General features: G+C 68.4%; 92 protein-coding genes, 4 tRNA genes and 1 pseudogene (1 of these 97 running past the window's edge). 67 read left to right on the top strand and 30 right to left on the bottom strand.

From position 1 onward, the window contains the following. The 12 genes in view from ACFYMC_RS14795 to nuoN are tightly spaced (at most 13 nt apart) and all read left to right on the top strand, a layout consistent with a single transcriptional unit that may run on beyond the window. On the top strand, positions 1–572 hold the 3' portion of the coding sequence (locus ACFYMC_RS14795; RefSeq protein ID WP_388524070.1) for an NADH-quinone oxidoreductase subunit C. It extends 163 nt beyond the left edge of the window; only the last 572 of its 735 coding nucleotides appear in the window; the start codon falls outside the window, past its left edge; it ends in the stop codon at positions 570–572. Next, on the top strand, positions 572–1918 hold the full coding sequence (locus ACFYMC_RS14790) for an NADH-quinone oxidoreductase subunit D (RefSeq protein ID WP_388524067.1): 1347 nt from the start codon (positions 572–574) through the stop codon (positions 1916–1918). Before ACFYMC_RS14795 ends, ACFYMC_RS14790 begins: the two co-directional genes overlap by 1 nt. Next, entirely contained in the window at positions 1915–2712 is a 798-nt protein-coding gene (gene nuoE / locus ACFYMC_RS14785; protein ID WP_388524064.1) for an NADH-quinone oxidoreductase subunit NuoE, read from the top strand. The genes ACFYMC_RS14790 and nuoE overlap by 4 nt, the downstream gene beginning before the upstream one ends. After that, entirely contained in the window at positions 2712–4076 is a 1365-nt protein-coding gene (gene nuoF, locus ACFYMC_RS14780; protein WP_388524061.1) for an NADH-quinone oxidoreductase subunit NuoF, read from the top strand. Before nuoE ends, nuoF begins: the two co-directional genes overlap by 1 nt. Continuing rightward, entirely contained in the window at positions 4073–6580 is a 2508-nt protein-coding gene (locus ACFYMC_RS14775; protein WP_388524058.1) for an NADH-quinone oxidoreductase subunit G, read from the top strand. The genes nuoF and ACFYMC_RS14775 overlap by 4 nt, the downstream gene beginning before the upstream one ends. Beyond that, a complete protein-coding gene (gene nuoH, locus ACFYMC_RS14770; RefSeq protein ID WP_388524055.1) occupies positions 6577–7965 on the top strand; it encodes an NADH-quinone oxidoreductase subunit NuoH in 1389 nt (462 codons plus the stop codon). The genes ACFYMC_RS14775 and nuoH overlap by 4 nt, the downstream gene beginning before the upstream one ends. Further along, complete coding sequence (gene nuoI / locus ACFYMC_RS14765) at positions 7958–8593, top strand: NADH-quinone oxidoreductase subunit NuoI (RefSeq protein ID WP_388524052.1); 636 nt, start codon at positions 7958–7960, stop codon at positions 8591–8593. Before nuoH ends, nuoI begins: the two co-directional genes overlap by 8 nt. Beyond that, entirely contained in the window at positions 8590–9411 is an 822-nt protein-coding gene (locus tag ACFYMC_RS14760; protein WP_388524049.1) for an NADH-quinone oxidoreductase subunit J, read from the top strand. Before nuoI ends, ACFYMC_RS14760 begins: the two co-directional genes overlap by 4 nt. After that, the gene (nuoK, locus tag ACFYMC_RS14755; protein ID WP_388524045.1) at positions 9408–9707 is read left to right on the top strand and encodes an NADH-quinone oxidoreductase subunit NuoK; all 300 of its coding nucleotides are present in this window, start codon (positions 9408–9410) and stop codon (positions 9705–9707) included. The genes ACFYMC_RS14760 and nuoK (ACFYMC_RS14755) overlap by 4 nt, the downstream gene beginning before the upstream one ends. A 13-nt stretch (positions 9708–9720) precedes the next feature. Beyond that, on the top strand, positions 9721–11616 hold the full coding sequence (nuoL, locus tag ACFYMC_RS14750; protein ID WP_388524042.1) for an NADH-quinone oxidoreductase subunit L: 1896 nt from the start codon (positions 9721–9723) through the stop codon (positions 11614–11616). 1 nt (position 11617) lies between these two features. Then, positions 11618–13213 carry an NADH-quinone oxidoreductase subunit M gene (locus ACFYMC_RS14745; RefSeq protein WP_388524039.1) on the top strand — a complete coding sequence of 532 codons (1596 nt, stop codon included), beginning with the start codon at positions 11618–11620 and terminating at the stop codon, positions 13211–13213. Continuing rightward, entirely contained in the window at positions 13210–14868 is a 1659-nt protein-coding gene (gene nuoN, locus ACFYMC_RS14740; protein ID WP_388524036.1) for an NADH-quinone oxidoreductase subunit NuoN, read from the top strand. The genes ACFYMC_RS14745 and nuoN overlap by 4 nt, the downstream gene beginning before the upstream one ends. Positions 14869–14987: 119 nt before the next feature. Here the strand turns inward: nuoN and fahA are convergent, their stop codons facing one another. Continuing rightward, positions 14988–16217 carry a fumarylacetoacetase gene (gene fahA / locus ACFYMC_RS14735; RefSeq protein WP_388524033.1) on the bottom strand — a complete coding sequence of 410 codons (1230 nt, stop codon included), beginning with the start codon at positions 16215–16217 and terminating at the stop codon, positions 14988–14990. Positions 16218–16415: 198 nt separating this feature from the next. On the opposite strand from fahA, the gene ACFYMC_RS14730 reads away from it, so the two are divergent. The 5 genes from ACFYMC_RS14730 (at position 16416) to ACFYMC_RS14710 (ending at position 20652) form a co-directional block, all read left to right on the top strand. Continuing rightward, a complete protein-coding gene (locus ACFYMC_RS14730) occupies positions 16416–17222 on the top strand; it encodes a Cof-type HAD-IIB family hydrolase (RefSeq protein ID WP_388524030.1) in 807 nt (268 codons plus the stop codon). 201 nt (positions 17223–17423) lie between these two features. After that, a complete protein-coding gene (locus tag ACFYMC_RS14725; protein WP_388524027.1) occupies positions 17424–18434 on the top strand; it encodes a polyprenyl synthetase family protein in 1011 nt (336 codons plus the stop codon). A 224-nt stretch (positions 18435–18658) separates the two neighbouring features. Then, a complete protein-coding gene (locus ACFYMC_RS14720; RefSeq protein ID WP_388524024.1) occupies positions 18659–19963 on the top strand; it encodes an outer membrane lipoprotein carrier protein LolA in 1305 nt (434 codons plus the stop codon). A 117-nt stretch (positions 19964–20080) separates the two neighbouring features. Next, on the top strand, positions 20081–20284 hold the full coding sequence (locus tag ACFYMC_RS14715; RefSeq protein WP_388524022.1) for a hypothetical protein: 204 nt from the start codon (positions 20081–20083) through the stop codon (positions 20282–20284). Then, on the top strand, positions 20281–20652 hold the full coding sequence (locus ACFYMC_RS14710; RefSeq protein ID WP_388524019.1) for a hypothetical protein: 372 nt from the start codon (positions 20281–20283) through the stop codon (positions 20650–20652). The genes ACFYMC_RS14715 and ACFYMC_RS14710 overlap by 4 nt, the downstream gene beginning before the upstream one ends. A 46-nt stretch (positions 20653–20698) precedes the next feature. Here ACFYMC_RS14710 and ACFYMC_RS14705 read toward each other — a convergent pair whose 3' ends face one another. The 3 genes from ACFYMC_RS14705 to ACFYMC_RS14695 form a co-directional block, all read right to left on the bottom strand. Then, a complete protein-coding gene (locus tag ACFYMC_RS14705) occupies positions 20699–22012 on the bottom strand; it encodes a M28 family metallopeptidase (protein WP_388524016.1) in 1314 nt (437 codons plus the stop codon). 212 nt (positions 22013–22224) lie between these two features. Further along, the gene (gene rarD / locus ACFYMC_RS14700) at positions 22225–23208 is read right to left on the bottom strand and encodes an EamA family transporter RarD (protein WP_388524013.1); all 984 of its coding nucleotides are present in this window, start codon (positions 23206–23208) and stop codon (positions 22225–22227) included. Positions 23209–23350: 142 nt separating this feature from the next. Further along, a complete protein-coding gene (locus ACFYMC_RS14695) occupies positions 23351–24211 on the bottom strand; it encodes an NAD(P)H-binding protein (protein ID WP_388524010.1) in 861 nt (286 codons plus the stop codon). Positions 24212–24320: 109 nt separating this feature from the next. Here ACFYMC_RS14695 and ACFYMC_RS14690 point away from each other — a divergent pair, with 109 nt between their 5' ends. Continuing rightward, positions 24321–24716, top strand: coding sequence for a winged helix-turn-helix transcriptional regulator (locus ACFYMC_RS14690; protein ID WP_388524007.1), 396 nt, complete (start codon positions 24321–24323; stop codon positions 24714–24716). Positions 24717–24749: 33 nt separating this feature from the next. On the opposite strand, the gene ACFYMC_RS14685 is transcribed toward ACFYMC_RS14690, so the two are convergent. From ACFYMC_RS14685 to ACFYMC_RS14665, 5 genes are all read right to left on the bottom strand, one after another. Continuing rightward, positions 24750–25823: a 2-oxoacid:ferredoxin oxidoreductase subunit beta gene (locus tag ACFYMC_RS14685; RefSeq protein ID WP_388524004.1), complete on the bottom strand. Its 1074-nt coding sequence runs from the start codon at positions 25821–25823 to the stop codon at positions 24750–24752. Continuing rightward, positions 25820–27805 (bottom strand): 2-oxoacid:acceptor oxidoreductase subunit alpha, encoded by a 1986-nt coding sequence (locus tag ACFYMC_RS14680; RefSeq protein WP_388524001.1) that lies wholly within the window; start codon positions 27803–27805, stop codon positions 25820–25822. The genes ACFYMC_RS14685 and ACFYMC_RS14680 overlap by 4 nt, the downstream gene beginning before the upstream one ends. 211 nt (positions 27806–28016) lie before the next feature. Continuing rightward, the gene (locus ACFYMC_RS14675; RefSeq protein ID WP_388523998.1) at positions 28017–28688 is read right to left on the bottom strand and encodes a response regulator; all 672 of its coding nucleotides are present in this window, start codon (positions 28686–28688) and stop codon (positions 28017–28019) included. Between the two features lie 145 nt (positions 28689–28833). Continuing rightward, the gene (locus ACFYMC_RS14670; protein ID WP_388524130.1) at positions 28834–30162 is read right to left on the bottom strand and encodes a sensor histidine kinase; all 1329 of its coding nucleotides are present in this window, start codon (positions 30160–30162) and stop codon (positions 28834–28836) included. Positions 30163–30335: 173 nt separating this feature from the next. Beyond that, the gene (locus tag ACFYMC_RS14665; RefSeq protein WP_388523995.1) at positions 30336–31535 is read right to left on the bottom strand and encodes a sensor histidine kinase; all 1200 of its coding nucleotides are present in this window, start codon (positions 31533–31535) and stop codon (positions 30336–30338) included. Between the two features lie 177 nt (positions 31536–31712). Between ACFYMC_RS14665 and ACFYMC_RS14660 the strand changes: the two genes are divergently transcribed. The 12 genes from ACFYMC_RS14660 (at position 31713) to ACFYMC_RS14605 (ending at position 42909) form a co-directional block, all read left to right on the top strand. Then, positions 31713–32129, top strand: coding sequence for an NADH-quinone oxidoreductase subunit A (locus ACFYMC_RS14660; protein ID WP_388524127.1), 417 nt, complete (start codon positions 31713–31715; stop codon positions 32127–32129). Next, positions 32120–32788, top strand: a complete 669-nt coding sequence (locus tag ACFYMC_RS14655; RefSeq protein ID WP_388523992.1) for an NADH-quinone oxidoreductase subunit B — start codon at positions 32120–32122, stop codon at positions 32786–32788. Before ACFYMC_RS14660 ends, ACFYMC_RS14655 begins: the two co-directional genes overlap by 10 nt. Further along, a complete protein-coding gene (locus ACFYMC_RS14650; RefSeq protein ID WP_388523989.1) occupies positions 32785–33891 on the top strand; it encodes an NADH-quinone oxidoreductase subunit C in 1107 nt (368 codons plus the stop codon). The genes ACFYMC_RS14655 and ACFYMC_RS14650 overlap by 4 nt, the downstream gene beginning before the upstream one ends. After that, on the top strand, positions 33888–34856 hold the full coding sequence (locus ACFYMC_RS14645) for an NADH-quinone oxidoreductase subunit H (RefSeq protein WP_388523986.1): 969 nt from the start codon (positions 33888–33890) through the stop codon (positions 34854–34856). The genes ACFYMC_RS14650 and ACFYMC_RS14645 overlap by 4 nt, the downstream gene beginning before the upstream one ends. Beyond that, entirely contained in the window at positions 34856–35461 is a 606-nt protein-coding gene (locus ACFYMC_RS14640; protein WP_388523983.1) for a NuoI/complex I 23 kDa subunit family protein, read from the top strand. The genes ACFYMC_RS14645 and ACFYMC_RS14640 overlap by 1 nt, the downstream gene beginning before the upstream one ends. Further along, a complete protein-coding gene (locus tag ACFYMC_RS14635) occupies positions 35458–36063 on the top strand; it encodes an NADH-quinone oxidoreductase subunit J (protein WP_388523981.1) in 606 nt (201 codons plus the stop codon). The genes ACFYMC_RS14640 and ACFYMC_RS14635 overlap by 4 nt, the downstream gene beginning before the upstream one ends. Then, positions 36063–36428, top strand: a complete 366-nt coding sequence (gene nuoK / locus ACFYMC_RS14630; protein ID WP_388523977.1) for an NADH-quinone oxidoreductase subunit NuoK — start codon at positions 36063–36065, stop codon at positions 36426–36428. Before ACFYMC_RS14635 ends, nuoK (ACFYMC_RS14630) begins: the two co-directional genes overlap by 1 nt. Beyond that, positions 36425–38326 carry an NADH-quinone oxidoreductase subunit L gene (locus tag ACFYMC_RS14625; protein WP_388523974.1) on the top strand — a complete coding sequence of 634 codons (1902 nt, stop codon included), beginning with the start codon at positions 36425–36427 and terminating at the stop codon, positions 38324–38326. Before nuoK (ACFYMC_RS14630) ends, ACFYMC_RS14625 begins: the two co-directional genes overlap by 4 nt. Positions 38327–38353: 27 nt before the next feature. Continuing rightward, a complete protein-coding gene (locus tag ACFYMC_RS14620; protein ID WP_388524125.1) occupies positions 38354–39943 on the top strand; it encodes a NuoM family protein in 1590 nt (529 codons plus the stop codon). Further along, entirely contained in the window at positions 39940–41496 is a 1557-nt protein-coding gene (locus ACFYMC_RS14615) for an NADH-quinone oxidoreductase subunit N (protein ID WP_388523971.1), read from the top strand. Before ACFYMC_RS14620 ends, ACFYMC_RS14615 begins: the two co-directional genes overlap by 4 nt. Before the next feature lie 160 nt (positions 41497–41656). Continuing rightward, complete coding sequence (gene htpX / locus ACFYMC_RS14610) at positions 41657–42520, top strand: zinc metalloprotease HtpX (RefSeq protein WP_388523968.1); 864 nt, start codon at positions 41657–41659, stop codon at positions 42518–42520. Beyond that, positions 42517–42909, top strand: a complete 393-nt coding sequence (locus ACFYMC_RS14605; RefSeq protein WP_388523965.1) for a YccF domain-containing protein — start codon at positions 42517–42519, stop codon at positions 42907–42909. The genes htpX and ACFYMC_RS14605 overlap by 4 nt, the downstream gene beginning before the upstream one ends. Before the next feature lie 113 nt (positions 42910–43022). Here ACFYMC_RS14605 and ACFYMC_RS14600 read toward each other — a convergent pair whose 3' ends face one another. The 4 genes and pseudogenes from ACFYMC_RS14600 to ACFYMC_RS14585 form a co-directional block, all read right to left on the bottom strand. Continuing rightward, on the bottom strand, positions 43023–44297 hold the full coding sequence (locus ACFYMC_RS14600; protein ID WP_388524122.1) for an APC family permease: 1275 nt from the start codon (positions 44295–44297) through the stop codon (positions 43023–43025). 8 nt (positions 44298–44305) lie between these two features. After that, positions 44306–45777: pseudogene (locus tag ACFYMC_RS14595) on the bottom strand (SulP family inorganic anion transporter). 394 nt (positions 45778–46171) lie between these two features. Beyond that, complete coding sequence (locus tag ACFYMC_RS14590) at positions 46172–46399, bottom strand: hypothetical protein (RefSeq protein WP_388523962.1); 228 nt, start codon at positions 46397–46399, stop codon at positions 46172–46174. Positions 46400–46517: 118 nt separating this feature from the next. After that, positions 46518–47006: a YajQ family cyclic di-GMP-binding protein gene (locus tag ACFYMC_RS14585; protein WP_019888686.1), complete on the bottom strand. Its 489-nt coding sequence runs from the start codon at positions 47004–47006 to the stop codon at positions 46518–46520. 252 nt (positions 47007–47258) lie between these two features. On the opposite strand from ACFYMC_RS14585, the gene ACFYMC_RS14580 reads away from it, so the two are divergent. Continuing rightward, positions 47259–47340: transfer RNA gene (locus tag ACFYMC_RS14580), tRNA-Tyr, on the top strand. A gap of 214 nt (positions 47341–47554) precedes the next feature. Here ACFYMC_RS14580 and ACFYMC_RS14575 read toward each other — a convergent pair. From ACFYMC_RS14575 to ACFYMC_RS14565, 3 genes are all read right to left on the bottom strand, one after another. Further along, the gene (locus tag ACFYMC_RS14575) at positions 47555–47995 is read right to left on the bottom strand and encodes an STAS domain-containing protein (protein WP_388523959.1); all 441 of its coding nucleotides are present in this window, start codon (positions 47993–47995) and stop codon (positions 47555–47557) included. Between the two features lie 226 nt (positions 47996–48221). After that, the gene (locus ACFYMC_RS14570; RefSeq protein WP_388523957.1) at positions 48222–48983 is read right to left on the bottom strand and encodes an ANTAR domain-containing protein; all 762 of its coding nucleotides are present in this window, start codon (positions 48981–48983) and stop codon (positions 48222–48224) included. Positions 48984–48996: 13 nt separating this feature from the next. Beyond that, positions 48997–49743 (bottom strand): GAF and ANTAR domain-containing protein, encoded by a 747-nt coding sequence (locus tag ACFYMC_RS14565; protein ID WP_388523954.1) that lies wholly within the window; start codon positions 49741–49743, stop codon positions 48997–48999. Positions 49744–50185: 442 nt separating this feature from the next. On the opposite strand from ACFYMC_RS14565, the gene ACFYMC_RS14560 reads away from it, so the two are divergent. Next, the gene (locus ACFYMC_RS14560; RefSeq protein ID WP_388523952.1) at positions 50186–51793 is read left to right on the top strand and encodes an FAD-dependent monooxygenase; all 1608 of its coding nucleotides are present in this window, start codon (positions 50186–50188) and stop codon (positions 51791–51793) included. Between the two features lie 57 nt (positions 51794–51850). Here the strand turns inward: ACFYMC_RS14560 and ACFYMC_RS14555 are convergent, their stop codons facing one another. Both ACFYMC_RS14555 and ACFYMC_RS14550 read right to left on the bottom strand, forming a co-directional pair. Beyond that, positions 51851–52507: an SDR family oxidoreductase gene (locus tag ACFYMC_RS14555; RefSeq protein ID WP_388523949.1), complete on the bottom strand. Its 657-nt coding sequence runs from the start codon at positions 52505–52507 to the stop codon at positions 51851–51853. 127 nt (positions 52508–52634) lie between these two features. Further along, a complete protein-coding gene (locus ACFYMC_RS14550; RefSeq protein WP_388523946.1) occupies positions 52635–53906 on the bottom strand; it encodes an amidohydrolase family protein in 1272 nt (423 codons plus the stop codon). A 328-nt stretch (positions 53907–54234) separates the two neighbouring features. On the opposite strand from ACFYMC_RS14550, the gene ACFYMC_RS14545 reads away from it, so the two are divergent. From ACFYMC_RS14545 to ACFYMC_RS14510, 8 genes are all read left to right on the top strand, one after another. Then, positions 54235–54307, top strand: a tRNA-Thr gene (locus ACFYMC_RS14545). 48 nt (positions 54308–54355) lie between these two features. Next, a tRNA-Met gene (locus tag ACFYMC_RS14540) sits at positions 54356–54428 on the top strand. An 84-nt stretch (positions 54429–54512) separates the two neighbouring features. Beyond that, the gene (gene rpmG, locus ACFYMC_RS14535; protein ID WP_003956487.1) at positions 54513–54677 is read left to right on the top strand and encodes a 50S ribosomal protein L33; all 165 of its coding nucleotides are present in this window, start codon (positions 54513–54515) and stop codon (positions 54675–54677) included. 136 nt (positions 54678–54813) lie between these two features. Beyond that, a complete protein-coding gene (locus tag ACFYMC_RS14530) occupies positions 54814–55290 on the top strand; it encodes a MaoC family dehydratase N-terminal domain-containing protein (protein ID WP_388523943.1) in 477 nt (158 codons plus the stop codon). Between the two features lie 5 nt (positions 55291–55295). After that, complete coding sequence (locus tag ACFYMC_RS14525) at positions 55296–55724, top strand: MaoC family dehydratase (protein ID WP_388523940.1); 429 nt, start codon at positions 55296–55298, stop codon at positions 55722–55724. Positions 55725–55865: 141 nt separating this feature from the next. After that, positions 55866–56444, top strand: coding sequence for a TetR/AcrR family transcriptional regulator (locus ACFYMC_RS14520; protein ID WP_388523937.1), 579 nt, complete (start codon positions 55866–55868; stop codon positions 56442–56444). A 212-nt stretch (positions 56445–56656) separates the two neighbouring features. Continuing rightward, positions 56657–58114, top strand: a complete 1458-nt coding sequence (locus tag ACFYMC_RS14515) for an MFS transporter (protein WP_388523934.1) — start codon at positions 56657–56659, stop codon at positions 58112–58114. A gap of 78 nt (positions 58115–58192) precedes the next feature. Continuing rightward, entirely contained in the window at positions 58193–59248 is a 1056-nt protein-coding gene (locus tag ACFYMC_RS14510) for a UDP-N-acetylmuramate dehydrogenase (RefSeq protein ID WP_388523931.1), read from the top strand. 81 nt (positions 59249–59329) lie between these two features. On the opposite strand, the gene ACFYMC_RS14505 is transcribed toward ACFYMC_RS14510, so the two are convergent. After that, positions 59330–59962: an NAD(P)-dependent oxidoreductase gene (locus ACFYMC_RS14505; RefSeq protein ID WP_388523929.1), complete on the bottom strand. Its 633-nt coding sequence runs from the start codon at positions 59960–59962 to the stop codon at positions 59330–59332. Between the two features lie 110 nt (positions 59963–60072). Between ACFYMC_RS14505 and ACFYMC_RS14500 the strand changes: the two genes are divergently transcribed. Then, positions 60073–60693, top strand: a complete 621-nt coding sequence (locus ACFYMC_RS14500; protein ID WP_388523926.1) for a TetR/AcrR family transcriptional regulator — start codon at positions 60073–60075, stop codon at positions 60691–60693. 32 nt (positions 60694–60725) lie between these two features. Here ACFYMC_RS14500 and ACFYMC_RS14495 read toward each other — a convergent pair whose 3' ends face one another. Both ACFYMC_RS14495 and ACFYMC_RS14490 read right to left on the bottom strand, forming a co-directional pair. Next, complete coding sequence (locus ACFYMC_RS14495) at positions 60726–61742, bottom strand: adenosine deaminase (RefSeq protein WP_388523923.1); 1017 nt, start codon at positions 61740–61742, stop codon at positions 60726–60728. Between the two features lie 125 nt (positions 61743–61867). Further along, complete coding sequence (locus ACFYMC_RS14490; protein ID WP_388523920.1) at positions 61868–63094, bottom strand: pyridoxal phosphate-dependent aminotransferase; 1227 nt, start codon at positions 63092–63094, stop codon at positions 61868–61870. A 202-nt stretch (positions 63095–63296) separates the two neighbouring features. Between ACFYMC_RS14490 and ACFYMC_RS14485 the strand changes: the two genes are divergently transcribed. The 9 genes from ACFYMC_RS14485 (at position 63297) to ACFYMC_RS14445 (ending at position 75918) form a co-directional block, all read left to right on the top strand. Further along, positions 63297–63369, top strand: a tRNA-Trp gene (locus ACFYMC_RS14485). A gap of 108 nt (positions 63370–63477) precedes the next feature. After that, entirely contained in the window at positions 63478–63759 is a 282-nt protein-coding gene (gene secE / locus ACFYMC_RS14480; protein WP_388523917.1) for a preprotein translocase subunit SecE, read from the top strand. A gap of 84 nt (positions 63760–63843) precedes the next feature. Continuing rightward, the gene (gene nusG / locus ACFYMC_RS14475) at positions 63844–64740 is read left to right on the top strand and encodes a transcription termination/antitermination protein NusG (RefSeq protein WP_388523914.1); all 897 of its coding nucleotides are present in this window, start codon (positions 63844–63846) and stop codon (positions 64738–64740) included. Positions 64741–65087: 347 nt separating this feature from the next. Continuing rightward, on the top strand, positions 65088–65522 hold the full coding sequence (gene rplK, locus ACFYMC_RS14470; protein WP_388523911.1) for a 50S ribosomal protein L11: 435 nt from the start codon (positions 65088–65090) through the stop codon (positions 65520–65522). An 83-nt stretch (positions 65523–65605) separates the two neighbouring features. Next, on the top strand, positions 65606–66328 hold the full coding sequence (gene rplA / locus ACFYMC_RS14465) for a 50S ribosomal protein L1 (protein WP_388523908.1): 723 nt from the start codon (positions 65606–65608) through the stop codon (positions 66326–66328). 531 nt (positions 66329–66859) lie between these two features. Then, complete coding sequence (gene rplJ, locus ACFYMC_RS14460) at positions 66860–67390, top strand: 50S ribosomal protein L10 (RefSeq protein ID WP_388523905.1); 531 nt, start codon at positions 66860–66862, stop codon at positions 67388–67390. 110 nt (positions 67391–67500) lie between these two features. Then, complete coding sequence (gene rplL, locus ACFYMC_RS14455) at positions 67501–67887, top strand: 50S ribosomal protein L7/L12 (protein WP_388523902.1); 387 nt, start codon at positions 67501–67503, stop codon at positions 67885–67887. Positions 67888–68413: 526 nt separating this feature from the next. Beyond that, positions 68414–71896: a DNA-directed RNA polymerase subunit beta gene (gene rpoB, locus ACFYMC_RS14450; RefSeq protein ID WP_388523899.1), complete on the top strand. Its 3483-nt coding sequence runs from the start codon at positions 68414–68416 to the stop codon at positions 71894–71896. 122 nt (positions 71897–72018) lie between these two features. Further along, the gene (locus tag ACFYMC_RS14445) at positions 72019–75918 is read left to right on the top strand and encodes a DNA-directed RNA polymerase subunit beta' (RefSeq protein WP_388523896.1); all 3900 of its coding nucleotides are present in this window, start codon (positions 72019–72021) and stop codon (positions 75916–75918) included. A 151-nt stretch (positions 75919–76069) separates the two neighbouring features. On the opposite strand, the gene ACFYMC_RS14440 is transcribed toward ACFYMC_RS14445, so the two are convergent. Then, complete coding sequence (locus ACFYMC_RS14440; RefSeq protein WP_388523893.1) at positions 76070–79099, bottom strand: FG-GAP-like repeat-containing protein; 3030 nt, start codon at positions 79097–79099, stop codon at positions 76070–76072. Positions 79100–79652: 553 nt separating this feature from the next. On the opposite strand from ACFYMC_RS14440, the gene ACFYMC_RS14435 reads away from it, so the two are divergent. The 12 genes from ACFYMC_RS14435 (at position 79653) to ACFYMC_RS14380 (ending at position 104215) form a co-directional block, all read left to right on the top strand. After that, a complete protein-coding gene (locus tag ACFYMC_RS14435) occupies positions 79653–85736 on the top strand; it encodes an RHS repeat domain-containing protein (RefSeq protein ID WP_388523890.1) in 6084 nt (2027 codons plus the stop codon). Positions 85737–85865: 129 nt separating this feature from the next. Beyond that, on the top strand, positions 85866–86324 hold the full coding sequence (locus ACFYMC_RS14430; RefSeq protein WP_388523887.1) for a PH domain-containing protein: 459 nt from the start codon (positions 85866–85868) through the stop codon (positions 86322–86324). 483 nt (positions 86325–86807) lie between these two features. Then, complete coding sequence (rpsL, locus tag ACFYMC_RS14425) at positions 86808–87179, top strand: 30S ribosomal protein S12 (protein WP_007265893.1); 372 nt, start codon at positions 86808–86810, stop codon at positions 87177–87179. Positions 87180–87181: 2 nt separating this feature from the next. Further along, positions 87182–87652 carry a 30S ribosomal protein S7 gene (rpsG, locus tag ACFYMC_RS14420; protein WP_053731192.1) on the top strand — a complete coding sequence of 157 codons (471 nt, stop codon included), beginning with the start codon at positions 87182–87184 and terminating at the stop codon, positions 87650–87652. Between the two features lie 39 nt (positions 87653–87691). Continuing rightward, a complete protein-coding gene (fusA, locus tag ACFYMC_RS14415) occupies positions 87692–89818 on the top strand; it encodes an elongation factor G (protein ID WP_388523884.1) in 2127 nt (708 codons plus the stop codon). 159 nt (positions 89819–89977) lie between these two features. Continuing rightward, entirely contained in the window at positions 89978–91171 is a 1194-nt protein-coding gene (gene tuf / locus ACFYMC_RS14410) for an elongation factor Tu (protein ID WP_388523881.1), read from the top strand. Between the two features lie 179 nt (positions 91172–91350). Further along, the gene (locus tag ACFYMC_RS14405) at positions 91351–91575 is read left to right on the top strand and encodes a hypothetical protein (RefSeq protein ID WP_388523878.1); all 225 of its coding nucleotides are present in this window, start codon (positions 91351–91353) and stop codon (positions 91573–91575) included. Positions 91576–91765: 190 nt separating this feature from the next. Continuing rightward, positions 91766–95545, top strand: a complete 3780-nt coding sequence (locus tag ACFYMC_RS14400) for a LamG domain-containing protein (protein ID WP_388523875.1) — start codon at positions 91766–91768, stop codon at positions 95543–95545. Between the two features lie 126 nt (positions 95546–95671). After that, the gene (locus tag ACFYMC_RS14395; protein WP_388523872.1) at positions 95672–102691 is read left to right on the top strand and encodes an RHS repeat-associated core domain-containing protein; all 7020 of its coding nucleotides are present in this window, start codon (positions 95672–95674) and stop codon (positions 102689–102691) included. 65 nt (positions 102692–102756) lie between these two features. Continuing rightward, the gene (locus ACFYMC_RS14390) at positions 102757–103179 is read left to right on the top strand and encodes a hypothetical protein (RefSeq protein ID WP_143667766.1); all 423 of its coding nucleotides are present in this window, start codon (positions 102757–102759) and stop codon (positions 103177–103179) included. 444 nt (positions 103180–103623) lie between these two features. Then, a complete protein-coding gene (locus tag ACFYMC_RS14385) occupies positions 103624–103887 on the top strand; it encodes a hypothetical protein (RefSeq protein ID WP_388523868.1) in 264 nt (87 codons plus the stop codon). Beyond that, positions 103877–104215 carry a hypothetical protein gene (locus ACFYMC_RS14380; protein WP_365621564.1) on the top strand — a complete coding sequence of 113 codons (339 nt, stop codon included), beginning with the start codon at positions 103877–103879 and terminating at the stop codon, positions 104213–104215. Before ACFYMC_RS14385 ends, ACFYMC_RS14380 begins: the two co-directional genes overlap by 11 nt. Before the next feature lie 100 nt (positions 104216–104315). Here the strand turns inward: ACFYMC_RS14380 and ACFYMC_RS14375 are convergent, their stop codons facing one another. From ACFYMC_RS14375 to ACFYMC_RS14345, 7 genes are all read right to left on the bottom strand, one after another. Next, entirely contained in the window at positions 104316–105596 is a 1281-nt protein-coding gene (locus ACFYMC_RS14375) for a tyrosine-type recombinase/integrase (RefSeq protein WP_388523864.1), read from the bottom strand. After that, positions 105596–105820: a helix-turn-helix domain-containing protein gene (locus tag ACFYMC_RS14370; protein WP_388523861.1), complete on the bottom strand. Its 225-nt coding sequence runs from the start codon at positions 105818–105820 to the stop codon at positions 105596–105598. The genes ACFYMC_RS14375 and ACFYMC_RS14370 overlap by 1 nt, the downstream gene beginning before the upstream one ends. Further along, positions 105820–107250, bottom strand: a complete 1431-nt coding sequence (locus ACFYMC_RS14365) for a replication initiator (protein WP_388523858.1) — start codon at positions 107248–107250, stop codon at positions 105820–105822. Before ACFYMC_RS14365 ends, ACFYMC_RS14370 begins: the two co-directional genes overlap by 1 nt. A gap of 148 nt (positions 107251–107398) precedes the next feature. Then, positions 107399–108136, bottom strand: a complete 738-nt coding sequence (locus ACFYMC_RS14360; protein ID WP_388523856.1) for a DUF2637 domain-containing protein — start codon at positions 108134–108136, stop codon at positions 107399–107401. Positions 108137–108172: 36 nt separating this feature from the next. Next, on the bottom strand, positions 108173–109564 hold the full coding sequence (locus ACFYMC_RS14355) for a cell division protein FtsK (protein WP_388523853.1): 1392 nt from the start codon (positions 109562–109564) through the stop codon (positions 108173–108175). Position 109565: 1 nt separating this feature from the next. Beyond that, entirely contained in the window at positions 109566–109754 is a 189-nt protein-coding gene (locus tag ACFYMC_RS14350; RefSeq protein ID WP_388523850.1) for a hypothetical protein, read from the bottom strand. After that, positions 109751–110104 carry a hypothetical protein gene (locus ACFYMC_RS14345; protein ID WP_201839970.1) on the bottom strand — a complete coding sequence of 118 codons (354 nt, stop codon included), beginning with the start codon at positions 110102–110104 and terminating at the stop codon, positions 109751–109753. Before ACFYMC_RS14345 ends, ACFYMC_RS14350 begins: the two co-directional genes overlap by 4 nt. 164 nt (positions 110105–110268) lie before the next feature. On the opposite strand from ACFYMC_RS14345, the gene ACFYMC_RS14340 reads away from it, so the two are divergent. The 5 genes from ACFYMC_RS14340 (at position 110269) to ACFYMC_RS14320 (ending at position 114555) form a co-directional block, all read left to right on the top strand. Further along, positions 110269–111162 (top strand): GntR family transcriptional regulator, encoded by an 894-nt coding sequence (locus ACFYMC_RS14340; RefSeq protein WP_388523846.1) that lies wholly within the window; start codon positions 110269–110271, stop codon positions 111160–111162. Between the two features lie 570 nt (positions 111163–111732). After that, positions 111733–112980 carry a helix-turn-helix domain-containing protein gene (locus tag ACFYMC_RS14335; protein ID WP_388523843.1) on the top strand — a complete coding sequence of 416 codons (1248 nt, stop codon included), beginning with the start codon at positions 111733–111735 and terminating at the stop codon, positions 112978–112980. A gap of 157 nt (positions 112981–113137) precedes the next feature. Further along, positions 113138–113482 (top strand): hypothetical protein, encoded by a 345-nt coding sequence (locus ACFYMC_RS14330; RefSeq protein ID WP_103542878.1) that lies wholly within the window; start codon positions 113138–113140, stop codon positions 113480–113482. Continuing rightward, entirely contained in the window at positions 113475–113762 is a 288-nt protein-coding gene (locus ACFYMC_RS14325) for a hypothetical protein (protein ID WP_103542877.1), read from the top strand. The genes ACFYMC_RS14330 and ACFYMC_RS14325 overlap by 8 nt, the downstream gene beginning before the upstream one ends. Positions 113763–114270: 508 nt before the next feature. After that, a complete protein-coding gene (locus tag ACFYMC_RS14320) occupies positions 114271–114555 on the top strand; it encodes a hypothetical protein (RefSeq protein WP_168534804.1) in 285 nt (94 codons plus the stop codon). Positions 114556–114778: 223 nt separating this feature from the next. Here ACFYMC_RS14320 and ACFYMC_RS14315 read toward each other — a convergent pair. Beyond that, the coding region (locus ACFYMC_RS14315) for a transposase (protein ID WP_388523839.1) at positions 114779–115343 on the bottom strand (565 nt) is incomplete at its 5' end.

Here is a 115343-nt window from a genome sequence, read left to right as displayed (position 1 = left end):
CCCTGCCCGGTGCCTCCACTCGCCCCTACGGGGGCTACTTCGAGGAGGTGGCCGACGAGCTCGAAGGCGCCCTGGAAGAACAGGGCGTGCTGCCGGCGAACGCCATCGAGAAGACGGTGGTCGACCGCGGGGAAGCGACCTTCCACATCGCCCGCGAACACCTGCTGAGGGTGGCCCGTACCCTGCGGGACGATCCGGCCCTGCGCTTCGAGCTGTGCACCGGGGTCAGTGGAGTCCATCTGCCCGAGGACAAGGGCCGTGAACTGCACGCCGTCTACCACCTGCGCTCGCTCACCCACGGCCGGTTGGTCCGGCTGGAGGTGTCGGCGCCCGACGGCGATCCACACATTCCTTCGTTGGTCGAGGTCTACCCGACCAACGACTGGCACGAGCGCGAGACCTACGACTTCTTCGGCATCGTCTTCGACGGCCACCCGGCCCTGACGCGGATCATGATGCCGGACGACTGGCAGGGCTTCCCGCAGCGCAAGGACTACCCCCTCGGCGGCATCCCCGTCGAGTACAAGGGCGCCCAGATCCCGGCTCCGGACCAGCGGAGGTCGTACAGCTGATGTCTGCATCCAACGGCACTTCCCACGCTTCCCCGCACGCCTCCGCCCGCGAGACCACCGAGGGCACCGTCTACACGGTCACCGGCGGCGACTGGGACGAGATCGTCCAGTCCGCCGCTCGGGCCGATGACGAGCGCATCGTCGTCAACATGGGTCCGCAGCACCCCTCCACCCACGGGGTGCTGCGGCTGATCCTGGAGATCGACGGCGAGACGGTCACCGAGGCGCGCTGTGGAATCGGCTACCTGCACACCGGCATCGAGAAGAACCTCGAATTCCGCAACTGGACGCAGGGCACCACCTTCGTGACCCGCATGGACTACCTGACGCCCTTCTTCAACGAGGCGGCCTACTGCCTCGGCGTCGAGAAGCTCCTGGGCATCACCGAGCAGGTCCCGGACCGGGCCTCGGTCATCCGCGTCCTGTTGATGGAGCTCAACCGGCTCTCCTCCCACCTGGTGTGCATCGCCACCGGCGGGATGGAACTCGGCGCCACCACGATGATGATCTACGGCTTCCGGGACCGTGAGCTGATCCTCGACGTGTTCGAGCTGATCACCGGCCTGCGCATGAACCACGCCTTCATCCGGCCCGGTGGTCTCGCCCAGGACCTCCCTCCGGGAGCCGTGGACCAGCTCCGCGACTTCGTCAAGACGATGAAGAAGAACCTGCCGGAGTACGACAAGCTCGCCACCGGCAACCCGATCTTCAAGGCCCGGATGCAGGACATCGGCTACCTCGACCTCGCCGGCTGCATGGCGCTCGGTGCCACCGGCCCCATCCTGCGCTCCGCCGGACTCCCGCACGACCTGCGCAAAACGGACCCGTACTGCGGTTACGAGAACTACGAGTTCGACGTTCCGACGGCCGAGACCTGCGACTCCTACGGGCGCTTCCTGATCCGCCTGGAGGAGATGCGCCAGTCGCTGCGCATCGTCGAGCAGTGCCTGGAGCGACTGGAGCCCGGGCCGGTCATGGTGAGCGACAAGAAGATCGCCTGGCCCGCCCAGCTGGCCCTCGGCCCGGACGGCCTCGGCAACTCGCTCGATCACATCCGGAACATCATGGGCACCTCCATGGAAGCGCTCATCCACCACTTCAAGTTGGTGACGGAGGGCTTCAGGGTGCCGCCCGGGCAGGTGTACGCGGCCGTCGAATCGCCCAAGGGCGAGCTGGGCGCGCACATCGTCTCCGACGGCGGTACCCGCCCCTACCGCGTGCACTTCCGCGATCCCTCGTTCACCAACCTGCAGGCCATGGCCGCGATGTGCGAGGGCGGCCAGGTCGCCGACGTCATCGTCGCCGTCGCCTCCATCGACCCCGTGATGGGAGGCGTTGACCGATGACGGACGCCACCTCGCCTACGAGTCTGGGCATGCCCCAACTTCCCGCCCCCGACTACCCGGCGGACGTCCGCGCCCGCCTGGAGACGGACGCGAAGGAGATCGTCGCCCGCTACCCGGACAGCCGCTCCGCGCTGCTGCCGCTGCTGCACCTGGTGCAGTCCGAGGAGGGCTACGTCTCCCGCACCGGGATGCGTTTTTGCGCCGAGGTGCTCGGCCTGACCACGGCCGAGGTCACCGCCGTCGCCACCTTCTACACCATGTACCGGCGCAAGCCCTCCGGGGACTACCAGGTGGGGGTCTGCACCAACACCCTGTGCGCGGTCATGGGCGGCGACGCCATCTTCGAGGAGCTCAAGACGCACCTGGGTGTTGCCAACAGCGAGACCACCGAGGACGGCAAGGTCACGCTGGAGCACATCGAGTGCAACGCGGCCTGCGACTTCGCTCCGGTGCTGATGGTCAACTGGGAGTTCTTCGACAACCAGACACCCGAGACCGCCAAGCAGCTCGTGGACGACCTGCGGGCCGGTCGCCCGGTGGAGCCGACCCGGGGTGCGCCACTGTGCACCTACCGGGAGACGTCGCGCATCCTGGCCGGTTTCCCCGACGAGCGGGAGGGCGCGGTCGGGGCGTCCGGCGGGGCCGGGCCCGCCTCCTTGGTCGGGCTCCGCTTGGCCAAGGGCGAGGCGCCCCACCGGGACCGGGTGGTGCACCCGCGCGGCGAGAGCCCCGCCTCAGGCGGTAGCCGCGAAGGTGCCGACGCTCCCGACGCAGCCATCGAGGAGGGGGAGTGATGACGGTGACAGCCGAGATCAACGAGAACGGAACCAGCCCGGAGAAGGTCCTCGCGCCCGTCCTCTCGGCCTTCTGGGACGAGCCGGACTCCTGGACTCTGGAGGCCTATCGGCGCCACGACGGCTACCAGGGCCTGCGCAAGGCACTCGCGATGAGCCCCGACGAGGTCATCGCGTACGTCAAGGACTCCGGTCTGCGCGGACGCGGCGGCGCCGGCTTCCCCACCGGGATGAAGTGGCAGTTCATCCCGCAGGGCGACGGCAAACCGCACTACCTGGTCGTCAACGCGGACGAGTCGGAGCCGGGAACCTGCAAGGACATCCCCCTCCTCTTCGCCAACCCGCACTCCCTCATCGAGGGCATCGTCATCGCCTGCTACGCGATCCGTTCGCAGCACGCCTTCATCTATCTGCGCGGCGAGGTCGTGCCGGTGCTGCGCAGGCTGCACGAGGCCGTGCGCGAGGCCTATGAAGCCGGCTACCTCGGCCCGAACGTGCTCGGCAGCGGACTCGATCTGGAACTCACCGTGCATGCGGGCGCCGGCGCGTACATCTGCGGTGAGGAGACCGCCCTGCTCGACTCGCTCGAAGGCCGCCGCGGCCAGCCGCGGCTGCGTCCTCCCTTCCCCGCCGTCGAGGGCCTCTACGCGTGCCCCACTGTGGTGAACAACGTCGAGTCCATCGCCTCGGTTCCCGCGATCCTCCACCGGGGCAAGGACTGGTTCAAATCCATGGGCAGCGAGAAGTCCCCCGGCTTCACGCTGTACTCGCTCAGCGGGCACGTGGCGGGCCCGGGCCAGTACGAAGCCCCGCTCGGCATCACCCTGCGCCAACTGCTGGACATGAGCGGCGGCATGCGGGCCGGGCACCGCCTGAAGTTCTGGACCCCGGGCGGCTCCTCCACCCCTATGTTCACCGACGAACACCTCGACGTTCCCCTCGACTACGAGGGCGTCAGCGCCGCCGGATCCATGCTGGGCACCAAGGCGCTCCAGTGCTTCGACGAGACCACCTGCGTGGTGCGGGCCGTCACCCGCTGGACCGAGTTCTACGCCCACGAGTCCTGCGGAAAGTGCACTCCCTGCCGCGAAGGGACCTACTGGCTGGTCCAGTTGCTACGGGACGTCGAGGCCGGCCGCGGTCGGATGGCCGACCTCGACAAGCTCGCCGACATCGCGGACAACATCAACGGCAAGTCCTTCTGCGCCCTCGGCGACGGCGCGGCCAGCCCCATCTTCTCCTCGCTGAAGTACTTCCGGGAGGAGTACGAGCAGCACATCACCGGTGCGGGCTGCCCCTTCGACCCCGCCCAGTCGACCTTGTGGGCCGACAGCCCCGCCAGCACCACGGAGGTGAACGCATGACAGTCACCGCGAACGCGCCCTCCGGGGGCGGCGAGGCGGCGATCGGGCGCGAGGACCTGATCTCGGTGACCATCGACGGTGTCGCCGTCAGCGTCCCCAAGGGGACCTTGGTGATCCGGGCGGCGGAGCTCATCGGCGTCGAGGTCCCGCGGTTCTGTGACCATCCTCTGCTCGACCCGGTCGGCGCCTGCCGCCAGTGCATCGTCGAAGTGGAGGGCCAGCGCAAACCCGTGGCCTCCTGCACCATCACCTGCACCGACGGCATGGTGGTCAAGACCCAGCTCACCTCGCCAGTGGCGGAGAAGTCCCAGCGCGGCGTCATGGAGCTGCTGCTGATCAACCACCCCCTGGACTGCCCGGTCTGCGACAAGGGCGGCGAGTGCCCGCTGCAGAACCAGGCGATGTCCCACGGTCAGGCCGACTCCCGCTTCGAGGGCCACAAGCGGACCTATGAGAAGCCGGTCGCGATCTCGACCCAGGTACTGCTCGACCGGGAACGGTGCGTGCTGTGCGCGCGCTGCACCCGTTTCTCCAACCAGATCGCCGGCGACCCCATGATCGAGCTGCTGGAGCGGGGAGCGCTCCAGCAGGTCGGCATCGGTGAGGGCGACCCCTTCGAGTCGTACTTCTCCGGCAACACCATCCAGATCTGCCCGGTCGGCGCCCTCACCTCGGCCGCCTACCGCTTCCGCGCCCGCCCCTTCGACCTGGTCTCCTCGCCGAGCGTGTGCGAACACTGCTCGGGCGGCTGTGCGACCCGTACGGACCACCGGCGCGGCAAAGTCATGCGCCGACTGGCCGCCGAGGACCCGGAGGTCAACGAGGAGTGGCTGTGCGACAAGGGCCGCTTCGGCTTCCGCTACGCCCAGCGCCCCGACCGGCTCACCCAGCCGTTGGTGCGCAACCCGGCGAGCGGTGAACTGGAGCCGGTGAACTGGCCGGAGGCGCTGGAGGCTGCGGCCCGCGGCCTGTCGGCGGCGCGGGGGCGGGCCGGCGTGCTGACCGGTGGCCGGCTCACCGTGGAGGACGCCTACGCGTACAGCAAGTTCGCGCGGATCGCCCTCGACACCAACGACATCGACTTCCGGGCCCGGCAGCACTCAAGTGAAGAGGCCGACTTCCTCGCCGCCCGGGTCGCCGGTCGCGGCCGTGACCTGGACGGTTCGGGAGTCACGCATGCTTCGCTGGAATCCGCCCCGGCGGTCCTGCTGGTGGGGTTCGAGTCCGAGGAGGAGGCCCCCGGGGTCTTCCTCCGGCTCCGCAAGGCCCACCGCAAGCACGGCCAGCGCACCTACTCCCTGGCGCCCTACGCCACCCGGGGCCTGGCCAAGGCCGGCGGAGTGCTGCTGCCCGCGGCCCCCGGCACCGAGACGGAGTGGCTGGACGCCCTGGCCTCCGGAGCAGGACTGGAGACCGGCGGGCAGGAGGCGTACGACGCGTTGCGCCAGCCCGGCGCGGTCATCGTCCTCGGGGAGCGGCTGGCCTCGGTGGCCGGCGCGCTGACCGCGGCGGTCCGGGCCGGCACCGCGAGCGGCGCCGCCGTGGTGTGGATCCCCAGGCGGGCCGGCGAGCGCGGCGCGATCGAGGCGGGCGCACTGCCTTCGCTGTTGCCGGGCGGTCGCCCCGCCACCGATCCGCGGGCCCGCGAGGAGGTCGCCCGCACCTGGGGCGTCGCCCAACTCCCGGTGCGCTACGGCCGGGACACCGGCCAGATCGTGGAGGCGGCGGCCACCGGGGAACTCGGTGCCCTGCTGGTCGCCGGGGTCGAGGTCGCGGACCTCCCGGACCCGGCGCGGGCCCGGGAGGCGCTGGCCGAGGCCTTCGTCGTCTCCTTGGAGTTGCGGCCCAGCGAGGTGACCGAGCGGGCGGACGTGGTCCTGCCGGTCGCGGCGGTCGCCGAGAAGCCCGGGACCTTCCTCAACTGGGAGGGGCGGGCCAGGCCCTTCGAGGCGGCACTCAAACCGGACCAGATGACCAGGCGGCTGGCCCCGAGCGACGCCCGGGTGCTGCACATGATCGCCGACGCCCTCGACGTCCACCTCGCACTGCCCGACCTGCGCTCCCTGCGCTCCGAGATGGACCGGTTGGGCGCCTGGTCGGGGGAGTTCGCTGACGACGCCGTCGAGTCGGCCCGGGCGCTGCCCCGGCCCGCCGAGGGCGAGGCGGTCCTGGCCGGACACCGGATGCTGCTTGACCAGGGTCGGCTCCAGGACGGTGACGAAGCGTTGGCCGGTACCCGGCATGCGGCCGTCGCCCGGCTCTCGGCCGCCACCGCGGCCGAGACCGGCGTCAAGGAAGGCGACGCTCTCTCCGTCACCGGCCCCTCGGGCACCGTGACGCTGCCGCTGCGGATCACCGAGATGCCCGACCGGGTGGTCTGGGCGCCCCTGAACTCGGTGGGCGAGGGCCTGACCTCGGACACCGGTGCCCATCCGGGCGAGCTGGTCCGCATCGGGCCCGCCACCGCACCGAGCCAGACGCACGAACCGGAGGTGTCCGCATGATGGCCCTGGCCACCGCACCTGGCAGCGGCTTGTTGCTCGCCGCGGAGGACCTGTCCCTGTTCGGCCGTGACCCATGGTGGCTCGTGGTGGTCAAGGCGGTCTTCTGTTTCGCCTTCCTGATGCTGACGGTGCTCTTCTCCATCGTGTGGGAGCGCAAGGTCGTCGCCTGGATGCAGTTGCGCATCGGCCCCAACCGCAACGGCCCCTGGGGGCTTCTTCAGTCCCTGGCCGACGGCGTCAAGTTGATGCTGAAGGAGGACGTGGTCGTCAAGCGGGCCGACAAGGCGGTCTATGTCCTGGCTCCGATCGTCGCGGCCATCCCCGCCTTCATGGCCATCGCCGTGATCCCCTTCGGGCCGGCCGGCAACGAAGTGTCGATCTTCGGCCAGCGCACCACGATGCAGTTGACCGATCTGCCCATCGCGATGCTGTACATCCTCGCGGTGGCCTCGGTGGGTATCTACGGCCTCGTCCTGGCCGGTTGGTCCTCCGGTTCCACGTACCCGCTGCTGGGTGGGTTGCGTTCCTGCGCCCAGATGATCAGCTACGAGATCGCGATGGGTGCGGCCTTCGCCTCGGTCTTCCTCTACTCGGGCTCGATGTCCACCTCGGCGATCGTGGACGCGCAGGCAGACCGCTGGTACATCCTGCTGCTTCCGGTCTCGTTCATCATCTACGTGGTCACCATGGTCGGGGAGACCAACCGGGCGCCGTTCGACATGCCGGAGTCCGAGGGCGACCTGGTGGGCGGCTTCAACACCGAGTACTCCTCGATCAAGTTCGCCCTGTTCATGCTCGCCGAGTACGTCAACATGGTCACCGTCTCAGCGGTCTCTGTCACGCTCTTCCTCGGTGGTTGGCGGGCTCCGTACCCGATCAGCACCTTCTGGGAGGGTGCGAACCACGGCTGGTGGCCGATGCTCTGGTTCGTCCTCAAGGTCCAGCTGTTCTTGTTCTTCTTCATCTGGCTGCGCGGGACCCTGCCCCGGGTGCGCTACGACCAGTTGATGAAGCTCGGTTGGAAGGTCCTGATCCCGGTCTCCGTGGTCTGGCTGATGCTGGTGGCCACGGTGCGCGCGCTGCGCAACGAGGACTACGCGTTCAACGAGATCCTGCTGTACGTCGGCGGGGCTGTGGTCGCGGTGCTGCTGTTGTCCCTCGTCGTCGATCTCTTCCGCGACCGCAGGCAACGGGCAGAAGCGGCCGGTCCAGCAGCTTCCGAAGCCGAGTTCGACCCGATGGCCGGCGGCTACCCGGTGCCGCCCAAGCCCGGCCAGACCCTTCCACCGGTTCCCCGCCGACGGCCCCGCGAGGAGCGGGAGTTGGTTGTCAGTGGTGGCGCCAATTCTGACAGTGACCGAGAGGAGGGTGCTGGGGATGTCTGATGAGAAGCGGCTGAACCCGGTTGCCGGCTTCGGCGTGACCTTCAAGGCCATGTTCAAGAAGCGGCTGACCGAGCAGTACCCGGAGCAGCAGAAGATCACCGCCCCCCGCTTCCACGGCCGGCACCAGCTCAACCGTCATCCGGACGGCCTGGAGAAGTGCATCGGCTGCGAGTTGTGCGCCTGGGCCTGTCCCGCCGACGCGATCTACGTGGAGGGCGCGGACAACACGGAGGAGGAGAGGTACTCCCCGGGGGAGCGGTACGGGCGCGTCTACCAGATCAACTACGCCCGCTGCATCCTGTGTGGCCTGTGCATCGAAGCCTGTCCGACCAGGGCGCTGACCATGACGAACGACTTCGAGTTGGCCGACAGTAGTCGGGCCTCGCTCATCTACACCAAGGAGGAACTGCTCGCCGGGCTGGAGGAGGGCATGGTCGAGGCCCCGCACTCGATCTTCCCTGGCGCGGACGAGCAGGACTACTACCGCGGTGCGGTCACCGGCGCCGCCCCTGGCACCGTCCGGCAGGTGGCTCTCTCCAAGGGAGAACAGCCCACAGAGGCGGGCACCTCCGAGGCAGCCGGCTCCGTCGCGGGCGAGCCCGCAGCGCAGGAGGTGACCAAGCGATGAGTGCAGCCCTGGAGTTGGCAGCCGCATCCACCACCTCGACCGGTGAGGCGGTGCAGTTCTGGATCCTCGGGATCACCGCCGTCATCGGCGCGCTCTGCACGATCCTGATGCGCAAGGCCGTGCACAGCGCGCTCTGCCTGGCCGGGACGATGATCATCCTGGCGGTGTTCTACCTGGCCAACGGCGCGTACTTCCTCGGCATCGTGCAGATCATCGTCTACACCGGTGCGATCATGATGCTCTTCCTCTTCGTGGTGATGCTGGTCGGTGTCACCGCGGCCGACTCCCTCAAGGAGACCCTCAAGGGTCAGCGGCTGATGGCCGCGCTCTGCGGCCTGGGCTTCGGGATCCTGCTGATCGCGGGGATCGCGAACGCCTCGCTGAAGACCTTCAACGGCCTCGGCAGGGTCAATTCCGCGGGAAACGTCGAGGGCCTGGCCGAGCTGATCTTCACCAGGTACGTGTTCGCCTTCGAGATCACCGGCGCCCTGCTGATCACCGCGGCCGTCGGTGCGATGGTCCTCACCCATCGGGAGCGCACCGAGGCCGCATCCACCCAGCGCGAGCTGGCCGAGCGTCGGGTCCGCGCGGGCGTGCAACTGCCTCCGCTGCCCGCCCCCGGCGTCTACGCCCGGCACAACGCGGTGGACGTCGAGGGGCTGCTGCCCGACGGCACCCCGTCCGAGCTGTCGGTCAGTCAGACGCTGCGCGCCCGAGGTCAGATCCGCGACGTGTCCGGCGAGGCCCTCGCCGACCTCAAGGCGCTGGAGCGCCGCTCCGCCGACCGGCTGGGCCGTGAAGAGGAGGCTGCCAAGTGAATCCGGTCAACTACCTCTACCTCGCCGCCCTGCTCTTCGGCATCGGCGCGGTGGGGGTCCTCATCCGGCGGAACGCGATCGTGCTGTTCATGTGCATCGAGCTGATGCTCAACGCCTGCAACCTCGCCCTCGTCACCTTCTCCCGGATGCACGGAAATCTCGACGGCCAGGTCATCGCCTTCTTCACGATGGTCGTCGCCGCCGCGGAGGTCGTGGTGGGCCTGGCGATCATCGTGTCGCTGTTCCGTACCCGCCACTCGGCCTCGGTCGACGACGCCAGCCTGATGAAGCTGTAAGGGGTCGCTCAAAGTGGAGAACCTGATCGCGCTGCTCATCGCGGCGCCACTGCTCGGAGCGGCCGTACTGCTGTGCGGCGGTCGGCGCCTCGACCGTGCCGGCCACTGGCTGGGCACCGTGCTCGCCGCCGTCTCCTTCGGCATCGGCGTCGCTCTCTTCGTGGACCTGCTCGGTCGCCCGGGCGAGGACCGCACCTTGCACCAGTTCTTGTTCAGCTGGATCCCCGTGGAGGGCTTCCAAGCGGACGTGGCCTTCCAGCTCGACCAGCTGTCCATGACGTTCGTCCTGTTGATCACGGGCGTCGGCACGCTGATCCACCTGTACTCGATCGGGTACATGGAGCACGACGAGCGCCGGCGCCGCTTCTTCGGATACCTCAACCTCTTCCTCGCGGCGATGCTGCTGCTGGTCCTCGCCGACAACTACCTGCTTCTGTACATGGGCTGGGAGGGCGTCGGACTCGCCTCCTACCTGTTGATCGGTTTCTGGCAACACAAGCCCAGCGCGGCCACCGCCGCCAAGAAGGCCTTCCTGGTCAACCGCGTCGGTGACATCGGACTGTCGATCGCGATCATGCTGATGTTCACCACCTTCGGCACCTTCGCCTTCGGGCCGGTACTGGAATCGGCGGGAGAGGCGAGCGAGGGCAAGCTGACGGCCATCGCGCTGATGCTGCTGCTCGCGGCCTGCGGCAAGTCGGCCCAGGTGCCGCTCCAGTCCTGGCTGGGGGACGCCATGGAGGGCCCCACCCCCGTCTCGGCACTCATCCACGCCGCCACCATGGTCACCGCCGGCGTCTACCTGATCACCCGCTCCGGGGCGATCTTCAACGGTGCCCCGGACGCCCAACTGGTCACCGTGGTGGTGGGTGGGGTCACCCTCCTGTTCGGTGCCGTCGTCGGTTGCGCCAAGGACGACATCAAGAAGGCCCTGGCCGGATCGACGATGTCGCAGATCGGCTACATGGTGCTGGCTGCCGGGCTCGGCCCCATCGGCTACGCCTTCGCGATCATGCACCTGGTCACGCACGGCTTCTTCAAGGCGGGCCTCTTCCTCGGCGCTGGTTCGGTCATGCACGGCATGAACGACGAGGTGGACATGCGCAGGTACGGCGGGCTGCGCAAGTACATGCCGGTCACCTTCGTCACCTTCGGCCTCGGCTACCTGGCCATCATCGGCTTCCCGGGCCTGTCCGGCTTCTGGTCCAAGGACAAGATCATCGAGGTGGCCTTCGCCAAGGGCGGCACCGAGGGCTGGATCCTCGGCGCGGTCACCCTGTTGGGCGCCGCCCTCACCGCGTACTACATGACCCGCGTGATGCTGATGACCTTCTTCGGCGAGAAGCGTTGGCAGCCGGACGCGCAGGGCAATCCTCCGCACCCGCACGAGTCCCCGAAGTCGATGACGATCCCGATGGTCATCCTGGCCTTCGGCTCGGTGTTCGCGGGCGGGCTCTTCAGCCTGAACGAGGCATTCGTGAAGTGGCTGGAGCCCGTCACCTCCTTCGAACACGGGCACGCGCCGCTCAGCGCCGCCGCCATCACCTCCATGACCGTGGTGGTCCTCCTCGTCGGCGTCGGCGTCGCCTACGTCCAGTACGGCAAGAAGCCCGTTCCGCTCGTCGCCCCGCGCGGCTCCCTGCTCACCCGCGCAGCCCGTCGCGACCTGCTTCAGGACGACTTCAACCACGTGGTGTTGGTCCGCGGCGGCGAGCACCTGACCCGTTCGCTGGTGTACGTGGACCACACCCTGGTCGACGGCGTGGTCAACGGGACGGCCGCCTCGGTCGGCGGGCTCTCGGGCCGTCTGCGCAAGCTACAGAACGGCTACGCCCGCAGTTACGCGGTCTCGATGTTCGGAGGCACGGCGATTGTGATCGCCGCTGCCCTGCTGATGAGGGCGGTGTGAAATGTCTTTCCCGATTCTGACGGCGACGGCCGCGCTGCCCGCGGTCGGCGCGATCCTCACGGCGGCCGTACCGGCCGCCCGCCGGACCGCCGCCAAATGGCTCGCGCTGCTCTTCTCCCTCGGCACGCTGGCGCTCGCCGCGATCGTCGCCATCCGCTTCGACCCGGGCGGTGCGCGCTACCAGCTCACCGAGTCCCAGTCCTGGATCCCCGACTTCGGGGTCCGCTACGAGCTCGGTGTGGACGGCATCGGGGTGGCCCTCATCGCGCTCACCGCGCTGCTGATCCCCTTCGTGATCGTCGCCGGTTGGTACGACGCCACCGGTCCGGCGGCGCCGGACCAAGGAGCCGCGGCGTCCGAGTCCAAGCGGTGGCGCCCCACTCAGGGCTTCTTCGCCCTGATCCTGATGGTCGAAGCGATGGTGATCATCTCCTTCGAGGCGACCGACGTCTTCCTCTTCTACATCTTCTTCGAAGCCATGCTGATCCCGATGTACTTCCTCATCGGTGGCTTCGGGGACCGGGCGCACTCCGGTTCGGACGAGCACGCGGCCACCCAACGCTCCTACGCCGCGGTCAAGTTCCTGCTCTACAACCTGGTCGGCGGCCTGATCATGCTGGCCGCCGTCATCGGCCTGTACGTGGTGGCGGGCAGCTTCTCCCTCCAGGAGATCACCGCGGCCCGCGCCGCCGGCACCCTCGAAATGGCGACCAACACCGAGCGGCTGCTCTTCCTCGGCTTCTTCTTCGCCTTCGCAGTCAAGGCTCCTCTGTGGCCGCTGCACACCTGGCTGCCCAACGCGATGGGCGAGGCCACCGCGCCGGTGGCCGTTCTGATCACCGCCGTCGTCGACAAGGTCGGCACCTTCGCGATGCTCCGCTTCTGCCTGGGGCTGTTCCCCGAGGCCAGCAAGTGGGCCACCCCCGTGATCCTGGTGCTCGCGCTGATCAGCATCGTCTACGGGGCGCTGCTCGCCGTCGGACAGCGGGACATCAAGCGCCTGATCGCTTACGCGTCCATCTCGCACTTCGGCTTCATCATCCTGGGCATCTTCGCGATGACCTCCCAAGGACAGTCCGGCGCGACCCTCTACATGGTCAACCACGGCCTCTCGACCGCGGCGTTGATGCTGGTCGCCGGCTTCCTGATCTCGCGGCGCGGGTCCCGACTGATCGCCGACTACGGCGGGGTTCAGAAGGTCGCGCCGGTGCTCGCCGGCACCTTCCTCATCGGTGGCCTGGCCACGCTCTCGCTACCGGGGCTGGCGCCCTTCGTCAGTGAGTTCCTGGTCTTGGTGGGCACCTTCTCCAGGTATCCGGCGGTGGGCATCATTGCCACCCTCGGCATCGTGCTCGCCGCGCTGTACACCCTGGTCCTCTACCAGCGCACGATGACCGGCCCGGTGAAGGAAGAGGTCCGCAGCATGCCGGACCTGAGGATGCGCGAACTGCTCGTCGTCACGCCGCTGATCGCACTGCTGCTCTTCCTGGGCGTCTACCCCAAGCCGCTGACCGACATCGTCAACCCGGCGGTTCAGCACACCATGTCCGACGTCAAGCAGACGGACCCCCAGCCCGAAGTGGAGGCGGCGAAGTGAGCCCATCAGCTGTCCAGGAGCTCGCGGGTCGATGGGTGGTGGCCGCCGACCCGGTGGACAAGATCCCGGCCCCGCACATCGAGTACGCCCAACTCGCCCCCGTGCTCATCGTGGTCGGCGCGGCGATCCTCGGCATTCTCCTTGAGGCCCTCCTGCCGCGCCGAAGCCGGTACTACGCGCAGTTGTTCCTCGCGGTCGCGGCCCTCGCTTCGGCGTTCGCCGCCGTCGTGGGGCTGGCCGCCGCCGGCTATGGCACCACCAAGGCACATGTCGCCGCGATGGGTGCCATCGCCGTGGACGGTCCGACGCTGTTCCTCCAAGGCACGATCCTGCTCGCCTCGATCGTCGCTGTCTTCACCTTCGCGGAGCGCAGGCTGGATCCGGCCGCCCACGGCAACCGGGTGGATTCCTTCGCCGCCCAAGCCGCCGCCATCCCGGGCAGTGAGCACGAGAAGGCCGCGGTCAAGGCGGGATTCACCACCACGGAGGTCTTCCCGCTGGCGCTGTTCGCCGTCACCGGCATGCTGGTCTTCCCGGCCGCCAACGACCTGCTGACGCTGTTCGTCGCCCTGGAGGTCTTCTCGCTGCCGCTGTACCTGCTCTGTGCGGTCGCCCGCCGCCAGCGGCTGATGTCCCAGGAAGCAGCGGTCAAGTACTTCCTGTTGGGCGCGTTCTCCTCGGCCTTCTTCCTCTTCGGCATCGCGCTGCTCTACGGGTACGCCGGATCCGTCTCCTACGCCGCGATCGCCGATGTCGTGGACGGCACGGTCGCACGGATCGACCCGGCGCTCGCCGACACCATGGGCAACGACGTGCTGCTGCTGATCGGTGGGGCCATGATCCTCACTGGCCTGCTGTTCAAGGTCGGTGCGGTGCCCTTCCACATGTGGACGCCGGACGTCTACCAGGGCGCGCCCACCCCGGTGACCGGCTTCATGGCCGCCGCCACCAAGGTGGCCGCCTTCGGGGCCCTTCTGCGCCTGCTCTACGTGGTGCTCCCGGGCCTGCGCTGGGACTGGCGCCCGGTGATGTGGGGCGTGGCCATCGTCACGATGTTGGCCGGTGCGGTGATCGCGGTGACGCAGACTGACGTCAAACGGCTGCTCGCGTACTCCTCCATCGCGCACGCCGGCTTCATCCTGGCCGGTGTGATCGCCACCAACCAGCAGGGCATCTCCTCCGTCCTGTTCTACCTGGCGGCCTACTCCTTCGTGACGATCGGAGCCTTCGCCGTGGTCACCCTGGTCCGCGACGCGGGCGGCGAGGCCACTCATCTCTCCAAGTGGGCTGGTTTGGGCCGCCGTTCGCCGCTGGTCGCGGCCGTTTTCGCCGTTTTCCTGCTGGCCTTCGCCGGCATTCCGCTGACCAGTGGGTTCGCTGGGAAGTTCGCGGTGTTCAAGGCGGCGGCCGAGGGGGGAGCGGGCGCGTTGGTGGTCGTCGGTGTGCTCTCCTCCGCGATCGCCGCCTTCTTCTACATCCGGGTGATCGTGCTGATGTTCTTCAGTGAGCCCAAGGCGGACGGTCCGTCCGTGGCGGTTCCCTCCCCGTTGACGATGTCGGCGATCGCGGCCGGCGTGCTCGTCACGGTGGTGCTCGGTGTGGCCCCCCAGTACTTCCTCGACCTCGCCAACCAGGCGAGCGTGTTCGTCCGCTGAGCCCGCGGTTTCGCACCCGTGCTTCAGGCCCGGCACCTCGTGGAGGGGCCGGGCCTGAAGCACGTTCTGTGTCTCGCCGGTCGGTTGCGGTGTGCCCGGTGGGGATGCCGGGACGGGCCTCAGGCGTTGGCGGGTGTGATCTTGCCGCGGACCTCGCCGAGACCCACTCGGGTGCCGTCCGGGCCCGGGGCCCAGGCGGTCAGTGTCACCTCGTCGCCGTCTTCCAGGAAGGTGCGCTTGCCGTCGGTCAGTTCGATGGCGTCCTGCCCGTTCCAGGTGAGCTCCAGCAGGGAGCCGCGCTGCCCGACCTCGGGGCCGCTGACCGTACCGGAGCCGTAGACGTCGCCGGTGCGCAGCGAGGCGCCGTTGACGGTCATATGCGCCAACTGTTGGGCCGCGGTCCAGTACATCGTGGCGAACGGCGGGGTGGAGACTTCCTGCCCGTTGATCTCCACCGAGATCCGCAGGTCGAAGCCGTCGGGCTGGGCGGCGGTCGAGTCGTCGAGGTAGGGCAGCAGGTCGAAGTCGCGGGCCGGCGGGGCCACTCGGGCTGCTTCGAGGGCCTCCAGCGGGGTCACCCACGCGGAGACCGAGGTGGCGAAGGACTTCCCGAGGAAGGGGCCGAGTGGTACGTACTCCCAGGCCTGGATGTCGCGCGCCGACCAGTCGTTGAGGAGGAAGAGCCCGAAGACGTGGTCGCGGAACTCGTTGAGCCCCACGGGCTGGCCCAGTGCCGAGGGGGTACCCACGAGGAAGCCGACCTCGGCTTCGATGTCGAGTTTGACCGAGGGGCCGAAGACGGGCGCGGTCTCGGCGGGCGTCTTGCGCTGCCCGCTGGGGCGTACCACCTCGGTGCCCGAGACCACGATGGTGCCGGAACGACCGTGGTAACCGATCGGAAGGTGCTTCCAGTTCGGGGTCAGTGCCGCACCGTCCGGGCGGAAGATCTGGCCCACGTTGGTGGCGTGGTGCTCGCTGGCGTAGAAGTCGACGTAGTCTGCCACCTCGTAGGGCAGGTGGAGCCGTACCTCGGACAGGGGGTGCAGCAGGGGCTCGACCACCGAGCGGTGGCCGGGGTCGGTCACCCAGGCGGTCAGTGCCCGCCTGACCTCGCTCCAGGTCGTGCGTCCCGCGGCCAGCAGCGGGTTGAGGCTGGAGTGGTCGAGCAGGGTGGTGTGGGGGGAACCGAGCGACCGGGCGGCGGCTCCCGCGTCCAGTACGTGCCCGCCGATGCGGACGCCGATCCGCCTCCGCTCCGGCTCGTCGGCGGTGCTGAACACGCCGTACGGCAGATTGTGCGGTCCGAAGGGGTCGCCCTCGGGGAGGTCGAGCGGGCTCTGCTCGGGCATGGGGTGCTGCCTCGCTTTCCACGCGGTCCGGGGCGGGCCCGGGTTTCCGTTCCGGGGTGGCTCCCGGGAAGTGTCGGTGCGGGATGACACGTTACGTGGCGCATGCCGGAGGCGGGAGGCCGGAAAGCGGACGGATCACACTCCTATTCATACGACTTGTCACCACCCATCATGATCTCCGTCCGTATGCTTGACACCGTGAATTCCGCCCTCCCCTATTCCTTGGTCGCCACCGATTTGGACGGCACCTTGTTACGCGAAGGGGAGACGGTTTCCCCGCGCTCCCGCGCCGCACTCGACCTCGCTCGTACGGCCGGGGCCCGCCATATCGTCGTCACCGGGCGCCCCGTCGCCCAGGTGCGTCACCTCCTGGACGACCTCGGTTACCAGGGGCTCGCGGTCTGCGCCCAGGGGGCGCAGGTGTACGACGTGTCCGCCGGCCGGATGGTCAGCTCGGTGCCACTGGACAGGGAGCTCGCGGACCTCGCGCTCGGCAAGATCGAAGCCGAGGTCGGCGAGGTCTACGCCGCGGTGAACGGGGAGGGCCTGGATGCGGAGATGCTGATCGGCCCCGGCTACCGGATGTGGCACCCCCATCTGCCCACCGTGCGGGTGGCGACCCGGGAGGCGCTCTGGACCGCGCCCATCACCAAGGTGTTGTTGCAGCACCCGCGGCTGGACGACGATGAGCTCACCGGCGTGGCTCGCGCCGTCGTGGGCGATCTGGTGAGCGTCACCATGGCCGGCGAGCACACCGTGGAGCTCCAGCCGCCGGGGGTCACCAAGGCCAGCGGGCTGGCCCTGGCGGCGGCTGGCCTGGGTCTCGGGGCGGAGTCCACGATCGCCTTCGGGGACATGCCGAACGATGTGCCGATGTTCGGCTGGGCGGCCCACGGGGTTGCCATGGCCAATGCGCACCGGGAGCTGAAGGCGGTGGCGGACGAGATCACGCTGTCGAACGCGCAGGACGGTGTCGCGGTCGTCCTGGAGCGGATCTTCGACTGAGACCTCCCGGCAGCAGGCGGGGTAAAAGCCTCTATAGGGTGGAAAAAACCTATCCAAGGCATATCGGTTCTCTTCGTGCGCTGGGTGGCCGGTCACGGGCGGGCGATCACGGTGATCGAAAATGGACCGGATACGCTGACTTGAGTGAAGGCAGCGACACATCGACAATCCGTGTGATCGTCAGCAGACAGGAGACCCCTCGTGACCGTCGTCGGGCCGTTCGGACTGAGCGTGCGGGACCAGGCTCTTGAGGCCGATGTCCAGGCCGGGCTGGCGGCTGTCGAAGAAGGACTGCTCGAAGCCACCAAGAGCGACGTCCCCTTCATCACCGAAGCCGCCCAGCATCTGGTGCGCGCCGGCGGCAAACGCTTCCGGCCCCTGCTGGTGATGCTCGCCGCACGCTTCGGGGATCCGTACGCTCCGGGCATCGTGCCCGCCGCGGTGGTGGTCGAGCTCACCCATCTCGCGACGCTCTACCACGATGACGTCATGGACGAGGCGGACGTGCGGCGGGGCGTCCAGAGCGCCAATGCCCGCTGGGGCAATTCGGTGGCCGTCCTCACGGGTGACTTCCTCTTCGCCAGGGCCTCGCACATCCTCGCCGACCTCGGCCCCGAGGCCGTCCGGGTCCAGGCTGAAGCCTTCGAGCGACTGGTCACCGGCCAGATCCTGGAGACCGCGGGCCCCAGCGACGGCCGGGATCCCGTTGAGCACTACCTGGACGTGATCTCCGGAAAGACGGGTTCGCTCATCGCCGTCTCCGGTCGTTTCGGCGCCATGATGGCCGGCGCCGACGAGTCGGTCGTCGACATCCTCACGCAGTACGGTGAGCGCCTGGGCACCGCCTTCCAGCTCGCCGACGACGTCCTGGACATCGCCTCCGACTCGCACGAGTCGGGCAAGACCCCGGGCACCGACCTCCGTGAGGGAATCCCCACGCTGCCGGTGCTCCGTCTACGTGAGATGGCCGACCGTGACGGCCGTACTGAGGACCAGGAGTTGGTGGCGCTGCTCGACGGGGACCTCGCCGACGACGCCCGGCTCGCCGAGGTGCTGACCCGGCTGCGGGTCCACCCGGCGCTGGAGCTGGCCCGTCGGGACACCATCCGCTACGCGCAGGAGGCGCGTACCGTGCTCGCCCCGCTGCCCGAGTGCTTCGCGAAGTCCGCCCTTGAGGAGCTCTGCGACGCGGTGGTCCACCGCGCCGGCTGAGCCCCCGCACACACAACGAAGCCCGGTCCCCGCGTCGGCGGCACCGGGCTTCGGCATGTGGAAGGGCAACCCTTACGGGATGCACCACTTCGGCTGCGACGGTGTCATCCCTTCGTAGTACGCGGAGTTGATTCCGGGGTCTGACGCTTTGCCCGGCCCGATTTGGTCAGATGGATACATCGAGACCACCGGATCGGGCGAGACAAGAGGGTAGGGCGGACGATATGGCAGCGAACGCAGGCGGGGCCCCGGAGCAGGAGAGGGTGGCCGCTGCCGAAGAAGCGGCGGACCTGCGGGCGGGACGGCGCAGAGCCGCGCGGTACGTCGTCCCCATCACGGTGGCGGGGGTGGCCGCGGCGACCATCGGGCTGGTTCCCGCCCTGGCGGCGAACGGGAGCCCCGACCTTCCCGAGATCACTGCGCAGCAGCTCATCGAAAAGATCGCTGGTTCGCAGACGGAGCAGCTCTCCGGCACCCTCAAGGTGAGCACGGACCTGGGGCTGCCCGGCTTCGGGGGTGGCGCGTTGAGCGGTCTCGCGAAGGGGCTGGTCGGCGATGAGGAGGGCGGGTCCAGCGCCTCGCCCGAGTCCAAGCTGATGGAGCTGACGAGCGGTACGCACACGCTCAAGATCGCCGCGGACGGACCCGATCGCCAGAAGCTCACCTTCCTGAACGGTCAGGAGGAGTACAGCCTCATCCACAACGGAAAGGACGCCTGGGGCTACGACAGCGCCTCGGGCCAGGCGGTGCACGAGAGCGTGCCGGAAGCCGGGGCCGGTCATGGCGTGCGCTCCCGCAAGGAGGCGCTCAAGGACGCTCCCACCCCACGGGTGATGGCGCAGGAGGTCCTCAAGGCCACCGAGGGCACCACTTCGGTCAGCCTGGGCAGCACCCTCCAGGTGGCCGGTCGCGACGCCTACCAGTTGGTGCTCAAGCCCAAGCAGAGCGGTTCCACCGTGGACTCCATCAGGATCGCGGTGGACGCGGGGAACGGCACCCCGCTGCGGTTCTCGGTGCTCTCCAGTTCGGGCGGCAAACCGATCGCCGAAGCGGGCTTCACCAAGGTCGACTTCGGCAAGCCGGCGGCAGCCGCCTTCACCCTGCCCAAGGGGACGAAGGTGGTCCCGGGCGACCGTCCGGCGGAGGACCACGCCGGAGCCAAGGACTCGGCCGATACCGGTGCCCTCAGCCAGGGCCTGAAGGACTTCAAGCCCCTGGAGTCGCTGCCGATCCCGGGCTTGGACGGGCTCGGTGCGCAGGGCAAGGAGACCGAGGTCATCGGCGAGGGTTGGGCGAGCGTCGCCCGGATCGGCACCGCCCAGGGTGCGGTGGGTGGCGCCACGAAGGACATGCCCAAGGAGGCCGGGCAGTTCCTCGACTCGCTGGGGAAGAAGGTGTCCGGCACCTTCGGTGGGGGACGGATCTTCACCACCCGTCTGGTCAACGTCCTCATGACGGACCACGGCACCGTCTACGTCGGCGCCGTGACCCAGGACACGCTCCTGAAGGCCGCCAACTCGGCCCGCTAAAGCCGCAGGTCGCGGCTGGGGTGCCCGAAGGGGCGGTCGAGGTCCTCGCCTCGGCCGCCCCATGGACCTTTCCGCCAGGGGGTGTCTGCGCGACTCGCCCGCTGTACGGTGGCCGGCATGTCGAGACACGTCACCATTCGCCTGGACGAGGAGTTCCACGACCGCCTCACGGCGCGTGCGGCTGCTTTGGGGACGACGGTGACCGCGCTGATCACCGAGGTGACCGAGCGGGAACTGGACGGGGACCGTGCCCAGTTCCTCATCGGGATCGATGAGTTCGCCGACCACTGGGACTACTTCCAGTCGCGGTTCGGCACGTGAAGATCACTCTGGAATGGGCTTGGACCGCCCTTGAGCACCACCTCCCGTCCGACCCCGCGGTCTGGGACCCTTCCGGTGTGGTGGCAGCCGTCGCCCGGCACCGCAGCGATCTGGTGATGCTGCCCGAACAGCCGGCCCCGGACATCGCCTGGCGGGCCGCCGCCTTCCTGCACACCCTGGCGGTGTGCCCGGCGCTCGAATCACCGATGAACGAGTTCTATGCAGCCGCCGCCACCCGCTCGTACCTGCGGGTGGCGGGTGTCCGCCAGTTGCCCTCGCCGGAGGAACTGGGCGACCTGGTGGAGGACGCCAAGCTCGGCAGGGCCGATATAGCGGCGATCGCCCGCGAACTGCGCTCGCGGATGTAGCCCGCGAGCGCAGCTCGGATCCGTCCGTACCGGGTGGGGCAGTTGGTCAGAAGGTGATCTTCCAGCTGTTGATGTAGCCGGTGTCCCAACTGGCCACGTCCTGCACCCGCAGCTTCCAGGTGCCGTTCGCCACCTCGCTGGAGGCGTTGACGGTGTAGGTGGCGATCACGTTGTCGCCGGAGTCCCAACTGGAGTTCTTCAGGCGGTAGGTGCTGCCGTCCGGGGCCACCAGGTCGATCACCAGGTCACCGCGGTAGGTGTGGATGATGTTCACGTCCACCTTGGTGGTCGCGGGGGCGTTGCCCGGGACGCCGGTCACGAGGATGTCCGATGTCACCGCTGCACCAGGGGAGTCCGGGATGGCCACGTCCGTGGTGTTCTCGAAGGAGGATCCGGGCGGTGGGGTGGTGGCGGTGCCGAGCGTCCAGATCGCGTACGCGACGGCGTCGCTGTTGCGGTCCAGAGCGGTGTCGTTGATGTTCGAGGTGGTGTCGCAGGAGGAGTGGTAGCAGCGGTCGAAGGCCTGGCCGGCTGTGCCGCCCCACTTCTGGGCCTGGGAGCTGCTCTTGGTCCTGCTGGCGCCGGTGAACAGGCCGCCGACCGGGACGCCCACGTTCTTGAAGGAGGCGTGGTCGGAGCGGCCGTCGCCCTCGGTCTCGATTTCGGTCGGCACGCCCAGACCGGCGTAGTAGTCCTTGAAGGTCTGCTCGATGGTCGGGTCGTCGTCGTAGACGAAGTAGCCCGGGTTCGGCGAGCCGATCATGTCGAAGTTGAGGTAGCCGGCGAACTTGCCGCGCTCGGTGCTCGACAGGTTGTTCACGTAGTACTTCGAGCCGATCAGGCCGAGCTCCTCCGCACCCCACCAGCCGAAGCGCAGGTGTTTGGTGGGCTGGAGCTGGGCGCGGGAGACGGCGAGCGCGGTCTCCAGGATCGCTGCGGACCCGGATCCGTTGTCGTTGATGCCGGGGCCGGAGGTGACGCTGTCGAGGTGGGCTCCGGCCATCAGTACCGAGTTCGGGTCGCCGCCCGGCCAGTCGGCTATCAGGTTGTAGCCGGTGGAACCGCTGGAGGTGAAGGTCTGCAGGCTGGTGGTGAAGCCGGCCGCGTCCAGCTTGGCCTTCACGTAGTCGATGGAGGCCTTGTAGCCGGGGCGACCGTGTGCCCGGTTTCCGCTGTTGTTGGAGGCGATCGTCTGGAGCTGGGAGAGGTGCGCCTTGACGTTGGCCACCGGGATGTCCGGGGGAGTGGCCGCGGAAACGGCCGTGGGTGCGGCGAGCGCCGCGGGCGCCGTGGCGGCGAGCAGGCCGGCGACCGCGATGGCGGCGGCCGTGGCCATGCGTCGGGGAACGGAGAAGATCATGTGGGGGCTCCGAATTCCGTACGGGGACAGTGCGGAACGTGCGAAGTCGCCCCCGGCTTGGCGTGGCCGGGGGCGATTGGAGCTGTTGGAGCGTCTGTGCGAGCCTGATGGTCAACGAGAGTCTGACTCTGCGTCAAGAGCGCAAATCGGACGAGCCTGTTCGGATGTCGGATGGTACGGATTCACCTGGGGTTTCGCGGGGCCTGTTCGGTTCAACTCGCCGAGCCGGGAACCGTGCTGGGCCTGGCGGTCGGGTGGGCGAGGTCGGCCTGTTCGACCGCCGCGGCAGTCGCAGCGGCGAGTTCCAGCCGGGCCCGGCGGGAGGTGCGCAGCGCGTCCCAGGTGAGGACGGCCAGGGCTGCCCACACCAGGGAGAAGCCCGCCCAGCGCTCCGGTGGCATCGCTTCGTGGAAGTACACGATGCCCAGCAGGAACTGGAAGACCGGCGCCAGGTACTGGAGCAGCCCCAGGGTGGACAGCGGGACTCGGATCGCCGCCGCCCCGAAACAGACCAGCGGGGCCGCGGTGACGATGCCGGTCGCCGCCAGCAGGGCCCCGTGGCCGGCTCCGCCGGCGGTGAAGGTCGCCGCACCGGAGGAGCCCAGCCACAGCAGGTAGGCCAGGGCGGGCAGGAACTGCACCGCGGTTTCGGCGGCCAGTGACTCCAGTCCGCCGATGTTGACCTTCTTCTTGATCAGGCCGTAGACGGCGAAGGAGAACGCGAGCACCAGGGAGATCCACGGCGGGCGCCCGTACCCGATCGTCAGGACGACCACGGCTGCGAGCCCGATGCCGACCGCCGCCCACTGGGCGGGGCGCAGCCGCTCCTTCAGGAGGAGGACCCCCATGGCTATGGTCACCAGGGGGTTGATGAAGTAGCCGAGGGAGGCCTCGACGACCTGTCCGGCGTTCACGGCCCAGATGTAAAGGCCCCAGTTGACCGTGATCACGGTGGCCGCCAACGAGATCAGGGCCAGCTTGCGGGGTTCGCGGACCAGCTCGGCGACCCAGCTCCAGCGGCGCAGCACCAGCAGGGCGAGCCCGACCACCACCAGGGACCACGCCATCCGGTGGGCCAGGATCTCGATCGCTCCCGAGGGCTTCAGGAGGGGCCAGAACAACGGCACCAGCCCCCACATGCCGTAGGCGCCGATGCCGAACAGGAACCCTGCACGCTGTTCGCTCTGCCTCTTCACCGAGCCTCCTGACCTGCTTCACGTCGATTCGACGACGGTACCGCCGGGAAGGGGGTGGTGTCATGTCCGTAACTGCAAGATGGTCATTACCTCTGGGTAGCGCGTGCGGCGTGCGACCGACTGTCCCTCCCGCTTCTCGCGCTCACTCGGACAGGGCGCCCTTGACGGCCTCGGCCAGCGTGGTGGTCGGGCGACCGATCAGTTGCGAGAGCTCCCCGCTCGTGCCGGCCAGCGCACCGCGGGCGATCGCCGCATCCACGTCCACCAGCAGCGCCGCGAAGCCCTCCGGGACGCCGGCGCCGGTCAGGATCCGCAAGTGGGTCTCCGCGTCCACGGTCCGGTGGGTGATCCGTCGACCGGCAGCTTCGGCCACCACGGCCGCGTACTCATCGAAGCTCCAGGCGTGGTCGCCGCTCAGTTCGTAGGAGCGCCCCAGGTGCCCGTCCTCGGTCAGTACGGCGGCGGCTGCGGTTGCGTAGTCGGCCCGGGCCGCCGAGGCCACCCTGCCCGTACCGGCGCTCGCCGTGACGACGCCGTGCTCCAGCACGCCGGCCAGCTGGGCGGTGTAGTTCTCGTGGTACCAGCCGTTGCGCAGCAGGGTGTGGGGCAGAGCGGAGTCGAGGATGGCCCGTTCGGTCACCTTGTGCTCGGCGGCGAGGTCGAAATCGGCCTCCGGGCCCCCGAGGATGGAGGTGTACGCCAGCTGGGCCACGCCGGCGGCCCGGGCCGCCTCGATGACCGCGGCGTGTTGCGCGGCTCGTCGCCCGACCTCGTTGCCCGAGATCAGCAGGACCCGATCGCCGGACTGGAAGGCCCGCGACAGGCTCGTCGGGTCCTCGTAGTCGGCGATGCGGACCTCGACCCCCCGGGCGGCGAGATCCGCGGCTCGGGACGCGTCGCGGGCGACGGCGGACACCTGCTCGGCGGGCACCCGCTGCAGGAGTTCCTCGATGACCAGGCGGCCCAGGGCTCCGGTGGCTCCGGTGACGACGGTGCGGGACATGGGGGTGCTCCTTCGGTCGGCGCGCGGAGTCGGTCCCCGCGGCAACGAGACCAACGCTAGGAGCGTTACTTACTTTTCGTAAGTACCCACTTTGAAGTAAGGTACTGCTATGTCGGTAAGTGTAGATACGCCGAGGCCGTTCAACGTGCGGGAGCCCATGTGCCCCTCGCGCGGAGTGCTGGAACACCTCACCAGCCGGTGGGGGGTGCTGGTGCTGGTCGCCCTGCGGGAGCGGTCCTACCGCTTCAGCGAACTACGCCGCGAGGTGGGCGGGGTGAGCGAGAAGATGCTGGCCCAGACGCTTCAGACGCTGGAGCGGGACGGGTTCGTCGACCGCGACGCCAAACCGGTCATCCCGCCCCGGGTGGACTACTCCCTGACCCCCCTCGGGCTGGAAGCCGCCGAGTACGTGCAGGCACTTGCCCGCTGGACCGAGCGTCACACCCCTGAGGTGCAGCGGGCCCGGGTGACCTACGACGAGGAGCGGGCCGGGGTCCCGTCCTGACGGGACCCCGACCCGCTGCCGGGCCGAGCCGGATCAGCCGGCGACGGTCCAGGTGTCGTTGCCGGTGAGCAGTGCCGAAAGGTCGCCCTTGCCGTGTTGCTCGATGGCGGTGTCCAACTGCTCGGCCATGAGCGTGTCGTAGACCGGCCGACGAACACTGCGGAACACCCCGATGGGCGTGTGGTGCAGGGTGTCGGGATCCGCGAGCCGGGAGAGCGCGAAAGCGGTGGTCGAGGAGGCGCTGTGGGCGTCGTGGACCAAAACGCGCGACTCGTTCTGCGCGGTGACCGTGACGACCTCCAGGTCCCCGGTCGCCGGATCCCGCACGACGCCTTGCCCGCCGTCCACGCCGAGGCGGATCGGCTGGCCGTGTTCGAGGCGGATGACGGCCTCCTGCGCCCGCTCGTTGTCCTTCAGGGCCTCGAAAGCACCGTCGTTGAAGATGTTGCAGTTCTGGTAGATCTCGATCAGCGCCGTCCCCGGATGGTCGGCCGCCTGCCGAAGCACCTCGGTGAGGTGCTTGCGGTCGGAGTCGACGGTACGGGCGACGAAGGAGGCCTCGGCGCCCAGCGCGAGGGAGACCGGGTTGAAGGGCGCGTCGAGCGAGCCCATCGGCGTGGACTTGGTGACCTTGCCGAGCTCACTGGTCGGGGAGTACTGCCCCTTGGTGAGTCCGTAGATCCGGTTGTTGAACAGCAGGATCTTGAGGTTCACATTGCGCCGCAGCGCATGGATGAGGTGGTTGCCGCCGATCGACAGGGCGTCGCCGTCGCCGGTGACCACCCACACGCTCAGGTCCCGGCGCGAAGCGGCCAGGCCGGTGGCGATGGCCGGGGCGCGACCGTGGATGGAGTGCATCCCGTAGGTGTTCATGTAGTACGGGAACCGGGAGGAGCAGCCGATCCCGGAGACGAAGACGATGTTCTCCTTGGCCAGGCCGAGCTCGGGCATGAAGCCCTGAACGGCGGAGAGCACCGCATAGTCACCGCAGCCCGGGCACCATCGGACCTCCTGGTCGGACTTGAAGTCCTTCATCGACTGCTTGGCCTCGGCCTTGGGCACCAGCGACAGCGGGGACGGAGCCTTAGGGCCGATGTGGGTGGTCATCGCACGCCTCCTTCGCTGATGGCCTCGGTGAGGACCGCGGCGAGTTGCTCGGCCTTGAAGGGCATGCCGTTGACCTGGTTGTAGGAGCGTGCGTCGACGAGGTACCTGGCACGGATGAGGGTGGCGAGCTGCCCGAGGTTCATTTCGGGGACCACCACCGTGTCGTAGCGGCCCAGGACCTCGGCGAGGTTGCGGGGGAAGGGGTTCAGATGACGCAGGTGGGCCTGGGCGATGGGGCTGCCGGCCTGCCGCAGTCGGCGCACGGCGGCGGTGATCGGGCCGTAGGTGGAGCCCCAGCCGATCACCAGGGTCCGTGCGCCGTCGGGGTCGTCCACCTGGAGGTCAGGGACCTCGACGCCGTCGACCTTGGCCTGGCGGGTGCGGACCATCAGATCGTGGTTGGACGGATCGTAGGAGATGTTCCCGCTGCCGTCCTGCTTCTCGATGCCGCCGATCCGGTGCTCCAGGCCCGGTGTGCCGGGCACCGCCCAGGGGCGGGCCAGGGTCTGCGGGTCCCGCAGGTAGGGCCAGAACACCTCGGTGCCGTCGGCCAGGGTGTGGTTGGGACCGGTCGCGAACTGCGTGCGCAGGTCCGGCAGCTCGTCCGTCTCGGGGATCCGCCACGGCTCCGAACCGTTGGCGAGATAGCCGTCGGAGAGCAGGAACACCGGGGTGCGGTAGGTCAGCGCGATACGGGCGGCGTCCAGCGCGGCGTCGAAGCAGTCCGCCGCGGTACGCGGCGCGACCACCGGGACGGGGGCCTCACCGTTGCGCCCGTACATCGCCTGGAGTAGATCGGCCTGCTCGGTCTTGGTCGGCAGGCCCGTGGAGGGGCCGCCGCGCTGGATGTCCACGATCAGCAGCGGCAGCTCCAGGGAGACCGCGAGGCCGATGGTCTCGGACTTCAGGGCCACGCCCGGCCCGGAGGTGGTGGTCACGGCCAGTGCTCCGCCGAAGGCGGCTCCCAGCGCCGCACCGATCCCGGCGATCTCGTCCTCGGCCTGGAAGGTCCGCACGCCGAAGTTCTTGTGCTTGGCGAGTTCGTGCAGGATGTCGGAGGCCGGGGTGATCGGGTAGGAGCCGAGGAAGAGCGGAAGGTCGGCTTGCCTGGCGGCGGCGATCAGTCCGTAGGACAGGGCCAAGTTCCCCGAGATGTTGCGGTAGGTGCCAGGTGGGAAGGCCCGGGTGGCGGGGGCGACCTCGTAGGAGACCGCGAAGTCCTCGGTGGTCTCGCCGAAGTTCCAGCCGGCTCTGAAAGCCGCCACATTGGCCGCCGCGATATCAGGCTTCTTCGCGAACTTGTGCCGCAGGAACGCTTCGGTGGCTTCGGTGGGCCGGTGGTACATCCACGACAGCAGGCCCAACGCGAACATGTTCTTGGACCGCTCGGCCTCCTTGCGGGAGAGCCCGTACTCCTTGAGTGCCTCGACGGTCAGCGTGGTCAGCGGTACCGGGTGCACCCGGTAGGCCGAAAGTGACCCGTCCTCCAGGGGGGAGGTGTCGTAGCCGACCTTCTGCATCGGCCGTTTGGTGAACTCGTCGGTGTTGACGATGATCTCCGCGCCGTGCGGAACATCCGCGATATTCGCCCGCAGGGCCGCTGGGTTCATCGCCACCAGCACGTTGGGCGCATCACCGGGGGTGAGGATGTCATGATCAGCGAAATGGAGCTGGAACGAGGAGACACCCGGCAGGGTTCCGGCGGGGGCTCGGATCTCGGCCGGGAAATTCGGCAGGGTGGACAGGTCATTACCGAACGACGCCGTCTCCGACGTGAAGCGGTCACCCGTCAGCTGCATGCCGTCACCCGAGTCACCCGCGAAGCGGATGATCACCCGATCGAGACGTCGCACTTCCTTGCCGGCGCCCAAGGGCGAGCCGCCGTCCGTGGGAGCACGTTGCTCCCCTAGGACCGCGTCCTCGGCGTCTGCCTCCCCGGCCCCGTCGGCCTGCTCGGCTGGGGTACTGACCTGGCTGGTCACTGAACTGGACCTCCTTCGAGGCGTGGGGCCTACCCGCCGTCGGCGGGGGACCGCTCGGTTACGGTCCGGATGCGCGGCGCCCCACCTTCAACCCTACGTCGGTAAGGTTGCCCTTCCTCGGGTCGCTCACATTTCTGGACCGCTTTCTGACCTACGTTGCTACTTCCTGCCTTTCACCTGACTTGAATCCGCCCCTGCGGGCGCTCCACTCTCATGAGTTGAGGTATGTCAGTACGGCGAGCACCCTACGGTGATCGCCCTCGCTCGGCGACAGCTGTAGCTTCACGAAAATACTGCTGACGTGCTTCTCGACCGCGCCGTCGCTGACCACCAGCTGTCGGGCAATAGCGGAATTGGTGCGTCCTTCCGCCATCAGGCCCAGTACCTCACGCTCACGCGGGGTGAGCCTGGCCAGCACGTCCTGCTTGCGGCTACGGCCGAGGAGCTGGGCGACCACCTCCGGGTCGAGAGCCGTTCCGCCACCCGCCACCCGCACCACGGCGTCCACGAACTCCCGCACCTCTGCCACCCGGTCCTTGAGCAGGTACCCCACGCCGGTGCTCGAACCGGCCAGCAGTTCGGTGGCGTAGCGCTCCTCCACGTACTGCGACAACACGAGCACGCCTATGCCCGGATGGGCCTTCCTGAGCTGCACGGCGGCCCGCACGCCCTCATCGGTGTGGGTTGGCGGCATCCGGACGTCGGCCACCACCACATCCGGCAGCTGCCCCTCCGCCGCGAAGTCGCCGACCGTCTCCAGCAGGGCTTCGCCGTCCCCGACACCGGCGACGACCTCGTGCCCCCGGTCGGTCAGCAACCGGGTCAGGCCCTCCCGCAGCAGCACTGAATCCTCGGCGATGACCACCCGAACCTTGTCGTCCACGACCCCGTAGCTCCCGCGTCCCTGGCCCTGCCGCTCGCCGGCACGGTCCTACCTCCAGCATCCCAGTTGCTCCCGCTCCCCACACGGGGCACCGCCGAATGGACGTGCCCCGGCCGGGACGCGGGTGTCCGGGCCGCAGCGTCGCTCAGGCGGCCCGCCACGGCAGCTCGGCGGTCACCGTGGTCCCCAAGCCCACCGGCGAGTCGAGGTCCATCACTCCGTCGACGGCGCCGAGTCGTTCGGTGAGGCCGGTGAGTCCGGTGCCGGTTGTGGTGTTGGCGCCGCCTTTGCCGTCGTCGCGGACTTGGATGAGGAGTCGTTCTTGGGTGCGCCAGATGTCGACGGTGGCGGTGTGGGCTTGGGCGTGTTTGCTGATGTTCTGGAGGAGTTCGCTGACGGTGTAGTAGGCGATGCCTTCGATGGCGGGTGCGGGGCGGGTGGTGAGGTCGACGTTGATGTGGACGGGGACGGTGCATCGGGTGGCGACGGCGGAGAGGGCGGCGTCCAGGCCGCGGTCGGTGAGGACGGCGGGGTGGATGCCGCGTGCGAGGTCGCGTAGTTCTTGGAGGGCGAGTTTCACTTCGCCGTGTGCTTCGTCGACCATGGCGGCTGCGGTGTCGGGGTCTTCGAGGAGTTTTTCTTTGGCCAGGCCGAGGCCCATGGCGAGGGCGACGAGGCGGGCTTGGGCGCCGTCGTGCAGGTCCCGTTCGATGCGGCGCAGGTCAGCGGCGGCGGTGTCCACCACCACCCCCCGGTCCGACTCCAACTCGGAAACCCGGACGGCCAGCCGGGAGGGCCCCAGCAGCCCGGTCACCATCACCCGGTCCACCTGGGTCAGTCCCCGGATGACCCAGGGCGCGATAAGCGTCAACCCCAACCCCGCCCCCGCGGTCACGGTCAGCTCCAGCGCGGAATCGAGGTAGATCCGGCGGGTGTCGTCCCCGTACAGCTGTAGCCCGGGCTCGCCCACGTAGGTCGGGAAGACCCAGTGCCACAGCGGGTACGTCAGCATGGCCCAGCCGTACGCCCAGAGCACCAGCGAGACGCAGAACGCGAAGACCGCCCACGGGAAGTGCAGGAACGAGAAGAGCAGGTGCCGCCACCCCACTCCGCTCTTCAGCATCGCGCCCATCCACCCGAGGGCCCCCGCTTTGGTCGGCCGTATCGGCTCCGGCTCCGCCACCGTCACCCCCAGCAGGGTGCGCGCCCGGGCCCGCTCCAACACGCCGAAGCCCCGGGTCATGGCCAAGGTCGCGGCGAGCACCGGTACGCCCAGGAACGTCACCAGCAGCCCGGCCCCGAGAGCCGTGAAGGCAAGGGACAAGGAGAAGAAGACCGCGCTCAGCGGCAGGCCGAGCAGCAGATAGCCGAACCCGCGCCAGGTCGCCGGCGCGAACGGCGCTCCCAGTGCCTTCGGGAGCAGGCGCGAGCCGCCTCGGCTCCGCGGCGTCGGGTGTGCCCGGTCGATGCCCATGAATCCGTCCGTTTCCGTCTCCGCCGGGGTGGTCCAAACCACCCAGAACGTCTGTGACCTGCTGTCCCGTACCAAGATGCGTCGTTCGGGCAGCCCGCGACCATCCGGCGGGTCGGTCTCCTCGGGTGGGGCTAACCCCACCCCAAGAACCCCACCTCGGCGGCCGGTGGCCTTTACCGACGGGTGCGCCCCGGCTCGGGCACCCGGTCCCGCCACGGCAACTCCGCCGTGACCGCGGTACCGCCGGCCGGCGGGGAATCCACCACGAACACTCCGTCGACGGCGCCGAGTCGTTCGGTGAGGCCGGTGAGTCCGGTGCCGGTTGTGGTGTTGGCGCCGCCTTTGCCGTCGTCGCGGACTTGGATGAGGAGTCGTTCTTGGGTGCGCCAGATGTCGACGGTGGCGGTGTGGGCTTGGGCGTGTTTGCTGATGTTCTGGAGGAGTTCGCTGACGGTGTAGTAGGCGATGCCTTCGATGGCGGGTGCGGGGCGGGTGGTGAGGTCGACGTTGATGTGGACGGGGACGGTGCATCGGGTGGCGACGGCGGAGAGGGCGGCGTCCAGGCCGCGGTCGGTGAGGACGGCGGGGTGGATGCCGCGTGCGAGGTCGCGTAGTTCTTGGAGGGCGAGTTTCACTTCGCCGTGTGCTTCGTCGACCATGGCGGCTGCGGTGTCGGGGTCTTCGAGGAGTTTTTCTTTGGCCAGGCCGAGGCCCATGGCGAGGGCGACGAGGCGGGCTTGGGCGCCGTCGTGCAGGTCCCGTTCGATGCGGCGCAGGTCAGCGGCGGCGGTGTCCACCACCACCCCCCGGTCCGACTCCAACTCGGCGATCCGCCGTTCCAAGGCGTCCGAAGGTGACAGCAGCCATCGCACCATCACCCGGTCCACCTGGGTCATCGCCCGCACCACGTAGGGCAGGAACGGCCCGGCCACGAACAGGCCGACCAGAGTTACCGTGAAGGTCAGGATCCCCCACGGCAGGCGGATCATCGCGAACAGCACCGCGCGCCAGGCCACCGGGTCCCGTAGCGCCGTCCACAACCAGGGGAAGAACCCGCCCGCCCGGCGAACCGGGAGCGGACTCGGTTCCCTGACCGTCACCCCCAGCTGGACGCGGGCACGGTACCGCTCGACCCGGGCGAACTGGCGGGCACCCAGCAAGCCGGCCGCCAACAAGGGCAGTCCGATGACCGTCACGGACAACCCACCGGAGACGGCGAGCATCACGACCGTGTAAACGAACCCGAGGACCGCCATCGGGAGGTTCACCAGGAGAGCCAGGATCTCGCGCCAGGTGTAGGCGTCGTAGGCCGGACGTACGGGCGGTGGCCCGTCCTGATCGAGTGCGCTGCTGGCACGGGTACTCGCGGTCATGGAGCTCAGCCTGCCCGGCTACCTCCACCGGCGCCATGGGGTGGCCGGGATGCGGTGAACGGGGGATAACCCCACCCTCCGTACACCAGGCCCTAGACTCCCGTCCGGAACCGATCGTGGAACACATCGTCGACAGTGGCCAAGGAGCGTGGGACGGACGTGATCGAAGCAACCGCCATGACCGTGCTCGCGGGCACCGCCGCGGACAGCGCGGGCCAAGGACCCGAGGACTACTTCGCCGGCTACTCCGTCGTCGGGCTGATCGCCGTCGTCGGAATCCTGTTCGTGGCTGTGGCCTTCAGCGCGGGCCGGCTGCTGCGGCCCGTGGTGCCCACCCCCGAGAAGCTCCTGACCTACGAATGCGGCGTCGACCCCGTGGGCGAGGGCTGGGCGCACACCCAGGTCCGCTACTACGTCTACGCCTTCCTCTACGTGATCTTCGCCGTCGACTCGATCTTCCTGTTCCCGTGGGCGACCATCTTCGCCGCGACCGGCTACGGGGCCGTCACCCTCGTCGAGATGTTCATCTTCCTGGGCTTCCTCGCTGTGGGACTGCTCTACGCATACAAGAAGGGCGTCCTCCAATGGACGTGACACCGACACCTGATCCGGCCGCGGCCACCACCCCCGAGCTGCTCCCCGAGCCGAAGCGGCTGGGGGCGCTCGCACGTCTGGCCCCCGAACCGATGAAGGTCGTCCTCAACTGGGGGCGCCGCTACAGCCTCTGGGTCTTCAACTTCGGACTCGCCTGCTGCGCCATCGAGTTCATCGCCGCGTCCATGGCGCGACACGATTTCATCCGGCTCGGTGTGATTCCCTTCGCACCCGGCCCCCGGCAGGCCGACCTCATGATCGTCTCGGGCACGGTGACGGACAAGATGGCCCCCGCCGTGAAGCGGCTGTACGAACAGATGCCGGAGCCCAAGTACGTCATCTCCTTCGGTGCCTGCTCCAACTGCGGCGGCCCGTACTGGGACTCGTACTCGGTGACCAAGGGCGTCGACCAGATCATTCCGGTGGACGTCTACGTCCCCGGCTGCCCGCCGCGACCCGAGGCCCTGCTCCAGGGCATCATCAAGCTGCAGGAGAAGATCGCCCGCGAGTCGCTCGGCGAGCGCTACGCCGCGCAGCCGTCCGTAGCGGCCCTGACCAGTCCGCTCGTCGCCGCGCCGCCCGTGCCCGCCGCCGCGGCCCCGGGCTCCGAGCCGACCACCGGGCAGGGCGGGGCGTCCGAGGGAGGCACGTCCTCATGAGCCTTTCCGCCACCCACCCCTACGACCGGCTCCCGGACGCGGTCACCGAGATCTTCGGTGCGGAAGCCACCGCGGAATCGGCCTACGACCTGCTGACGGTCGACGTCCCGGCCGGCTCGTGGATTTCGGCCCTGGAGATCGCCCGCGACAAACTCGGCTGCACCTACTTCGACTGGCTCAGCGCCGTGGACGAACCCGGAACCGGCTTCCAGGTGTGCGCCCATGTCGTCGCGTTGGAAGGACACCGGGTGCGGCGGCTGATGCTGCGCACCACGGTCCCGCACACTTCTCCCGTCCTGGCTTCGGCCGTGGACGTGTACGCGGGTGCCGCCTGGCACGAGCGGGAGACCCACGAGATGTTCGGCGTCACGTTCACCGAGCACCCGCACCTTGCACACTTGCTGCTCCCGGAGAACTTCGAGGGCCATCCGTTGCGCAAGGACTTCGTCCTCGCGGCCCGCGTCGCCAAGGCCTGGCCCGGTGCGAAGGAGCCGGGCGAGTCCGCGGACCACGGCGGCCCGAAACGTCGCCAGATGCTGCCGCCGGGAGTTCCCGACCCCAACGAGTGGGGGCCGCTCAAGGGGCAGCTGCCGCCCGCCCCCGCCCGCCCGGCCCGGGCCGCCCGCCCGGCCCGCGCGGCGGGGGAGGGAGCCCCGGCCCGGCGCAGCCGCTCGGTGTCACAGGGTTCGGCCTCACAGGCAGAGGGAGCTTCCCCGGGCACCGGGGAAGCCTCCTCCGGCATCCGACCGGTGCGGCGTTCGCGTAGCGCGGCGCAGGGTTCGGCCTCACAGGCGGGTGGTTCTCCGGTCGAGTCGGGCGGCGAGGCGAAGCCGGAAGCGGGGGCAGGGTCCGGCGCGAAGCCGGAAGCGGGCCGGGGCCCGCAGCCCCGCAAGCCCGACGCGCCCTGGCACAACCCGCGCCCGGCCTTCACCGGCGAAGACCCGGACTCCGCCGCCGCACCCGAGTCGGCCGCCGAGGCCACCCCGGGCGCGCCCAGCGCGCCCGCTGAAGAACCGGCCGTGGCCCCCCGCCCCGAGGCCGACCACCAGCCCGAAGAAGGCCCTGAGCCCGAACCCGATCCCGACCACGGAGGCGACCGGTGAACGACGTCCTCGACGTCACGCTGAGACTGCTCGTCGTCTTCGCCCTCTTCCTCGTCCTGCCCCTGCTCGTCGGTCAGACCGAGCACAAGGTCATGGCGCATATGCAGGGTCGGCTCGGCCCCATGTACGCGGGTGGCTTCCACGGGTGGGCCCAGCTCGTCGCGGACGGTGTCAAGTTCGTCCAGAAGGAAGACGTGGTTCCGGCCGACGCCGACCGCCGTGTCTTCCAACTCGCCCCCGCCGTCGCCTTGCTCCCGTACCTGCTGGTGCTCCTCGTCATCCCGGTCGGCCCCGGCGACGGCGCGGTGGGCCAGGTCATCGACGCCGGCATCTTCTTCGCCCTGGCCGTCATGGGCGTGGGGGTGCTCGGCAGCCTGATGGCCGGCTGGGCTTCCGCGAACAAGTTCTCGCTCCTCGGCGGCCTGCGCACGGCGGCGCAGCTCCTCGCCTACGAGCTGCCGATGTTGCTCGCCGCCGCCTCCGTCGCGATGGCCGCGGGGACCTTGTCCCTGCCCGGCATCGTCTCGGCCTTCGAGTGGTGGTGGTTGCCGTGGCAGATCATCGGCGGGCTCGTCTTCTTCACCGCCGGCCTCGCCGAACTCCAGCGCCCCCCCTTCGACATGCCCGTCGCCGACTCGGAGATCATCTTCGGCGCGTACACCGAGTACACCGGCCTGCGCTTCGCGTTGTTCCTGCTCGCCGAGTACGCCGGCATCGTCGTGTTGTGCGGGCTGACCACGGTGCTGTTCCTGGGGGGCTGGCACGGGCCGTTCGGGGCCGACGGCTTCGGCTGGGTCTGGACGCTGCTCAAGACGGCCTTCCTCGCCTTCGGGGTCATCTGGCTACGGGTCAGCTATCCCCGGCTGCGCGAGGACCAGCTCCAAGAGCTCGCCTGGACCGTGCTCATCCCGCTCGCACTCGCGCAGATCGCGCTCACCGGCATCGTGAAGGTGGCGATCCAGTAATGCCCATGCCCGGATCCGGCCTCGCCAAGGGCCTCGCCGTCACGCTGCGCACGATGACGAAACGCTCCCACACCGCCCAGTACCCCGATGTCCAGCCCGAACTACCACCCCGCAGCCGCGGGGTGATCGGCCTGTTCGAGGAGAACTGCACCGTCTGCATGCTCTGTGCGCGCGAGTGCCCGGACTGGTGCATCTACATCGACTCGCACAAGGAGACGGTGCCCGCATCGACGCCCGGCGGTCGCGAGCGGAGCCGAAACGTCCTCGATCGTTTCGCCATCGACTTCTCCCTGTGCATGTACTGCGGCATCTGTATCGAGGTCTGCCCCTTCGACGCCCTCTTCTGGTCACCGGAGTTCGAGTACGCGGAGACGGACATCCACGAGCTCACCCACGAGCGCGACAAGCTCCGCGAATGGATGTGGACCGTGCCGGCCCCGCCCGCCCTCGACCCCAACGCCGAGGAGCCGAAGGAGATCGCGGCAGCCCGCAAAGCAGCCGACAAGGTGGAAGCGGAACGGCGGGCTGCGGAAGCCGCCCCCCGGGCCGCAGCCGACGCCGCTTCGGAAGCGACCGACACCACGCAGACCGAGGGAGACGCGTGAGCGCCGCGACACACCTGGCCGCCGCAGCGGGTCATCCCGGATTCCTTTCCCCGACCGGCGTCGAGATCGCCTTCCTCCTCGTCGGGCTCACCACCCTCGGTGCGGCCCTCATCACCGTGACCACCAAGCAGCTGGTGCACGCCGCGCTGTGGCTGGTGGTCGCCCTCGGCGGGCTCGCCGTCGAGTACCTGCTCCTGACCGCGGAGTTCATCGCCTGGGTGCAGGTGCTGATCTACGTCGGTTCCGTGGTGGTCCTCCTCCTCTTCGGGCTGATGCTCACCCGGGCGCCCATCGGCCGTTCACCGGACGCCGACTCCGGCAACCGGTGGGTCGCCCTCGCCGTGGCAGTCACCGCAGCCGGGGCTCTGCTCTGGGTGGTCGTCGACGCCTTCCGCACCACCTGGATCGACCTGAAAGGCGCCGCCCAGGGCTCGACCAGAGTGACCGGGGAGATGCTCTTCCAGTACTGGGTGCTGCCCTTCGAGGCGCTCTCCGTCCTGCTGTTGGCCGCGCTGGTCGGCGCCATCGTGATCTCCCGCAAGGACAAGGTCGCCGATGCCGAAGGGGCCGCCCGCCGGTCGAGCACCAAGGAGCAGAGCTGATGCACCTCGCCTATCCCGCCGTGCTCGCGGCCCTCCTCTTCGCCACGGGTCTGTACGGCGTCCTCGCCCGGCGCAACGCCATCTTGGTGTTGATGTCCGTGGAACTGATGCTCAACGCGGTCAACTTGAACCTCGTCGCCTTCGACGTCTGGTTGCGCGACACCCTGCACGCCGGTCAGGCGCTGACCCTCTTCACCATCGCCATCGCCGCCGCCGAGATCGGCATCGGCCTGGCCATCGTGCTGATGGTCTACCGCAACCGGGGCACCGCCGACATCGACAAACTGCGGGACAACGCCGAAAGCGCCCGCTCCGCCCAGCGCGATCAGCCCGATGCCACCGCCGAGACCGAGGTCGCCGCGTGACCACCACGACCCTCGCCGCCCTCGTTCCGCTGCTGCCCTTCCTCGGCGCGGTCGCGGGGCTCCTCCTCGGCCGCACGGCCCCCGGATTCGTCCGGCCGCTGGCGGTCCTGCCCACCCTGGCCGCGGCCGGCCTGACCGTCCTGGTCGCCGTACGCCAGGGGGGCGGCAAACCCATCGTCGCCGCGACCGAACTGACACCGACCGGATCCGTGCCGATCGACCTGGCGCTCTACCTGGACGGCTTCGCCGTCCTGGTGGCGGTCCTGGTCGCAGTGGTCGCCACCTGCGTGCAGGTCTACTCCACGGCTTACCTGTGCGAAGACTCCCGCTACCCCTCCTACGCCGCGCTGGTCTCACTGTTCACCTCCGCCATGCTGCTCGTCGTGTACTCCGGCGACCTCATGGTGCTGCTGGTCGGCTGGGAGGTCATGGGCATCTGTTCCTACTTCCTGGTCGGCCACTACTGGGAGACCGAGGCCGCCCGCGCCGCCTCCCTCAAGGCCTTCCTGGTCACCAAGTTGGGCGACGTCCCCTTCCTCTTCGGTCTGTTCGCGCTGGCCGTCGACGCGGGTTCGTTCCGGATCACCAAGATCCTCGGAGCCGTGGCCACCGGCGGGCTCGACCACCCGACGCTGATCGCACTACTGCTCCTCGCCGGAGTCGCGGGCAAGTCGGCCCAGTTCCCCCTGCACACCTGGCTCCCCGATGCCATGGCCGGCCCCACACCGGTCTCCGCCCTGATCCACGCCGCGACGATGGTCGCGGCCGGCGTCTACTTCGTGGCCCGACTCCTGCCGGTCTTCGCCGCCTCAGCAGCCGCACTGGTCGTGATGGCCGTGATGGCGGCCGTGACGATGATCGGATCCGCCCTCGCCGCCCTGGCCCAGGACGACATCAAGCGGGTGCTGGCCTATTCGACGATCGGTCAGCTCGGCTACATGACCGGAGCCCTGGCCGTCGGGGACCGGGGCGCCGCGGTCTTCCACCTCATCTCCCACGGTGCCTTCAAGGCCCTGCTCTTCCTGGGAGCCGGCGTGATCATCCATGCCGCGGGAACGAACTCCCTCGCCGCCATGTCCGGGATGAGCGGCCTGGCCCGGCGCATCCCCGACGCCTTCTGGACGATGACGATCGCGCTCCTCGCGCTCGTCGCGATCCCTCCGTTCGCCGGCTTCTTCTCCAAGGAGTCCGTCCTTGTCGCCGCGGAGCAGACCGCCGAAGGCCACTCCGCCTTCGCGCCGCAGGCCGCCGGCTGGACCGTGTTGGTCGCCGGGGTGCTCACCGCGCTGCTCACGGCCGCCTATGCGACCCGACTGTGGCTGCTGACCTTCCGGGGGCGCGGCGAGCCGGCGCCCGAGCACGCCAGGCAACCGCTGGCCATGACCGGAGTGCTGTGGCTGCTCGCCCTCCCGACGCTCGGGCTCGGTCTGGTCGCCGTCCCGATCGCCGACTGGTTCGACGGCCACCAGTTGACCCCGACCCCGGCCACCTCGCTGTTGGGCACCGGCGCCGCCGTCATCGGCGCCCTGCTCACCTACGGCCTGTGGCAGCGGGCCCGAACCACCGGCATCGAAGAGCCGGGAGCTGGCGCCGACCCGAGTAGGGCCCTCCTCGGCCCGCTGTACCCACATGCCGCGGACGCCTTCCACCTCGACGCGGTCTATGACTGCCTCTTCGTACGCCCCGTCCGCGGCGCGGCCACGCTGGTCCGCTTCCTGGACCGCGAAGTCGTCGACACCTACGTGCGCGGTGCCGCCGCCGCCCCCCGCCTGCTCGGCGCGCTGGCCCGCCGGGCCCAGACCGGCAACGTGCAGAGCTACCTGGGCGCCCTGCTCGCAGGATCCGTGGTCCTGGCTGTCGCCGTCGCCGTCCTTGCCAACGTCAACGCCGGATCGTGAGCCGTGATTGATATCAGCGCATCCGTGATGCAGTTCCTTCTGGCGTTCACCGTCGCGATCCCGCTCCTCGGAGCCGTCGCAGCCCTGCTCCCGGCCCCGCCGGGGCTCAGGGGCCGCAGCCCCGAGCAAGCGGTCCTCCGCCACGCCGTCGTCGTCACTGGCGCGGTGCTGGCCGCCGCCCTCGCCCTCGCCCTGGGTTTCGACCACGAGGCGCCCTCGACCTTCCAGGCGACGACGGACATCTCCTGGATCCGCTCGCTCGGCGTGCGCATCCATCTCGGTGTCGACGGCATCTCGCTCCCCCTCCTCGTGATGACCGCGCTGCTGTTCTTCCTGTGCGCGCTCTACTCGTACTTCAAGCCCCCCGCGGGCCCCTCCGCGAAGGCCTTCGTCGCCCTGCTGCTCGTCCTGGAATCCGGCACCCTCGCGACCTTCGCCGTCCTCGACCTGCTGCTGTTCTTCCTGGCCTTCGAGATGGTGCTCATCCCCATGTACTTCCTGATCGCCCGCTGGGGCGGTGGTCAGCGGCAGAACGCCGCCTGGAAGTTCATCCTCTACACGCTGCTCGGATCCGTGGTCATGCTGCTGGGCCTGCTCCTCATCGGGCTCAGCGCAGGCACATTCGACATGGTGGCACTGGCCACTGACAACGGCCGTGGACTGTCCCACACCACCCAGCTCCTGGCCGTTCTCGCCATCGGCATCGGCCTGGCGGTGAAGACCCCGATGTGGCCGCTGCACAGCTGGCTCCCGGACGCGCACACCGCGGCCCCGACCGTCGGTTCGGTGCTGCTGGCCGGCGTCCTGCTGAAGATGGGCACCTACGGGTTCGTCCGCATCCTGCTTCCGGTGGCACCCGGCGGAATGCAGACCTTCGCGCCCTACCTCGCGGCGTTCGCCGTCATCGGCATCCTCTACGGTTCGCTCGCCTGTCTCGCCCTCGCCAGGAAGGGTGCCAGGGGCGACCTCAAGAGACTCATCGCCTACTCCTCCGTCGGCCACATGGGCTTCGTGCTGCTGGGCATCGCCACGATGACGCCCACCGGCGTCAACGGCGCGCTCTTCGCCAACATCGCGCACGGCCTGATCACCGGCCTGTTGTTCTTCCTCGTCGGCGCGCTCAAGGACCGCTACGGAACCAGCGACCTCGACACCCTGGCAGGCGCCACGGGCGCGGCGCTCTACGGTCGGGCCCCGCGCCTGGGAGCACTGCTGGCCTTCGCCGCGGTCGCCTCGCTGGGGTTGCCGGGACTCGCCGGGTTCTGGGGAGAGATGCTCGCCCTGTTCGCCGCCTTCGACCCGGCCGCGGGGCTCAGCCGACCGGCGTTCTTGACCTTCATGGTGATCGGGGGCTTCGGCACTCTCCTCACCGCCGCCTACCTGCTGATCGTCGTCCGGAGGGTGTGCATGGGTGAGCACCTCGCAGCGGACCCGGAGGCCGAACCTTCGGCCACCCCCGACGAGGTACCGGCGCCGCTCGCCGACCTCGCACCGTACGAGTTCGCGGCCTGGACGCCCCTGGTCGGCCTCACCCTCCTCGCCGGCTTGTGGCCCGCGGTCCTCCTCGGCCTGACCGACCCGGCCGTCCAGAAGCTCCTCGCAGGAGGCAACTCATGACGGCTTCGCCGGCCGCCCCCGTTTCGTCGACCGTGACCAGCCTGGTCCAGAACGTCGACTGGCTCGCGATCGCCCCACCGGTCATCGTGGCGGTGGTCGCCCTCGTGGTCCTCGTCGCGGACCTCTTCACCAAGGAGCGCAACAAGCCGCTCCTCGGGTGGATCTCCGTGGCCGGCCTGGCCGCGGCGACGCTCGCCCTGCTGCCCCTGCGGGCCGGTGACCGCACCACCTTCTGTGTGGTCGGCGCCCCGGAGTGCAGTTACACCGCCGACCACTTCGCGCTCACGGTGCAGTTCCTGGTCCTGGGCGGAGCCCTGTTGACCGCCCTGATGTCCATCACGGGGGTCAAGGAGGCGGGCCTTCCGGCGGGGGAGTACTGGTTCTTGCTGCTGTCCTCAGCGGCCGGTGCGGCCCTGCTTCCCGCCGCCCGCGACCTGGCGACCCTCGTCGTCGCCCTGGAGGTCGCCTCCCTGCCGGCCTTCGCGCTCGTCGGCATCCGCAGGGGCGACCGGCGCTCTTCGGAAGCGGCACTGAAGTTCTTCCTCTCCTCGGTCACCGCCACCGCCGTTTCACTGCTTGGCGTCAGCTTCGTCTACGCCACGACCGGCAGCCTCCACTTCGTGCGGATCGCGGAGGGACTGGAGGAGGTGCCAGGGCAGTTGGACACCCTGGCCGTCGTGGGCGTCGCGCTCACCTTGGTCGGCTTCGCCTTCAAGACCGCGGCCGTTCCCTTCCACTTCTGGGTGCCCGACACCTATGTCGGGGCGCCGCTGCCCATCGCCGGGTACCTCTCGGTGATCGGGAAGGCGGTCGGTTTCACGGGACTGATCCTGGTCACCGTGCTCGCCTTCCCCAACTACTTCGAGGTGTGGGGAGCGGCCCTGGCGGTGCTCGCCGCCCTGACCATGACCATCGGCAACGCCGCCGCCCTGCGCCAGTCACCCGAGCGCCCGCACAGCGCCGTACGCCTGCTCGCCTGGTCCTCTGTGGGCCAGGCCGGTTACCTGCTGGTCCCGATCGCCGCCGCCGCGTACTCCGACCGGGACCAGATCGGGGCCACGATCTCCTACGCCCTGATGTACGCGGTGGTGAACCTCGGAGCCTTCGCGGTGGTCGCCCTGGTGGCGCGGAGCCGACCGTCCAACCGCATCGAGGACTACCGCGGTCTGTACCGGGAGCACCCCTTCGCCGCCCTGTCGATGGCCTTCTTCCTGCTCTGCCTGGCCGGCCTGCCGCCGGGCATCATCGGCCTGTTCGCGAAGGTCGTGGTGTTCCGTTCGGCCGTGGAGGCGGGCTTGGCCTGGCTTGCCGTCCTGATGGCCGTGAACGTCGTGATCGCCCTCTTCTACTACCTCCGCTGGACGGCGCTGCTCTTCAAAGTCCCGACGGACACGACGGACGGGGTACCAGTGGACGCGGCGGAAGCCATGGCGCCGATCCGCCGCCCCGGCCCGGTCACGGCTGCGCTGGCTCTCGCGGCGTGCGCCGCGGTGGTCCTCTCCGGCGCCCCGCAGATCGTGCTGCGCTTCGCGAGCGGCAGCCTCTTCCAGTAGTCGAGATCCCCCGAACGGAGCAGCGCCCGGCCCTTCGGGGGCGGGGCCGCAGCCGGGAACCAGGACCTCCCGCCTGGCGTTGACCAGGTAGGGAGGGTCCACTGGAGCGAGGAAGACCCTCGCCAAGGGTTCCCCTGCTGCACCATTTGGAGGGCGTACCGTGCACCGCCGGCACAACGGGCTCAAGACCGCCGTACTCCTCGGTGGTCTGTCCGCATTGATCATCGTCATAGGCAGCTTCTTCGGGCGTACCGGCCTGATCGTCGCCGTCCTCGTGGCCCTGGGCACCAACGCGTACGCGTACTGGAACAGCGACAAACTGGCTCTACGCGCGATGCGCGCCCGCCCGGTCAGCGAGTTCGAGGCGCCCGCGCTCTACCGGATGGTGCGTGAGCTGTCCACGTCCGCCCGTCAGCCCATGCCCCGGTTGTACATCTCCCCCACGGCCGCGCCCAACGCGTTCGCCACCGGCCGCAATCCGCGCAACGCGGCGGTCTGCTGCACGGAGGGGATCTTGCGGATACTCGACGAACGCGAGCTGCGAGGCGTCATCGGCCACGAGCTGAGCCACGTCTACAACCGTGACATCCTGATCTCATCGGTGGCCGGAGCGCTGGCCTCCGTGATCATGTTCCTGGTCAACTTCGCCTGGTTGATCCCGATCGGTCGCTCCAGCGACGACGAGGGGCCCGGGCTCCTGGGCATGCTGTTGATCCTGATCCTCGGGCCGCTGGCCGCGTCCGTCATCCAGCTGGCGATCAGCCGCTCGCGCGAGTACGAGGCCGACGCCTCCGGGGCCCAGCTGACGGGCGACCCGCTCGCTCTGGCGAGCGCACTGCGCAAGCTCGAAGCTGGCACCAAGCAGCTTCCACTGCCGCCGGAGCCACGCATCGAGACCGCCAGTCACATGATGATCGCTAACCCCTTCCGCCCGGGCGAGGGCCTTTCGAAGATGTTCTCCACCCATCCACCCATGGCCGAGCGGATCGCCCGGCTCGAACAGATGGCAGGCCACCGACCGTGAAGACGATCCTCAACATCATCTGGCTGGTCCTCAGCGGGTTCTGGCTCTTCCTGGGCTACTGCCTGGCGGGCCTGGTCCTGTGCATCACCATCATCGGAATCCCGTTCGGCATAGCCGCGTTCCGCATCGCCCTCTACGCCCTCTGGCCCTTCGGCTACACCACGGTCGAGCGCCACGACGCGGGCGCTCCCTCCTGCGTGGGCAACGTCCTTTGGCTGTTGCTGGCCGGATGGTGGCTGGCGCTGGGGCACATCGCCACCGGCATCGCCCTGTGCATCACCATCATCGGGATCCCGTTCGGCATCGCCAACTTCAAGATGATCCCGATCTCGCTGTTCCCGCTGGGCCGCGAAATCGTCCCCACCGACGCCCCCTTCGCGACCCGCTGACCGCCCGCTCAGACTCCGCCGGCTGTCGACCTCCGAGCCCAGCGCCCCCGTCAGCGGGGTCGGTGGCGACGGACGCCCGCCGGAGTCCGAGCGGGCCGACAGGCGATCGCGCCTCACCCCCCGTGGCGGTCTCCGACCGAGGCCTCGCGCAGCCGCCGCGCCCCGTAGACGGCTACGCCCACCGACAGCACCGCAGTTCCCGCCACCACCGAGGACAGCGGCAGCGCGAAAGCCAGCACCAGGCAGCCGGACAACCCCAGAGCCGCCATGGCCCGGCCCCTGACACCTGAGTCGAGCGTCCACGCAGATGCGTTCGCGACCGCGTAGTAGACCAACACGGCGAAGGAGGAGAACCCGATCGCGCCGCGCAGGTCCACAGTGGCGGCCAGCAGTGCGACGACGGCACCCACGGCGAGCTCGGCATGGTGCGGAACTTCGAAGCGGGGGTGGACCGCCGCCAGGCCCCGCGGCAGGTGGCCGTCACGGGCCAACGCCAGAACCGTCCTGGACACGCCGAGGACCAGAGCGAGCAGGGACCCCAGCGCGGCCACGGCCGCACCCACCCGGACCACCGGTACCCAGCCGGGTGACCCCGCGGCCCGCACGGCGTCGACCAGCGGCGCTGGCGCCCCGGCGAGGGCCCCCGCCCCGAGTACGCAGAGCACGGCGACGGCGACCGCCCCGTACACCACCAGCGCGATGCCCAGCGCCAGCGGCACCGCCCGCGGAATCGTGCGCGCCGGGTCGCGCACCTCCTCGCCCAGCGTCGCGATCCGCGCATACCCGGCGAAGGCGAAGAACAGTAGCGCCGCAGCTTGCAGGAATCCGCCCGAGCCCACCGCGACCCCCGCCTCGGGGCCGGCGGCCAGGTTTCCCGCGTCGGCGGCCGACGAGGTCAGACATACCGTCACCACCGCCGCCAGCACTGCCAGTACCGCCGCCACGATGGCACGGGTCACCCGGGCCGACTTCTGTACGCCCCCGTAGTTCACCGCCGTAAGAGCCACCACCGAGGCCACCGCCACCGCATGTGCCTGCCGCGGCCAGGCGTAGGCACCCACGGTCAGTGCCATCGCCGCGCAGGACGCGGTCTTCCCGACCACGAACCCCCAACCCGCCAGGTAGCCCCAGAACGGTCCGAGTCGCTCCCGTCCGTACACGTACGTACCGCCGGAAGCCGGATAGCGCACGGCCAGTCGGGCCGAGGCCATCGCATTGAAGTAGGCCACCGCGCCGGCCGCCAACAGTGCCGCAAGCAGCCCGGGAGCAGTGCCGGCGGCCCGCGCCGCGGGCCCGAGCGCGGCGAAGATGCCGGCTCCCACCATGGCGCCCAGCCCGACCAGCACCGCATCACTTACACCCAGGCTTCGCCGCAACTCCGTCACGATCAGGCAGGCTAGCCCGTGGCCGAAGTCCCACCGCCATCGGCCAGCAGGTCCTCACCTTCCCGTTGCTCCGCCCAACGGCTCCGCTGCCGTTCCCACCCCTCCAGGGCGGTCAGGCAGGCGTGGTCCAGGTGGCGCAGGCCGCTCAGCTCCAGCCGCACGGGGCGGTCCGTGGGCAGCCGGTCCAGGGCGTCCAACAACTTGGGCAAGCGCAAGAAGGTCGCGTTCCCCAGCACGTCCACCCGCAAGGCCGACCCGTCCGCCTCAAGCACCGTCTCGATGTGCACGTGGGAGGTCTCCCAGGCCGATTTGGCGACAGCCAGGGCCAGTCCGAGCAACACCCCTTCGAAGAGGTTCGTGGCCACGATCGCGCCGGCCGTCACCACCAGCACCACCGCTTCCCCCGGGTGTGAGCCCACAGGGCGCGCACCGTCCGCACCGGTAGCAGTTTCCACCCCGCGTGCAGCAGCACGCCTGCGAGGGCGGCCAGCGGGATCGCCCCCAGCGCCGTGGGCAGCAAGACGGCGAACAACAACAGCCAGCCCCCGTGCAACACCCGAGAGGCCCGGGTGCGGGCCCCGGCCTCCACGTTGGCCGCGCTCCGCACGATCACCGCGGTCATGGGTAGTGCACCCAGCAGCCCGCACACGGTGTTTCCTACGCCCTGCGCCACCAACTCGCGGTCGTAGTGCGTCCGCGGCCCCTCGTGCATCCGGTCCACAGCGGCAGCGCTGAACAAGGTCTCCGCCGAGGCGATCAGCGCCAGCGCCAGTACGGTGCCGAGCGCACTCACCGACCACAGGGCCCCCAGGTCCTCCACGGTCGGTGGCGCCACGGCCGAGAGGACCCCGGTCACCTCCACCTTCGCCACCGGCAGTCGCAGTAGCGCGGCTGCCGCAGTCGCCGCGACCACCCCGACCAGCGCCCCCGGAGCCATCCGGGCGAGCGTGGGGAAGCGTCGCCACACCACCATGAGAGCGATCGTGCCGGCTCCCAACCCGACGGAGCTCCACTCCACTTCGGCGCCCAGTGTGAGGAAGCCCCCGAGTTTGTCCAGAGTCCGACCCGGCGCCCGGACATCCCCGAGCGCGTAGAGCTGTCCGGCGATCAACACCAACCCGATGCCCGCCAGCATTCCCTGGACCACCGCCACCGAGATCGCCCTGAACCAGCGCCCCAGCCGCAACGCGCCCATCACCACCTGAACCACTCCGGCGGCCAGTACCAGCATCCCCAGCGCACGCAGCCCATGGGTGTGTACGGCCTCGTACACGAGCACCGTGAGCCCTGCGGCGGGTCCGCTCACCTGAAGGGCACTCCCGCGAAACCAGCCCGTCACCAGACCTCCGACGACACCGGTGATCAGCCCCAGTTCGGCAGGCACCCCGGAAGCGACGGCCACCCCCACACAGAGGGGCAGTGCGACGAGCGCGACGACCACCGATGCTCCGAAGTCGGCCCGTAAAGTGCTGGCCCCAGGCATATGAAGGCTCCCTGTCCACGAGGTTGACGGCCTTCAGGAGCCTGGCCTGTGGGGCCTCTTCCCCCACAGGCCCCACAGGGGTCGCGCCGAAGCGCACGCCGCACATGCGCGGATCGTGGTCACAGCACGCCCCGGAGCGTGCCCGGGAGCGCGAAACGGTGCAGACCGGCCGAGGAGTTCCCGGTGGCCTACCCCCGTGAGAGCGTCCCGGGAACGAGCGGGGGCCGTGGCGGCGGTCGAGCCACGCCGACGGACCAGTTCTACCTCACGGTCACACCATCGTGGAGGTACGCAGGGAGCCCGGCCGAAGCGGCACGCTTCGACGCGTCGAAGCGGCGGCAGAGGCGATCTTGAAGAAGTGCGGCGGTGGTCGGGTCGAATCCCGAAGCTTGAGTCACGCGGCAACCCCGCTGAGCGCACGCGGGTGCCGCTCGCCCGCAGCCATTCCCAAGCGGATCGCGGCCTCTGCCTCGCGCTCGGACAGACCCGCGTGCCGGGCGGTCTCGGCGAGGACGGCGGCGACCTGGGCGCGGTCCAGTCGGCCCGCACCGCACAGGGTGCCGAGGTTGAACGCGGCTCGGTTGAGGGGATCGTTATGGGTACCGGGCTGGCCTACCCGCATCTGTGGCCGGACGAGCAGGACACAACGAGGGCGGCAGCCGAGTCCGTACTCGGTGATGTGCCCCCGTTGTGCCCTGCTCGCTCAGCCTGACCGCGTTGGTGCAGGTCAAAGGAGATCGTCAGCGGTAGTTCACGAACTGGATCGCGAAGTCCAGGTCCTTGCCCTTGAGGAGCTGTTGCACGGCTTGGAGGTCGTCGCGGCTCTTCGAGCTGACCCGTAGCTCGTCGCCCTGCACCTGTGCCTTGACGCCCTTCGGGCCCTCATCGCGAATGATCTTCGCCACCTTCTTGGCGTTCTCCTGGGAGATGCCTTCCTCGATCGTGGCGAAGATCTTGTACTCCTTGCCGGAGAGCTGCGGCTCGCCGGCATCCAGTGCCTTCAGCGAGATGCCCCGCTTGACCAGCTTGGTCTCGAAGACGTCGAGGATGGCCTTGACCCGCTCCTCCGAGTTCGCCTCCATGAGGATCTTCTCGCCGGACCAGGAGATCGAAGCCCCGACGTTCTTGAAGTCGTAGCGCTGCGAGATCTCCTTCGCCGCCTGGTTGAGGGCGTTGTCGACCTCCTGCCGCTCGACCTTCGAGACGATGTCGAAACTGGAGTCGGCCATGTCCTGTGGCTCCTTGAAGTCGGATGTGAATGCTCAGACGGTCGTGCGCCCGGACGCTGCCGGACCGCTCCGCAAAGCCTAGTGCTGTGACCGGGATGGTTCACCGGGTCGTTCTCCCGGCCGTGGAGTCGGCCACCGCCGGCGGCCGGAGCGCTGATCAATCCGGTGGCGGAGCACCCCCGAGCATCAGGTATCGTTTACGTCGTTGCCACGGAGCACCACCGCGAGGGGGGCTCGAAGGCGATATCCCATGGCGGTGTGCCCGAGTGGCCAATGGGAGCGGACTGTAAATCCGTCGGCTTAGCCTACCCAGGTTCGAATCCTGGCGCCGCCACATGGTAGATACGGCCCCTGATCTGCGTAAATGCAGATCAGGGGCCGTATCTGTGCCCGAGGGGTGCGCCGTACCGCAGCCCTCCTGGAGTTCCTCGGGTGGCGTCGGTCGGGCTGTGTGAAGAAGCCGGGCGTCCTGCCTGGCGTAGCCCCTGTCGGCCCGAGGGCGACAGGGGCTACGGCTCCCCGAGGGACGGCTGCCCGGGGCCACCCCGTCAGGGGTGGCCCGCCCAGGCCCCGTCGGAGGGTCCCCCCGCCGGCCGGCTGGCCCACCGGAACGGGTGCCGCGCGCCACTGTCCAGTTCGTGGGTGGGGCGGCACGTGGTGGGGATGGGGATGTCCTGGGGGAGGACGGGGAAGTACCCCGCCAGTCGCACCGCGTGGAGCATGCGGCGCGTCCTGAGGGGCAGGCAGGCCAGCCAGAGCCGCTTGCCGTACAGGTGGAGCCTGCGGTCCGTTTCCAGCAGCGGCTGCGCCCCGCTGCTGTCGATGAAGGAGACGCCGCACAGGTCGGCGACCACGTCGCGACCCTCGGCGTGCAGTGTGGCGTTGTGGAGTGCTTGCCGCATCAGAGGAGCGGTCTTCAGGTCCGCCTCGCCGTAGAGCGCCACGAGGGTGCGGTGCTGATGCACGGTGTTGATCGCGTGAAGGTGCATGCCGGCTCCAGCCATAGGCGGGGTGGGAAGTCCGCCGAGGTCTGGAGCGGCACCTGATGTGGTGCTCGCCGGAGGAACAGCGAGCCCGTGTAGTTGCCACGTTAGCTGTCCGGTGTGCCTGATCGCCGGGCATCGTGAGAAATGTGGGTGGATGTTCGAATTTCTGTCGCCGCCGGCTCGCACGGGCGCGGGCACCGGTGGGCCCGTCTGGCCGGATTCCACCCGGTCAGCCTTCATCTGCGGTGCGACCTGGGACGCGCCCGCCCTTGGAAACGGCGGAGCCCGGCCGTGTGACGACCTGGAGGGCCACGTCGACGAGCTTGCGGTTCTCCTCGCGAGCGGTGGTGCGTAGCGCCCGGAAGGCCTCGTCGAGACTGGAGTTCAGGCGGTGCGCCAAGAACCCCTTGGCCTGCTCGATGATGACACGGCTGTCCAGGGCGTGTTGGAGCTGTCTGGCCAGTAACTCCCGCCGTTGCGAAGCCCGTTCCTGGAGGATCCCTATCGTGGCGATGTCCGCGAGGGCCTGCCCGAGCATGGCGTTGCGGTCGTCCAGGATGTCGGCCCTGCCGCAGAACAGGTTGAGCGCTCCGATGACCTGCCCGTTGTGCCGCATCGGCAGTGCGCACACGCCGTGGAAGCCCTCCTGGCGGGCTGCCTTGGCGAACGGGGGCCAGGGGAGGGCGCTCGCCGGAACAGTGGGGTCCGGGTCGCTGTAGTCGATCCGGCGCTGCTCGGTGTAGCAGGCCACGCACGGACCCTCGTATCCCTGGAGTTGTAGGAGTTCGAGCAGTCGGGCCTTCTCGCTTGAGGCCGCGATCAGATGGAGGCGCCCCTGCGGGTTCGTCAGCAGGATGCCGGCGGCCTCGACGTCGAGCAGGGACACACAGTGCCCTGCGAGCCGGTTGAGGAATTCGATGATGTCGAAGTCTTCGACGAGTGTGTCCGCAAGGTCGACGAAGGCCGAAATGAGGGCTTCTTCGGTTGCCATGGTGCGCGCCTGCTCACTCTTCCTCGTTGTGGTCGGTGGATCGGTCGTGGTCGTGTCCGTCGTTGTCCTGAGGCTCGAAGGTCACTACTCCTTCCAGGAGTTGTTCGGCGATGCTGGAGAGCGGCAGCCCCGCGCTGAACGCGTGGGCGCGAAGCCTTGAGAAGGCTTCCTCGATGGGTACGGCCATTTGCGAGGCCGCCATTCCGGTGGCCTGGTAGATCTTGAGGCTGTCTTCTCCCACCCCGAGGGCGGCTCGTTCCTGGCCGCCGCTCTGCTGGGAGAGTGCGAGGAGCTGGTCCAGTGCGATCCCGGCCAACAGCATGGCGTCGCCTGACTGCTCCTGTGCGAGCGGGCCGGGCCGGTAGCGGTAGAGGGACAGGGTTCCCAGCCGTACGGCTCCCACCTGGAGCGGGAACGCGAACACCGCACGTACGCCCTCGCCGTGGGCCAGCGGGGCGAAGCCGGGCCACCGGTCGAGCAACCCGGGATGTGACAGGTCGGGGTGCATCGCGGGGTCCCTGGCTTCCCAGGCGTCGACGCTGGGCCCCTCGCCCACGGTGATTTGTAAGTCCTCCATGACCGCGGACGTGCGATCCGTCGTATGGAGGGCGCCGCGCCGTTCGCCGCGGCCGATGAGGACGGCTGCCGCGTCGACACCGCAGATGCTCACAGCGGCTTTGCAGATGGTGCTCATGTCGGGCTCGTCTGGTGCGGCGAGTTCCCGGAGCGACCGACGCAGGTCCGCCGCGCGCCGGGTCATTTCCTCACCGTCCTTTCCGGACGGGTCGTTGGTGTGGTGGCCCAGTGCCCCCCTGGGAGGTCCCTCCGCTGTGCGATTCTTCAGGGGATGCTCATTGGCTGCGGTAGCCATGGGCGGGACGGATGCACTGCCACGAAGATTCATCGTCGTTCTACCTCCGAACTCCCACCCTCGCCCGATCGGCGGCGCGGGGGAGCGGGCTAAAGGGGCAGTCGTGACAGTCGAACAGCCCCGCCGGGCAGACCGAACAGATCACCCGGAGGGACCGAACGGCCTCGAACGCCCGGTTCGGATGGCGGTGCCAAGGGCGTACGAGCCCGTCCGTGGAAGTGCCGGGCATCGGGGCGTTGACCAGCATGGACGAGTAGCCGCGCCCTCCCTTGACAGGTCCTCGGCTGGCCGGAGCGGGAGGGGCGGGTCAACATGAGGTGTGCACACTGACGTGTTGATCGTGGGCGCCGGACCGGTGGGACTGACCGCGGCCGTGGAACTGCGCAGACGCGGCGTGGACTGCCGCCTCGTGGATCGGCTGCCGGCCCGACTGCCCTACGCCAAGGCGGTGGGCGTCCAGCCGAGGACCCTGGAGATCTGGGACCGGATGGGGCTGGTGCGCGCCGCTCTGGAAGCTGCCCTGCCCATGCGCGGTCAGCTGATCTACGCCAACGGCGTGGAACGGGCCCGGATCGAACTGGGCCTGCCGCCGGACGTCCCGTACGGTTTCGCGGCCCTGCCGCAGTACGAGACCGAGCGGATCCTTGAAGAGCACCTCGGGCGTTTCGGCACCCGGATCGAGCGGGCCACCACACTGGTGTCCTTCGCTCAGGACAGCCACGGGGTACTCAGCCGGCTCACCGGGCCCCAGGGCGAGGAGTTGGAGGTGCGGTCCCGGTACCTCGTCGGTTGCGACGGTGCCCACAGCGTGGTTCGCAAGTCGCTCGGGCTGACCTTCGAGGGCGGCGCGTTCCCCGAGGAGTACATGCTCGCCGACGTCGAGGTCGATTGGACCCTGCCGCCCGACTACGGCGTCCGGGCCACCCACCGCGATGCGCAAGGGGTGGTGGACGACCTCCTGGTCTGCATTCCGTTGCCCGGCGAGCACCGCTACCGGGTGTCGGCGATGGTTCCGCCGGAGCTGTCCGTCCAGGGCGGGAGTACCGGCCGTGATGAGGTGGCGCATGGTCTGGAAGGCGGGCGCGCACCGGGGTTGCAGCACATCCAGGCGGTTCTCGACCGGCTCGCCCCCGAGCCGACGACCGCGTCCGCACTGCGCTGGTCGTCCGTGTTCCGGATCAGTCACCGGCTGGTGGACCGCTACGGGAAGGGCCGGGTCTTCGTCGCCGGGGACGCCGCGCACATCCATCCCCCGACCGGGGCCCAGGGGATGAACACCGGCGTCCAGGACGCCTACAACCTCGCGTGGAAGCTGGCCCTGGCCCTGACCGACACGGCGCACCCCGAGCTCCTCGCGAGCTATGACGCCGAACGGCGCCCTGTCGGCGAGGAGGTCGTGGACCGTACGGTTCGGCACGCGGTCGAGGGCATCGAGGCCGATTCCGCGGATCCCGAGGATGTGTTGGTGCGCGAGGCCCAGTTGCTCGTGGGCTATCCGACGAGTCCGGTGGTGGGCCCCGCCACTGTGGCCCAGGCCGGTCCGGCGGCCGGCGAACGGGCCCCGGACTGCGGTGGTATGACCGGGTCCATCGCCACGTACCCGATGAGGCTGTTCGACCTGCTGCGGGACCGAGGCCATCTGCTGCTGCTCTACGCGGATGCGGCAGAGGATGCGGCGCTGCTACGGGAACTGGCTGCTGTGAGCAGGGGGTTGAGTCGAGGCGAGGTGGAGCCCTGCACGCTGTTGGTGCCCGGTGTCCCGGCAGGGGGGTTCCCCGGTCCGGTCTACCGCGACGGTGCGGGCGAGTTCCGGCGCGGGTACGGCGTGGAGCGTTGTGCGGCGTTCCTGGTGCGCCCCGACGGCTACCTGGGGACCCGACTCAGCCCGCCGAGCGTGGCCGCGTTGTCGGAACACCTGGAAGGCGTCTTCCGGCTCTGAGGCCACCCCGAGGGGCCGACGCCCCGACGACCACAAGCCCTCCGCGGCCCGGGTTCGTCAGTTGCCCGCGATGTCCTTGACCGCCACGCTGACCGGAGTGGAGCCGGAGACGAGTTCGAGGGTCAGGCCCGCGGTCGCGGGCGTTTCGACGAGCTCGGCGAGCACGGCCGCCACGTCCTCCCGCGGGATCGGGCCGCGCCCGGTGCTGGCTTCCAGCCGGACCAGGCCGCTGCCGGGAGCGTCCGTGAGCCCCCCGGGGCGCAGGACCGTCCACCCCAGGCCCAGCCGAGTGCGGACGTGGTCGTCAGCCGCCCCCTTGGCCCGCAGGTAGACGTCGAACACCTCGTCTCCCCGGCGGTGGGCGTCGGCGCCCATGGAGGAGACGATCAGGAAGCGGGACACGGCAGCCCGTTCGGCCGCGTCGGCGAAGAGGACCGCCGCCGCGCGGTCCACGGTGTCCTTGCGCGCCACTGCGCTTCCGGGGCCGGCACCCGCGGCGAAGACCGCCACGTCGGCGCCCTGGAGAATGGCGGCGACCTGTTCCAGCGGGGCCCGCTCCAGATCGCAGTAGACCGGTTCGGCCCCTGCTTCGCGGAGGTCGTCGCCCTGCTGCGGGTCGCGGATGATCCCCGCGACCTCGTGGCCGCGTGCGGAGAGCATCCGCTCCAGTCGCAGCGCGATCTTTCCGTGTCCACCAGCGATGACGATGCGCATGTCACGACCGTACGCCGTGCTGCCGCTACCCGCCCCGACAACCCGCCTGGGTGCGTGTCAACGTCCCGAGGCGGGGCACCCGCGTCGGCGCCGTGCACACGCCCAAGGGCACGTCGCCGCCTGTGCCCTACGGCTCAGGCTCGGGGCGGGACTGGCGTGGCAGGTCCAGGGCCACCGCGACGGCGGAGTCGCAGTACTCGCGGACCGCGCTGGTGCGGGCGACGATCCGGCCCCGATGGACGACGATGCGGCTGTAGCCGAGGGAGAGCGCCCCCGCGACGCTTTCGCCGCGCACGGCGAGCAGCTCGGCCGGGAAGCCGGCCTCCACTCGGACCTCCGGCAGGCCCATGGCCGCCCGGGGCGCCGCGCTGACCGCGCCGTACGCATCGAGGGGGCGCAGCCCGCCCTGGGAGGCGAGGAGGTAGGCGGCCTCCAGCGGGTCGCCCCGCCCGACGGGGTTGGCGGCGTCGCGCAGGGCCCCGCTGCCCGCGGCGATCCGCACCCCGGCGGCGCGGAGGAGCCGTACGGGCGCCGGTCGCGGTGAGCGCGGCTGTTGGGCCCCGCAGCCGCCCTGGGGAAGGCAGGTGACGGTGACTCCGGCGGCGGCGAGTTGGTCGGCGGCGCGCCGGGCGGCTTCCAGGGGGAGACGGGCGAGTCCGGCGCAGGGGCCGAGGGTGACGCCGGCGCGCAGGCCGCCGGCTTGGGAGGCGAGTCGAGCGAGTCGGGCGGGGTCGTCGGCGTCCGTGTGGAGGTCCGCGGGAAGGCCGTGTTCGGCGGCGAGGTCCAGGACCGCTTCGGTGAAGCCGGAGGGATCCGGGTCCAGGTCGGGGCAGCCTCCGACCACCGCGGCGCCCATCTTGACCGCGTCGCGCAGCATGGCGAGCCCGTTGGCGCCGGCCAGGCCGGTCAGGAGCCTTGGCATGGCGGCGGCGGTGAGGTCGGTGAGCCCGCGCAGGGAGCGGCGGGCTTGCAGGACTGCCGCCAGCGGCCCCAGGCCGTGGGGTTCACCGAGGCCCACGTGGGCGCGCATCGCGGTGGCGCCGTGTCCGAGCTGGAGTAGGGCGGCTTCGGTGGCCCGGCGCTGTACTTCCTCGGGTTCGTGGGAGACGGGTCCCTCGGCGTCCGCGGTGAGGGCGGTGTCGGCGTGAGCATGGGGTTCCGCGGGGGCCGGCAGTAGGAGGTATCCAGTCAGATCGATGCGAGTGGCAGGGTGGGCGGGGAGGCTGCCGGCGGTGCCGACGGCTTCGATCCGGCCACCAGAGAGTTGTACGTCGACGTTGCGGCCGTCGGTCAGCCGGGCCCCGCTGAGCACCAGCGTCGTCTGCTCCGGGCCGCCGTCGCTGCTTCCGTCGCCGCGGGGGCTGTTGTGGGCCGGGGGCTGGGGCTGGCTGTCGGGCATCGCGGGCTCCTGAAACTCGGGCGTTCCTGGACCGGCCGGGATCCCGGCGACCGGCCCGGCAGGGGGTGGCGGCAGGCGGGTCGCACGTCAAGATCGCTCAGCGCGGTCCGAGCCTACGGGCTGGTTGGTGTTCGGTGGTGGACCAGCGCGCGGCGCAGGACGCGGTGCGTCGCCGACCGGCGGACCCCTGGCGGGCGGCGCGCAGGCGCGGCGGGGCGTGCTCGGTCCTGCGCGGAACGGGCTGGTGAGAGGCGGATGGGGCCGCTGAGGTGGGTGCGTTAACGGATTTGGGCGTTCGGCGAGGGACCGTGTAATGTCTTCATCGCTCGCCCCAATAGCTCAGTCGGTAGAGCGTCTCCATGGTAAGGAGAAGGTCTACGGTTCGATTCCGTATTGGGGCTCTGGTGTGAGAGGTTCCCCGTCTTCGGATGGGGAACGGATCACATCAAAGCGGTGTAGCTCAGTCGGTAGAGCAAGCGGCTCATAATCGCTGTGTCACCGGTTCAAGTCCGGTCACCGCTACACGTAGTAGCCGATTGTGGGGTCGGTCCTCCGGTCGGCTACTGTTGTCTGCGTTCATCCGTCCATCCGTCAAGGAGCACTCACGTGGCTGCCACCGACGTCCGCCCGAAGATCACGCTGGCCTGCGTGGAGTGCAAGGAGCGGAACTACATCACCAAGAAGAACCGGCGCAACAACCCGGACCGTCTTGAGATGAAGAAGCACTGCCCGCGCTGCAACTCGCACACTGCGCACCGCGAGACCCGCTGATCCAGCGGTATCGCGTAATACAGGCACAGGCATGAGGTCGTCCCCCGTTATCGGGGGGCGGCCTCGTGTCGTTTCCGTTGTCGCGGGTCGGGTGCACCGGCCGGTCGTTCGTACTGAAATCTGGAGGAAGTGAGCCATGGCGCTCGACCAGTCCTTCGTGGGGCGGTCCTACCCGCCCACCGATCCCTACGAGGTCGGCCGCGAGAAGATCAGGGAGTTCGCTGAGGCGATCGGTGATGCCAATGCGGCATACGTCGACGCGGACGCGGCCAAGGCGCTCGGGCACCTCGATGTGATCGCCCCGCCGACCTTCGTTTTCGCGATCACCTTCAAGGCGGCGGGGCAGGTCATCGAGGATCCGCAGTTGGGCCTCGACTACAGCCGGGTGGTGCACGGCGACCAGAAGTTCACCTACACGCGCCCCGTGCGGGCCGGCGACCGGCTGTCGGTCACCACCACCATCGAGGGGATCAAGTCGCTCGCCGGCAACGACATCCTGGACATTCGTGGCGAGGTGCACGACGAGTCCGGACAGCACGTGGTGACGGCCTGGACCAAGCTGGTGTCCCGGGCGGCGGAGGACGGTCCCGCCGTATCCGGTGAGGGGAAGTGACGCAGATGGCAGCGAAGGTCTCTTACGAGGGCGTCGAGGTCGGTACGGAACTGCCGGTGCAGTCCTTTCCCGTGACGCGCGCCACGCTCGTGCGGTACGCGGGAGCCTCCGGCGACTTCAATCCGATCCACTGGAACGAGAAGTTCGCCAAGGAGGTGGGGCTGCCGGACGTGATCGCGCACGGCATGTTCACGATGGCCGAGGCGATCCGGGTGGTCACGGACTGGGTCGGCGACCCGGGTGCCGTGGTCGAGTACGGGGTGCGCTTCACCAAGCCCGTCCTGGTGCCGAACGACGGCGCGGGCGCGGTCGTCGAGGTCAGTGCGAAGGTCGCCGCCAAGCTGGAGGGCAACCGGGTGCGGGTGGACCTGACGGCGATGAGTGCCGGGCAGAAGGTGTTGGGTATGTCCCGCGCCGTGGTCCAGCTCGGCTGACCACCGGGCTGGCGCGGGTTTCGTCGGGGCTGGGTGCGAGCCCGGCGGGGGCGGTCGATCTGGGTCGGCCGCCCCCGGTGCCGTGGTGGGTGCCCGCGAACCCGCTTGACTCAATTAGTGATTGACCACTAACTTAAGTTCATGGTCAGGATGAGCGCGGAGGAGCGCCGGGAGAGCGTCATTCGGGCGGCGATGCACGAGTTCGCCCGGGGCGGTTACCACGGCACCTCCACCGAGGCGATCGCCAAGCGGGTCGGCGTCTCCCAGCCCTACCTGTTCCGGCTCTTCCCCAACAAGCAGGCCATCTTCCAGGCCGCCGCCGAGCGCTGCATCGCCGAAACCCGGCGCGTGATGGTGCAGGCGGCGGACGGGTACGAGCCGGAGCAGGCGTTGGCGGCGATGGCTGACGCCTACACGCGGATGATCACCGAAGAGCCCGACCGGCTGTTGATGCAGATGCAGGTCTACATCGCCGTGTCGGCCGCTGAGGCCGCCGGTGACCACGAGTTCGGGGCCGTGATGCGGGCGGGTTGGCTGGAGCTCTGGGAGTCCGTCCACCTCCCCCTGGGCGCTGATGTCGCCGAGACCACGACTTTCATGGCGCACGGGATGTTGATCAACACCCTGGTGGCCCTGGGGTATCCGCAGGGACACCGGGTGTGGGCAGGTTTCCATCCGGCTTCCCGAGGTGTCGACCCCGACGGTGAGGGTGCCGGCTGACCGTGCCCGCGTCGTCGGGGTGATCGCTGGCCCCCGACCGGGCCCGGAGGGTGGCACGCGGCGGCCGGCTGGCTCCGGTCGCCCATCGCGCGCCCTTGGCTGCTGCTGGGGGTCTGGTGCGGGCAGAGAAGTAAGTGACCAATTACTAACAAGTCGTCCAGGGGTGACGCCAGCACCCCGCCACCGGCACCACACCACCCGCAGGGGGAGAGATGAACCAGAAGTCCCCGTCCACAGCCGGGCGCACCCGCGCCCTGTGGGCGCTCGTCATCACCAGCGTCGCCTCGTTCATGGCCGCCCTGGACAACCTCGTCGTCACCACCGCCCTGCCCTCCATCCGCGCCGACCTCGGCGGGGCGCTGGAGGACCTGGAATGGACGGTCAACGCCTACACCCTCACCTTCGCCGTCCTGCTGATGTTGGGTGCCGCCCTCGGCGACCGGTTCGGTCGTCGCAGGCTGTTCCTCCTCGGCCTCACGGTCTTCACGGCGGCATCCGCCGCTGCGGCGCTCTCACCCGGCATCGGAGCCCTGATCGGTGCCCGAGCGGCGCAGGGCGTGGGCGCGGCGATCATGATGCCGCTCACCCTGACGCTGCTGACCGCCGCCGTACCGGAAGCCCGCCGGGGTATGGCACTCGGCATCTTCAGCGGGGTCACCGGCCTCGCCGTCGCCAGCGGTCCGCTCATCGGAGGCAGCCTCACCGAGCACGTCTCCTGGCAGTGGATCTTCTGGCTGAACGTGCCGGTCGGCCTCGCGCTCCTGCCGCTGGCGCGATTCCGGCTGGCCGAGTCCTCCGCCCCCGACGCCCGACTCGACCTCCTCGGCACCCTGTTGGTCAGCACGGGACTCTTCGGGATCGTCTACGCCCTGGTGAGTGGCAACGCCGACGGCTGGACCAGCGCACCCGTACTCGCCGGGCTCCTCCTCGGAGGCGCGCTGACCGCGGGCTTCGTCCGGCACGGCATCCGTGGCCGCAACCCCATGCTGCCGATGCGGCTCTTCCGCGACCGTGGATTCCTCGGGATCAACCTCGGCAGCCTGCTCATGTACGTGGGCATGTTCGGCTCGATCTTCCTGCTCAGCCAGTTCCTCCAGAACGTCGCCGGCTACTCGCCCACCGAGGCGGGGCTGCGGATGCTCCCGTGGACCGCGATGCCCATGGTGGTGGCCCCGATCGCCGGGCTGCTGACCGACCGGATCGGGGCTCGTCCGGTCGTTGCGACCGGGCTGGGCCTCCAGGCCGTGGGGCTCGCCCTCTTCGCGCTGGTCCTTGAACCCGAGGTCACCTACACCGCCCAGCTCCCCGCCCTCGTCCTGAGCGGCGTGGGCATGGCGCTGTACTTCGCGCCCGCCTACGACGTGGTGATGTCCAGCGTCCGCCCCGAGGAGCGCGGCATCGCCTCCGGGGCGAACAACGCCCTGAGGGAGGTCGGCGGGGCCCTCGGTGTAGCCGTCCTGGCCGCGGTCTTCTCCGCCCGAGGCGGCTACGGCTCCGGGCAGGACTTCACCGACGGCACCGTTCCGGCCCTGTGGATCGGCGCGGGCGCGGTGGCGCTGGCCGCGGGTCTGGCACTGCTCATCCCGAGCCGGAAGGCTCGCCGCCCCGTCGCGGCCGGTGACGGTGCGCCAGGCGTCGGGGAGACGGAGAAGGAGGCCGTGCCGGCCTGAGGGCAGGCGGGGGAACGGGCCTGGGCGAGCGCGCGGCCTCGGGGGGACCGCCCAGGCCCGGCCCGTACTCTTGTCCCCGTGCAGGAACTCACCGACGCCCCCCTCGCCCCTTTGACCACCTTCCGTCTGGGCGGCCCGGCCGCCCGACTGGTGACAGCGACCACCGACGCCGAAGTGGTCGACGCCGTACGGGCCGCGGACGACGCGGGCACCCCCCTACTGGTCATCGGCGGTGGCAGCAACCTCGTCATCGGTGACAAGGGTTTCGACGGCACTGCCCTGCGCATCGCCACCCGTGGCTTCGAGTTGGAGGGCACCCGGCTGGAGCTCGCCGCCGGCGAGGTGTGGGCCGACGCGGTGGCCCGCACCGTGCAGGCGGGCCTCGCCGGCGTCGAATGCCTCGCCGGCATCCCCGGGTCGGCGGGGGCCACCCCCATCCAGAACGTGGGGGCCTACGGCCAGGAGGTCTCCAGCACCATCACCGAGGTCCTGGCCTACGACCGCACTGCCCGGGAGACGGTGACGCTGTCCAACGAGGACTGCGCTTTCTCCTACCGCCACAGTCACTTCAAGGAGCACCCCGACCGGTACGTGGTCCTACGGGTGCGTTTCGAGTTGGAGGACGCGGGTGGCCTTTCCGCGCCGCTGAAGTACCCCGAGACCGCGCGGGCGCTGGGCGTCGATGCGGGGGACCGGGTGCCCGCGGCGCTGGCCCGCGAGACGGTGCTGCGGCTGCGCGCGGGCAAGGGCATGGTGCTGGACCCGACTGACCACGACAGTTGGTCGGCAGGTTCCTTCTTCACCAACCCGATCCTGACCGAGGGCGCCTTCGAGGAGTTCCTCGTGAGGGTGCGGGACCGCCTGGGCCCGGACGTCACCCCGCCCGCCTTCCCCGCGGGGGAGGGGCGGACCAAGACGTCCGCGGCCTGGCTGATCGACCGGGCGGGCTTCACCAAGGGCTACGGGTCGGGGCCCGCCCGCATTTCCACCAAGCACACCCTGGCCCTGACCAACCGTGGTGCGGCCACCACGGCAGACCTCCTCGCCCTGGCCCGTGAGGTGGTCGAGGGCGTCCGGGACGCCTTCGGCGTGACCTTGGTCAACGAGCCGGTGATGGTCGGCGTCGAGATCTGACCCACCGCGGCGGCCCGCCGAAGGTCCGGGCCCCACCCGGGCCCGGGCCGCGGTCCCGTCGCGGCCCGGACCCGGAGGTCCTCAGTACGCCACGCCGACGGCGCGCCGGATCGTGGCCGGGGCGCGCATCAGGGACAGCATGGCGTGGGCCACGTCCGCGCGGCCTATCGAGCGGGCGCTGCGCGGATTCCCGCCGAGCACCGTGCGGTAGGTGCCGGTCAGGCAGTGGTGGGTGAGGCGGGGGGGACGTACGGAGGTCCATTCGCTCCGGCTGCGTTCCAGCTCCCACTCCATGTCGGTGAGGTCCTCGTACATGGGAGCGAAGGCTGCTTTCACCACGGGGGCGAGCAGCCGGTCCATCCACGGTTCGTCGGCGGGGGGCGCGCCGAGCGGTGCGGCGCTGACCACCAGAAGTCGCCGGGTCTCCTCCGCTTCCATCGCCAGCAGGAGCGAGCGGGTCAGTACGGTGGCGATGCCCGCGTCGCTCCGCCGGTTCGCACCGAGGGCGGAGAGGACCACATCGCGTCCGGCCACCGCCTTGCGCAGGGCTTCGGGGTCGCGTAGGTCGCAACGGAACACTTCCAGTCCGGGTCCGGAGACGGTCAGCCGTGCCGGGTCGCGCACCACCGCCGTGACCTGGTGGCCGGCGGCCAGGGCCTGTCGCACGAGTTCCTGGCCGATCCCGCCGGTGGCACCACATACGGAAAGCCTCATTGCGCACCCCTCTCCGGGTGAGTAAGTATTCACTCACCCTTAGGGTGAGTGAACGCTCACCCCTCGTCAAGCCCCACGGTCGTCTTCCGGCCGGACTCCCCGGAGGCCCCATGCAGCCGCTCCGACAACCTGCTCGCGCCCGGATCCTCGACGCCGCCGCCCACCTGATGCGCACCATCGGGCTGGCCCGCGCCACCACCAAGGAGATCGCCAAGGCGGCCGGCTGCTCGGAGGCCGCGCTGTACAAGTACTTCCCCAGTAAGGAAGACCTCTTCGTGCACGTGCTCGACGAGCGCCTCCCCGGGCTGGTGCCGCTGCTCACCGAGATGATCAAGGATCCGGGCGACCGGGACCTGGAGGAGAACCTCACCGCGATCGCGCGCAGCGCCACGCTCTTCTACGAGTCCAGTGTCCCCATCGGCGCCTCGCTCTTCGCCGAGCCGGCCCTGCTACGCCGTCACCGCGAAGGCCTGCGCAAGCTCGGTACCGGGCCCTACCGGCCGCTGGAGGACCTGGCCGCCTACCTAAGGGCGGAGCAGCAGACGGGGCGGGTGCGGGCCGAGGCCGATCCGGACGCGGCGGCGGCACTCCTCCTGGGTGCCTGTAGCCAACGGGCCCTGATCTCGCCCTTCCTGACCGAGGAGGCGGTGCGCCCGTTGGACGACCTGGACGAGTTCGCCGCAGCGATCGCCCGCACGGTGGTCCGCGGCATCGCCGCCGACCCCGCCTGAAATCCCGCCCGGGCTTCCGCGGGTACGGCCCCTCAGGCCAACCAGGCGTCGATGCCGGCCGACAGCTTCGCCTGCACCTCCGCCGGCGCCGCCGAGGCGCGCACCGACTGCCGGGCCAACTCGGCGAGCTCGACGTCGGTGAAGCCGTGGTGCCGGCGGGCGATCTCGTACTGGGCGGCCAGCCGGGAGCCGAACAGCAGCGGGTCGTCCGCGCCGAGCGCCATCGGCACTCCGGCGTCGAAGAGGGTCCGCAGCGGCACGTCCTGGGGCTTCTCGTAGACGCCGAGCGCCACGTTCGAGGCGGGACAGACCTCGCAGGTCACCCCCCGCTCGGCGAGTTTGCGCAGCAGCCGGGGGTCCTCCGCGGCGCGCACGCCGTGGCCGATCCGGGAGGCGTGCAGATCGTCCAGACAGTCCCGGACGGAGGCCGGGCCGGTCAGTTCGCCGCCGTGCGGGGCGGCGAGCAGGCCGCCTTCCCGGGCGATCGCGAAGGCCCGGTCGAAGTCCCGGGCCATCCCGCGACGCTCGTCGTTCGACAGGCCGAAGCCGACCACGCCGCGGTCGGCGTAGCGCACGGCGATCCGAGCCAGGGTGCGGGCATCGAGTGGGTGCTTCATCCGGTTCGCGGCCACCAGGACCCGCATGCCCAGACCGGTCTCACGGGAAGCGGAATCGACCGCGTCCAGGATGATCTCCATGGCGGGAATCAACCCGCCCAGCAGGGGGGCGTACGAGGTGGGGTCGACCTGGATCTCCAGCCAGCCGGCACCATCCCGGACGTCTTCCTCTGCGGCCTCGCGCACCAGTCGCCGGATGTCCTCTGGCTCGCGCAGACAGGAGCGGGCGGCATCGTAGAGCCGCTGGAAACGGAACCAGCCGCGCTCATCGGTGGCGCGCAGTTTGGGCGGCTCCCCCGCGGTCAGCGCGTCCGGGAGGCGCACCCCGTACTTGTCGGCGAGTTCGAGCAGCGTCGACGGGCGCATCGAGCCCGTGAAGTGCAGGTGCAGATGGGCCTTCGGCAGAAGCGTGAGATCGCGTGCGTGCTCCATCCGGTGATCCTGCCGCACGGACGGGAGGTTTGGGAGGGCGTTTTCCCGATCGTGCACCCCTCGAACGCGGAAGCGGGCGCCCCCCAGGTGAAGGACGCCCTCTTCCGACCTTCGGCCGCCGGGTCTCAGGCCTTGGCCTCGGCCAGCAGCTTCTGGATCCGAGACACGCCCTCGACCAGGTCCGCATCGCCCAGCGCGTACGACAGGCGCAGGTAGCCGGGTGTGCCGAAGGCCTCGCCCGGGACGACCGCGACCTCCACCTCGTCGAGGATCAGGGCGGCCAGCTCCACGGAGGTCTGCGGGCGCTTGCCGCGGATCTCCTTGCCGAGCAGTTCCTTCACCGACGGGTAGGCGTAGAAGGCGCCCTCCGGGGTCGGGCACAGCACGCCGTCGATCTCGTTGAGCATCCGAACGATGGTCTGGCGGCGCCGGTCGAACGCCTCACGCATCTTCGCGACGGCTTCCAGATCACCGGAGACCGCGGCCAACGCGGCGATCTGGGCCACGTTGGAGACGTTCGAGGTGGCGTGCGACTGCAGGTTGGTCGCGGCCTTCACCACGTCCTTGGGGCCCACGATCCACCCCACCCGCCAGCCGGTCATCGCGTACGTCTTGGCGACGCCGTTGACCACGATGCACTTGTCGCGCAGCTCGGGCACGAGCGCGGGCAGCGAGGTGAACTTCGCGTCGCCGTACACCAGGTGCTCGTAGATCTCGTCGGTGAGCACCCACAGGCCGTGCTCGGCGGCCCAGCGGCCGATGGCCAGCGCGTCGGCCTCGCTGTAGACCGCGCCCGTCGGGTTGGAGGGCGAGACGAAGAGAACGACCTTGGTCTTCGCGGTGCGCGCCGCCTCCAGCTGATCGACGGAGACCCGGTAGCCGGTGGTCTCATCGGCGACGACCTCCACCGGAACGCCGCCGGCCAGGCGGATCGACTCGGGGTAGGTGGTCCAGTACGGGGCCGGGACGATGACCTCGTCGCCCGGGTCGAGGATCGCGGCGAAGGCCTCGTAGATCGCCTGCTTGCCGCCGTTGGTGACCAGCACCTGGGCCGGGTCGACCTCGTATCCGGAGTCCCGCAGGGTCTTCGCAGCGATCGCGGTCTTCAGCTCGGGCAGACCGCCGGCAGGCGTGTAACGGTGGTACTTGGGGTTGCGGCAGGCCTCGACGGCCGCTTCGACGATGTAGTCCGGGGTCGGGAAGTCGGGCTCGCCGGCGCCGAAGCCGATCACCGGACGGCCCGCGGCCTTGAGGGCCTTGGCCTTGGCGTCTACGGCGAGGGTCGCGGACTCGGAAATCGCGCCGATGCGGGCGGAGACCCGGCGCTCGGTGGAAGGGGTTTCTGAGGTCATGCGGCCAATCGTCCCAGACCGCAATCACGGCCGGGGAACCGTTTCAGGGAACGGACCCGGAGGTTTCAGAGGACGGACCCAGACGTTTCTGTTCGACGTTGGGCTCAAGAGCACGTACACTCACCTGTCGTTGGCCTCCACTGACCACACCTTTCCGAGCACTCGGTGCATCCGGGCGGATGCGGTAGGTTGGGGCAAGCAAAGGGTCGTAGCTCAATTGGTAGAGCACCGGTCTCCAAAACCGGCGGTTGGGGGTTCAAGTCCCTCCGGCCCTGCTCCACACTCCTTCGCCGGACGTGTGCTGCAGGTAACGTACTTAGATGCACCGCCGTGCGGCTCAACCGGGCGCGGCACGGCCATGACCCGGATTCAGGTGAGATGACGTGACGGACGCCTTGGGCTCCATCGACATGCCTGACGCCGAGGACGAGACCCGCGAGAAGAAGTCCCGCAAGGGCGGTAAGCGCGGTAAGAAGGGCCCTCTGGGTCGTCTCGCGCTCTTCTACCGTCAGATCGTCGCGGAACTCCGCAAGGTCGTCTGGCCGACGCGAAGCCAGCTGACGACGTACACCTCCGTGGTGATTGTCTTCGTTGTCATCATGATCGCTCTGGTTACCGTGATTGACTATGGGTTCCAGGAAGCCATCAAGTACGTCTTCGGCTGATCCCCGCGGAGGGCGGCGCCTTGACCGGCTGCCGCCCGTTTTCGCATGTTCCACCCCATTTGTAACCAGGAAGAAGCAGCCACCGTGTCTGACCCGAACCTGAACGCGAGCCACGACTCCGTCGAGTCCGTCGAGGACCAGCTCGACATCGTCGAGGCGGCGGACGCTGTGGACCCCGACCAGGCCGAGGCTGCCGACGCCGAGGCGGGCACGCCGGCCGAGCAGGCCGCGCTGCACGTCGAGGGCGAAGAGGACGAAGCGGGCGAGGAGACGGCCCCAGAGGCCGTGGCCGAGCTCGACGAGGACGTCGCGGAAGAGCCGGCCGAGGCCGAGGTGGAAGCAGCAGCCGCCCCCGAAGAGCCGGTCGACCCCACCGAGGCCCTGCGCGAGGAGCTCCGCTTGCTCCCCGGCGAGTGGTACGTGATCCACACCTACGCCGGCTACGAGAAGCGGGTGAAGGCGAACCTGGAGCAGCGAGCCGTCTCGCTGAACGTCGAGGAGTTCATCTACCAGGCTGAGGTCCCCGAGGAAGAGATCGTCCAGATCAAGAACGGCGAGCGCAAGAACGTCCGCCAGAACAAGCTTCCCGGTTACGTCCTGGTCCGCATGGACCTCACCAACGAGTCCTGGGGCGTGGTGCGCAACACGCCGGGAGTCACCGGCTTCGTGGGCAACGCCTACGACCCGTACCCGCTGACCCTGGACGAGATCGTCAAGATGCTCGCCCCGGAGGCCAAGGAGAAGGCCGCTCGGGCCGCCGCGGAGGAGGCCGGGCTGCCGGCGCCGTCCCGCAAGCTCGTGGTCGAGGTGCTCGACTTCGAGGTCGGCGACTCGGTCACCGTCACCGATGGTCCGTTCGCGACCCTCCAGGCGACCATCAACGAGATCAACCCCGACTCGAAGAAGGTCAAGGGACTCGTCGAGATCTTCGGCCGGGAGACCCCCGTCGAGCTGAGCTTCGACCAGATCCAGAAGAACTAGCTTTCGCCAGCATCCGAGAGAGCCCCCGCCCCACGGGAAGCCGTGAGGGCGGGGGCTCTCTCGCGCCCGGGGTCGCCGCCGGGCCCGCAAAACGCCCCCGCATGCCCGCCCCACTGCGCGTGGGCCCGTCCTCGGCCCCTCCGGCGGCCAGGCCGGAACGGCGGCGTGACCCGCTCTGCGGGTCATCTGCACCGGGGTGTCCGCGAGGGCTTCCCGGGCCGGTGAAGTGGCCTCTGACCTGCCCGGTTTCGAGCCCTGCACCGACACCAGCTATCGTGGTGCGGTATGCCTCCATCCGGATGACCGGTTGGAGGCTGGAAAACTCTCACTAGGACCCGGAGAGAGCAATGCCTCCCAAGAAGAAGAAGGTCACGGGGCTTATCAAGCTCCAGATCCAGGCCGGTGCGGCCAACCCGGCTCCGCCGGTCGGTCCCGCACTGGGTCAGCACGGCGTCAACATCATGGAGTTCTGCAAGGCCTACAACGCCGCGACCGAGTCGCAGCGTGGCATGGTCGTGCCGGTGGAGATCACGGTCTACGAGGACCGTTCCTTCACCTTCGTGACCAAGACTCCGCCGGCCGCGCGTCTGATCCTCAAGGCCGCAGGTGTGGACAAGGGCTCCGGCGAGCCGCACAAGACCAAGGTCGCCAAGCTGACGCGCGACCAGGTCCGCGACATCGCCTCGGTCAAGATGCCCGACCTGAACGCCAACGACCTGGACGCCGCCGAGAAGATCATCGCCGGCACCGCCCGTTCCATGGGCATCACGGTCGAGGGCTGACCAGCTCTTAGTCACACCAGTGGTAGGGCCAGCGCTGGCCCGCACCACGACTCCACACCTGAAGCAAAAACACAGGAGCAGAAGTGAAGCGCAGCAAGACTCTCCGCGCTGCGGACGCCAAGATCGACCGGGAGAAGCTGTACGCCCCGCTCGAGGCCGTCCGTCTCGCCAAGGAGACCTCCTCGACCAAGTTCGACGGCACCGTCGAGGTCGCCTTCCGCCTGGGTGTCGACCCGCGCAAGGCCGACCAGATGGTGCGTGGCACCGTCAACCTCCCGCACGGCACCGGCAAGACCGCCCGGGTCCTGGTCTTCGCGACCGGTGACCGTGCTGCGGCTGCGGAAGCCGCCGGCGCCGACATCGTCGGCTCGGACGAACTGATCGACGAGGTCGCGAAGGGCCGCCTGGACTTCGACTCGGTCGTCGCCACTCCGGACCTCATGGGCAAGGTCGGTCGCCTCGGCCGCGTGCTCGGTCCCCGTGGTCTGATGCCGAACCCGAAGACCGGCACGGTCACGATGGACGTGGCGAAGGCCGTCACGGAGATCAAGGGCGGCAAGATCGAGTTCCGCGTCGACAAGCACTCGAACCTGCACTTCATCATCGGCAAGGTCTCCTTCGACGATGCGAAGCTGGTCGAGAACTACGGCGCGGCCCTGGAGGAGATCCTCCGTCTGAAGCCGTCCGCCGCGAAGGGCCGCTACATCAAGAAGGCCGCCCTGACCACCACCATGGGCCCCGGCATCCAGCTGGACCCGAACCGCACCCGCAACCTCCTCGTCGAGGAGGACCCGGCCGCGGTCTGAGCCCCACGGCTCGCCTGAGTGGCTGATCGGGCCCCGCACCTCCCCGGAGGTGTGGGGCCCGATCTCTTGTCCCGTAACCCTGAGAGGCCGGGGCCGACAGAGGCACGGGGTGCGGCCGGGCGTACCGGCTCGCAGCGGCCAGGGCATGGTTCAGGCCGGCGAGGAGACCGTCGGCGGCGCCGGACCACCCGATCGACGGGCACGGTCGCCTCCGGGCAGTCGCCCGCCGCGGTGGCACTGCCGAGCAGTTCCGGATGCAGGGCCGGGGCGTCTACGGGAGCTGATTTGCCTGCGCGCATCCCGGTCGCGTACTCTTCCGAGGAAGCCAAAGACCGCTGGTCGTTGCTGTGCCCTTTCGGGTGCGGTGGCCGAAGGATCCGCTAACGACGGACGACCCGCGCAGGTGATCGTGGAGAAGCTCCCAGATGTTCCATCCGGTCGAGCTACGCCCCGTGCGCCTGCGCCGGGGCGTTTCGTTTTGTACAGCCCCTTCTGAGCGGTCCTCATCACCCGGAAGGAGGCCGACGCTCTATGGCAAGGCCCGACAAGGCTGCCGCGGTAGCCGAGCTCACGGACCAGTTCCGCAGCTCGAACGCCGCTGTGCTGACCGAGTACCGGGGTCTCACCGTCGCGCAGCTGAAGACGCTGCGTCGTTCGCTCGGTGAGAACGCCCAGTACGCCGTGGTGAAGAACACGCTGACCAAGATTGCGGCCAACGAGGCCGGGATCACCTCGCTCGACGACCAGTTCACCGGTCCGACGGCGGTTGCCTTCATCACCGGTGACCCGGTGGAGTCGGCGAAGGGTCTTCGTGACTTCGCCAAGGAGAACCCGAATCTCATCATCAAGGGCGGTGTCCTTGACGGTAAGGCGCTGACCGCCGATGAGATCAAGCAGCTTGCGGACCTTGAGTCCCGCGAGGTTCTGCTCGCCAAGCTGGCGGGCGCCATGAAGGGCAAGCAGTCCCAGGCTGCCGCGCTCTTCCAGGCGCTTCCCTCGAAGTTCGTCCGCACCGCGGAGGCGCTTCGTGCCAAGCAGGCCGAGCAGGGCGGTGCCGAGTAATTCGGCTCGCTCATTGATCCGCGCCGCCTAGCGCGCGGGTCGTAGCGGGCCGTAACGCCCGCCGTTATGTACATCCGGCACCAGCCGAATTAGTGGAAGGATCGCCCATCATGGCGAAGCTGTCTCAGGACGACCTGCTCGCGCAGTTCGAGGAGATGACCCTCATCGAGCTCTCCGAGTTCGTGAAGGCGTTCGAGGAGAAGTTCGACGTCACCGCTGCCGCCCCGGTCGCCGTTGCCGCCGCCGGTGGCGCCGGTGCCGCTGCCGCCGAGGCCGTCGAGGAGAAGGACGAGTTCGACGTCATCCTCACCGGCGCCGGCGACAAGAAGATCCAGGTCATCAAGGTCGTGCGTGAGCTGACCTCGCTGGGTCTGAAGGAGGCCAAGGACCTCGTCGACGGCACCCCGAAGCCGGTCCTGGAGAAGGCCAACAAGGAGGCCGCTGACAAGGCTGCCGAGGCCCTCAAGGCCGCTGGCGCCTCGGTCGAGGTCAAGTAACCTCACCGCGGTTCCTCCGCAGGTCGTTCCGAAGGGCGGCCACCCGTATGGGTGGTCGCCCTTCGGCGTACCCGCGTCGGCTGTGGAGACCCCGCCCTGCCTGGGGGTATGGTGATCTTCGCTGCCTCCCGGGTGGCCCGTCGGTGATCCGGACGGGGCGGGGGGCCTTGACGAACTGCACGAGGCGCGCAATTCTCAGGACGCGTCGATACGCCGATCCAGATTCGAGGCATGGATCGGCTACCGAGAGGGCAGTATCGATGTGCGCTCCGCTACCTGGGGCGCGGGGCTAAACAACAAGGGGAAGGCCTGTTGCCGGACTCCAGAAACCTGGTCTGGACATCAGTGAGCCAAGTGGCTACACTGACCCTTTGCGCTGCCTGTTAGCTGCCCTCTGCCCGTCGCCAGGGGCATACCCACGCTAGAGCACATCTGATGGACGATCCCTGACCTGGGATTTTCCTCTTCTGTGTCAGCTGGGACCGGTACGCGCGTAGTGAGTCCGAGCCCTCGGAAGGACCCCCTCTTGGCCGCCTCGCGCAACGCCTCGACCAATACGAACAACGGCGCCAGCACTGCCCCGCTGCGCATCTCCTTTGCAAAGATCAAGGAGCCCCTGGAGGTTCCGAACCTCCTGGCGCTGCAGACCGAAAGCTTTGACTGGCTGCTCGGTAATGCCGCCTGGAAGGCTCGCGTCGAGTCTGCCCTTGAGAGTGGACAGGACGTCCCCACCAAGTCAGGTCTGGAAGAGATCTTCGAGGAGATCTCTCCGATCGAGGACTTCTCCGGGTCGATGTCGCTGACCTTCCGCGACCACCGCTTCGAGCCCGCGAAGAACTCCGTGGACGAGTGCAAGGAGCGCGACTTCACGTACGCGGCCCCGCTCTTCGTCACGGCAGAGTTCACGAACAACGAGACCGGTGAGATCAAGTCTCAGACGGTCTTCATGGGCGACTTCCCGCTCATGACCAACAAGGGCACCTTCGTGATCAACGGCACCGAGCGTGTCGTCGTATCGCAGCTGGTGCGATCCCCCGGTGTCTACTTCGACTCCTCCATCGACAAGACGTCCGACAAGGACATCTTCTCCGCCAAGATCATCCCGTCCCGGGGTGCCTGGCTGGAGATGGAGGTCGACAAGCGCGACATGGTCGGTGTCCGCATCGACCGCAAGCGCAAGCAGTCCGTGACCGTCCTGCTCAAGGCGCTCGGTTGGACCACCGAGCAGATCCTTGAGGAGTTCGGCGAGTACGAGTCCATGCGCGCCACCCTGGAGAAGGACCACACCCAGGGCCAGGACGACGCGCTGCTCGACATCTACCGCAAGCTGCGTCCGGGCGAGCCGCCGACCCGTGAGGCCGCGCAGACGCTGCTGGAGAACCTCTACTTCAACCCGAAGCGTTACGACCTCGCCAAGGTCGGCCGCTACAAGGTGAACAAGAAGCTCGGTGCCGACGAGCCGCTGGACGCCGGCGTGCTCACCACCGACGACGTCATCGCGACGATCAAGTACCTGGTCAAGCTCCACGCGGGCGAGACCGAGACGATCGGCGAGAACGGCAACTCGATCGTGGTCGAGACCGATGACATCGACCACTTCGGCAACCGTCGTCTGCGCAACGTGGGCGAGCTCATCCAGAACCAGGTCCGCACCGGCCTGGCGCGTATGGAGCGCGTCGTCCGCGAGCGGATGACCACCCAGGACGTCGAGGCGATCACGCCGCAGACCCTGATCAACATCCGGCCGGTCGTCGCCTCCATCAAGGAGTTCTTCGGCACCAGCCAGCTGTCGCAGTTCATGGACCAGAACAACCCGCTGTCCGGGCTGACGCACAAGCGTCGTCTGTCCGCGCTCGGCCCGGGTGGTCTGTCCCGTGAGCGGGCCGGCTTCGAAGTCCGTGACGTGCACCCCTCGCACTACGGCCGCATGTGCCCGATCGAGACCCCCGAAGGTCCGAACATCGGTCTGATCGGCTCGCTCGCCTCCTACGGCCGGGTCAACGCCTTCGGCTTCGTGGAGACCCCGTACCGCAAGGTCGTCGACGGTGTTGTCACCGATGACGTCGACTACCTCACCGCCGACGAGGAAGACCGCTTCGTCATCGCCCAGGCCAACGCCGGCCTGTCCGAGGACATGCGCTTCACCGAGGCCCGCGTGCTGGTGCGACGTCGTGGCGGCGAGATCGACTACATCGCCGGCGACGACGTCGACTACATGGACGTCTCCCCGCGCCAGATGGTGTCCGTCGCCACCGCGATGATCCCCTTCCTGGAGCACGACGACGCCAACCGTGCCCTCATGGGCGCGAACATGATGCGCCAGGCCGTTCCGCTGATCAAGGCGGAAGCGCCGCTGGTCGGCACCGGCATGGAGTACCGCTGTGCGGTCGACGCCGGTGACGTCATCAAGGCGGAGAAGGACGGTGTCGTCCAGGAGGTCTCGGCCGACTACGTCACCGTCGCCAACGACGACGGCACCTACACCACGTACCGCGTCGCCAAGTTCTCCCGCTCCAACCAGGGCACCTCGGTCAACCAGAAGGTCGTCGTCAACGAGGGCGACCGGGTGATCGAGAGCCAGGTCCTCGCCGACGGTCCCGCGACCGAGGACGGCGAGATGGCGCTGGGCAAGAACCTGCTCGTGGCCTTCATGCCGTGGGAGGGCCACAACTACGAGGACGCGATCATCCTGTCGCAGCGCCTCGTCCAGGACGACGTCCTGTCCTCGATCCACATCGAGGAGCACGAGGTCGACGCCCGTGACACCAAGCTGGGCCCCGAGGAGATCACCCGGGACATCCCGAACGTCTCCGAGGAGGTCCTCGCCGACCTCGACGAGCGCGGCATCATCCGGATCGGTGCCGACGTCGTCGCCGGCGACATCCTGGTCGGCAAGGTCACGCCCAAGGGCGAGACCGAGCTGACCCCGGAGGAGCGCCTGCTCCGCGCGATCTTCGGTGAGAAGGCCCGTGAGGTCCGTGACACCTCGCTGAAGGTCCCGCACGGCGAGATCGGCAAGGTCATCGGTGTCCGCGTCTTCGACCGCGAGGAGGGCGACGAGCTTCCTCCGGGCGTGAACCAGCTGGTCCGCGTGTACGTGGCCCAGAAGCGCAAGATCACCGACGGTGACAAGCTCGCCGGTCGTCACGGCAACAAGGGCGTCATCTCCAAGATCCTCCCGATCGAGGACATGCCCTTCCTGGAAGACGGCACGCCGGTCGACATCATCCTCAACCCACTGGGTGTCCCGTCCCGAATGAACCCGGGACAGGTCCTGGAGATCCACCTCGGCTGGCTCGCCAGTCGCGGTTGGGACGTCTCCGGGCTGGGCGACGAGTGGGCGCAGCGCCTCCAGGCGATCGGCGCCGACCAGGTCGCGCCGGGCACCAACGTCGCCACCCCGGTGTTCGACGGTGCGCGTGAGGACGAGCTCGCCGGTCTGCTCCAGCACACCATCCCGAACCGGGACGGCGAGCGGATGGTGCTCCCGTCCGGCAAGGCGCGCCTGTTCGACGGCCGCTCCGGCGAGCCGTTCCCGGACCCGATCTCGGTCGGGTACATGTACATCCTCAAGCTCCACCACCTGGTCGACGACAAGCTCCACGCCCGGTCGACCGGTCCGTACTCGATGATCACGCAGCAGCCGCTGGGTGGTAAGGCGCAGTTCGGTGGCCAGCGCTTCGGTGAGATGGAGGTGTGGGCACTTGAGGCGTACGGCGCCGCCTACGCCCTCCAGGAGCTACTGACCATCAAGTCCGACGACGTCACCGGCCGAGTCAAGGTCTACGAGGCGATCGTCAAGGGCGAGAACATTCCCGAGCCGGGCATTCCCGAGTCCTTCAAGGTGCTCATCAAGGAAATGCAGTCGCTCTGCCTCAACGTGGAGGTGCTGTCCTCGGACGGCATGTCCATCGAGATGCGCGACACCGACGAGGACGTCTTCCGCGCAGCGGAGGAGCTCGGTATCGACCTGTCCCGGCGCGAGCCGAGCAGCGTCGAAGAGGTCTGACGGGCCTGGCCGGGGGCTCCACAAGAGCCCCCGGCCATCCCCGGGACCGTTCAGACCATGATGCAGAGCCCATTTTCCCGCTGATGCGGGGGGCACGACCCCGAAAGAGGGATTGACGCACAGTGCTCGACGTCAACTTCTTCGACGAGCTGCGGATCGGCCTTGCCACCGCGGACGACATTCGTACCTGGTCGCACGGCGAGGTGAAGAAGCCTGAGACCATCAACTACCGCACCCTGAAGCCCGAAAAGGACGGACTCTTCTGCGAGAAGATCTTCGGTCCGACCCGGGACTGGGAGTGCTACTGCGGCAAGTACAAGCGTGTTCGCTTCAAGGGCATCATCTGTGAGCGCTGTGGCGTAGAGGTCACGCGCGCGAAGGTGCGCCGTGAGCGGATGGGCCACATCGAGCTTGCTGCTCCCGTCACCCACATCTGGTACTTCAAGGGCGTCCCGTCGCGCCTCGGTTACCTGCTGGACCTCGCGCCGAAGGACCTTGAGAAGGTCATCTACTTCGCCGCTTACATGATCACGTTCGTGGACGAGGAGCGCCGCACTCGCGATCTGCCCTCGCTGGAGGCGCACGTCTCCGTCGAGCGCCAGCAGATCGAGAACCGCCGCGACTCGGACCTCGAAGGCCGCGCCAAGAAGCTTGAGACCGACCTGGCCGAGCTTGAGGCCGAGGGCGCCAAGGCCGACGTGCGCCGCAAGGTCCGCGAGGGCGCCGAGCGCGAGATGAAGCAGCTGCGTGACCGCGCGCAGCGCGAGATCGACCGCCTCGACGAGGTGTGGAACCGGTTCAAGAACCTCAAGGTCCAGGACCTGGAGGGTGACGAGCTGCTCTACCGCGAGCTGCGCGACCGCTTCGGCACCTACTTCGACGGCTCGATGGGCGCGGCGGCGCTGCAGAAGCGCCTGGAGTCCTTCGACCTCGACGAGGAGGCCGAGCGCCTCCGCGAGATCATCCGGACCGGCAAGGGCCAGAAGAAGACCCGTGCGCTCAAGCGCCTCAAGGTCGTCTCCGCCTTCCTCCAGACCTCCAACAGCCCCAAGGGCATGGTGCTGGACTGCGTCCCGGTGATCCCGCCGGACCTGCGTCCGATGGTGCAGCTCGACGGTGGCCGCTTCGCGACCTCCGACCTGAACGACCTGTACCGCCGTGTGATCAACCGCAACAACCGTCTGAAGCGTCTGCTCGACCTCGGTGCCCCCGAGATCATCGTGAACAACGAGAAGCGGATGCTCCAGGAGGCGGTCGACGCCCTCTTCGACAACGGCCGTCGTGGTCGCCCGGTCACGGGTCCCGGCAACCGTCCGCTGAAGTCCCTCAGCGACATGCTGAAGGGCAAGCAGGGTCGATTCCGTCAGAACCTGCTCGGTAAGCGCGTGGACTACTCCGCGCGTTCCGTGATCGTCGTCGGTCCGCAGCTGAAGCTGCACCAGTGTGGTCTGCCCAAGGCCATGGCGCTGGAGCTCTTCAAGCCGTTCGTGATGAAGCGCCTGGTCGACCTGAACCACGCGCAGAACATCAAGTCGGCCAAGCGGATGGTCGAGCGTGGTCGCACCGTCGTGTACGACGTGCTCGAAGAGGTCATCGCCGAGCACCCGGTGCTGTTGAACCGTGCGCCCACGCTGCACCGCCTCGGCATCCAGGCCTTCGAGCCGCAGCTGGTCGAGGGCAAGGCCATCCAGATCCACCCGCTCGTGTGCACCGCGTTCAACGCGGACTTCGACGGTGACCAGATGGCCGTGCACCTTCCGCTGTCCGCGGAGGCACAGGCCGAGGCTCGCATCCTGATGCTGTCCTCGAACAACATCCTCAAGCCGGCCGACGGCCGTCCGGTCACCATGCCCACCCAGGACATGGTGCTCGGCCTCTTCTTCCTCACCACGGACGAAGAGGAGCGCGAGGTCATCGGCGCGGACCGGTCCTTCGGCTCCACCGCCGAGGCGATCATGGCCTTCGACAACCGGGAGCTCTCGCTCCAGGCGAAGATCGACATCCGTTTCCCGGTGGGCACCATCCCGCCGCGCGGCTGGGTTCCCCCGGTCGCCGAGGAGGGTGAGCCGGAGTTCCAGCCCGGCGACAGCTTCCGTCTGCGGACCACCCTGGGCCGTGCGCTCTTCAACGAGCTGCTGCCCGAGGACTACCCGTTCGTCGACGACTCGGTGGGCAAGAAGCAGCTCTCGGAGATCGTCAACGACCTGGCGGAGCGCTACCCCAAGGTGATCGTCGCGGCCACGCTCGACAACCTGAAGGCGGCCGGCTTCCACTGGGCGACCCGTTCGGGCGTCACCGTGGCCATCTCCGACGTCGTCGTGCCCGAGGCCAAGAAGGCCATCGTCGCGGGCTACGAGGCGATGGACGAGAAGGTCCAGAAGCAGTACGAGCGCGGCCTGATCACCAAGCAGGAGCGCACCCAGGAGCTCATCACCATCTGGACCAAGGCGACCAACGAGGTCGCCGAGGCGATGAACGCCAACTTCCCCAAGACGAACCCCATCTTCATGATGGTTGACTCGGGCGCCCGAGGAAACATGATGCAGATGCGGCAGATCGCCGGTATGCGTGGTCTGGTGTCGAACGCGAAGAACGAGACCATTCCGCGGCCCATCAAGGCGTCGTTCCGTGAGGGTCTGTCCGTGCTGGAGTACTTCATCTCCACCCACGGTGCCCGTAAGGGTCTCGCCGACACCGCTCTGCGTACCGCTGACTCGGGTTACCTGACCCGTCGTCTGGTGGACGTCTCGCAGGACGTGATCATCCGCGAGGAGGACTGTGGCACCGAGCGCGGTCTGAAGCTGAAGATCGCGGTCCGTGACGAGGCCGGCGTCCTGCGCAAGGCCGACGACGTCGAGACCTCCGTGTACGCCCGGATGCTCGCCGAGGACGTCGTCATCGACGGCAAGGTCATCGCGCCGGCCAACGTTGACCTGGGTGACGTGCTCATCGACGCTCTGGTCGCCAACGGTGTGGAGGAGGTCAAGACCCGCTCGGTCCTGACCTGTGAGTCCGCGGTCGGCACCTGTGCCTTCTGCTACGGACGCTCGCTGGCCACCGGCAAGCTGGTCGACATCGGTGAGGCGGTCGGCATCATCGCCGCCCAGTCCATCGGTGAGCCCGGCACCCAGCTGACGATGCGTACCTTCCACACCGGTGGTGTGGCCGGTGACGACATCACGCAGGGTCTGCCGCGTGTCGTCGAGCTCTTCGAGGCCCGTACCCCGAAGGGTGTCGCTCCGATCTCCGAGGCCGCCGGTCGCGTGCGGATCGAGGAGACCGAGAAGACCAAGAAGATCGTCATCACCCCCGATGACGGTTCGGACGAGACCGCCTTCCCGATCTCGAAGCGTGCGCGCCTGGAGGTCCACGAGGGCGACCACGTCGAGGTGGGCCAGAAGCTCACCGCGGGTGCCACCAACCCGCACGACGTGCTGCGCATCCTCGGTCAGCGCGCGGTCCAGGTCCACCTGGTCGGCGAAGTCCAGAAGGTCTACAACTCGCAGGGCGTGTCGATCCACGACAAGCACATCGAGATCATCATCCGGCAGATGCTGCGCCGTGTGACGATCATCGAGTCCGGCGACGCCGAGCTGCTCCCGGGCGAGCTCGTCGAGCGCTCGCGCTTCGAGTCGGAGAACCGTCGTGTGGTCACCGAGGGCGGTCACCCCGCCTCCGGACGTCCGCAGCTGATGGGTATCACCAAGGCCTCGCTGGCCACCGAGTCGTGGCTGTCCGCGGCGTCCTTCCAGGAGACCACCAGGGTCCTGACCGACGCGGCGATCAACGCCAAGTCGGACTCCCTGATCGGCCTCAAGGAGAACGTCATCATCGGTAAGCTCATCCCGGCCGGTACGGGCCTGTCCCGCTACCGCAACATCCGGGTCGAGCCGACCGAGGAGGCCAAGGCCGCGATGTACTCGGCCGTCGGCTACGACGACATCGACTACTCGCCCTTCGGCACCGGCTCCGGCCAGGCTGTCCCGCTGGAGGACTACGACTACGGCCCGTACAACGGCTGAGGTCAGGCACCAACACCGCAGGGCGGTCACCCCGGAAGGGGTGGCCGCCCTGCGGCGTCGTGGTCGGCGAGTGGCCGTGCACGACCATGGCGCGGCCCGCGTTCCGGCTGGATCTCTGCGGAACGCGGGCCGCGCGGGGGTGTCGGGTCGGTCAGTTCAGGCTGCGGAAGCCCTTCAGCGTGCTGGCCGCTGCCGCACCGGAGCCCTTTATGTCCGGGTAGAAGAGCAATGCGCCGTTCGCATCGGTGGCCCAGACGGAGGGCTTGCCGTCTGACAGCACGTCCGGGATGGAGGTGACCAGCGGGCGGTTGGCGGTGGTCCAGCCGGTGCCGATCTGGCTGCGGCCGGCCGGGTTGCCAAGGCCCTCCCCAGCGGCGCCGGTGCCCGGGTAGAGGTACAGCGCGCCGGTGCTCTTCTGCCGGGCGAGGAGGTCAACTCGGCCGTCCCCGTTCGCATCGGCCGGTGCCATGAGCTCGTAGCCGGACCAGTCGCCCTCGTTGAGGAGGACCGGGGGCTGGTCGAGGTACTCGTCCAGGTATCCGGAGGCTGAGCCGAAGTAGAGCCACAGCTGCTCTCCTTCGCGCACCAGCAGATCGGGGTATCCGGGGCGGTCGTCGGGGCCGATCGTGCCGTCCCCGTCGAGGTCGAGCGGGCCGTCCACGTCTCCTACGGCGAGGACTTGGTCGGCATTTTGGAAGTGGTCGTAGGACGGGTCCCAGAGTTGGAGTTCACGCCGGTCGGAGGGGTCCACGGCTCCAGATCCGTCGTTGGGGTGCACCCACAGGCGCTTGCGCTGCTCGACCGAGTCGGGGATCAGGGCGATCAGGTCCTCGTAGCCGTCGTCGGTCCAGTCTCCGCGGCGAGTGGTGCGGGCGTCCTGGTACAGCGAGGCCGGCGAGGCCGGCTGGTTGGCCTGCACGGCCTTGCCGCTGCCGTCACCGAAGTAGCGCTGGAGCGTGCCGTCGCCGTCCACCGCCCACAGGTCGGGGTGGCCGTCACCGTTGAGGTCGCCGTCCTTGTCCGCAGTGGTGGAACCGTTGGCGTAGAAGAGGTAGGTGCGCGCGTCAGAGCGGTTGCCTGCGCGGTCGAGGCCGCGGACGTAGAGGCGGTGCGGGCCCGCTTTCGCGGGCGTCAGCGTGACGGAGGCGCTGCTGCCGACCGTCGCAGGAGTGAGCGTTCGCACCGTCTGGTCGAGGGAGGACCAGTATTCGTAGGAGCTGATGTCCTTGGCTTCGCCGGGGCCGATCAGGAAGGTGCCCTTGGTGCGTACGGGGCTGGTGTCAGTCGGCCAGCCCGCGTCACCGCTGGGGAACTCGGTGGAGCTGATGGTCGGCGGGGTGCTGGGGCGGTCCAGGTAGACGGTGAAGCGGCAGGGCGGGTTGGGGGTCCAGGCGGTGCTCACCTTGCCGTCGCTGGCCTGCACTTGCCAGGAGTAGGAGACCCTGTCCTTGAACGTCGACTTGGGCACGGTGACCCGGGCGACGGAGCCGGACGAGACGCTGACGGTCTTGTCGAAGACATTGCCGGAGCCTCCGGTCGGCCACATGATGAACCGGGCCTTCACGGCGTCGCCGTCCGGGTCCGAGACCTTGGCGTACAGGTCGACGTCGGTGTTGCCGACCGCCGAATAGGGGGAGGCGTTGCACTCCGTGACCGGGTTGGTGCCGTAGCCCGTCGGTGCGGCCGGTGGAGTGTTGTACTCCGTGGACAGCACAGCGGTTTTGGCGTCGAACTTCTTCCAGCCGAAGGTGTCCGACTCGTTCGCCCGCAGACCCAGCGTCATGGTGTTCCACTTGCGCTCGGCCGCCTTGATGGCGTTGTCCCGCACCGGGAACTCCAGGTTGCCGGCGGGGCAGCTGCCGGACCAGCCCTTCGCGTCGGTCACGGTGGCGAGGCGGGAAGCCCAGGTGGGTTGGTTGTTCCAGGTGGTGCTGGAGCTGATCGGGTTGACCGCCCAGAGCTCCACGGGCTTCTTCGTGCAGGACCAGGAGTGGGTGTTCTTGATCCGGAAGGTGGACTTCGTGATGGTCTTGCCGTGCAGGTTGCGCGTGTCCATCGTGAACAGGGAGCGCCAGGTGCCGCCGGTGTCGGACTCGTAGCCGACCCGCGCCACGTTGTCTGACTTGTTGTAGTAGGAGGTCGTCGGGTACTTCTTCGCGACGGCCGTCCAGTTGTTGCGTGCGCCGGAGACGTACGGGTCGATGTGCACCGGGAACACGGTGTCCGGACTCATGAGGAGACTCTGGTCGGGGGTCAGGTTCAGTGAGCCCGACTGCAAGGTCGCTCCGACCGCCTTCTCCTTGGCGCCGACCGCGGGGACGAACCCGTCGTCCTCGATCCCCGGTGTGGTCGGTGTGGTCGGTGCGGCGAGGGCCTTGGGCGCGGCTTGGGCCGAGAGGGCCTCGGAGGCCGACCGCAGGCCCTTCCGCGCGGTCTGACCAGCGGGGATACCGGAGCTGTCCCACATCACCGGGGTGGGGGCGGTGAAGAGTTCCTGCCCGGCGGGGTTGACTGCCTTGAGGTTGCCGGCCCGGTCGGTACGCGCGGTGACCCCGCGGGTCTTCATCGGGAGCGCGAGTCGCTTCAGCCGAGGATTGGCGGCGGCCTGCCGGTTCTTGACCACCAGTAGCTGCTGGAATCCGGTGACGCTGGCCCGGAGCTTGAGGTCGATGCCCGGGAGGACCTCGCGGTAGATGGCGGTGTCCCCGTCGAGGCTGGGTGTGGGCAGTTCGCCCGGCCAGCCGAGGGACATGCTCCGCCCGTCCCGCTTGATGGTGGCGAGTTCCGCGCCGTTGCCACCACGGGAGAACTCCAGGCCCACGGAGGTGGCCTTGGGGTGGATGGAGCCGTCCTTCGCGCGTACCAGGGTGGGATCGGCGTCCACCAGTCTGCCGCTCTGCCGTACCCGGATCGGGACGACGTGGGTCTCCTGGGTGAAGGTGCCGGACGGGTTGGCGTAGGTGGTCGTGAACTCGGTCCGTTCGGATATCACCTCGACTTCCTCGCCGGTCCGGGCGGCTTGTTCTGCTGCACGGGCCGTCTCGGGGCGGTCGGTCGCCTGCTGGGCGGGGCGCTCGGCGGCCCGGGCTCCGGAAGTGCTGACGAGGCTTGCGGCCAGTGCCGCGGCCAGGAGTGGGGGCAGGGCTCGTCGGCGCCCCCGTGCTATCCGATGGACAGTCAAGTCGTTTCCCCTATTGATGCTTTGATGAACCATCAGAACTTTGCCGAATTGGTCGCATCCGACAGTTCTCAAAGATTGGCGATGGCTAACAAGGGAGAAGGTTAATCCCTTGCTGAGCATTCTCCGTGCACCGCTACCCGTTCATTACGGGTGGGTAACTTTTCGTTTCTCTGGGTCAGTCGGAGTGCGTTTAGCCCTTTTTGTCGGAATGGGGTGGCGTCAAGTCGACATAGAGTCCACTGGCTTGACTTTCTTGATAGGGGGCGGAGTGACATCTCCATGGGGTGACGTTGGCATGCGCCAACGCAAAGCCCGTTCTGTGCGACGTAAGCGCAAAGCCAAGGTCACGTCGGTCGTTGCAGCCACCGTAATGTTCGGTGGAATTGTGAGCTCCGAAGTGGCGGTGGCCGTAAGTCCGCTGGCAATGGCGAAAATTGAAGAGACCAAACCAGTGCCGACATCACCGGTCGGCGCCAGGCGCGCCGGGGGGCGCGACGAGGCCGCACGTGACGCGGTGAAGCGGGTATCTGGTGCGAACTGGCCCAAGTCGGGCATGGCTGATGTCGTGCTGCCCGCGCAGCCCGGCGCAACCAGGCGAGCCGGCAAGCTTCCGGTGGAGCTCGGTACCGCCGACGACGGCCAGTCCGTCACTCCCAAGCGGGCAACCGTCCAGGTGCTAGACCGCAAGGCGAGCAACAAGCTCGGAGTGGACGGCGTCCTGCTCGCGGTGCGCGGTACCGAGGGCCGTAAGGACGCCAAGGTAAAACTGACGCTCGACCACTCGGCCTTCTCCGATGCCTTCGGAGCCGACTGGGCTTCCCGACTCTCCCTCGTGCAGCTGCCCGAATGCGCTCTGAAGACCCCGGGCAAGAGCGGTTGCACCATGGCGACCCCCGTGGCTACCCCAGGCACGGATGACCAGCCGCTGTCCGCCGAAATCCGGGTGGACGCGACCCTGAAGCCCTCCGCCGAACTGGTGGAGTCGGTGCCCACGGCACGCTCGGTCACCGGCCTGGCGGCTTCCCCGGGAGTGGCCCTGTTCGCCGCGACCGCGGCCCCCGCGGGTGGTGGCGGTGACTACAAGGCCACCCCGCTCAGCCCTTCGGGCCAGTGGGCCGCCGGCTCCCACTCCGGCGGCTTCACCTGGAGCTACGAGATACAGACCCCGGATGTGCCCGGGGGCCTCGAACCCGAGCTTGCCCTCGGCTACAACTCACAAGCCCTCGACGGTCGCACCGCCGCCACCAACAACCAGGCCAACTGGGTGGGTGACGGCTGGTCGCTGACTGAGAACTTCATCGAGCGCCGCTACACCCCGTGCAACGACGACATGACCGGCGGCACCAACAAGGCCAAGAACGGTGACCTGTGCTGGCGGTCCGACAACGCCACCATGTCGCTGAACGGCCAGTCCCACGAACTGGTGAAGGACGATGCCACCGGCACCTGGAAGCTCAAGGACGACGACGGCACCCGCGTCGAGCGTCTGAAGGACACCGCTCGCGGCAACGGCGACGCGGACGGCGAGCACTGGCGCATCACCACCACTGACGGAACCCGCTACCACTTCGGCTACAACCGTCTCCCGGGTTGGTCCAGCGGCAAGCCCGAGACCGCGTCGACCTGGACCGTCCCGGTCTACGGGAACCAGGCCGGTGAACCCTGTGCCAAATCCGCGTTCGCCGACTCATCCTGCGCCCAGGCCTGGCGGTGGAACCTCGACTACGTCGTCGACACCCATGACAACGCCTCCGCCTACTACTACGCGGCCGAGACCAACCGCTACGCCCGCAACGTCAGCCTGACCACCGGCCTGGGCACACCCACCAGCTACGTGCGCGGGGGGCATCTGGCACGGATCGAGTACGGTCTGCGCGCCGATGACCTGTACGGTGCCGGCGCCGCCGGGGCGAAGGTGGAGTTCACCGTCGCCGAGCGGTGTCTGCCCGACGCGTCCTTCGACTGCGCCCCGTCCAAGATGACCGCGGCCAACGCCAAGCGCTGGCCCGACGTGCCGGTCGACCAATCCTGCACTTCGGGCGACTGCAAGGGCAAGATCGCCCCCACCTTCTGGACCACCAAGCGGCTGACCCAGATCACCACTTCGACCCAGGTCGAAGGCGTCTACCAGAAGGTGGACACCTGGAAGCTGCGCCACCAGTTCCCGGATCCCGGCGACGGTTCCACCCCCGCACTATGGCTGGCGGGCATCACCCGGACCGGCCACACCGGGGAACAGGCCGAACAGCTGCCCGAGGTGACCTTCCTCGGGCAGCAGCTACCCAACCGTGTCGACTCCACCGGTGACGGCATCACGCCGATTGTTCGCTACCGCGTGCGACAGGTGAACACCGAGACCGGTTCCTCCATCGGGGTCACGTACTCGGCACCGGACTGCAAGCCGGGCGATCTACCCTCCGAATCGGCCAACACCCGTCGCTGCTACCCGGTCTTCTGGTCCTCCGCCGATTCTCCGGCCGCGGACTTCAAGCCGGTGAAGGACTGGTTCCACAAGTACGTCGTCACCCAGGTGCTGGAGAACGACCTGGTGGGCGGATCGCCGACCCAGCAGACGGACTACACCTACCTGGGCGGTGCGGCCTGGGCCAAGAGCGAGGACGAGTTCACCAAGCCCGAACACCGCACCTATAGCGACTTCCGCGGCTACGGCGAGGTCCGCACCCAACTCGGCAACGGTGCGGACGGCCCCAAGCTCGACTCCCGGACCCGCTACTTCCGGGGTGTCGAGGGCGCCAAGGTCGCCGACTTCGAGGGGAACGAACTCACCGACCACCCGGACCTCGCCGGCACCGAGCGGGCCGAGGCCGTCTACAACGGCTCTCAGGTGATTTCGGAGGAGACCACCGAGCCGTGGCGCAAGGGGCCGGTGGCCACCCGGGTTCGGCCGGGCCTGCCGGCACTGACCTCCTACCTGAGCGGTGTCGAGGCACAGACCACCCGTAGTCCCGCCAAGGACGGCAGCTGGCAGCGCACGAAGACCGAGCGCACCTTCGACGGTTACGGCATGCCCGTCACCGAGACCGAGCACGGCGACACCGGGAAGACCGGCGACGAGAGCTGCGCGGTCACCGCCTACGCCCGTAACACCGCCGCGAACATCTTGGAACTGGTGGCGTCCGAGAGGACCACGGCGGGAACCTGTGGGGCCAAGGGCGCGCTGCTTTCTGACAAGCGCACCTACTACGACGGTTCGGGCAGCGTAGGTGCCGCGCCCAGCAGGGGCGACGCGACCCGTGAGGACGAGAACGACGGCGCCGGCACCGGTTTCGTCACGGCGGCGCGCACCACCTTCGACCGCTACGGCCGCCCGGTGGAGATCACCGACGCCGAGAACCGCTCCATGACCACGGCCTTCACGCCGGCCACCGGCCTGCCCACGAAGGTGGTCACCACCAACGCGCTCGGTCACACCCTGACCACCGAGATTGACCCGCGGCGCGGCACACCACTGGCCGAGATCGACGCCAACGGCAAGCGGACCGACCTCACCCACGACGGGCTCGGACGCCTGACTGCTGTCTGGGAGCCGGGGCGGGACAAGAGCAAGTACCCGCAGGCGCCCAGCGCCGCCTACGAGTACCGCATCTCGCGCACCGCCGCCCCGGTGGTCACCACCCGCGAGCTGCGCGGCGATGGTTCCACCGAGACCAGCTACGCCATCTACGACGGTCTGCTGCGTGAGCGGCAGACCCAGAGTCCGGCAGCCGCTGGCGATGGCCGGGTGCTGACCGAGAACCGCTACGACTCGCGGGGCCTGGAGTGGAAGTCATTCGACGACTACTACGCGACCGGAGAGCCGGCACCCGTGCTGGTGGCCGGAGACGACACCAAGGCACCTGCGGTGTTGCGTACCGAGTTCGACGCCGCGGGGCGTCCCACGGCGGCTATCGCGATGAAGTTCGGTGAGGAGACGCGCCGCACCACCTCGCGTTACGAGGGCAACCACACCACCGTGGTCCCGCCCGAGGGCGGCACGGCGCGCACCACCGTCACCGATGCTCTCGGCCGTCCCAGCGAGATCATCGAGTACACCAACGCTGCTCGCACCACCTCGCAGTCGCTCAAGTACAGCTATAACGTGCGGGGGCTGTTGGAGCGGGTCACGGACCCCGCGGGCAACGAGCGCACCTACTCCTACGACGCGCGGGGCCGTCAGACCGAAAGCGTCGACCCGGACCAGGGCGCGACCCGGATCGGCTACGACGTCATGGACCGGCCCGTCACCACGACGGATGCCCGGGGCGTCACGCTGAGGACCAGCTATGACGCGCTGGGCCGCCGCACCGAGGTGAAGGAGGGCGACCACGTCCGGTCGCAGTGGAGCTACGACTCCGTTGCCAAGGGCGAGATGAGCGAGTCCCGTCGGTTCGTCGGAGGGCAGGTATACGCCCAGAAGATCAGCGGCTACACGAATGACTACCAGGCCACCGGCCTGGAAGTGACCATTCCGGCAGCCGAGGGCGCGCTGGCGGGCACCTACAAATGGGGTTTCGCCTATAACGCATGGACCGGAATGCTGACTCAGATGGCTCAGCCCGCCATGGGGGACCTGCCTGCGGAGCGAGTCGTGACCCGCTATGACTCCGGCGATCAGGCGCAGGGCCTGACGGCGAACGGTCGCATCCTGGTCAACTCCAGCACCTACGACCCGTTCGGACGGGTGCAGCGAACGGAATACAACGACAAGGCACGCCGCCTCTACCGCTCGTGGTCCTACGACGAGCACACCGGAGAGCTGCTGCGCACCACCACGGACCGGACGCTGGCCCCGCAGCGGGTCGACGACACGCGGTACTCCTTCGACCGGGCCGGGAACGTCGACCGGATCGTCACTGAGACGGGTCAGGACGAGACGAAGCAGAAGGACACCCAGTGCTTCGTCACCGACGCCCTTCAGCGTCTGACCCAGGCGTGGACGTCCACGGACGGCTGCGAGGCTTCCCCGACCAAGTCCAATGTCGGTGGGCCCGGGCCGTACTGGCTCTCCTACAGCTTCGATGCGCTGGGCAACCGCACCAAGGAGATCCGGCACGACACCAGCGGCGACACGGCCAAGGACGTCGTCCGGACCTACCACTACGCGAAGTCCGGCGGTTCCGGCCCGACCGCGCTGACCTCGGTGACCACCCACCAGGGTGGAACCGCGAGTGTGACGGACACCTTCGACTACGACGCATCCGGCAACACGGTGAGCCGTAAGTCGGGCGGGCGGGACCAGACGTTGAGCTGGGACTCGGAGAACCAGCTGGCTTCGGTGACGGAGTTTGGCGCTGCCGCCTCCTCGTACACCTATGACGGCGACGGCGGACGTCTGCTGCGCAAGGACGGTCAGGGCACCACCCTGTACCTGCCGGGCGGCAACGAACTGTTGCTGAGGGCGGACGGGAAGACGGCCGGTACGCGCTACTACGAGTTCGAGGGCGACACGGTGGCCGCCCGTACGGGCGGACAGTTGCAGTTCCTCTTCGCTGACCACCACGGCACGGCCAACACGGCGATCGACGCCACCACGCAGGTCGTCATGCACCGCTCGTTGGACCCCTTCGGCAATGAGCGTTCGGCGGTCGCGGGAGCGGCGACAGCGCTCTCCTGGCCTGGCGGCCAGGGCTTCGTCAACGGCACGAAGGACGCCACCGGCCTCACCCAGCTCGGGGCCCGCGCCTACGACCCCGCGCTGGGGCGCTTCCTCAGCGTGGATCCCATGGTCGACCAGGGTGACTCGCAGCGGATGAACGCGTACTCCTACGCGAACAACAACCCCGTCACCTTTTCCGACCCGGACGGCCTGTTCTTCGGAAAGCTGAAGAACGCCTTCAAGAAGGTCACGAAGAAGGTCACCCAGACGGTCAAGAAGGTGACCAAGGTGGTGAAGAAGGCCGTCGCCACCGTCAAGTCCGTCGTGAAGAAGGTCACGAAGACGGTGAAGAGGGTCACCAAGACCGTGGCCCGGGCGGCGAAGAAGGTGATCAAGAAGACGGTCCGGGTGGTGAAGAAGTACGCAAAGAAGGCCTACAAGACCGTCAAGAGGGTCGCCAAGAAGGCAGGCGGATACGTTAAGAAACAAGCGGGTCGGGCCTGGTCCGGAGCCAAGTCCGCCGCCAAGTCCGTGGCCCGGGGAGTGAGCCGAGGGGCCTGGGCCGTTGGAGGTGCCATCGCCAAGGGATGGAACGCGGCGACCACGACGGGCATGGCGGATGTGCTCGGGAAGGTCAGCACCATCACCGGGGCGGCGGCCGGGGTCCTGGCTCTCACAGGAGTGGGCGCCCCGCTGGCAGCGGCGCTGGGCGCGGTGTCCCTGGGTACCGGCGTCGCCAGCGCGGGGATCTATGCCTACCGGGAGGGCTTCGGCAGCCAGAACTTCAAGAACGCGGCGGTCGGGGCGGGTCTCGGCATCGTGGGCGGTGGCCTTGGACGGCTCGCTGGTAGGGCCGCGGCCGGCCTGAGTATCCGCGGTGCGCGGTTCATCGAAGGCGGACTCAAGGCGGGCCTGCCCCACAATGCCAAGGGGGTTCCCGTCTCCGTCGGAATTTACGGGTCGCTGAAGTACGATGCGATGCCCGCGACCGTAGGAGCGGCTACCACGGATTGGTCGAACTGGTCGCTCGGTAATCGTTGAGCGAATCCCGTGGGGATTTCCCGTGCGGGGTAGTCGATTACGTCTCGGGGAGCGGATGCACATCATGCATGAGATGTGTGTCCGCTCCCCGGAGTCATAGGAAGGTCGAGATATGAGGATTCCATGTCCGTGAGTGAGTACCGCACGGCGGACCGCACTCGCTCCCTGGTGCTTTGCGCCCTGATGGGCCTGTGGGGCTTGGTCTCGCTGGTGCGCGTCCTTGCTGCGGGGCAGGTCTCCGGCTTCATCGACGCGTTCGGCCTTGGCTGGTTGGTCATCATTCCCTTCCTGCTGAACGTGTCACTCGCCAAGGTCGTCGTCGACGACCAGGGCATCCGCGCCCGGCGGCCTCTGTGGCGGCGCACCTACCGCTGGCGGGAGATCAGTGCCGTTACCACAGAGCTGAAGACCAGCAGGGGATTCGGCGCACACCGGGTCCGCATCCACCGACGCTCGGGCCGCCCCCGCTGGCTGCCGGCGCCGTACGTGGACATGCGTTCCTCTGATCGTCAGCTGAGCGAGTTCGAGGCCCAGGTTCAGCAGATCACCGAGCGTTGGCGGGCCGCGGGCGGGGAGGGGGAGCGGTGATGGGCCGGCCCTCCTCGACCCTCCGGCGGCCCAAGGTGGTGCTGGCCTTCTGGGGCATCGCCTTCGTCCTGCGCGCGCTGTGGGGCGATTGGCACCCTGCTTTCGGCGTGCTGGGGGCCGGTGCCTTGCTTGCGGCCGTGCTTGTGCACTGGGCGGAGCGTGGTCGGGCGGTATCCGGAACGGGGGCCGGGGGCGGAAGGGCTCGGTGAACGAGATCCCCTCCGACTTGCGGTCGGAGCTTTGGCGTGCCGGGCATTTGTTTTGACCTACCTCTGTGAGGTAGGTACGCTCTGACCTTGTGCCTGGGGTGTGCCCTGGGCTCCCGCGTGTGCTGACGACCACGGGGTGAGCCTCGGAAGACCACACCGAAATCTGCGTTCTTCCGCCTCTGGCGGGGCCCTGCAGCCTTCGACACACCCGACCGCGTGGGTCGGTGAAGTTCCAGGTTAGTTTTACGAACGGCACACAGAAACCGGAGAAGTAGTGCCTACGATCCAGCAGCTGGTCCGGAAGGGCCGGCAGGACAAGGTCGAGAAGACGAAGACGCCCGCGCTTGAGGCTTCGCCCCAGCGCCGTGGCGTCTGCACGCGTGTGTTCACGACCACCCCGAAGAAGCCGAACTCGGCCCTCCGTAAGGTCGCGCGTGTGCGTCTGACCTCCGGTATCGAGGTCACGGCCTACATTCCGGGTGAGGGACACAACCTGCAGGAGCACTCGATCGTGCTCGTGCGTGGTGGCCGTGTGAAGGACCTGCCGGGTGTTCGTTACAAGATCATCCGCGGTGCGCTTGACACCCAGGCTGTCAAGAACCGCAAGCAGGCCCGCAGCCGCTACGGCGCCAAGAAGGAGAAGTAAGAATGCCTCGTAAGGGCCCCGCCCCGAAGCGCCCGGTCATCATCGACCCGGTCTACAGCTCTCCTCTGGTCACGTCGCTGATCAACAAGATCCTGCTGGACGGCAAGCGCTCCACCGCCGAGCGCATCGTCTACGGCGCCATGGAAGGCCTCCGCGAGAAGACCGGCAACGACCCGGTCATCACGCTGAAGCGCGCGCTGGAGAACGTCAAGCCGTCCCTTGAGGTCAAGTCCCGCCGTGTCGGTGGCGCGACCTACCAGGTCCCGGTCGAGGTCAAGCCCGGCCGTCAGTCCACCCTCGCGCTGCGCTGGCTCGTGGGTTACTCCCGCGCCCGCCGCGAGAAGACCATGACCGAACGCCTCATGAACGAGCTGCTCGACGCCTCCAACGGCCTCGGTGCTGCCGTCAAGAAGCGTGAGGACACGCACAAGATGGCCGAGTCCAACAAGGCCTTCGCGCACTACCGCTGGTAGTCGCAACCCACATCGAGACCGAGAGAAGACTGAGCCGATATGGCTACCACTTCGCTTGACCTGGCCAAGGTGCGCAACATCGGCATCATGGCCCACATCGACGCGGGCAAGACGACCACCACCGAGCGCATCCTGTTCTACACCGGTGTGTCTTACAAGATCGGTGAGGTCCACGACGGCGCCGCCACGATGGACTGGATGGAGCAGGAGCAGGAGCGTGGTATCACCATCACGTCTGCCGCGACGACCTGCCACTGGCCTCTTGAAGAGGTCGACCACACCATCAACATCATCGACACCCCGGGTCACGTGGACTTCACGGTCGAGGTGGAGCGTTCGCTCCGCGTCCTCGACGGTGCCGTCACCGTGTTCGACGGTGTCGCCGGTGTGGAGCCGCAGTCGGAGACGGTGTGGCGTCAGGCCGACCGTTACGGCGTTCCGCGCATCTGCTTCGTCAACAAGCTCGACCGCACCGGTGCAGAGTTCCACCGCTGTGTCGACATGATCAAGGACCGCCTCGGTGCGGTCCCGATCGTGATGCAGCTGCCGATCGGCGCCGAGGCCGACTTCCAGGGCGTCATCGACCTCGTTCGTATGAAGGCCCTGGTGTGGTCCGCTGAGGCCGCCAAGGGCGAGATGTACGACATCGTCGACATCCCGGCCACCCACGCCGAGGCCGCTGAAGAGTGGCGCGGCAAGCTGGTCGAGACCGTCGCCGAGAACGACGACGAGATCATGGAGCTGTACCTCGGCGGCGAAGAGCCGACCGTGGAGCAGCTGTACGCGGCCGTCCGCCGCATCACGATCGCGTCCGGCAAGTCCTCCGGCACCACCGTCACCCCGGTGTTCTGTGGCACCGCGTTCAAGAACAAGGGCGTTCAGCCCCTGCTCGACGCGGTCGTCCGCTACCTGCCGTCGCCCCTGGACGTCGAGGCCATCGAGGGCCACGACGTCAAGGACGCGGAGGTCGTGGTGAAGCGCCGTCCGTCCGACGACGAGCCGCTGTCGGCGCTGGCGTTCAAGATCATGAGCGACCCGCACCTCGGCAAGCTCACCTTCGTCCGGGTGTACTCGGGCCGCCTGCAGTCCGGCACTGCCGTGATGAACTCCGTCAAGGGCAAGAAGGAGCGCATCGGCAAGATCTACCGCATGCACGCGAACAAGCGTGAGGAGATCGAGTCGGTGGGCGCCGGCGACATCATCGCCGTCATGGGTCTGAAGCAGACCACGACCGGTGAGACGCTGTGTGACGACAAGGACCAGGTCATCCTGGAGTCCATGGACTTCCCGGCCCCGGTCATCCAGGTCGCCATCGAGCCCAAGTCCAAGGGTGACCAGGAGAAGCTGGGTGTCGCCATCCAGCGTCTCGCGGAGGAGGACCCCTCCTTCCAGGTCCACTCGGACGAGGAGACCGGCCAGACCATCATCGGTGGTATGGGCGAGCTGCACCTTGAGGTGCTGGTCGACCGCATGCGCCGTGAGTTCAAGGTCGAGGCCAACGTCGGCAAGCCGCAGGTCGCGTACCGCGAGACGATCCGCAAGGCCGTCGAGCGCCACGACTACACGCACAAGAAGCAGACCGGTGGTACCGGTCAGTTCGCCAAGGTGCAGATCGCGATCGAGCCGATCGAGGGCGGCGACGCCTCGTACGAGTTCGTGAACAAGGTCACCGGTGGCCGCATCCCGAAGGAGTACATCCCTTCGGTGGACGCGGGTGCGCAGGAGGCCATGCAGTTCGGCATCCTGGCGGGCTACGAGATGACTGGCGTTCGCGTCATCCTTCTCGACGGTGGCTACCACGAGGTCGACTCCTCCGAGCTCGCCTTCAAGATCGCCGGTTCGCAGGCCTTCAAGGAGGCCGCGCGCAAGGCCAGCCCCGTGCTGCTTGAGCCGATGATGGCCGTCGAGGTCACCACGCCCGAGGACTACATGGGCGACGTCATCGGTGACATCAACTCCCGTCGTGGCCAGATCCAGGCCATGGAGGAGCGGATGGGCGCCCGGATCGTCAAGGGTCTGGTGCCGCTTTCGGAGATGTTCGGCTACGTCGGAGACCTCCGCAGCAAGACCTCGGGTCGCGCAAGCTACTCGATGCAGTTCGACTCCTACGCCGAGGTTCCGCGGAACGTCGCCGAGGAGATCATCGCGAAGGCCAAGGGCGAGTAACTCTTCCGAGTTCACGCTTTAGGCTTGTCACCGGAGACTCGGGGCGCGCGGTTCGATGCGAAAGCGAAGCATCGCGTGCCCCGGGGACCGGCATTCCAGCAAAGATCACCTGGCGCCGTTGAAGTAAGGCGTACAGAACCACTCCACAGGAGGACCCCAGTGGCGAAGGCGAAGTTCGAGCGGACTAAGCCGCACGTCAACATCGGCACCATCGGTCACATCGACCACGGTAAGACGACCCTCACGGCCGCCATTACCAAGGTGCTGCATGACGCGTACCCGGACCTGAACGAGGCCTCGGCCTTCGACCAGATCGACAAGGCTCCTGAGGAGCGCCAGCGCGGTATCACCATCTCCATCGCGCACGTCGAGTACCAGACTGAGGCGCGTCACTACGCCCACGTCGACTGCCCCGGTCACGCGGACTACATCAAGAACATGATCACGGGTGCCGCGCAGATGGACGGTGCCATCCTCGTGGTCGCCGCCACCGACGGCCCGATGCCGCAGACCAAGGAGCACGTGCTCCTGGCCCGCCAGGTCGGCGTTCCGTACATCGTCGTCGCCCTGAACAAGGCCGACATGGTGGACGACGAGGAGATCCTGGAGCTCGTCGAGCTCGAGGTTCGTGAGCTCCTCAACGAGTACGAGTTCCCGGGCGACGACGTTCCGGTCGTCCAGGTCTCCGCGCTCAAGGCGCTTGAGGGCGACAAGGAGTGGGGCGAGAAGCTCCTCGGCCTCATGCACGCCGTGGACGAGGCCATCCCGACCCCGCCGCGTGACACCGACAAGCCGTTCCTGATGCCCGTCGAGGACGTCTTCACGATCACCGGTCGTGGCACCGTCGTCACCGGTCGTATCGAGCGTGGTGTCCTGAAGGTCAACGAGACCGTCGACATCATCGGTATCCGCCCGGAGAAGACCACCACCACGGTCACCGGCATCGAGATGTTCCGCAAGCTGCTCGATGAGGGCCAGGCCGGTGAGAACGTCGGTCTGCTCCTCCGTGGCATCAAGCGCGAGGACGTCGAGCGCGGCCAGGTCATCATCAAGCCCGGTTCGGTCACCCCGCACACCGAGTTCGAGGCCCAGGCCTACATCCTGTCGAAGGACGAGGGTGGCCGTCACACCCCCTTCTTCAACAACTACCGTCCGCAGTTCTACTTCCGTACCACGGACGTGACCGGCGTCGTGACCCTCCCCGAGGGCACCGAGATGGTCATGCCGGGCGACAACACTGAGATGAAGGTCGAGCTCATCCAGCCCGTCGCCATGGAGGAGGGCCTGAAGTTCGCCATCCGTGAGGGTGGTCGTACCGTGGGCGCCGGCCAGGTCACCAAGATCACGAAGTAATTCGTGTGCTGACCTGGTAGCTCTCCAGAGCTACTGAAGAAGGGCCCCGTCCCCTCGCGTAAGCGAGGCGGCGGGGCCCTTCCGCGTCCCGGCCGGTGGTCAGGCCGCTCGCCCCGCGCTCTCGGAGCAGCCACGGCAGTGGCCCGGGGTGGGGGAGCGGAGGGCGCGGTCGCGGCCGGATGGCGCAGATCCTCCGGCAGATCCTCCGGCAGGTCCGCGGCCAGGGTGCGTCCTACGGCTTCGGGTATCTGGATGTGCAGTGCCAGCCCGATCGCGGTCAGGGAGAGCGCGTGGTGTTGGGCGAGATGGTCGCCGACCACGGTGTAACAGGTTTCGTGGCGCATGTTGACACGGAGGACACCGGATCGGGGGTACCGGCAGGAACGGGCGACGAGGCGCGCTAGGGGGTCGGTGAGGCGTCGGACGGTCAGCTTCTCCCATCCGTAGCGGAACGGTTGCGGCAGGAACAAGCCGATTTCACCAACTGTGCGTGTCCGTCTATTCACTTGAAACCCCCTGAGGGAGGTTCTAGCTTTAGGCGATCTTTATGTCACGGGGGGTCGGGGGAACCCTGTTTCACCACAGGTGGGGGACATGCATTTCCAGTCAAGGAGGCGGCTTCGCCATGCCCTCGGCGTTGTGCTCGGCGCAGCGCTGACGGCGGGGCTCACGCCCATTGGACCGGTCGCCGGAGCCGCGGCCAGACAGACCGCACAGGGGAGCGCCGACGCGTCCTCCGTATCGATAGAAGCTCGACGCGAGGCCGCCAAGACCGGTAGACCGGTCGAGCTCCTAGAGGCCCGCGACGCGTACAGCACCACCGTCGTCAACCCGGACGGGACGTTCACGCTCACCCAGTCGACCACGCCCCAACGTGTCAGGGCGGACGACGGTTCCTGGCATCCGATCGACACGACCCTCGAGCGGCGGGCAGACGGGACCATCGGGCCGAAGGCCGCGGTGGTGGACCTCTCCTTCTCCTCGGGTGGCCCGGACGGACCGCTGCTGCGTCTCGCCGAACAGGGCGGGGCCCTGGAGCTGGACTGGTCCGATGCCCTGCCCGGGCCCCGGCTCGACGGGGACACCGCGACCTATCCGGAGTTGTTCGAAGGCGTCGACCTGAAGTTGACCGCGACTGCCGAGGGCTATCGTCAGGTGCTGGTGGTCAAATCGGCCCGCGCCGCTGCGAATCCGCGGCTCCAGCAGATCCGCTTCGGGGTCCGGACCGACGGCTTGGATCTCGTACCCGGTGCTGCCGGGGGGCTGCGTGCCCTCGACGCCGACGGCAGGCCTGTCTTCCGGGGACCCGCTGGTCTCATGTGGGACTCTGCCGGGAGTCCCACGGCAGGCCCGCGGGCCTCAACCCCTCTTCCTGCGAACAAACTTGCGCAGGTACCCCGGCAGAACCGATCCGCCTCACAAACCCAGGGGGACGCGGATCGAGCCGGCGCACCGCACACCGAGTTCGCTCGACCAACCAAGGGAGACAGCACCGAGATCCTCCCGGTGCGCGTCGAGCCCGGAGCGCTCAGCGTCCGTCCCGTCAGCGACCTCCTGCACGGACCGGAGACGGTTTACCCCGTGTACATCGACCCGACACTGGGTGTCGGAGCGTCCGAACGCACCGTTCTGTCCTCGGACGGCGACAAGTTCTACGCGTTCGACGACGACCTAGGCGTCGGCAGGTGTGGAAACGCGGACGGCTACTACTGCGGGTCGGGGTACGTGAACCGCATGTACTTCGAGTTCGGTGCCGGCCGACTCGCGAACAAACAGGTCCTCGACGCCACGTTCCGCGCCTACGAGACCTGGTCTTTCAACTGCACCCCGCACTGGGTCGACCTGGTCCGCACCGACAACATCTCCGAGGGCACCCGCTGGCCGGGACCTGCGCACCGCGACCACCTCGGTGACCGTTACGTGTCCAACGGCCGAGGCTCCGCCTGCTCTCCGGAACAACCTGACAGCTGGGTCGAGTTCAACGACAACCCGGCGGAGCCGGACGAGAACCTCACTGATGCGGCGCGAGCCCTGGCCGACGGGCGGTTCTCCCGCCTGACCCTGATGCTGAGGGCGAAGGACGAGGGGGACACCAGGGCCTGGAAGCGCTTCAAGCCCAATGCCGAGCTTCAGGTCCAGTACGTCACCAAACCCGGTGTCCCCACGAACGTCGGGGTCATCCCGGGGGAGGGGGAGACGGCCTACTGCTCGACCTCGGCATCGAACCCCACCGTCGTCACCCGTGCCGATCCGACCGCCACGGCCCGTGTCCAGGCGGCTTCACAGCCGGTGGGGACCGAGTATCGCGGCGCCCTGCGGGCCTACCTCTATGCCGAGCGCAAGGACCCCACCAGCGGTGACTGGATCCGGTCCTGGGAGTCCACCGCTCCGTCGACCGGCTACCACGTGGACGGCACCTTGGAGAAGGTCCGGATGAGCCCGCGGCACGACGGGCTGCTCCACCGCATGCGTGCCCGGACGCAGTCCCACTGGACCTACGACGCGGTCACCTCCAGCTCGGTGTCCGCCTACTCCTCCTGGTGCTACTTCCTGATTGACTCGACGGCCCCCAAGGCTCCCGTGATCACCTCGTCCGCCTACCCCCGTTGCACGGCCGACGACTGCCCGTCCTCCGGCTCTCCCGGCGAGCCCGGCAACTTCACCTTCAAGCCGAACGCTGCGGACAAGGACATCAGCGGCTATCGCTGGCGGTTGGAGGGGTCGGGTGAACCCGCGGAGGTCGTGGCCGGAAGCACCGTGAGTGTTCCCATCTCCCCCCCGCTCGGCGGGACCTTGACGCTCACCGTCGAGGCGCGCGACGTACACAAGCGCTTCGGAACGCCGTCCGACTACACCTTCAAGGTGGGTCTTCCGTCCGGCCCGGTCGGTCACTGGCACTTCGCCGAGGCTCCCGGCACGAAGGCGGCACCCGACACCGGCACCGGCGGTACCGCGCGGCAACCCGCCCTGATCCACACGGTCGCCGGAACCAAGGCTGCCGACTTCTCCCTCCAAGGCCGCCGAGGCATCGGCGACGGATCCCTCTACCTCAACCGTGGCAGTGTCCACCCGGAGCAGCGCACCGGCTACGCCGACACCGAAGGCATGCCCGTGAACACGCGTGACTCCTTCACCGTGTCCACCTGGGTGCGACTGAACGACGCCGACAGCACCCAGGTCGTGCTGGCCGCCCCAGGTGACAACCTGGGCGCCGCGCTCACGCTCTACTACTCGGCGGGTGACAGGAAGTGGGTCCTCAACCGGAGCAACCACGACGGCACGGAAGGCGTGGTGGCCATCCGGTCCCTGGCCGAGGACACCGCCCCACCGACCCAGGTGTGGACGCACCTGACCGCCGTGTACAACACCAGGTGTGTGAGCGGGACCTGTAGCGGTGACCACGCCGACGACACGCTCCAGCTGTTCGTCAACGGGCGCCCCCAGGGCTCTGCCGTCGAGCTCGCCTCGGTGTCCCCGACCTACAGGCCGTGGACGGCCAACTCTGGTTTCCAGTTCGGCCGATCGCGAGTGAACGGCAGTTACGGCGGATATCTGCGGGGCCGCATTGACGAGGTCAAGGTCTGGCAGCGCGCCCTCACTCAGGCGGAGATCCGGCGGGAGGGCGAACTGCTGGAGGCTGACCTGCCCGGAGCCGAGCTCGCAGCCCGCTGGGACTTCGAGGAAGCCGCCGCAGGGGACACCCGGGTCCCGGACACTTCCGGCTACAGCGCGGACGCTATGAACCTGTCCGACGAGGGCGCGGCCATCTCCGTGGACAGCGGTGTGAAGTTCAACGGGGTCAAGGGGCATGCCCGCGCCGATGGCCCGGTCGTCGACGAGACCGGCTCCTTCACCGTCACGGCCAGTGTGCGCCTGGACTCGGCCGCGCTCAAGAACAAGCCCGTCGGGTACCAGGCCCGCGTTCTGGGCCAGGCCACTCCCTCCGGTGACCAGTCTTCCTGGTCGCTCTGGGCGACCAAGGTCTCCGACGACGGCCCGCGCGGTCAGTACGTCTGGCACTTCGGTCGCACCGCGGTCGACTCCTCGGGCAAGGTCCGCCAGGCCGCCTCACTGACCAGCAGTGACTTCGCCGCGCTCGACGAGTGGGTTCAGATCACCGGGGTCTATGACGCCGCCAGGCCCCAGGACGGGAAGTACGGAGAGATCCGTTTCTACGTGGAGGGCAACGAAGCGGGCAACGGCACACCTGCGTTCAGCCTCCCCTTCCGGACGACGACCACCGTCACCGCGGGGCGCGGCTCACTCCTGGGCAGCGTCGGCAACTACCTGGCCGGCTGCCTGGCCGAAGTGCGCATCTGGTCGGGCGCGATGACGTTCGAGCAGGTCCGCTCCCGCGTCAACGGCATGGGCTGACCGATCGCTCCCCCGGGGCGGCGGCCCTAACCGCCGCCGCCCCGCCACCCCGAGGTCCCGCTGAGGACCACGGGGCCCGCACCGTACCCGCCGCAGCCGTCGGCGGACCGAGGAGGAACAGCACCGATGAGTGTGCACCCCGGCCCTGGGGGAACCAGGGCCTTCACAGCCTGGAATCGACGACTCGCCGTCGTCGCGGGCTTCGGCTTGCTCCCAGGGCTCTTGACCCCAATCGCCAGCGCCGCCCAACCGGAACCGCTGGGGCGCCAGGCGCCACAGAAGTACCAGTCCAGCAAGGTTCTGACGCTGCGTCACGAGGTGGACGCGAAGACCCGGGAGACTTCGAGGGCCGCCGCAGAAGCCGACCGGCAGGCCATCGCCCGGGGGGAGGCCCAGCGCGCCAGGAAGGTCGCCTGGCCCAAGCCCGGAACGACCCGACTGACCGCCTCGGCCAAGCCCCCGTCCACGAGCGCACCCGGTGGCCTGCCGATGCGGCTCGCCCACACCACCTCGGGCGCTCGGACCACGAAACCTGTCCCCAGCGGTGGGCAGGTGTCCGTCGAGGTCCTCGACCAGGCAGCCGCCACGAAGCTCGGGCTCAAAGGCGTTCTGCTGAAGGTCACTGGACCCACTGGCGGGGGCCGTGCCCAAATCGACGTCGACTACAGCTCCTTCGCCTCCGCCTACGGCGCCAACTGGGGCGCGAGGCTACGGGCCAAGCGCCTGCCGTTGTGTGCGCTGAGCCGGCCGGGAGACCCGCGCTGCACCACCGTCATGCCGTTGGGGTCCACCAACGACGAGGCCGGCCAGCTGGTGAAGGCAGAACTGGACTTCAAGCCGGCGTCTCCTCCCTCGACCGGGAGCCTCACCGCCGCGGTGCCGGCCGCTCGTACCGCAGCAACGGGTGAGACGCTCCTGGTTGCTCTGTCGGCGGGTGCTTCGTCTTCCAAGGGTGATTACGCAGCCACTCCGCTGTCGGCTTCCTCGTCTTGGGAGAGCGGTGGTTCTTCTGGTTCCTTCACCTGGTCGTATGCGCTGAGTGCGCCTCCGGCTGCGGCTGGTCCGCAGCCCGGGCTGGCGATCTCCTATGACTCGGGCAGCGTTGACGGGCGTACCGCGTCGACCAACAACCAGGGCACGCTGGTCGGTGAGGGTTTCGATCTCACGTCCTCGTTCGTGGAGCGCAAGTACGGCGTCTGTGATGACGACGGCCAGTCCGGAAAGTACGACCTGTGTTGGAAGTACGAGAACGCCTCGCTGGTGTTGAACGGCAAGTCCACCGAGCTGGTCAAGGATGACACCAGTGGTGAGTGGCGCCTGAAGAACGATGACGCCTCGACGGTGATCCATTCCACCGGCGCCGACAACGGCGACAGCGGGGACGACATCAGCGGGGGCAAGGGCGACGGCAAGGGCGAGTACTGGACCGTCATCACCGGAGAGGGCACCAAGTACGTCTTCGGGTTGAACAAGCTGGAAGGCGCGGGCGCCGAACGCACCGAGTCGGTGTGGACCGTGCCGGTGTTCGGTGACGACGCCGGTGAGCCCGGGTACTCCTCGGGCACGGGTTTCTCCGGTCGGTGGAAGCGGCAGGCATGGCGCTGGAACCTCGACTACGTCGAGGACACCCGTGGCAATGCCATGACGTACTGGTACGACGCCGAGACCAACTACTACGACACCCTCGGCAACGACAACAATGGCACCTCCTATGACCGCGGCGGCCACCTCAAGGAGATCCGCTACGGGCAGCGCGCCGACGCGCTGTTCAGCGGGGCCTCCAACAAGGTGGTCCTCGCCTACGAGGAGCGCTGCACCCAGTCAGGAACCGGCTGCTCCTCGCTGACGAAGGACACCCGGGACAACTGGCCGGACGTCCCCTTCGACGCCCTGTGCAAGGCCGGCGCCAAATGCACCGACAACGTCGGCCCGACCTTCTTCACCCGCAAGCGGCTGACCTCGGTCACCACCTACGCCTGGAACGCCGCCGCCTCGAAGCCGGCGATGTCCGCCGTCGACGAGTGGAAGTTGAAACAGGCGTACATGGACCCCGGTGACACTGGTGACTCAACCGACCAGACGTTGACCCTGCAGGAGATCCGCCACACCGGGCGCAACGGAACCGACCTCACCCTGGACCCGGTCACGTTCGACTACGAGATGCTGCCCAACCGGGTGGACAGCGGCACCGACGACATCCTGCCCTTCCACAAGCCGCGGCTGCGGGTGATCACCTCCGAGACCAAGGCCACCACGCAGGTCAGCTACATGAAGGCTGACTGCGCCGCCAGCCAGAGCATGCCGCGCCCGGACCAGAACACCCGGCGCTGCTACCCGGTGATCTGGGCTCCCAACGGCGGGCAGGCCACTCTCACGGACTGGTTCCACAAGTACCCCGTCGAGGCCGTCTCCACCACCGCGGAGTACGGCGGTACCTCGGGCATCGAGCACTCCTACACCTATGAGGGCGGCGGGGCCTGGCACTACAACGAGGACCCGTTCACCAAGGAGAAGGAGCGCACCTGGTCCATGTGGCGCGGATACTCCAAGGTCACCCACACCACCGGGCGCGCCGGCGTCACGCGGTCCAAGACCGTCGATGTGTACCTGCGGGGCATGAACGGTGACCGGGTGCTGTCCGACGACGGCAAGACCGTGGACCCCGACAAGCGCCGCTCGGCTTCGGTCACCGGTGTGTTCGCCGGCAGGCACACCGACCACGAACAGTACGCCGGCTTCGCCCGGGAAAGCGTCGTCTACAACGGCTCCACCCCCATCTCGAACACCATCAACTCGCCGTGGAGTAAGCGGACCGCGACCCAGCACAAGTCGTACGCCGACACCGAGGCGTACTACCTGCGGACCTATGCCACGTATCAGCGGACCTGGGTGACCAGCAGCGGCACCGGCACCTGGCGCACCCGCACCACCGGCACCAGCTATGACAGCTACGGCATGCCCGTGACCTCCCGCGACGAGGGCGATACCGCCGTCCTCGGCGACGAGAAGTGCACCCGTACCTGGTACGCACGCAACGACGCCGCCGGCATCAACACGCTGGTCTCACGCGTCCGGGTCACCGCAAACGACCCGACGAACCCGGTCGCCAACCCGTGCACCATCAAGGACGCCGACCTCGACCTACCCGCCGACTCCAGCCGTGCCGGCCAGGTCATCTCCGACACCGCGACCCGCTACGACTCCACCGCGCAGTGGACCTCGACGCAGAAGCCCACCCGAGGACTCGCCCGCTGGACCGGCCGCGCCGCCGGCTACACCTCCGACGACGAACCCATCTGGCAGAAGACCAGCACGGCCTCCTACGACGGTCTCGGCCGAGCCACCGAGGCGAAGGACACCAACGACGACGTCACGGCCACGACCACGTACACGCCGTCCGCCTCGGGTCCGCTGACCTCGACCGTGGTCACCAACGCCAAGGGCCACAGCACGACCACGCGTGTGGACTTCGCCACCGGTGCGCCGGTCAAGGTCACGGACGCCAACGGCAAGGTCACCGAGAGCGAGTACGACTCCCTCGGCCGCGTCACCAAGGTGTGGCTCCCGAACCAGATGCGGCTCCTGGACGGCAAGCCCAACTACACCTACGCCTACGGACTCACCGGCAAGGCCATGCCTTGGGTCGCCACCCACACGCTGCGCGGCGATGGCTCCGGCTACAACACCAGCTACCAGCTCTACGACTCGCTGCTGCGCCTGCGACAGACGCAACGGCCGTCCCCGGCCGGCGGCATGCTGGTCGACCACGTCCGCTACGACACCCGCGGCCTGGCACTGAGCCAGATGACCGACATCTGGGTGGAGGACCACAAGCCCTCCTCGAAGGCCGTCGACCTTCCCAGCAACTCCGCGCCGCTGGAGGTCGTCACCCAGTACGACGGCGCCGAACGACCGATCAAGGTGACCACCAAGAACCTGAGCGACACCCTGTGGATCACCACCAACGAGTACACCGGTGACTCGGTCACCAGCACCGCCCCAGAGGGGGGCCAGGCCACCACCGTGGTCACCAACGCCCTCGACCAGACCACGGAGCGCCGCGAGTACCCGGGCGCCACGGCCACGGGCACACCGACCCTCACCAGGTACAGCTACACCGCCGCCGGCCAACAGTCCCTCGTCACCGGCCCGGACAACGCGAAGTGGACGTACTCGTACGACCTCTTCGGGCGACAGACCGAAACCACCGACCCCGACAAGGGTAAGACGGAGGCCGCCTACGACGAACTCGACCGCATGGTCCGCAGCGAGGACGCCCGGGGCAAGGTCCTGCTCCCCGCCTACGACGAACTCGGCCGCCAGACCGGGCTGTGGGATGGCAGCAAGACCAATGCCCACAAGCTCGCCGCCTGGACGTTCGACTCCCTCTACAAGGGGCAGCAGGACAGCGCCACCCGCTATGACGGGGGACTGTCCGGCGATGCGTACACACAGAAGGTCACCTCGCGCGACCACCTCTACAACGTGACGCGCACCGACCTGCTCCTGCCCTCCGACGACCCGCTGGTCAAGGCCGGAGTTCCCGCGAACCTCTCCTTCGACAGCCAGCTGTTCGTGGACGGAACCGTCAGGTCGATGGGCCACCCCGCCGTGGCGGGACTTCCCAGCGAAGGGGTCTCCTTCGACTACGACTTCGCAGGCGTCGGCCTACAGACCTACCTCGGGGGGAGGAACGGCTACCAACTGGGCGCCACCTACAGCCCCCTGGGCGAGCTGACCCAACTGGTGCTCGGCAAGGACGGGACCAGCTCTTCGGAGAAGGCCTACCTCAACTACAGGTACGAGCAGGGTACCCGCCGCCTGACGAACGCCTTCGTCACCGACGACGTCCACAGCTACAAGCCGCAGGACCTGCACTACGGCCGTGACCTGGCGGGCAACGTCACCTCCGTCTTCGACAAGGCCACCCTCGCCGGCGCCTCCGAAGCCGACTACCAGTGCTTCGACTACGACGGCTATCGCCGGCTGGTCCAGGCATGGACCCCGAAGACCGCCGACTGCTCCAAGGCCCCGACCACGGCCGCTCTGGACGGGGCCGCGCCGTACTGGAGCTCGTACACCTACACCGGTGCTGGGCAGCGGAAGACCGAGACCCGGCACGCCGCCAGCGGCAGCAGCACCACCAACTACACCTACGGCACCCCGGCCGGACAGCCGCACGCACTGACGAAGACGGCCACCGGCAGCACCACCGACTCCTATACCTACGACAAGTCCGGAAACACGCTCACCCGACCTGGCAGCCAGGCCACCCAGACCCTGAGCTGGAACACCGAGGGCAACCTCGTGGGGACCAGCGAACCGGCGGCGGGCGGCAAGCCCGCACTCGGCAACACGTTCCTCTATGACGCCTCGGGCCAACTGCTGATCCGTCGCCCGACCACCGCGGACGGCGAGACAATCCTCTACCTGCCCGGCGGCAATGAGGTCAGCCTCAGTGTCAAGGGCAGCAAGAAGACACTCTCCGGTACCCGCTACTACACGGCCGCCGGGCAGACGGTTGCCGTCCGTACCGCGACCGTCGGGACTTCCGGTAGCCAGTTGGACTTCCTGGTAGCCGACCACCACGGCACCTCAAGCCTGGTCCTGGACGCCGACTCCTACGCGGTCAAGAAGCGGTACACCACACCGTTCGGCGCGCCCCGGGGCCGTGAGGTCACTGGATGGCCCGACGACAAGGGCTTCCTCGGCAAGCCGGCGGATCCCACCACCGGCCTGACCTACATCGGAGCCCGGGCATACGACCCGAAGACCGGCCAGTTCGCCAGCGTCGACCCGCTGCTGGAACTCGACAAGCACCAGACGCTCAACGGCTACAGCTACAGCATCAACAACCCGCTGACCTTCTCCGACCCCACGGGCATGGGCCTGCAGTGCGGGCGCAACTCAGGACCCGAGAACATCCCCTGCCCCACCAACCCGGCGACCAACAAACCGGGCAACGGGCGACCTGGCGAAGCGATCCGCGGCGGTGGCGGCAACGACGGCACTTCGCATGTGGACAACAGAGGCGGAACCACATCCGGCAGCGGAGGTAATTCGGGAGCCTCTTCAGTCAGGAAAGCGACTGGCTTCCTCAAGGGGATTGTTGACGACTTCAACAGCTTGTTCTATGGCACTGTCAGTAACGTCCCTCACACCGCCTCGCTCTTCGGATGGCTAGTCGACGGTGACTGTTGGAACGGCGGCGCCGGAGCGCCAGGTTGCGATTATGGTGGAGACTTCGACGACTGGGTCTCGTCACATGACGTTAACACCACTAGCGACTGGTATCGGGCCCCCAGTGCCATCGCGGCATTCTTTTCGCACAAGCCGATGAGGTCCAGGGCTAGGTCGGGTCAATCATCTGGGCGCATTAAATCAGGCACGAATTGCAAGTGTTTCCTTGCCGGCACGGGCGTGCTAATGGCCGATGGGGAAAATAAGAACATCGAAGATGTCGTGCCGGGTGACAAAGTCAGGGCAACCGATCCCGTCACTGGCGAATCGGATAGTCGCGAAGTCGAACGTCTCATCGTCACGGAGGACGACAAGCACTTCAACAAGCTGTCCATCGCCACCTCGAACGGCTTCGATGAGCTGACCGCCACCTATGAGCACCCCTTCTGGTCGCCCTCCGAGGCTCAATGGATCAACGCCCACGCTTTGGTGCCGGGGATGACTCTGCTGGCAGACGATGGCTCTACGGTCATCGTCACCACCAACCATCCGTTCACTAAGCGTGCGAGGACCTATAACCTCACCGTCAAGGGTCTCCACACGTACTATGTGCTCGCAGGCTCCACGCCCGTCCTGGTCCATAATTCGGGACCGTGCCCAACGGCGCGTTTCGTCACTGACGCCAACGGTGTGACGATCGACCTAAAGCCCTTGGGCAGAGGGTCGACTGGAAGGACAGCGCCAAATAGTCTGAATGAGCAGCTTGCGATGGAAACGGTCATGGCGAACCCAATGGCAGGAAGGGTCATTCCCCTCAAGAAGGGTATGACTGATCCCCGGTGGATGGGATCGGATGGTTGGGTTAAAATGACCAGGAGGGTAAATATGGGAGCTGAGGGTGATGTGGAGATTCATTATGTGATGAACACGATCACTGGGCATGTCGACGACTATAAGTTTAAATAGGAACCTGAGCCTATTCTGGCTCAGAATGGAGAGGCCGGGAACATGATTCCCGGCCTCTCCGGGGCATGTTTGATGCGTTGACGGAAGGGAGTGTAATTATGGAAGTTACTTGCATCAAGGAGCATGTTGACGGCAAGTCGGAAATTTCGATGGAATACAACTATGGTGGGGCGCCTGAAGTCACTGCAGGATTGTCCTATCCGGTGGCCGGAATGTCGATATATGCTGGCGTGGCTATGGTCTTGATTCGGGACGATGCCCAGCTCCCTGGCTGGTACCCCATGGAAATGTTTGACGTGCGAGATCCTCGAATGCCGTCTCACTGGTTGTTCGCAAAATATCCTGGATCGGAGTATCTCCAGGCGCTTTGGGGGTACGAAGAGCTGATTAATGATGAATTCCATTACGATGCGCTCTTGGAGCGCGATAATGGCGCACTTGTAATCTTTAGTAACAGGCTCAGGGGCTCCGGAGTTGCTGACGCTTAAACTCCTATTCTCGATCCGGGTAGGTGGCTGATGGCGGTTCCAGGCGGAGGTGTATCCATGATCGACGATGTCGATGGCGCGTTCCTTGCGAGCCTGGTCGAGGGTCAATGGCCATGAGTTAGCGTCCCCGTAGGTGGGTTGACCTGGATGAACACCATCTGGCCAAGGTGCTGCGGCACCCTAACTCATGGCCATTGGGTCGAGGGTCGGGCTAAGCGTTGTGCCGCTGGGGCCTGATCGTAGCTCTTGGCCTCTCCCGCGTTGTCCTAATCGACGGGCGTCTGTATCGATTATGGCGACATCCATCAGGTTGGGGACGTTGTTCCCCAAAACCGAACTTGCCGTCACTCCTACTATGTGCTGGCGGGTGAGACTCCGGTACTGGTTCATAACTCCAACGGCTGCCTCACGATGTCCTCTGCTATTAGCGAGGACTCGGCGCTGGTGAAGGCCGCGCAGCAGGCGGGGAAGAATCAGAAGGTTCAGGCTGACCTGGACAGCTTGTTCCAGCAGCCGTCGCGCGGAAATATGAATCCGGGCCTCGGGAGTAAGGCGTTGTCCGGAACGGATGTCACCTACGCGCGAGGAAGGAACGGCGGTCGCCTGTTCTTCCGGAACGTCGATGGCGGGATTCAGATCGTTGGCAAATCCGACAAGGCGAACGAGTCCAAGGTGATTGCGAGGTTGAACCAGCTCTATGGCCAGTGACCCTCTCTACCGCGTAGAGAACCAGCAGTTCAGTGCGCTCTTCATGCTGGGCGCGGAGGACGACAAGGAAACCGTCGAGAATGTCGACGCAGAACTCTGCCTGTCGGACGGGACGCGATGGAGCGCCACATTCATGACGCTGCGCGCAATCGAGCAAGTGATGAATCGCTGGCGGGAGACTGGAGAATGTTCCGGAGGGGCATATTTTCAGTGCCCCGATCTCGTGATCATTCCGAAGGGTGGCGTGGCGGCGATGCTGGATTCCTTCAAGGGCATCATCGAATCAGGTGGGCCTGAAGGGGTTTTGCAATTCCTGGACGAAAGCTAACTCGCCCATAGATGCGCTCGCAGAGCGAAACAGGATGCCCCTTTCCCGGGTGACGGCGAAAGGGGCATCCTGGCGTTTGACGGCAACGATGACGGCAACGTCAGCGGACGACGGCTGCGGTTGGTGAGTCGTCGGGGGTGCCGGTCGGGCCGAGGGCATTGCCGAGGGTGTCGATGGCCTGGCGCTGGAGGCGGAGGCGTACGTGGGCGTATACGCCGGCAGTCACGCCGATGTGGGCGTGTCCCAGCAGCTCCTTGATCACGACGAGGTCGACGCCCTGTTCCAGGAGCAGGGTGGCGGTCGAGTGCCGGAGGTCGTGGAAGCGGATGGTCCGGAGTCCTGAGCTGTGGAGGAGGCGGCGGAAACGGCGGGTGAGGTTGGTGGGGTCGAGCGGCTTGCCCTGCGGGGTGGTGAAGACGAGGTCGCTGTCCGTCCAGCCCTTTCCGGCGGCCTGGCGCTCTTCCTGCTGCCGTTCCTGGTGGATCTTGAGGGAGCTGATGCATTCGGTGGGGAGGGCGATACGGCGTTCGGAGGCGAGGGTCTTGGTGTTCAGGACGGTCAGGCCCTGGCTGCGGGTGCGCTGGAGGGAGCGGTGGATGGTGGCGGTTCCGCCGTTGAGATCGAGGTCTTCCCAGTGAAGGCCGAGGAGTTCGCCTTTGCGGAGTCCGGTGCGCAGGGCGAGTTCGTACAGGGCGTGGAGCTGGTCTTTGCTGGCTCGGTGGAGGAACTGTCGGGCTTCGGCGGTGGTGAAGGGCTGGAAGCGTCGCGGCCGGGGCGTGGCGGTCTTGACGTTTCGGGCGACGTTGCGCGGCAGTTCGTCCTCGCGGACGGCGTGTTCGAGGGCGGACTTGAGGACCGCGTGGAGGTACGTCACGGTCAGGGGCGACAGTCGCTTTTCGCAGCATTGGCCGATCGCGCAGCAACGCTGTCGCTTCATGTCCTGTTGCTGGGCGCAGCACTGGCAGGTGGTGCGGAGTCCGTCGAGGAGGGTCCGGACGTCGCGGGTGGTGAGCCGGGCGAGCTTCCTGGCGCCGAGGCCGGGGTTGATGTGGAGGCGGATGGCTGCGGCGTAGCGGGTGTAGGTGTTCTCCCGCAGGTGGTGGATGGCGACACCGTCGAGCCAGTAGGCGAGGTAGGCGCTGACGGTGCTGTCGGCCGCCGCGACGGGGAGGCCGCGGTTGCTGGCGGCGATCTTCTCCGTGAGCTTGGCCATCGCGTCCTTGCGGGTGGTGCCGTAGACGCGGACCCGCTTGCGGGTGTGGCCGGGCGCGAGGACGTATCCGGCGGCCTCCCACCTTCCGTCCTTGCGCTGGTAGACGGTCCCGTCTCCGTTCGCACGGGTGCGGGAGCGGCGGGACGAAGCGAGGCGAGGCGTGGTCATCAGGCGGTGTCCTGTTCGAGGCGGGTGTGGATGAAGTCGGTGAGGGCGTGGGTGGGGATGCGGCGGGCGCGGCCGAGGGTGATCGAGGCGAGTTGGCCGGTGCGGAGCAGGTCGTAGACGGCGGAGCGGCCGAGTTGGAGGCGGTCCATGACCTGGGGCACCGTGAGCAGATCCAGCACCGGTGCCGCCTCCGCGTGGAGGACGGTGGGCGAGGGCGAGGCCATCAGCAGCCCCCTTCGGCCGCGAACTGCCGTTCCTGTTCCTTGCGGTGCCATACGTAGGCGGCGAGGAGGGCCGCGCCGGGGCTGTAGCCCGAGCCGAGATAGTCCCAGCGGCCGACGACGAGCGTGGTCGTCGGGTCGAGGTCCGGCAGGCCGGCATGGGCGCGGGCCTGTTCGGTGCGCCAGGAGCGACGGGCTTCGCGCAGCGCGCCCAGGGTGGTGGAGTAGTTGCGGGATTTGGTGGAGAAGTGGCCACGGAAGCCGAGCATGTGGGCCCACTTCCAGAGCTTGAGATCGGCGAACTCGGGCAGTCGGCCGAGCTCCCAGCAGGTGCGGAGCATCTGCCGGACGTGGTGGGCGACGGAGAGGAGGGGAAGCGGCCGGGCCTGTCCGGTGCCGTCGCAGGTAGTGCATGGGAGCGGGGTGCCGTGTGGCAGGAGGGTGGCGCCGCGACCGTGGCAGGGGCGGCAGTACAGGGCGTGGTCGAGGGTGCCGGAGGCGTCGGCGGATTTGGTGGCGTATTTGGCCACGTAGGCGGCGACTGCCTGGTCGGTGAGTTCGCTGTCGGTGTCGAAGGCGGCGATCTCGCGTACGTCGAGCTGTTGGCCCCAGGTGAGTTCGCGTTCCCCGATCGCGTCCGAGGTGACGGAGATGCGGGCGCGGGGTGCGGCGGCGCGGATGGCGTCGGTGAGCACGGCGACGGTGGCGTACGACGGCGGGGGCTGCGTGCTGCCGTCCGGGCCGTCGAGGCGGATCACTGCGTGGAAGTGGACCAGGCCGCGCTTCTGATACTCGGCGACCTTGGCGAAGGACACCCGCAGCACGGAGCGGGCGGCCTTCTGGGTCAGTCCGAGCCGGGTGGCGAGCTCCCGGCGCAGGTAGGTTGTGAAGCGTGCCCACAAGGCTCCGGCGTGGGCGTTGAAGAGGACGGCTCCCGTGTAGTCGTACGTCGCCGGGTTGAGCGGCGTGCCGAGCAGCGGGTCCGTGGGCTCGTGATGGGTGCCGCAGCGGCAGGGCCGGGCGTCGGGGCGGTTGTGGACGGGGCCGAAGGAGGGGGCGGTGAGGGTGGCGAAGACGCGGGGGTGGGTGCGGACGGTGTCGGGGACGGTCTTGCCGCCGGAGAGGCCGGCGCGGATGAGGTGGTAGGTATCGGCGGCGTAGAGGCGGGAGCAGGCCGGGCAGCGGGAGGCGCGGCGGTTCCCGCACCCGGTGAGCAGGCTTCCCGTGGGCTCCTCGGAAGAGGTGTAGGAGCGCAGTACCTCACCGGTCGCGGTATCAACGGTGGTCGTCTGGCCGGTCAGGCGGACGGGTTCGGTGCAGCCGCCGAGTCGTTCGATCTGCTGCTGTGCGCGGTCGAAGTCGGGCTGGTTGACGAGGTGGAGCAGGTCCCGTACGGCGGGGCTTGCCACGTGGCGCAGGTCCAGGGTGACCATTCGGGGCGTGTCCCTTCTGTCGGGTGGGCGGCCCCGAGCAGCAACCAGCCAGGAGGGAAGGCGTGTTGGTGCTGCTCGGGGCATGACGAACCGGGCCCAGGGGCGGGCGAGGTTGAGTGAGAGGTGATGCGGTCGGTGGGCCCGGGGCTCAGAGTTGAGCGAGGGCGGCGGTGGCGACCGGCAGGGCGACGCCCATGCGCTGGCCCAACTGGGCTGCGGTGATGGGTGCGTCGTGTTCGGTGCGGTGGGTGTCCGCGATGCGCCGGGCCGCGTTCAGCAGGGCGGCAGGCAAGGCCGGGCTGGAAGCGGGCCGAGCCGTCTTGGCGACGACCGGCGGAGCGGAGGTCGGAGCCGGAGCGGGCTGCGGTTCCACGGCGGGGGAGACGGCGACGACCGGGGCGGGCGCCGGGGGCTCGGATGCGGGTGCTTCGTCGGGCACCGGTTCGGAGACGGGGGTGGCGGCCTCTGGGTTCTCGGTGGGGTGGGTGAGGGTGTGGAATTGGGTGAGGAAGGCGGGGCCGACGTGGCCCCAGCCGAGGAGCAGGAGCGGGGCGACGGTGTCCAGGCAGGCGCGTCCGTAACGGCCGGCGAGCAGGGGTTCGGCGGTGTTGAGGGCGAGGGTGAGCAGGCCGCACAGGTGCAGCAGCCGGGTACCGGTCCGCAACTCCGCCTTCGGTACGCCGCGCAGGGCGAGGAAGCGCAGGGCGACCAGGAGGCCGACGACCGACAGGTCCACCATGGGCGCGATCAGTGGGGCGATCGGATGCGGGACGCCGAGGCGCAGGGCGAGTGCCCAGACGTTGCCGAAGGAGAAGACGAAGGCCAGGGCCGCGATGACCGCTATGACCACGGTCACGGTGCGCCGGGTGAACCGTTCCTCCGCCATGTTCTCAACCTGCCTTCTGGTGTGAGCATTTCGGGGTCACTTGGTGAGCGAGGGTGCGGGCGTTGTCGTCCGTCCGGTCGAGTGCAGGAGGGCGTCCAGGCACAGGTCCGGGTCGACGGTCAGGTGCGAAGTGGCGTCCGCGACGCGGGCGGCGTCGGCGTCGGAGACGTAGGGGGTGCGGATGCGGGTGTAGCCGGGGCGGCCCTGCATCGCCATCACCGCGACGCCGACGTAGGCGGGGTCCTGCAAGGTCACCGGGCTGGCGTCGGGCCAGTTCCGGATGTCCTCACCCAGAGCGGCCACCGCGGCTTCCACGGTCTTCTGCGCGAAGGAGAGCCCGATGGGGCACACGTCGCGGATGAAGGTCGGGATGGCGTCGCCGGTGGTCTTCTGGCTGATCAGGATCACCAGGATGCCGACGCTGCGGCCCTTCTTGACCAGGTCCTCCACCAGCCGGGCGTTCTCTGCCGTCAACGCGGCAAGACGTTTCGTCGTCGGGTCGCTGCCCTTGTACTCGCGGAAGTACGTGTGCGCCTCATCGATGATCAGGACCGTGAGCGGCCACTCCGGGGAGGGGCCGACGTGCCACATGTTCTTCACGCCCAGTACGTCCCGGATGGCCGCCGAGCGCCGCTTGCGCAGCTCCACCAGACGCTTGAACAGCGCGTTCGCCTCATCCAGGTCATCCCCGCAGAACGCGAACATCCGCTTGACCAGGTCCGCGTAGTCCCCCTCCGACGCCCGCGACACCTTCCCGTCCGCACCCGCGATCTGCACGGCCCCTGAGGGCGCGAAGTCGCAGACGAACTTGTTGACCCCTGAGGTCTTGCCCGCACCGGGGACGCCGGCCACCGTCACCCCGGGCACGTTGGCCAGGGACACCCACACCTTCGCGGCGTACTCGTCCACGCCCAGCTCCCAGCGTGTCAGGTCCGTGAGTGGTCGGCCGGTGGGCCGGTGGGCGGTCGGCGTGGTCAGCGGGTCGGAGCGCACGCCCCGGATGACCACCTTGCCGGGGCCGTCCGGCAGTACGGACACGCGCGTGCACCGCCAGGCGTCCGCCAGGAACCGGGCCGACTTCTGGTACTCCTCCAGCCCGACCTGCGGCAGCGTCCTGGCCCGCACGATGACTCCGAACTGGTCCGGCTTCACCTTGATCTTCGGCGTCAGGACCCGGGGAGCGGGGGTGTCACCGTCCTTCTGCGCGGTGAGCTGCGCGAGCAGGCCCGGGGTCTTGTCGGTGACCGTCAGTCCGGCCATCCGGGCGAGCCGTACCCAGCCCCAGCGGACCCGGACGGCCTGCCGCATGCTGGCCCGCGTGCCCCGGTCGGCCCGCACGTAGCGAACCACCGTCATGAGCAGCCACACACCGACCAACGCCGTAGCGATCGGCAGCGCGTACGACGCGTATCCCGTGACGGCTTCCATGTCAGGCCCCCTCATCGCGTATCAGGCGGAACATGTCGCCCAGGTCGAGGCGGGCCGCCTGCTCCGGGCTCAGGCCGAGCAGATCGAGCACCGCACCGGAGGCGAAGAACGTGGCCTTGCCCTCGGACCCCGCCAGCGGCCGGAGCGGAGACAACGCCCGCTCCGGCGCGGGGTGTTCGAAGCGGATCACTGGGCGGCCTCCGCCGTCACCAGCTCCAGGCGAGCGGCACGGTAGGCGACACCGTCGGAGAGCTGGCCGTTGAAGATCCGCGCCCACGGGGTGGCGAACAGCTCCACCGGCCGCACCATCGCCCCCGGCTTGAGCCCGGCCGCCAGACCCGTCTCCGGGACCGTGATCTTCAGGACTTCGGCACGGCCGTCCTCCATGAGCATCACGGTCACCGTGTACAGCGACGCTCCGGTCTCCCGGTCGGTGGCGACCTCCCCGGTCTGCTGGTCCTTGATCTTCAGAGCCGGGTCGGTGCCCGCGATGCAGACCGCCGACGGCAGCAGGGCAACACGGATTCGAGTCATGGCCATGCCATCACATCCTCGTTCGATGGAGCCGCTTGGTCGACTCGCCATGACCATAGCGGCACACTCGCTACACCCGCAACACTCGATTCGTATCGCTACACCGATACGGCTGGAACGCCGAGGACGCCCGGGTGTGCCGCGAGTGCCGACGCCGCTACCCTCGTGCCATGAAGCTGCCCCTGGGAGAGGACCCCCGGCCGCCGTACGTCCAGGCCGCCGACGTCCTGCGTGCCGCCATCCACGACGGCGAGCTGCGTCCCGGTGAGCGGCTTCCCGCCGCGCGTGAGCTGCAACGACGCTTCGGCATCGCCAGCTCCACGGTTCAAAACGCCCTGCGGCTCCTCAAGGACGAAGGGCTGATCTACTCCGTCCTCGGCCGGGGCAGTTACGTACGCGCGCCGAAGCCGGTGGTGACCGCCGAAGCGGAGGTGGCCGCAGCAGAGGGAGACGAAGTCGATCTCGGCGAGTCCGATCCTGAGTACACCGGTCTCGGTGACCTCCGGCGCGGTTGGCAGACCGCCGACAGCCCCGCTGACGATCCCCGCCCCCCGTACGTGCGGACCGCGGACGCGCTCCGCAAGCAGATCCAGGACGGCCGGCTCGCACCCGGGGCCAAGCTCCCCTCCGCCCGCGAGCTGCAAGCCCAGTACGGCATCGCCAACTCCACCGCTCAGAACGCCCTGCGGGTCCTCAAGGAGGAGGGGCTGATCTACTCCGTGCAGGGCCGGGGCGTCTTCGTCCGCGAGGTCAGCCCGCGCGATCAGTTCCTCAAGCGCTACAACGAGGGGCTGGAGGAAATGGCGGCGCAGCGTCGAGCGGACGAGGAAGCGGTACGGCTCAGCGGAAAGAGCGATGACGAGGTGGCCGCCGAACTCGCCGCCGCCGAGGAGCGGTTCACCAAGGCCAGCACAGAGTTCGAAGCCGCTACCGCCCACCGCGACGCCATGCGCGCCGTCATGGAGCAGCGCAAGCGACTCAGTGGCAACTACACGCCCGAAGAGCAGGCCGCCAGCGTCCAGCGCCTGTACGACCGGCTGAACGAAGGCAGACGCCGACGCTGAACCGGCCGCACCAGACGGAGCAGCAGGAAACGCAGCGCAGGGTTAGCTGTTCAGAGTTTCTTTACTTGATCAAGGCGGTCCGCTGGCGCGGCCCGCGCGCGCTCCGGCCCCGCGGGGCCGCCGCCCGCTCCTGTCTCCGCCCCGCTGGCGACGGCCCCGCCGGTCCGGGCGCGCAACAGCCAGCACAGCGAAGCACCTGGGGCGCTGCCCCAGACCCCGGCCCTCTCTCTGAGGGGCAGGGGGCCCGAGTGCGGGTGCAGCTTCGTCGTGGTGTGGGGTCGAGGTCGCGGGAGGGGTCCCTCGTCGCCCGGTCACCGGAGGCGTACCAGGAACCCCCGGGGGCCGCCAAGGCCGAGCGCACGCGTCACGAGGTGAGCCTTGGCGGCCCCCGGGGAACCCTGGTCCGGCGAAGCTGCCCGACCGACGAGGGACCCCTCCCGCTCAGGCCCCGATCCTGCCGGAGTTCCGGCGCGCCAGGTCGTGGGGTAGCCCCTGTGGGTGGGTGCCTGCCGGATCGCCCCCGGGTGATGTGCTGGCCGGGCGTACCGTGGAGTGGGAGGTGGTGAGTTGATGACTACGGAGCTGGCCGACAACGTCCGCAAGTACCGGCGTCGCGCGGGGATGAGCCAGGAGGAACTGGCCCATGCCGCAGGCGTATCGCCGGGCACGGTGCGCAAGGCTGAGCAGGGCGGCACTCTCCGCATGGAGACCCTGCATACGCTTGCCCGCGCACTGGGCGTGACCACGGCCGCGCTGATGGCCTCGGATGCCCCGGAGCCCGTCGGGCGGACCGAGGAGCCGAACCGCGTCAACCTGATCCAGCTCCGCGCCGCCCTCACCCCGGCCGTCGGGCTCGTGGACCAGGACGCCGAAGCCGTGGGCGAGGAGCCGAATCTGCGCACCTTCCGGCGGACGCTGCAAGACGCACGGGTGCTGTACTTCTCCGACAGCTCCAAGAGTGTCGCGGCCCAACTGCCGGGCCTGCTGCGTGATGCCGCACAAGCCGTCGCCTACTACGACAGCGGGGACGAGCACCGGCAGGCCCTGCTGGCACGCGCCGAGGCGCTGCGTCTGGCCGGCACCTACCTCACCCAGGTACGGCAGTACGACATCGCGTACGCCGCTGTGCGCGGCGCCATCATGGACGCCCGTCAGGCCGGAGACATGCTTGCGGCGGGCTCCGGTGTCGGCTGCATGTGCTGGCTGCTGGTGAGGCAGGGCCGCTTGGATGAGGCGGAACAGGTCGCCGCCCGGAGCATGGACGCGGTGGAGCCGAAGATCACCGGGGCCGAGCCGGACCACTACGCGGTGTGGGGCGGCCTGGCGATGGAGGCCGCCGCCGCAGCCGCGAGGAACAACCGTCCCGACGAGGCGAAGGCGTACCGTCAGGCCGCCCGGGTCGCGGCAACCGCAGTTGGGACGGCACATCGCAATGTTTCCCGGCACTGGTCCGTCTTCGGGCCGGTTACCGTCGCGGTCAAGGCACTTGAAGACTCTCTGGTCATCGGCGACGCCCGTGCGGTGGTGCGCAAGGCGGGCGAGCAGGAGGAGTTGTCGCCCAAGGCGTGGAGGCGCTTGGGCAGGCCCAGCACCAACGACGGGAACCGCTTCACCCTCGATGTGGCGCGCGCCCACACCCGGACCGGCGACCTGTCCGCCGCCATGGACGAGTTGACCCGCGCTCGGGAAGCCGCCCCGCAGTGGCTGCGGCACCAGAACGGGGCCGCCGAGACCATGCAGGAGATCCTGGGCAAGCGCAAGCGCACCCTCACGACGGAGATGCGTGAAATGGCCGACTACCTGGGCGTCGTCGGGTAGCTGCCACGCAGCGTGGCAGTTCGCGAACCAAGAGTCGCGAACTGCCATGGCTCTCGTCTGGGGTGACAGTCAGTCAGTGCCTACGGTCGGTGTGTCCACCATCAGTGACCCAGGCCGGGGGTGCCCAGTGAGCCAGCCCAGGAGCGATGCCGACCGCATGCGTCGCAGAGAGCTGTACGACGCCGCGTCGGGTGGGGGTGGTCCCCGCTTACTGCCATGGACCAGCCCGGAGGGGAAGCCCTGCTACCTGAGCACCGACGGCCGGGGCTACCTCTCCACCCTCGCTGACAGCATCGAGACAGTACAGCTCAGCATGGGCCAGGAACTGCTGGAGTACGCCCGAGAAGCCACGGCTCCCGGAGTGCCGACTTTGTCGGCCACCGAATACCGTTGGTTGGCCTGCCGGTTGACCGAGGCCCTGGCGGACGCGCTCCGAGTAGCCGACTCGCGCGGGCGGCGCCTCCCGGACCCGGAAGAGGAAGAGGTGGACGAGGGTGCCTGACTCTGCGGAGACCGACGCACCGGTCCGCGACGCCGCACGGGGGCGCTACCGCTTCCGCGAGTACCACGTGACCACCGTCCCCGACCCCCTGGCACTGTCGGTTTTCACGGCAGTCTGCGTCACCGGCGAGGAAAGTAACTGCGGTGCCACATCCGGCACCCTGCACACCCCGGACGAGCTGACGCATTGGATCGCCGGACACTGCGCTCAGACCGGCCACCAGCACTACGAGCAGACCGTCCGAGCGATACTCCGCGCCCAGCCCGGCGCGTGGCAGTAAAGTCCCCCTGCGCCGACACTCCGCCAGCGGCAGCGTCACCGTGCGCCCTCGCGCTCTTGACGGCAGTACCGACGGCAACACCCACGGATTCCCCCGCACAACCACGGACGCCAGCGGAACCCGAAACCGCCGCTGATCTGCGAATACGCAGATAGAGCGGGCCCGCGTAGCACACGTACTATGTACTCGCTGGGGCCACGCCCGTACTTGTTCACAACAGCAACTGCCCGACAACCCCAGTTGGCGGGAGGGGTACGAACTTCCGCAATCTTTCGCCAAATGAACCGGCAACAATCGCGGGGCGCGATTACACCGGACATGCGATTGACCGGATGCAGGAGCGCGGCCTCATGCCGTCGGTAGTGGAAAACACGATTCGTGTCGGCGAAAGCATGCCAGGGAAGCGGGCCGGGACCACGGCCTACTACGAAGCGGAGAATCATGTGACGGTGATTACGGATACCGCAACTGGGCGGGTTGTCACCGTTAGCTCCGGAAGGATCAAGCAGTGAGTGATAGTCCCAATGCGCAGTGGCTGCGCGAAGGTGTACGTCAGTCGATTCAGAAATATCGTGCCGGTGGGATTGCACTCCGGGTTCTGATCGACGACCTCGACTCGGTTTCGTCGGATCTTGAGGGATCTCCATTGGGCGAGGACCTTCGCTCGCATTGGTGGGTCCTTGAGGAGATCTATGCTGTTGCTCTTGATCGAGGTGATCTTCAAGGACTGCCTCGCGAGGACGAGCTGGCTATTGAAGAGACCCTCGATGCGCTAGAGCGGCTGTTGAGTTAGATATGCCGCCGTGAGCAGTGATCTTTAGGGCCCGGCTTGACCGGTCGACATCGGTCAAGCCGACTGGTTGACGTGCGGATTCGGAAAGCGGGCCGTCGTCATCCGGAAAATTCTAAGATCAGTAGCAGAAGCAAAGTTGAAGCCCCGTCAGGTAGTCCTGGCGGGGCTTCTGCGTGGGGTGACGGCGGTAGTTGCCGCTGGGTTTGAAAGGGTGGGGTGATAGCTATGGGGGCGCCAGTCCGGTCCCGCCGATGAAGCCATCGAGGACTTCGGGGCGGCGTTGAATGTCGCGTTGTCGGTTCTTCACGAGCGGGGTGAGCTCGTCGATCGTGTGGGGTGCGAGGTTGGTCAGGGACTTCTTCAGGTGGGCCCAGACGCCTTCGACGGGGTTGAGGTCGGGCGCGTAGGGCGGGAGCTTGACGACGGTCAGCCAGTCGCTGTTGCGGTCGCAGAACTCCCGCAATGCCTTGGCGTGATGAGTACTGGCGTTGTCCCACACCACGATCAGCGGGGCACCGCCGAGCTGCCGCCGGGCGGAGGTGAGAAGGTCCGCGAACTCGCGGGCCCGGAAGCCCTTCTTCTGGCCGGTACGGCCCCGGTACGTCTGGGTCCGGTAGATCAGCCTGGTTGCGCGGCCCGGTCTGACGCAGATCATCCCGGCCATCAGGACCCGGCCGGAGCCCTTCCCTGTCACTCTAATGGGTCTCGTCGGGCCGTAGGAGACTACGGTTCGTAGCTGCCAGCGGGTGAGCACTCCGTACCTCCGAGCCATTGCGAGTTCTGTGGTC

Source organism: Streptomyces sp. NPDC006879 (genome assembly GCF_042869595.1).
In the GTDB taxonomy this organism is placed as follows: domain Bacteria; phylum Actinomycetota; class Actinomycetes; order Streptomycetales; family Streptomycetaceae; genus Streptomyces.
The sequence above is the reverse complement of the archived record's forward strand: the minus strand, read 5'-3'. Positions and strand labels throughout refer to the sequence as shown.

Excerpts from the sequence above, each read along its gene's own strand:
- ACFYMC_RS14790 (WP_388524067.1), top strand. The coding sequence starts at position 572 with ATGTCTGCATCCAACGGCACTTCCCACGCTTCCCCGCACGCCTCCGCC.
- nuoE (WP_388524064.1), top strand. The coding sequence starts at position 1,915 with ATGACGGACGCCACCTCGCCTACGAGTCTGGGCATGCCCCAACTTCCC.
- nuoF (WP_388524061.1), top strand. The coding sequence starts at position 2,712 with ATGACGGTGACAGCCGAGATCAACGAGAACGGAACCAGCCCGGAGAAG.
- ACFYMC_RS14775 (WP_388524058.1), top strand. The coding sequence starts at position 4,073 with ATGACAGTCACCGCGAACGCGCCCTCCGGGGGCGGCGAGGCGGCGATC.
- nuoH (WP_388524055.1), top strand. The coding sequence starts at position 6,577 with ATGATGGCCCTGGCCACCGCACCTGGCAGCGGCTTGTTGCTCGCCGCG.
- nuoI (WP_388524052.1), top strand. The coding sequence starts at position 7,958 with ATGTCTGATGAGAAGCGGCTGAACCCGGTTGCCGGCTTCGGCGTGACC.
- ACFYMC_RS14760 (WP_388524049.1), top strand. The coding sequence starts at position 8,590 with ATGAGTGCAGCCCTGGAGTTGGCAGCCGCATCCACCACCTCGACCGGT.
- ACFYMC_RS14745 (WP_388524039.1), top strand. The coding sequence starts at position 11,618 with ATGTCTTTCCCGATTCTGACGGCGACGGCCGCGCTGCCCGCGGTCGGC.
- fahA (WP_388524033.1), bottom strand. The coding sequence starts at position 16,217 with ATGCCCGAGCAGAGCCCGCTCGACCTCCCCGAGGGCGACCCCTTCGGA.
- ACFYMC_RS14720 (WP_388524024.1), top strand. The coding sequence starts at position 18,659 with ATGGCAGCGAACGCAGGCGGGGCCCCGGAGCAGGAGAGGGTGGCCGCT.
- ACFYMC_RS14715 (WP_388524022.1), top strand. The coding sequence starts at position 20,081 with ATGTCGAGACACGTCACCATTCGCCTGGACGAGGAGTTCCACGACCGC.
- ACFYMC_RS14705 (WP_388524016.1), bottom strand. The coding sequence starts at position 22,012 with ATGATCTTCTCCGTTCCCCGACGCATGGCCACGGCCGCCGCCATCGCG.
- ACFYMC_RS14695 (WP_388524010.1), bottom strand. The coding sequence starts at position 24,211 with ATGTCCCGCACCGTCGTCACCGGAGCCACCGGAGCCCTGGGCCGCCTG.
- ACFYMC_RS14690 (WP_388524007.1), top strand. The coding sequence starts at position 24,321 with ATGTCGGTAAGTGTAGATACGCCGAGGCCGTTCAACGTGCGGGAGCCC.
- ACFYMC_RS14685 (WP_388524004.1), bottom strand. The coding sequence starts at position 25,823 with ATGACCACCCACATCGGCCCTAAGGCTCCGTCCCCGCTGTCGCTGGTG.
- ACFYMC_RS14670 (WP_388524130.1), bottom strand. The coding sequence starts at position 30,162 with ATGGGCATCGACCGGGCACACCCGACGCCGCGGAGCCGAGGCGGCTCG.
- ACFYMC_RS14665 (WP_388523995.1), bottom strand. The coding sequence starts at position 31,535 with ATGACCGCGAGTACCCGTGCCAGCAGCGCACTCGATCAGGACGGGCCA.
- ACFYMC_RS14660 (WP_388524127.1), top strand. The coding sequence starts at position 31,713 with ATGACCGTGCTCGCGGGCACCGCCGCGGACAGCGCGGGCCAAGGACCC.
- ACFYMC_RS14655 (WP_388523992.1), top strand. The coding sequence starts at position 32,120 with ATGGACGTGACACCGACACCTGATCCGGCCGCGGCCACCACCCCCGAG.
- ACFYMC_RS14650 (WP_388523989.1), top strand. The coding sequence starts at position 32,785 with ATGAGCCTTTCCGCCACCCACCCCTACGACCGGCTCCCGGACGCGGTC.
- ACFYMC_RS14640 (WP_388523983.1), top strand. The coding sequence starts at position 34,856 with ATGCCCATGCCCGGATCCGGCCTCGCCAAGGGCCTCGCCGTCACGCTG.
- nuoK (WP_388523977.1), top strand. The coding sequence starts at position 36,063 with ATGCACCTCGCCTATCCCGCCGTGCTCGCGGCCCTCCTCTTCGCCACG.
- ACFYMC_RS14620 (WP_388524125.1), top strand. The coding sequence starts at position 38,354 with ATGCAGTTCCTTCTGGCGTTCACCGTCGCGATCCCGCTCCTCGGAGCC.
- ACFYMC_RS14615 (WP_388523971.1), top strand. The coding sequence starts at position 39,940 with ATGACGGCTTCGCCGGCCGCCCCCGTTTCGTCGACCGTGACCAGCCTG.
- ACFYMC_RS14590 (WP_388523962.1), bottom strand. The coding sequence starts at position 46,399 with ATGCGGGTAGGCCAGCCCGGTACCCATAACGATCCCCTCAACCGAGCC.
- ACFYMC_RS14585 (WP_019888686.1), bottom strand. The coding sequence starts at position 47,006 with ATGGCCGACTCCAGTTTCGACATCGTCTCGAAGGTCGAGCGGCAGGAG.
- ACFYMC_RS14575 (WP_388523959.1), bottom strand. The coding sequence starts at position 47,995 with ATGCACCTTCACGCGATCAACACCGTGCATCAGCACCGCACCCTCGTG.
- ACFYMC_RS14570 (WP_388523957.1), bottom strand. The coding sequence starts at position 48,983 with ATGGCAACCGAAGAAGCCCTCATTTCGGCCTTCGTCGACCTTGCGGAC.
- ACFYMC_RS14565 (WP_388523954.1), bottom strand. The coding sequence starts at position 49,743 with ATGACCCGGCGCGCGGCGGACCTGCGTCGGTCGCTCCGGGAACTCGCC.
- ACFYMC_RS14555 (WP_388523949.1), bottom strand. The coding sequence starts at position 52,507 with ATGCGCATCGTCATCGCTGGTGGACACGGAAAGATCGCGCTGCGACTG.
- ACFYMC_RS14550 (WP_388523946.1), bottom strand. The coding sequence starts at position 53,906 with ATGCCCGACAGCCAGCCCCAGCCCCCGGCCCACAACAGCCCCCGCGGC.
- ACFYMC_RS14530 (WP_388523943.1), top strand. The coding sequence starts at position 54,814 with ATGGCGCTCGACCAGTCCTTCGTGGGGCGGTCCTACCCGCCCACCGAT.
- ACFYMC_RS14525 (WP_388523940.1), top strand. The coding sequence starts at position 55,296 with ATGGCAGCGAAGGTCTCTTACGAGGGCGTCGAGGTCGGTACGGAACTG.
- ACFYMC_RS14520 (WP_388523937.1), top strand. The coding sequence starts at position 55,866 with ATGGTCAGGATGAGCGCGGAGGAGCGCCGGGAGAGCGTCATTCGGGCG.
- ACFYMC_RS14515 (WP_388523934.1), top strand. The coding sequence starts at position 56,657 with ATGAACCAGAAGTCCCCGTCCACAGCCGGGCGCACCCGCGCCCTGTGG.
- ACFYMC_RS14505 (WP_388523929.1), bottom strand. The coding sequence starts at position 59,962 with ATGAGGCTTTCCGTATGTGGTGCCACCGGCGGGATCGGCCAGGAACTC.
- ACFYMC_RS14500 (WP_388523926.1), top strand. The coding sequence starts at position 60,073 with ATGCAGCCGCTCCGACAACCTGCTCGCGCCCGGATCCTCGACGCCGCC.
- ACFYMC_RS14495 (WP_388523923.1), bottom strand. The coding sequence starts at position 61,742 with ATGGAGCACGCACGCGATCTCACGCTTCTGCCGAAGGCCCATCTGCAC.
- ACFYMC_RS14490 (WP_388523920.1), bottom strand. The coding sequence starts at position 63,094 with ATGACCTCAGAAACCCCTTCCACCGAGCGCCGGGTCTCCGCCCGCATC.
- rplK (WP_388523911.1), top strand. The coding sequence starts at position 65,088 with ATGCCTCCCAAGAAGAAGAAGGTCACGGGGCTTATCAAGCTCCAGATC.
- rplJ (WP_388523905.1), top strand. The coding sequence starts at position 66,860 with ATGGCAAGGCCCGACAAGGCTGCCGCGGTAGCCGAGCTCACGGACCAG.
- rplL (WP_388523902.1), top strand. The coding sequence starts at position 67,501 with ATGGCGAAGCTGTCTCAGGACGACCTGCTCGCGCAGTTCGAGGAGATG.
- ACFYMC_RS14435 (WP_388523890.1), top strand. The coding sequence starts at position 79,653 with ATGGCTGATGTCGTGCTGCCCGCGCAGCCCGGCGCAACCAGGCGAGCC.
- rpsG (WP_053731192.1), top strand. The coding sequence starts at position 87,182 with ATGCCTCGTAAGGGCCCCGCCCCGAAGCGCCCGGTCATCATCGACCCG.
- fusA (WP_388523884.1), top strand. The coding sequence starts at position 87,692 with ATGGCTACCACTTCGCTTGACCTGGCCAAGGTGCGCAACATCGGCATC.
- ACFYMC_RS14405 (WP_388523878.1), top strand. The coding sequence starts at position 91,351 with ATGGCGCAGATCCTCCGGCAGATCCTCCGGCAGGTCCGCGGCCAGGGT.
- ACFYMC_RS14400 (WP_388523875.1), top strand. The coding sequence starts at position 91,766 with ATGCATTTCCAGTCAAGGAGGCGGCTTCGCCATGCCCTCGGCGTTGTG.
- ACFYMC_RS14395 (WP_388523872.1), top strand. The coding sequence starts at position 95,672 with ATGAGTGTGCACCCCGGCCCTGGGGGAACCAGGGCCTTCACAGCCTGG.
- ACFYMC_RS14390 (WP_143667766.1), top strand. The coding sequence starts at position 102,757 with ATGTTTGATGCGTTGACGGAAGGGAGTGTAATTATGGAAGTTACTTGC.
- ACFYMC_RS14380 (WP_365621564.1), top strand. The coding sequence starts at position 103,877 with ATGGCCAGTGACCCTCTCTACCGCGTAGAGAACCAGCAGTTCAGTGCG.
- ACFYMC_RS14375 (WP_388523864.1), bottom strand. The coding sequence starts at position 105,596 with ATGACCACGCCTCGCCTCGCTTCGTCCCGCCGCTCCCGCACCCGTGCG.
- ACFYMC_RS14370 (WP_388523861.1), bottom strand. The coding sequence starts at position 105,820 with ATGGCCTCGCCCTCGCCCACCGTCCTCCACGCGGAGGCGGCACCGGTG.
- ACFYMC_RS14365 (WP_388523858.1), bottom strand. The coding sequence starts at position 107,250 with ATGGTCACCCTGGACCTGCGCCACGTGGCAAGCCCCGCCGTACGGGAC.
- ACFYMC_RS14360 (WP_388523856.1), bottom strand. The coding sequence starts at position 108,136 with ATGGCGGAGGAACGGTTCACCCGGCGCACCGTGACCGTGGTCATAGCG.
- ACFYMC_RS14355 (WP_388523853.1), bottom strand. The coding sequence starts at position 109,564 with ATGGAAGCCGTCACGGGATACGCGTCGTACGCGCTGCCGATCGCTACG.
- ACFYMC_RS14345 (WP_201839970.1), bottom strand. The coding sequence starts at position 110,104 with ATGGCCATGACTCGAATCCGTGTTGCCCTGCTGCCGTCGGCGGTCTGC.
- ACFYMC_RS14340 (WP_388523846.1), top strand. The coding sequence starts at position 110,269 with ATGAAGCTGCCCCTGGGAGAGGACCCCCGGCCGCCGTACGTCCAGGCC.
- ACFYMC_RS14335 (WP_388523843.1), top strand. The coding sequence starts at position 111,733 with ATGACTACGGAGCTGGCCGACAACGTCCGCAAGTACCGGCGTCGCGCG.
- ACFYMC_RS14330 (WP_103542878.1), top strand. The coding sequence starts at position 113,138 with ATGCGTCGCAGAGAGCTGTACGACGCCGCGTCGGGTGGGGGTGGTCCC.